Source organism: Sphingobacterium gobiense (assembly GCF_002980575.1).
GTDB classification, from domain to species: Bacteria; Bacteroidota; Bacteroidia; order Sphingobacteriales; family Sphingobacteriaceae; genus Sphingobacterium; species Sphingobacterium gobiense.
This window is the reverse complement of record NZ_PVBS01000002.1, coordinates 1,384,111-1,495,335: the sequence shown is the minus strand read 5'-3', so window position 1 is coordinate 1,495,335 and position 111,225 is coordinate 1,384,111. Positions and strand designations below refer to the sequence as shown.

Below are 111,225 nucleotides of genomic sequence, written 5' to 3'. Positions count from 1 at the left end.
TTATCTTACAACTTTCCCCCATCAAGGGTACTCGCTGCGCTACATGATCATCTATCTTAAAGAACTTCTGCACCTCCGCTTCGCGCTTCGGCTATCGTAGACCGTACTTCAATAAAGCACGGAATCTATCTCTTGTTTTTCCCCTTTCGGGATGGCAAAGGTAAGGAAGTTTAACGAAAACCAAAAATGTTTTTTCAAATTTTCCGCCCCCGGATCACCGGGTTATTTGCCCTCCCTCGCGGAGTGGTGCAAAGGTAGAAATTTTATGCATTCCCTCCAAGCAACCCCAGACTTTTTACACCATAGACAATACAATATACTGGAAATCTGAAAGATATTTTTTTCTACTGGGGCTCCTCCACCTCATCATCAAAAAGAATTCGCACCGAAGGAGTGTAAGTGTCTTCGTGCTGGCCAGTTTTATTCGCCCAAAAAAATGCTCCTAAAAATACTAAAGCGATAAAAACGCTGCAGCCAATTAAAAAAAATATAATGCTCATATTTAAATTTTACGTAATACGAATTATTTAGACAATAATTTCCTGCGTATGGCGAACCAACGTGTCGTTAAACTTGTAAACGAAATAATGGTTATCGTGCTTATAGGCATTAAAATGGCCGCAAACAGCGGAGACATCGTACCTAGTACCGCAAAGCTTAATCCCACCAAATTATAGGTCAATGATATGGCAAAGCTTAAGTGTATCACACTAACAGCATCTTTTGCGAAAGCGAAAAAAGACGGTAATTTGGCAAATGAATCTCCATCTAAAATAGCATCACAACCGGGCGAAAAGTTATTTATATCATCCGACACCGCTATCCCGAGATCTGCTTTTCGCAATGCCCCTGCATCATTAAGTCCATCGCCCAACATACACACCCGTTTTCCCTGCTGTTGCCAAAAATCTATTTTATGTAGTTTATCCGATGGACGCTGGTTAAATAATAAATGGGAGCTATAGGGAAAAATGAACTTCAAGGTATCAGCGTGTCTTTCGTTATCTCCAGAAACCAAATGTAAGTCATATCCCGCGTTATCCAATGTAGCCACCACCTTCGACAATCCCTGTCGCCACGATTGCTCCAACGTAAAATATCCTTTTACGACTTCATTTATCATGACATACACCACAGAACCGTCTTGAGACTCGTTTTTTATACCTAAATAAGCTGCAGATCCTATCTTTACTTCCGTAGCGTCAAATCGGGCTTCCATACCTCTACCTATAACCTCTTTAAAAGTATCTGCCACCCGAATCACCGTGTATCCAATCCATTTCACAATCTCCCTGCTTAAAGGATGATTGGAATTTCGACATACCGAAGAGATCAACGCGCATTCATCGTCATTTAATTCCCCTTTAAATAGCATCAGCGAAGACTTAGGAGAAGAAATTGTTCCTGTTTTATCAAATACCACGCAATCTATCGCCGATAATTGTTCAATAGCGGCTGTATTTTTTATATAGAACTTATTCCGGTCGAAGATACTTAGCGCGGCGGAAAGTGTGAAAGGCGAGCTCAAGGCAAGCGCACAGGGACATGCAATAATCAGTACGGCCGTCAAAGCACCCCAAGCTTTGGATGAATCACCGCCAACGAGCCAATAACCACAAGCACCAACAGCTATACTGACCAACGAAACGGTAAAATATTTACTGATAAAATCAATAAAGGTATCAAACTTCTTTTCCTGGGTCTTGAAACTCTCGTTGTTCCACAATCTCGTTAAATAACTTTGCGATACGGGTTTGACAACTTCTAACTCAATTGCCTCCCCAATTTGCCTTCCCCCAGCATATATAATCTCGCCCAATGTTTTGTCAACAGCTTTCGATTCGCCCGTTACAAAACTAAAATCAATAGAGGCGTTCCCCTTTAACAAAATGGCATCTGCCGGAATGATCTCGTTATTCCGCACAAGGATGCGATGGCCAACTTCTAAATCTGCAATTTGCAGTGGCTTTTCCCCATCATCTTCTACGACAGTCACCGCAACCGGAAAATAGGAACGGTAATCCCGCTCAAACGAAATATGGTAATACGTCCGTTGCTGGACCCACTTACCGATTAAGATAAAAAACACCAAACTGCATAAGGTGTCCATAAATCCCGGACCAGATTGCGTAAGAATCTCAACTGCCGAACGAAAAAATAGAACAAAAATTCCCAACGCTAACGGCACATCTAAATTCAGTCGCTTGTGTTTCAGGCTTAACCATGCCGATTTGAAATAATCCGAGGCACTATAAAGTAGCACCGGAATACCAAATACCAAGTTCATATAACCGAAAAAATTAGCATACTGTTGCTCAAATGCCGCCATCCCAAAGTACTCGGGGAAACTGATCATCATCGAATTTCCAAAACAGAATCCTGCTACGGTTATTTTCGCTATTATCCCCCGTTGATTCAGTTTTTTCCCTTCTTTTACTACATCCTGCAATGTGATCTTAGGAGGGTAACCAATCCGCACCAGCAGTTCCACCAATTCTCGCAAAGAAATCTCCCGGTGTTCAAACATGATACTCGCCTGCTTCTTCATAAAATCAACCTGCGAACTTTTAACACCGGCATGTAATTTATAAAGATGCTCCAAAAGCCAAATACAAGAACTACAGTGGATAACCGGAATATAGAATGTAATCATGATCATGTCCTCATCTTTATAATCGACAAGCGTAGCGACAATATTCGGTTCATCAAGATAACTCAAATCAGCCATTGGCTCTTTTTGAGATTTCCCCGGATGTTGATTGTAGCGATAATAACTATGTAGCTTACTCTCGCTCAATACCTGATAGACGGTTTGACAACCCAAGCAACAAAAGTTATGGTTATCCAGCACATAAGACACGGTGTCTACTTTATCTCCGCAGTGGAAGCACTTTTCTTTTTTAGTAATTTGTTCTGACTCCAGCATTTTTTAAGTTTGCTCGTGATTAACTTCGTGGAGCTCGCAAAGCTCGGTTATCTAGACATGAGCCCTGCGGGGTTCATTCTTGGTGACATATTCTGCACAACTGGTCTTAAATCGCTTGGCTAAACACCTGTTCTTTTCCTTTAGATAATTGCAAACGCTGATCGAATGCCATGCAGATATTCCTTAAAAAGGATTTCCCGATTTGAGTGGCGTGAATATTGCCATTGCTAAACTCCACCAGTCCATCCCCTTCTAAAGGGCGTAATCGGCCAACAATAGCGTCATTAAGTGAAAATTCAGCCTTCAACTCCACCTTTCCTTTACACATCATATCGAGAATATAACGGCGCAATACCTCATCCTCCTCATGCAGTAAATGTCCTTTTATCAACGGCAATCGTCCCTCATCTAGCATCTTATAATAGTCTTCCACTTTCTTTACATTTTGTGCAAAACTGCTCCACGCATCACTAATGGATGATACGCCCAAACCAATTAAGACGGGCGTATAACGGTCCGCATACCCCATAAAATTCCGGTGTAAACTTCCTGATAAAGCCGCTTTGAAGAGCGCATCCTCCGGTTGGGCAAAATGATCCATACCTATATCCATATAACCTTTCCTCTCGATCATCTGTTTACCTAATATATAAAGAGCAAGCTTTGCCTCTCCTACAGGTAGATCCTGTTCGGTGAAACGTCGCTGTCCGGGTTTTATCCAAGGCACATGGGCGTAGCTGTAAAAAGATATGCGGTCAGGCGACATAAGTAACGACTTTTCAATCGTATCGCGTACCGTATTTTGTGTTTGCAAGGGCAATCCATAAATCAAATCAAAATTAATGGAGGTATAACCTATTTCGCGGGCTACATCCATCACACGCTGTACATCTCCTACCGTTTGATGTCGATTAATGAGAAATTGTACATTCGGATCAAAATCTTGAATGCCCAAGCTTAATCTGCGAAAGCCAAGATTATACAATGTTAGTAAATGTTCCTTTGTGGTATTTGCTGGGTGAGCTTCAAATGAAAAAGATGCTCCATCTTTCACGACTGCACCATCTAGCAAGCCTAAAATTAGACGTTGCAGATTTGCTGGCTCAAAGAACGTAGGTGTACCTCCCCCTAAATGTATTTCACTAATAATAACATCCTCGTCAATAAGAATTTTATACATTTCCCATTCCTGGAGTATATAACTAATGTAAGGAATTTCTACACGATGGTTTTTAGTGATCCGGGTATTACATCCACAGTAGGTGCATAAGTTTTCACAAAATGGAAGATGGACGTATAAACTAATTCCATCATCTTTTTTTTCGGCATAGGAAGCTTTTAAGCGTTGTCCCCAAGCTGCTGAACTAAATACATCGGACTCCCAGAAAGGTACGGTGGGGTAGCTCGTATAACGCGGTGCAGCTACATTGTATTTGGCGATCAAACTATTATTTGGCTCCATCATATCTAAGTTTGCCGTTCACTATTTCACATTCCTTCGCGCAGCAGCAAGCCCCGCCTACGCACTTACCATCACCCCATAAGTTCAGGTTTCGAATGGTTTGTTCGGCAATACCTTTAGGGGTGCGATCTGCATAGGGAGTATTCGCAATTTGAATACCTAAATCATACGCACGGCTCAAATCGATATGATCCGTTGCTATTGAACGGGTAACGATCTTTTGTACGCCTATATGACGTAATTCTTCCAACAGTTTACCGTCTAACAGATCATCTTCGGAGACGACGACCACCTCCTTACCGTAGGCATAATGGATCGTATTGCTATTTAACGGATTAGAAATTAGGGTCAGGTCATGAGCTTTCCCGTTGGCAACCGCCAACGATTCCTTCTCATACTCCTTAATATTATATGCAACAGCCTTCATGAGATCCAATTTCTGTAAGTAACTGATACAAAAATAGTCAGGCCCCATGGAGATGAGGATGCAGAACATCAAGTTAGAAAATGATATTGGTCACATTATTGGCTTCGTTATGTATAGCCCTTATCGAATTGCTTTTAATTTAGCTATAGATGAGATTACGATAGCATTACCCATTTTTGTGATTAACTTCTCATCTTTGAAATCTGCCAACATACGACTAATGGTCTCGTTTGCTGTACCCGCCAAAGCAGCGAGGTCATCCCTGGAAATGCGAATTGTAATTTCGTCGTCTTCATTAGTTGAGGCGGATTTTTCTGCTACATGCACCAATGCGTTTGCCACACGTTTTCGTACCGTATCATATGCAAAACCAAGCATTTGCTCTTCTTTTTCCCGAATATTCCCTGAAAGCAAAGTGATAAATTTACTTGCAATGGCTGGTTTATTATAGAGCAATTCAAAAAACCGCTCTTTGGGAATCAGCGCGACTTCACAATCCTCGAGCGCTTCGGCATTGTCGTTATATTGTTCGTTAAGCAAGAGCGCTTCGTACCCCAAAAAGCTATCCGCTATATGGATCGCTGTTGACAACTCGCGACCGTCTTGATACAGCAGAAAACTACGTATTTTACCTTCGAGCAAATAAAAAATAAAATGGGGCGTATCGCCCGCTTCATATATATGTTGCTTCTTTTTTAAGCGTTTTACACGGGCCTCTTTTACTAAGTCTTGCAATAGATAATTTTGCTCATCCTCGCTCAGCCTCAAGTTTGCTTTTTTTACTGCGTCGGTCACTAACTGGCTAGTCATGCGCTTCTCCCGCTTTCGGAAACGGCTTTCTATCGCATTAAGCAATTCAATATCATCAAATGGTTTGGACAGATAGTCATCGGCTCCCATTTCCATCGCCTTGCGTATGTCGGCTCTTTCTGATTTGGCCGTCAGAAAGATAAAAGGAATATCGGTCGTCAATTCATTTTTGTTTAGCATATACAATACGCCGTATCCATCAAGCTCTGGCATCATAATATCGCACAAAATCAGATCGGGACAGTATCTTAATGCCATGTCTACTCCTTCTCTCCCATTAACGGCTGTCAACACCTTATATTCGCCGGTCAATGATAGTATTTCGGCTGTTCCTTCACGGATTTCAAAATTATCTTCAATTATCAATATCGTTTTAGACATCTCTTCCTATTCTTATTGCTGAAAAATCATTCTAAACATCGCGCCTTTATTTATGGCCGAATGATACTCCAATGTTCCATCCATCAGTTCGACATAACGCTTAACGATATTAAGTCCCAAACCTGTTCCCGGTATATTCCCGGTGTTATGTGCTCTAAAAAACGGTTCGAATAGACTTTTCTGATCCTCTAATGGAATCCCTATGCCGTTATCGTTAATGCAAATGACACAAGTATCATCTTTAATTTCAGTCGAAAATTCAATAAAAGTATTTTCTCCAGAGTATTTTATGGCATTCGCTATCAAATTGATAACACTGCTTTTAATCAGATGCGCATCTAAATAAAATACACCTACAGCTCCAGTGTGTTGGTAAACAATATGTTGATTTTTCTTGCAGATCATTTGCATCTCCTCCGTTATTTCCTCAGCGAGCTGCACCAAATTAATATCTGCTTTATTAACTACAACCCTGCCCGCTTCTAACTTTTCTAAGGAAAGAAAATCATTCAAAATGTTATTTAGTAACTGAACAGCGCCACGGATACGATTGGTATGCTTCATAATATTCGGCAAATCCGGCCGTTCAGCATATTTTTCGATTAAAGAAGCTGACAGTTGTACGGCACTCAGTGGAGTTCGAAATTCATGCGATGCCATGGATACAAAGCGCGATTTCATTTGGTTGAGCTCCTTTTCTTTTTCCAATGACAGGCTGACGTCCGATTTCGCTTTCTCCAATTCGGAAACCAACTTAATCAGATCTTTTGTTCGTTCTCGCACTTTCTCTTCCAACTCGTCCGCATGCTTCCTCAACTCATCTTCGGCTGCACGTTCTTTGGTTAAATCATGGATAAAACCCGTAAAAATATTCTTATTTTTATAATGTACTTCACTAACGGCCAGCCGAAAAGGGAAGGTATCACCATTTTTTTTTAGCCCAAGGACTTCCCGGCCAATTCCGATTATCTTTTTTATTCCTGTTTTTTGATAACGTTCAATGTATTCATCGTGCTGACTTCGATCGGGCTCGGGCATTAACATAGAAATGTTGTTCCCCACCACTTCTTCCGCGCTATATCCAAATAGTGCAGAAGCTGCTGGATTAATTGACTCCACAATACCGCGGTTATCAATCGTAATAATCCCATCAATCGCGTTTTCAATAATGGCCTCGAGAAGCTTAGCAGAATCAATCATCCCTATTTCACCAGCTTTTTGTACTTGATACGTTTTGGTCCTGTGTCGCCTAGACGCTTCTTACGATTTTCCTCATATTCCGTATAGTTTCCTTCGAAGAAATAAACCTGAGAATCCCCTTCAAACGCTAAAATATGCGTACATATACGATCCAAAAACCAACGATCGTGCGAAATTATAACCGCACAACCGCCAAAATTCTCCAATCCTTCTTCCAGGGCACGCAAAGTGTTTACATCAATGTCGTTGGTAGGTTCATCGAGCAGCAATACATTGGATGATTTCTTTAATGTAATAGCTAGGTGGGCGCGATTTCGCTCTCCGCCAGATAATACGCCTACTTTCTTCTGTTGATCGGCTCCATTAAAATTGAATTTTGACACATAAGCACGGGAATTTAGCGACCTATTCCCCAGCATAATGTTATCATTACCTTCGGTAATATTCTCCCATACCGTTTTATCCGGATCAAGGTCATCGTGATTTTGATCAACATAACCTAATACCACCGTTTCTCCTACTTTAAAAGTTCCTGTATCGGGTTGTTCCTGCCCAGTAATCAACCGGAACAAGGTCGTTTTCCCAGCGCCATTCGGCCCTATAATCCCGACGATACCAGCTGGGGGCAAGGAGAAGCTTAGATTTTCAAATAACAGTCTATCACCATAGGCTTTTGAAATATGATCAGCTTCAATAACGGTATTTCCTAATCTAGGACCCGGCGGAATAAACAATTCCAGTTTTTCTTCTCGATCCTTGGTCTCTTCTGATGCTAGTTTTTCATAGTTATGCAAACGCGCCTTAGACTTTGCATGTCTTGCTTTCGGTGCCATACGCACCCAGTCCAATTCGCGCTCAAGTGTTTTCTGACGTTTCGTTTCTTGTTTTTCCTCCTGCGCTAGACGTTTTGCTTTCTGGTCTAACCAAGACGAATAATTTCCTTTCCAGGGTATCCCTTCCCCTCTATCCAATTCCAAGATCCATCCCGCAACATTATCTAAGAAATATCGATCGTGGGTAACCGCTATAACCGTACCCTTATATTGTTGTAAGTGTTGTTCCAACCAGTCGATTGATTCCGCATCCAAGTGATTGGTTGGTTCATCCAGAAGTAAAACATCTGGCTCTTGAAGCAATAAGCGACAAAGTGCCACCCTTCTTCGCTCCCCACCTGACAAATTGACTATCTTCGCATCTGGGTCGGGACATCGAAGTGCATCCATTGCCCGTTCTAGTCTGGTATCCAATTCCCAAGCATTCGTAGCGTCTATCCTATCCTGTAGTTCGCCTTGACGAGCGAGCAGTTTATCCATTTCTTCCGGATTTTCATAGACCTCCGGCAAACCAAATTTTTCGTTTATATCTTCATATTCTTTTAGGACTGCGGTAATTTCAGCCACCCCTTCTTCCACCACTTCCTTTACCGTTTTTTCTTCGTCCAAATCTGGTTCCTGCGCTAAATAGCCAACGGTATATCCGGCCGAAAAAACCACTTCTCCTTGATAAGATTTATCTAACCCAGCGATAATTTTCAACAAGGAGGACTTGCCCGATCCATTCAAACCTATGACACCAATTTTCGCTCCGTAAAAAAACGATAAATAGATGTTTTTAAGTACCTGTTTTTGCGGCGGGTATATTTTATTTACACCAGCCATTGAAAAAATAATTTTCTCGTCAGACATAAGATTGTATTGCTATTTTTGTACAAATATAGTCATTTTTAATTCGGGTAAGACTGCCATTTTGATCGTTTCAGGGCTATGGCGTAATTATTGATAAATCTGGTACAACATACCATAGGATTTATAATTTATTTTTATACATTTATATCATCCTATCATTTTAATAAAGGAAAGGTAAATACATGGAAGCAAAATTTTCACCACGCGTAAAAGATGTGATTTCTTACAGTCGCGAAGAAGCGCTAAGGCTCCGCCATGATTACATTGGCACAGAACATCTTTTGCTCGGCCTGATTCGTGAAGGCGATGGAGTGGCGATAAAGATTTTGAAAAATATTGGAGTCGACATAGGATCCATCCGTCAATCTACAGAAGATGCAGTAAAAGGGTCGTCTATGTCCCGTGCACCTATCGGAAATATGCCGTTGACCAAACAGGCTGAAAAAGTCCTAAAAATAACGTATTTGGAAGCTAAGATTTTCAAAAGTGATGTTATTGGCACAGAGCACCTATTATTAGCGATCTTGCGAGATGAAGAGAACATTGCGTCTCAAGTCTTACAACAATACAGCATTACGTACGATTTATTTAAGAACGAAGTTGAGCAAAATAAAACGTCCATCACAGACGAAGCATCTAGCTCGCCTACCGGAGATGACGACTTTGCAGACGACGATCAGCAGTTTACAGCACCGAAGAAAGTTTCGGATATCAAATCAAAAACGCCGGTATTAGACAATTTCGGACGGGATTTGACCAAGGCGGCAGAGGAAGGTCGATTAGACCCTATCGTGGGACGCGAGAAAGAAATTGAACGTGTTTCGCAAATTCTTTCCCGCCGTAAAAAGAACAACCCTATTTTAATCGGAGAACCTGGGGTTGGTAAATCGGCAATCGCCGAAGGTTTAGCCTTACGTATTGTACAACGCAAGGTATCTCGCGTTTTATTCAATAAACGGGTTGTCACACTTGATCTAGCTTCTTTAGTGGCCGGCACGAAATATCGTGGTCAATTTGAAGAACGCATGAAGGCGGTGATGAACGAGTTGGAAAAGTCACCAGATGTCATATTATTTATTGACGAGATCCACACGATTGTTGGCGCAGGCGGTGCTTCAGGATCTTTGGATGCCTCGAACATGTTCAAACCCGCTTTGGCACGCGGCGAAATACAATGTATAGGCGCTACTACATTAGATGAATATCGTCAATATATAGAAAAAGACGGTGCTTTAGATCGTCGTTTTCAGAAAGTCGTCGTAGAACCGGCTTCTCACGACGAAACGATAGAAATTCTGAACCGGATTAAAGATAAATACGAAGAGCACCACAATGTCACATATACACCAGAAGCAGTAGAAGCCTGTGTGTCGTTGACAACGCGTTATATCACCGATCGTTTCTTACCGGACAAGGCGATTGACGCGCTGGACGAGGCCGGTTCACGCGTCCATCTAAACAATATCCATGTTCCGCAATCTATCATTGACATCGAGGAAAAAATCGAAGAAGTTAAGGTTGAGAAAAACAAAGTAGTTCGTAGCCAAAAATACGAAGAAGCGGCAAAACTTCGCGATACCGAGAAAAAATTACTCGACCAACTCGAAAAGGAAAAAGCAGCATGGGAAGTAGAGACGAAATCAAAACGTTATACGGTCGCAGAAGACAATGTAGCTGAGGTGGTTTCTATGATGACAGGAATCCCTGTACAACGTGTAAGTCAATCGGATAGCCAGAAGTTATTGAATATGGCCGAATCCGTTAAAGGTCGTATTATTGGCCAAGATGACGCAGTACAAAAATTAGTAAAAGCAATACACCGTACGCGCGCCGGGCTAAAAGATCCTAAAAAACCAATCGGTTCGTTCATTTTCCTAGGTCCAACTGGTGTAGGTAAAACCGAATTGGCGAAAGAATTAGCGCGTTTTATGTTCGATTCAGAAGATGCCTTGATCCAAATCGACATGAGTGAGTACATGGAGAAATTCGCAGTATCTCGTTTGGTCGGAGCGCCTCCGGGATATGTAGGATATGAAGAAGGCGGTCAGTTGACTGAGAAAGTACGTCGCAAACCGTATGCCGTCGTTTTACTCGACGAAATTGAAAAAGCTCATCCAGATGTGTTCAATTTATTGCTACAAGTACTTGATGAAGGACAGTTAACGGATAGCTTGGGCAGAAGAGTAGATTTCCGCAATACGATCATCATCATGACTTCGAATATCGGTGCCCGTCAGTTGAAAGAATTCGGACAAGGCGTCGGGTTTACAACTTCAGCAAAAGCGAGCCAAGCCGATTCTCATTCGAGAGGTGTTATCGAAACAGCACTCAAACGTGCATTTGCACCTGAGTTCTTGAACCGTGTGGATGATGTTATCGTGTTTAACTCGTTGAGTAAAGAGCATATCTTTAAGATCATCGACATCGAATTGAAGTCACTCTTTAACCGGATCAAAGACTTGGGCTACCAAATAACACTCACAGATAAAGCAAAAGACTTTATCGCCGAGAAGGGATATGATAGCAACTTTGGAGCACGTCCGTTGAAGCGGGCTATCCAAAAGTATTTGGAGGATCCGATAGCTGAAGAGATTTTAAAAGGCGAAGTCAAAACCGGCTCAGAACTGAATATTGATTATGACGACGATAAAAAAGAAATTGTAGTTGACGGTCAAAATCCAGATCAACCATCTGGCGACTCTATCGAATCCGATGTTTCGGAGCCTAACGATAAAAAAAAGTAACAGTAGAAAGTTCCAAATAAGAAAAGCGCTATGCCGAAAGACATAGCGCTTTTTTATTTGGCTTATTTTTTGCTCATTTATTTAAACTATTAACGTTTTTTAACGTCTTATTGAATATAAACAAAGTTTGACAACCCTTAATACGATACACATGAAAAAAATTCTATTAGCCATTTTTATCGGCACTGCCACCTTGGCCGCTACGAGCAGCTGTACGAAAGAATATTATGATACGGTACCCAGTATTACCATGGTTTATGAACGAACAGCAGACCAATGGGAAGGAACCGACAACCAAGCGTACTTAACACTTTCGGTACCTGAACTAACAGAATACTATGTACAACAAGGTGTAGTTAATATTGCTTATAGTGACGACGGTGAACGTACCTATAAATCAATTGGAACTCAACAAGGTGCTGCTTACACCTTTGAATATAGGGTTGGATCAGTAACAATCAAGGCGGAAGACCCTATTTTAGGTTCCGATATTTTTGTTGAAGTTCCCGAAAGAATCTTTATTAAGGTAACACTTACGGATGCGGATTTTGTAAATTAATTCGTAAATATTGTTTTAAATACAAACAGCCATGCCATGTATGAGACACATGGCTGTTTTTGCATTCCTTTCCTCCGAGACTATTCTATCGGCTCTTTTGCTATTATAGCAGTTATCACAATAGACGTAAGAATATCCTCCATATTATCAATCGTTTACGTGTCAACGTAAAAAAATCTCTTGACAACAGTCAAATTAGCTGTATATTTGTGCCACAGAAAAAAAGGTGATACCTTTTCGGGGTGTAGCGTAGCCCGGTATCGCGCCACATTTGGGATGTGGAGGTCGTAGGTTCGAATCCTGCCACCCCGACGAAAAAGCTCGACGAAAGTCGGGCTTTTTTCGTTATAGACAGGATGAAGAACCGTGGTTCGATTCGAAGGAGCTTCAAGGAAGAGTAAGGGGCTGTGGGGCTGAAGCAATCCTGCCACCCCGACAACACTTACGACAAGTAAGATCGAAAACCCGCAAATCTCACGATTAAGCGGTTTTTTTTATTTTTTCCGAAGCAGAATCCTGCAAACAATATCAAAGTATATGTGAAATAAACTATGGATATAGATGGATTGAAATCAGTAAAACGGACGGGCACATGTGCATGTGTTTTCAGGAGGTGGCAAGCACATAAAGTAAGGAGAGAAACCCATCCTTTGGCTTTCTCTCCTCTTCACACATTGGACAATAGAGCAATTACTGTTGTTGTCGTTTTATACCCTTTTTCACGGTTCTCCGGATTTGCGTCGCTGTTTGATTTGATGTATTCAGGCTTGCCGTAGGGTAATTGGTTACTTTTTAAGCGTCGATAGCAATTGGTCCAGTTGTAGGAAGTCTACCGTCATACCTTCCTTAAAGCCCATTTCAAGTTCCTTTTCGAGATCTTCGAGGCTGTCATAAATCAGCAGCATATCTACCCGTACTTTATGGTCTACCGGTACAAAAGTATTCTCCCATACATTTTGCGGAAACTCCGGGTTCAGCACACCGTTCTCATCACTGAACCCACCTTTTGAGGAGAAAAATTTTTCTTTTACAATGGAAATGAAATTGGTTTTGCACCAACCTTTATCGCCTTCCGGGCCAACCATTGCATAGAGCCAGAATCCTCCTTCGCGAAAATCCAGTGACTTGGTTTCGGCTTTATAGGGTTCAGGCCCCCACCACTGATCGAGCAGTTCTGCTGTTGTCCATGCCTTCCACACCAGTTCAAGACCGGCATCAAACGCCCGCGTTATGCGGATCGTGTGGTTCTCTTTGTTGACAATGAAGTCAAATAATAAATTGCTGTTCATGATTGCTGTTTTTTAACTGTTTCCAATAAATTATCAAGTTGGCCAAAACGTGTTTCCCAGATTTTACGGAACTGTTCCAGCCATTTGTCTATTTCCTTCATTTTATCGATCTCTAACTCATAATAGATTTCCCTGCCTTTTTGTTTCTGCTTTACCAGTTCGCATTCCGTTAAAATGCGGAGATGTTTTGATACAGCTTGCCGCGTGGTATCAAAATGTTCTGCGATCGCATTGGGTGTCATAGCCTGCAACGCGATCAATGTCATGATGGCCCGTCTGGTTGGATCAGCTATTGCTTGAAATATATCTCTTCTCATCGTTCAGGTATTTTATAGCTTAACAATACCGTTCCGCAGTCAAATGGTTTTGACTTTAAGAGTCTTAATGCTAAGGTGTCTTGTACCGATTGGAATATAGTAAGGCCTTTTCCCAGACAGATAGGACTGAAAAGAAAATGGAACTCATCTATCAATCTGTTTTTGATTAATGACGATGCAAGCATAGCCCCTCCATATACCATAATATCTTTTCCGTTTGATTTTTTGAGCTTATTGACCTCCTCTTTTACATTCCCGCTGACCACCGTTGTATTTTTCCACTGATGCTGCGTGACCGTATTGGAAAATACCATTTTAGGAATTTCCGAAATCCGTTTTCCAAGTTCCCGCTCGGGGTGGTCAGGAGTGTCAGCTACCCCGTCCCAAAAGTTGATAAACTCGTGAGCCGTATGCTGACCTAATAAGATCATGTCTACATGATTAAGATTGTCCACACAGAAATTGATCACTTCACCATCCCACACAAAATTGACAGCACCCTGTTCTACGGTTACATAGCCGTCTAACGAAATATGCATTTGAAGCTTTAACTTTCTCATAGTTCTATAATTTTACGAAACCATTCAGTTGCAAATATACAAGCAACCTTTCGGTTGCGCAAATTTTTCTTTACTGAATTTTTTAAGAAATCACATCCTTAACGGCATTTTGGCAAAATTATAATCTCAAACTCCTACATTCGTCCGGTAAAATTGAATACAAAGATTCTAAGAATAAATAAACAGCTCCAATTGTAAAATGATAGCGGAGTATCAATCTGTCTTTTTGTATATTGGTATGATAAATGAAAAGAACAAAAAGATAGTATTGAGCATTTAAAAAAATAATGAAAAGGGAGCAGCAACAATTACAGGTGTCATCGCTAATACGAAGTGCTATGTGCGGGATTCTGGTTCTTGTTACATTTTTATTGAGTTCATGTCATGGAAGATCCGATAAAGTTTCAAAGATTGCTGATACAACCGGAACAGAAATAAGGGCTTTTGAAGGACATGGTAAAGAAGTATCCTGTGAAAGACTGGTGTCGGATTTAATCCGTTCCAGTAATGCTACCGCATTTAAGCATTTTGGTGATACAACGGTAAGGGTTCGAATGGCTTCTATGAGTCCCGACAAAGCCACAATCAAGCTATACGTTATCCAGGATGTTTCCGAGAATGCGGCGGAAAGGCGACCGACGGAACAGGCCATAGGCTGGCTGGAATTTTATAGGACAAGCGGCAGGCTTATGGATATCACAAACGATCCTGATCGACCGGAGGAACTACGTTACGACAAAAATATCCTTAAAGGGCACGATATTTTCATCCTATGCAGTCCCGTGGTTGCGGCTGCCAAGCCCGGCACCGATTATGAGTCAAGGGACGTCATGCTCGAAAAAGATATCCGGTTCAACGGTAAATTGAAGCGATTTTTCACCCTGGCGGAGTTTGAAAAGGTCTATGGCCAACCCGATAGCGTCAGACTGCTGAAAGATGAGGCGCCCTGTGTTACCATCTTTGCTACAGAAGCGCCCGAGGACAAATACCTGTATAAGAACGGTTCACGTTTTGAATCTAGTAAGGACAGTGTGGCGGTGGATGAATACTGGTTCCTGAACGGAAATTTTATCACTTACAAAGGCATCAAGATAGATGAAGGGACAACCATTGACGATATACAACAGCTGTTTCCTGCCGCTGTAAGAGGAAGGTTGGCCCTTGATAAAGAGGGCGAATTGTGGGTCGTTAAGCTAAAGAGCGATGCTACTTATGGGCATATCAAACTGTTTTTTAAAAACGACAAGGTTTATTTTATGCATTGGTGGTTACCCTGTTAAACCTAACTTAGAAAAAAATGAAGAGACTAACTGTACTTTTTTTGATACCGCCATTTTTTCTCGTGTCTTGCGGTAACAAAACGCAAAAGGAAACCAAGGTACCACAGCCAAAAACGGAATCCGCCATCAACGATACCGTTCCTTCAGATACTCATGAAGAGGTCCCCTCTGCTGCAATCCGTTTGTTGAAAACGCTTCCTGTCCGGGATTTGCCAATTACAGACAGTACGCGCTTTGACGATTTTGAAAAGATAGGCATTCCGGATAACGGATTTTTAAAGCGTATTCAATTTAGTCCTGAACATACGGACGCGAAAAATTTCAGGTTGAACTACAAAATACCTTTTTCCGAAAACTTTACTTCTGCGGTGGTCACCTATCAGAGCGGCGAGCACGAACTGTTTACCACCTTGATTACCCTAAGTAAAGAAGACAAAATAATCGACAGGCTGGAGATCGCTTACGACGAAATTGCAGAGTCTGCATTCGGAAAATCAAGCAGCATAGAAAAAGACAAAATAACGGTAACGGACTGGAACTGGATGAGCGAAGAGAACCCTGTTTCTGAAAACAAAACCTACATTTTGCAACAGGACGGCACGTTTAAGACCGTGCCATCTGCACAAAATCAATAGAAATGAAATACTGGCAGATCATTTTATTTAGCCTCCTTATCGGCTGCCTCGCGGTGGTGACAGGCCTGTTGGTGCTCCACGCCCAGTCGTCGCAGGCTGTACAGTATCATCCCGCCAATGATATGCTGGGTGTGGCCTATGGGCTGGCGATAGCATTTAATATCGTGCTGGCTCTTGGTTCGCTACCTGTTTTGGCACTGAAAAGCAGGAAAACGCCAAAGCTGTGGCGGGCCTTAGCGTTATTGTTCGCTTTGCCACTGGTATTTACGATAGCTGTAACTTGGTCAATGGATTTCTATACCTTGTTTTACTGCCTGCCCTATTTATGTTCGGTAGTTTTTCTGTTCGGCATCCGTATGGCGCAGCAGAGAAACAAACCTCTCCAGAATTTAAAAACTGCTGATCCAACAACAGCACTTGAAATCCGAACTCATGAAATCATCACAGAAAATTATCTTCGGCTCCAGGTCTACTCGGGCAATACGCCCTGTGGGACTATCGACTTTATTGGTGAAAAGATCAATTTCAATATTGTCGGCAAGTATTTCTTTAAAGGCATGGAAGCTATCAGGAATATCAAGTTGGAGTACAAAAAGGAAGAGATATTAGTTTTTAAATTTAGGAATAGTAAGAGCTTAGCGGTTAGTTGTGACATGACAGCGCTTAAATCAATCCGTATGTACATTAAATCTTTTCAGTAGTCGACAATGAAAATTATAAAAATTCAACAGAATTATGTTGAAGTCCAAATTGAAGGGGCCGTTCTTAGGATAACAGGCGAAGCGATGATGCCCAAATAGCTACCTGAACTGACAGAATATGTACTTTATAAAAACACCCTGAGCTGGATAAATATAGATGCTCATCCGGATATGGACAGTGCAGTACTTTTCTCCTTTTTGAGAAAGGAATTTTTAAAACGAAACCTGCATATAATAATTGAATAGCTATGGCAATGGAAAACTACAAGAATGAGCTCGACAGAATAAGGGCCATTATCGAAAACTTCTACGTTGCAAAGTTTGCATGCAAGGAGGAAGAATACGAAGCGAATAAAAACAATAAAGAACAAATCGGAAAATTTATTTTCAGGATTAAACAAGCTAATGATTTATTAGAACCGGAACAGCAGGATTTGATGAATGGAGCTTTAGAACTCTTGGCAAGAAATACAGGGGATGCCGAAGACGGTGAAATCGCGGAACAGATCATAGATAATCTCTTTTATGATTTGAAAATAATAGATCAAAATGATATCGACCGATTTTATCAATATAACGCGACTGGACGTTGGGAGTAAGTTATAAAATCATAAAACATCTTTAATATGAACCGTGAAAAAGAAATAAAATCAACGATCACCGGAGCCTATGAATTTAAAGACGAAGATGGAGTCATCTACAAAATGAAAATACTGGGAAGAGGGGAAGAACTTTTTTTCCAAAAAGGCGATGATGCTTTTATCTGTGATATATCGGCCAGATTCTCGGTCATTGACCTCAAAAGTATTAGCAAATGGGACAACGGGAAGAAAATTTCCGAGGAAGAGCGGGCTTCTCTATTGGCAAAGATCGTTGAATTGTATAAGAAGGCTTATAAAGATGATTTAAAACTTTAGCACTACAGTATATGAAACAACTTATTTTTTTGATTTTCGTGCTACTGATGGGAAAAGCCTCCTTTGCCCAAACCGACAACGCCTACGGACAAACCGTACAACGTATCTTTAAAAAGCTAAAACAATAAATTGAACATTATGGATATTGTAAGGTATTGGAAACAGAGAACCAAAAGTTTACAAAAGAGCTCTGCAAAGAAAGTGCTCATATTTAGCTTGCTGCTCGTTGGGCTGGTTTCCTGTGAACATCAGGTAAAACCAAAAGCCGGCACACCGGTAGCCGAAAGAATAGAGCCGGATACCATTATTAAACCGGACTCCATAGGAGTAGAAACAGTTAATGGCACAGATACGAACATCTTTAGGATAGAAATTGAAAGAATAAATAAAGAGCAGTTCGATTCCGCAAAACAGCAGGAAAAAGTAAGTAGTCCAGTAGAAAAGATTACTGATCTTGGGGTGGTACAAAAGCAGCTGGCTGGCATCGTGGAGTTTAAAAAAATAGACGATAACAATTTAGGAATTACCCAGATCCATTTCAGGAACGGGATTTCGATGGCAAACAGTGATCTACTGAGTGAATGTGGATTTGTGGCTTATTTTCCGACAGAAGATATTCTTTTACTCGAAGGAGGTCATACCATTGATGTCAGCTTCGATCTGTCAACAGGTCAAGGGACTTACGATGCAGGAAATCCCGAATTGATGACGACCTCTCCGGCTGGAAAATATCGGTTGAACAAGGTGTTTGAAGGGCAAGAATGTTTTTATCATTTCATTCAGGAAAAGAAAAACGGTAAATTTCAGAAAGTAGCGGGACTTAATGAAATTTTTGAAAAGAAAACCAACAAGTGGCTTTGCGTAATTAAAGGGGAATTCTGGACGGACGATCATACACTTTATTTTGGACTGGTTACCCAGTATAATGAAGCTGGAAATAAATATGATTATTACAGGATAAAAATTACCGGTGAAGATTGAGTTTCAAAAAGTACCGGTTAGGAGTGTTAGGACAGAATAAGAACCGTGGTTCGATCCGAAGGAGCTTCAGGACAGTCTCCGGACTGGAGGCCTAGGCGTTTCCTCCATAATTAAGATCTAATAACTGACAAAAGTGATGTTTATCATTCCCAACAGAAATACTTTCCGTATATTTGGCAAGGTCAGTAAAAATAAGCACAACCTTTGATACGTCTTTGTACATATATTCTATTAATCGCTATGACACTGCAATCCTTCTATCGCAGTATTATGGCTGTGGAATATCAGATAAACCTACCCGACTATCTAGCGAAATGTATAAATAAAGACCAACCTCAGCTTCATTGTGATGGTCAGTGTGTGCTGATGCAGAAAATAAAGGAAAAAGAAAAAGAGGAAACAAAGAAGAATTTAGTGGTATATGAATACAGCGCGCTCTATGTGCATAAAGAGAGCACCGTGTACACCATGTGCCAGCCGAAGGAAGAAACCAACCCAAACCATTTTTCACCTTATCTAATGGATTATATATTTAATCATAACACCTCCATCTTTCACCCCCCTATTAGCTAATTTCCATTCGTGGAGCCTAGCGTATCCTCTATTTGGCATTTTTTGCCACTTGGATACAGCCCCCATTTCTTAGCGTAAATCAAGAGCAGCATATTTTTTCTAAAAGTCATTGTTGTGCGTGCATGATTAATCTATATAAATAATAATGAACAAAATAATATTTTTTCTTATCGCAACATGCTTTGCGGTATTGTCCTGTACAAAAGAAAAAACGGATTACGAAGCGGAAATAGAGGTCGTCGTACCAGAGTACGACGAATTTAAAGAAGCTGTTACCATTCATAGTGAAGGCTATGATATCAAGATTGAAGCCCTTAATGGAACTTTTTATAAAGGGTACAACGAAATCCGTTTAAAGGTATTGGATAGTCAAACCCGTAAAGAAACAAATGCAACGGATGTAACATTGCTACCTATTATAACTAAAGCCAACGGGAATAAGAATTCCTGTCCACATAGATATAACTTGGTATATAGAACGGACGGCAACTACTTTTCAGGATACTCGGTATTTACATCGGAGAGTTTAGCGAACGAAGCATGGGAACTTCATATTCGTTTTGCGATCAACAATAAAACCTATACGACCAACCAACGTATCACCGTTCAAGAACAAACCAATAAAAATCTGAACACGACAATGTTTATAGGAAAAGACGATGAGCAGTACGTCATCGCTCTGGTGTCGCCACAAAGACCAAAGGTTGGCGAAAACGAGTTGATAGCCGGAATTTACAAGTATACTAAACCTACTACCTCTCCCGGTGATTATCCAGATCCTTCGCAATTTTCATACACCGAGGTAAACAATTACATTTTACAATTAGATCCGCGGATGCCTGAGCCTTCCATGGGAAATCATTCTTCGCCCAACAATGAGGATTTGGTGCAGCGAAACGATGGTCTGTATCGCGGCGTGGTCAATTACACTATGACAGGAAACTGGACGCTGAATTTCATCATGCTGAACCAAAATGGGAAAATCCTCAAAGGAACTAACGTGCCTACCGATTTCACGCCAGGAATTGAGGGGGTCAAAAGTGAGTTGTACCTTGATATTCTATTCTAAGATCATGAAGAAGCTACGTATCATCTGTGGGCTAATCTTTCTTGGAATGAGTGCAAATGCTCAACACATACAGAACCCAAATGACAGTATCCACCGTATTGAAGCCGTAAAGGTTATCGCCGAGACGAAGAAAAAAATAGAGACCGACATGAAAATGGCCGTTTCAGTGGATGAATTTTTAGCCTCTTCCGATAACATCAGCTTTATAAAGCGAGGCGCTTACGCATGGGAACCATTGCTCAACAACATGAGTACCGAGCGGTCCACCATCACCATTGACGGTATGCACGTCTTTGGCGCGTGTACAGATAAGATGGATCCGGTCACTTCATATGTCGAAAGCAATAACCTTTCTGCCATCGATATCACATCCGGCCAAGAAGGAAGTATGCACGGGGCGACTGTAGCGGGAAGCATCGATATGAAAAGGAAAAGCACCCCGTTCGGTCTAGACAGGAAATGGCGCGGCGGTTATCAAACCGGTTTCGAGGCCAATAACAAACAATTTTTCAACCTCGGAAATCTATCTTATTCAGGCAATAAGTTTGTGGCAGATGGCAGTATTGCTTTTCGGAAAGCCGGTAATTATTACGATGGAAATAACGATGAAGTGAACCATTCACAGTACAATAAATTTAATACCTCATTGGGCCTAGCCTATAAAACAAGTCCGCTTTCCTCCGTACGGGTAGATGCTATCTACGACAAGGCAAAAGATGTAGGTTTCCCTGCACTGCCCATGGATTTATGGCTGTCGCGCGCGATTATCACCTCGGCCGCTTACAAACAATTATTTGAAGAGGGAATTGTGCGCGCTTGGGACACAAAACTCTATTTCAATGCCGTTGAGCATTACATGGATGATACCAAACGTCCGGAAAACTTGGTTCATATGGATATGCCGGGCTGGAGTACCACGTACGGGATGGTTTCACGTGCGAACTTGAAACGTGGTGATTACAGCGCTGAAATCCAGTTAAACATATACGACAATCTATCCATCGCAGAAATGACGATGTACCCACAAGACAGAAGCAAGAAAACGATGTTTGCATACAGTTGGCCTTGGGTCACCACCCGTTTTGCAGGGTTTTCGATGAACAATGCGTGGGATATTTCGGAAATGAGTCGGTTAAATTTCGGAGGCTCTCTGGGCTGGAACTACAACTATTCCAAATACGTGGAATTCAACTGGATTTTCTACCCCGGCACACCACAGGAAAAAAACAGAATATTACCGGCTTTACATGCCAATTATCAGCTGCATATCAATCAATTCGATTTTTCTGTCGGAACAGGATATGGACATCGGGCACCGTCTGTTTCGGAGGGATACGGATATTATATCTATAACAGCTTCGACCGGTACGATTATATCGGAAACCCAAACCTCAAAAATGAAATTTCATACGAGGTTAACGCAAGTGCTGGATTTAAATACGAGAAGATGGCCATAGAAGCCAAAGTAAACTATTTTCACATCCAAAATTATATCGTCGGAAGAATTTTGAGTTTAGGAAGCCCAATGAACTATCAGTCTGTTGGTGTGAAAGGCTACACATCATTAGAGCATGCCAAGCTTTTCAATACAACAATAAATGCTAAATACGATTTTCTGCAACATCTGCATTGGAAAGGAATGGTCACCTACGCAAGAGCCACGGACGATAAAAATGGAAACCTACCTTTTATCCGCCCACTGACGTATCAGACATCTCTCCATTTCATGCATAAAAAATTCAGTATACAAACATCTTTACACGGCGACCTTGCCCAAACCAACTATAGTCCCGAATATGGCGAAGATCATACGCCAGCTTATAAAATTTGGAACGTAGCCGCAGATTATAGCTTCAGCTTCAGAAATTACAAAGCCGCTTTGCAGATCGGTGCTGAAAATTTATTCAACGAATACTACAGTACCTATGCGGATTGGGGCAATATCCCGAGAATGGGACGGAATGTTTTCACTTCGCTGAAGATTGAATTTTAATATAAATAACAAATTGAAAAAAAATAATTATTAAAACGATGAAAAAACTTAAAAACTATTTACTATTATCAGCGTGTTCGCTAGCATTTTTCATATCCTGTAGCAATGACGATAACCCCGTAGCCAATAATATCACGTTGCATTTCAATAACACGTTTAAAGACAAGACGATTGTACTTGGCGACGCCACATCTTCTACAGCAACCGTAAACGTTTCTGCCGAAGGTCAAGTTCACCACTTTTCCGAATTAAAATACGTGATAAGCAATATCCGTTTGATAAAAGCCGACGGAGCCGAATTGCCATATAACGTTAATGATCTGGATAAGGGGGCTACCGTTGTCAATCAAGCGAAACCACAGACACTGGATTACGTATTGACCAACATACCGGTAGGCGAATATAAACAGATCAAATTTGGTCTGGGCGTTAAATCAGAATTGAATACACTCGATCAAGTCAGATTTCCTAATTTTTATGCGGAAGCAGGAGCCAACGACACCAGAATGCATTGGGAATGGGGAACCGGGTATCGCTTCACCAAGATTGAAGGTTTTTATGATCCCGACAATAAACAGATGTCCATACATACTGGAAGCACCATAGAAGGTGCTGAAGGTGCATACACGCAGGGCGTGGATGCATATCGTGAGATCACTTTGACGCTCCCCAACAATGCGGTGGTTAACAAAGATGCTCCACGGATCACAATCAATGCGGATTTTGATAAATTATTGAGCGGAAAAACAAATACGATTATTTTGAAATCAAGAACAGATGATCATAATCATAACGATGATAGTAACGCTACTCCTAACACGATGTCAGCACTTCAGATGGTGAAATTTGTCGACAACTTGGGCGGAGATCGTTCCAGCGACCTCACCGGTATGTTTTCTGTTAAAAGCGTTGAAAACTAACATGGCTACATGAGCTGCCAACATCTCTAAAAATGGCAGCTCTCTTCTCCAATTTGTCAGACATGAAAACCGCATCTATTATTTTGTCTATTGTATTGCTGTTGCTATCCTGCAGCCAAGAACATATTATACAGTCTACGCCTCATGACAACCCCGAAATCCAACTCGACATTCCGTCAGATTTTCCTGCGTTGAACCCTGCAGTAAGCCGCAATAAACCCACAAAATACGGAGTGGAACTAGGAGAGAAATTTTTCCACGAGAAAAAATTCAGTGGGAATAATACCATTTCATGCGCCAGTTGTCACAATCAGTCGAGCGCCTTTGCCGATAACCATGCCCAAGCCATAGGTATCTACGGCAGAGTAGGACTTCGGAATACACCACCCATTCAAAATTTGGCGTTTATGAAGTTCTACAATTGGGATGGTAACAAGCTTACGTTAGAAAGCCAGCCCTTAGTCCCGATCATAACACACGAAGAAATGAATTCTTCCATTTTAGAAGTGATTGAAAAAATAAAGAATGACTACGATTATAGGGATTTGTTCCGAAAAGCATTCGGCGATGAAGGTATCACTCCTGATAGGATTTATCGAAGTATTGCCCAGTATGAATATACGCTCATCTCCGCCAACAGTAAGTATGATAAAGTAAAACGAAACGAAGGAGAGACATTTACGGAAAGTGAAGCAAGAGGATATCAAGCGTTTAAAATCAAATGTGCAAGTTGCCACAGTACCGAACTATTTACAGATCAAAGTTTCAGAAATGTTGGATTTCCTTTAAACCCCAGCCCAGAAGAGGCAGGACGTGGCAGGGTAACATGGATTCCAGCAGACTACATGCGCTTTCGAGTACCATCGTTGAGAAATGCCGAATATACAGCACCTTATGGCAGTTTTGGTCAGTTTCCAACCTTAAAAGCTGTTCTGGATTATTTTGACAATGGTGTATTAGAGGCCGATAACCTCGATCCCATCTTAAAAGCAAATGGCAACAGGATACCGCTAAGCGAACAGGAAAAAGAAGATATTATTGCCTTTATTAAAACGCTAAGCGACCGTACATTTGTCGGGAAATAAATTCCCAATTGTTTCCCAAATTGAACCCTACATTGTCAACATATAATGTAACATAGAAAAAATAGTTTGTAGAAAACTCACTATAATGCCGTTTTCTTCGTTATAGATATGTTGAACACAGCGAAATTAAAAAAAATAAAATATTTTGATTAGCGAATTTGTAGGCAATACCCCACTTCGGCACTGTGATGCGCTCTCTACTCGGTATCACACCAACATTTTTATTAAAGAGGAATTTCACAATCCAGGAAAGTCAGCCAAAGATCGTCCCGCGCTGTTTATGATTCAGGATGCCATCGCCCGAAAAAAAATCAAGCCCGGTGGGCTATTCGTAGAAGCTAGTAGCGGTAATACCGGACTAGGAATAGCGCTAATAGCCAAAAAATTGGGATATCGTGCTAAAATATTCGTGTCGAAAAGCTGTTCAGAAGAAAAGATAGATCTACTGATAAAGGCCGGAGCAGACATCGAAATTTGCGAGAACTCCAGCGGTTTGCACGATTTCAATTCTACGCAGTTTCGCGCACAATCGTTTGCCGCGTCACATCCTAATGCCTACTTCACAAATCAGTATTACAACACCCAGAATATTAGAGCACACTATAAAACTACTGCCCCCGAAATCTGGAAGCAAACGGGAGGCAACATAACCCATTTTATAGCGGGTGTAGGCACCGGCGGAACGATATCAGGTGTCGGCCGTTTTTTAAAAGAACAACATCCTAATATACATGTCTGGGGAGTAGAACCTTATGGTTCCATACTCGCCCATTTTCTAAAGCACCGCACATTACCCAACAATATCGTACCCTTCGATCCCATTGAAGGCATTGGACGAAACTTCGTTCCCGGATCATTTGATGCCGACTATGTTGACCATATCTTTCAAGTGAACTATCGAGAAACAAAACGTATAGCAACGGAATATTATGCACAGACCGATATCATGATCGGATTTTCCAGCGCTGCCGTGGTCGCCTCGCTGGAACGGTACGCCAATATGATGGATTTTACTACGACGGATAACGTTGTTCTACTTTTTCCGGATCATGGTAACCGATATATCAGCAAACTTTATAACGGAGGCGTGCAACAAGCCAACAGTTCTTCCCGTATCACTTCATTTAACTTCTGAATATGTATACTTTCAACGATATCGCTATCCCTATTTCCTGGCCCGATAAAACCGCTTTGGGAGATGAAAAGTGGATGGCATTTTTAAAACAAATAGGCCTCGTAAAAAATCTTCATTTTAAAGTAGGGCATGCTGCTATATTACTTATTGAAAGAAACAGCGGGAAGATCCGTTATTTTGATTTTGGCCGCTATTTGTCACCACGGGGTTATGGGAGGGCACGGTCCGTGCTTTTCGATCCACGCTTAGCAATTTCTACCGCCGCGCGAATCACGCCAAATGGAGAAATTCAGAATATCGAAGAAATTTTAGAAGAGCTTTGTGAAAAAGAAGAGGCTACGCACGGCGGTGGACGTACTTTTTTTTCGATATGCAAACACATTTCTTTTTCAAAATGCCTTGCTTATGCAGAAAAGTTGGTCGCCCAAGGCCCTATTTTATATGGTGCACTTGCCAAAGACAACAACAGCTGCTCGCGTTTTGTGGCACAAATATTAACCGAAGGAATGGACACCGACGACAACAGGCGCCGCAAAATACTATACCCAGAATGCTTAAAAGCAAGTCCGACAAGCAACGTGGTTAATGCAGTCTCTAGCCGAGAAGTGTTCTGTTACGAAAAAGGGATACTCCAAACTAAAAAAATGAGACGCAAAGATTCGTTAGCATTCCAATTCGGATTGCTGAAAGATAATTTTACGAAAAAAGGCTCAAAAAATTTGCTATGTGATCAAACACCCGGCATGATAGAAGAACCGACGCGTCCATCCTCCGTACCAGAAGATGCACAATGGATGGGTGGTATCGGAGAAGGTGCTTGGTTCCGGTTGGAAGAATTACAAGATGAAAACGTATTTATCATCTATAAATATGACGCTTCGGGAAGACTAGAATATAAAATACGGACAGTATGCACTCAAAATTTCCAAATTGATCGCCCTTATACACTCACACCCAACTTCCTGTATACCAGCTATTCCGTTATACAAAACGATAATCTGTATATATTCTCGGCAGAGCCGGCGATTGGTGATGCAAACAGTAGCCAAGAGAACTTGAAAGCTATTTTATAAAAATAAAAATAATAATAGACAAATAAATGGAATTAACAATTTTAAAGGCAAAAATTCACACCGTTAAGGTGACGGAAGCAAATGTAGAATATAATGGTTCTATCACGATAGATGCCGATTTACTCGATGCCGCTGGCATCAAGAAATATGAACAAGTTTATATTAACAATGCCATCAGCGGCAGCCGTATCATGACGTATGTATTGCCGGGAACAAGAGGCAGCGGAGAAGTTTGTATGAATGGCGGTGCCGCACTTCACGCCAAAGTAGGTGATACCGTACACATCCTTTCCTTCGTTCAGTTATCCCCAGAAGAGGCAGATACGTATCAGCCTACCCTTGTCTTCACAGAAGGAGAAAACAAAATCAAATCAATCGAAAAATACGATTATTAGCAACAGGCGTCCGTTAAAAGGTTGCATTATACAGACAAATAATGCAACCTTTTATGCGCCTCGTCATATTTTTTCCACTATATCTTGTTTAACTTTGTCATTGAGGAGCACATTATGGCAAAAGCAGATATACAAACATTAGACGATATTAAATCGATGGTCGATACCTTTTACGGCCGGGTACAAGAAGACGATCTTATCGGTCCGATATTCAATACCAAATTGGAAGGGCGTTGGCGGGTACATTTGGAAAAGATGTATACATTTTGGCAGACCATCCTACTAGACGAATACACATACCAAGGACGACCGTTCCCTCCTCATGCACAATTGCCGATAGAAGCGAAACACTTCGAACGCTGGTTACAGCTTTTTGATAAAACCGTAAACGATTTATTCGAAGGCCCCGTTGCCGACGAGGCAAAAAACCGAGGACGCAAAATGGCCTCATTGTTCCAGGTGAAACTTGATCATATCCGCCAGTCACCTTTTAAACCGCTCCTTTAAATCATCACCCACCTTTCTCATGCAACGGTCTATTTGCTGATCGACCAAATGAACATTTATTATTTATAATCCTAAAATAACCGTTATTTTTGACATATGGCAACGACATTACCAAAACCGCCAAAGACGGTAGATTTACATGCAGAAGCTTTTCTGGGCAATCTCGACATTTACGAGACCGATGAGCTATTAGCAGAATCGCTGGAATTGATGCGGGAGATGCTTGACGCAGCGATCTATTGGGATTACACAGAAATCCGTTTTATCCATGGAAAAGGAAAGGGTGTACTTCGCCAAGCCGTGTATGAAGAATTAGCCTTTTATAAACAGAACGATGCCATTGCCAGCTATCACCCCTCCTACCATAACGAAGATATCGTTGTCGTCCATATCGGTCTATAACACTTTTACACGATAAACCTCATACGGATAAGAAACCTTGTCCTCGCCATCGTTCCATTGAGGCAAACGGTTCATTTGTGCGCAAGAAAAATATAGATAACCATCGCTTCCCACACCTAAAGAATCCGGCCAAATCAAACGGCTATCCTGCACAACCGTCTCCACCTTACCTTCGGGAGTATACCGTTTAATACTATAATCCAAAGAAGATGTCAAATAGATATTTCCTTTAACATCGGCTACCAAACCATGGGTAATCACTGTTTCTCCCAAATCTTCAACCTTTGCTTTCAATTCGTCCGCCGTTAGTGAGACATCTGCAAGATAAATGGTTTCTATCCGATAAAGCTGAGTGGCATTGATCGGTTTAAAATAAAAATACGTGTTATCTTTCGTCAATGCGATACCATTCACGTTCGAACGGAATGGGTTACCCTTGCTATCACGCATATCCCTTCCTTCGTAGCTCAACACCACATTAGGATCAGCTTTTGTAACGGGTGATTCCGCTAACAGCAGTCTCGTTGTCCCTGTCTTTAAATCCAATACTACGATGCCGGCCTGTCCAGGGTCCGAAAGATAGGCCAGTTTTTTATCCGTATCCACGCGTACATCATTCAAACCTGATCTCGTTTTATCCAAATCGTCGAATGCGTACTGACGAACTACCTTATTGCTCGTTAAATCAATCTGCACCAATTTGAATTGTCCTTCTTGACGCTCCGCCGAGCCATCTTTTCCAAAAACCGACCCTGCCGTAGAAGGCTTAGAATCCAAAACCCATAGTTGATCATCGGTATCCACATAAATATCCTGAACGTTCACAAAGTGATTATCTGACGCGCCCTCCTTTGCATTCCAGTTTCCGTCCGGATAAGCTTTACGCGTACCGCTGATGATTTCAGACAGCCCCATGGTATACGGCTCCTTTCGCGGAAAGGACACGAACACGCGATTATCACTTGATACACTTACGCCTATCGGTTGTGATTTTCCGAAAGAAGCGACGACCTCTAAACGAGGATCTTTTATCTCTTGGGCAAACAGATTCAAGTTCATTATTGTTAAATAGATAAAAATTAAATTTTTCAGCATAATGTTTGATTTTTCATACCTATATATCTATAATTTTAAACAAAAAAAACAATATTTGGTTTGTCTTTCGCGATTTGCTAATCCGCTAAATTACCTCCGGCACAGCCAATTGCATAATATCACGCAAATCTATTACATTTGATTTTATAGGAGAAAAGCTGAAAGATTTCGTTTTACTCCCAGACGACAAAACACGAATACATGACCAATATGAAGAACTTCAAATACGGTATCGATGATCTCCATAGCTCCACCGCGTTGCGCTTGGCGCGAGGGGAACAAAAAGGTATTTTATCGGCAGACACGAAAGAAGCAGTACAACGCAGTGCACAATATGTTCAGGATATTGTAGCCTCCGGCGACACGGTATACGGCGTGAATACAGGTTTTGGGCCGCTCTGTACGACGATTATTAATGCCAGCGACACGCAGAAATTACAAGAGAATATCTTGAAAAGCCATGCAGTGGGTGTCGGTAAACCAATTTCCCCTTTGCTTTCTAAACTAATGCTTGTTCTGAAGATACATGCATTAGCGAAGGGTTTCTCCGGCGTACAGTGGCGTACAATGGAGCGTATCCTATGGCATATCGATCACGACATTATACCTATCGTCCCCGAACAAGGTTCTGTAGGCGCTTCAGGCGACCTTGCTCCCCTAGCCCATCTTTTCCTACCCCTTATCGGACTGGGAAAGGTCTGGGTAGATGGTGAAATAAAAGACGCCACTTCGGTTCTGGCAGAACACCGCCTTTCTCCCCTTACATTAGGTGCCAAAGAGGGTTTAGCACTTATTAACGGCACCCAGTTTATGGCAGCACACGCCGTCATGGCGATAACCGAATTGCACAACGCATTAACAAACGCTGACCTCATAGCCTGCCTAATGCTCGAAGGATTAAACGCTTCCATTAAACCGTTTTTTACAGAATTGCACGCACTTCGTCCGCATCCGGGCAATCAATTTGTTGCCAGCACGATTTATAATTTGCTCCGGGGTTCCAAGATTGTCGAATCTCATAAAAACTGTGCGCGCGTTCAAGACCCCTATTCGCTACGCTGTATCCCGCAAATTCACGGGGCATCCCGACAAGCCTGGCTGCACCTCAGGGATATTGTCGAGACAGAAATTAACGCCGTGACAGACAACCCCGTCATCATCAGTGAAAACCTGACTATTAGCGGTGGTAGTTTTCACGGGCAACCCATCGCCCTACCGATGGATTACGCCACATTCGCCATCTCCGAAATAGGAAACGTATCCGATAGGCGCATCTACCTTTCTCTTGAGGGGGATACCCTTGGCGTTCCAAAATTATTACTCCGATCAACGGGGTTAAATTCCGGGTTTATGATATTGCAATACACCACGGCGGCCCTAGCAAGTGAAAACAAGGGATTGTGTTTCCCAGCTAGTGCCGATAGTATCCCCACTTCGCTCGGACAGGAAGACCACGTGAGCATGGGGTCAATCAGTGGGCGCAAGCTTCGCCAAGTCATCCAAAACGTAAACCGTATCCTTAGCATCGAATTGATTTGTGCAGCCCAAGCATTCGATTTTCACCGACCTTTAGAGTCCACCCCAATCATCGAAGCCATCCATCACCAAATCCGTCAATATATTCCACATATCGAAGACGATCAACCTATGGAAGACGTATTATCCAAAGCACAAGAGTTGGTTGAGTCGGGAGAGCTTGTTGCTTTAGCGTCGCGCGTAGCCGAAGAAGAAGGCCTTCCTTATTATGGCAGTCACGCAGAACAATTCAATACCTTTTAATCATGGCAAAAAAACTGTTAGGTCCTTTTACGCAATTATTGCCTCTGGCAAACTTATCCTTACATGGCCCCTTGGCCGATCATACATTAGAAATAATCGAAAACGGCGGTATTGTAATAGAATATGACCGCATCATCGACATTGGACCGTATGCCGCGTTGCGGGAAAAACACGGCTCCACGGTAACATTCGTCGAAATCGATACACCGGCGGTATGTATGCCTAGTTATATCGATTGCCATACCCATATTGCCTTCGACGGGAATCGCGCAAATGATTACGCCCTACGTAATGCAGGAGCCACGTACTTGGAAATAGCGGAAGCAGGTGGCGGTATTTGGAGTACGGTACAGCATACACGGAACGCATCTATGGAAGCGCTTATCGCACGTATTATAGAGCGGGTCGATGCCTTGATCAAGCAAGGGATTACGACCATCGAAGTCAAGAGTGGCTATGGTCTTTCGATCGAACAAGAACTCAAAACACTACGTGCTATACAACAAGCTCAAAAACAGGTACCAGTCGATTTAGTGCCTACCTGCCTTGCAGCCCATATGAAACCTCGAGATTTTGCAGGAGACGCATCCACCTATTTAGAAAAGATGGCGGCCGAACTATTTCCGATCTTACGACGGGAGAATCTAACGAACAGAATCGATGCGTTCGTGGAAAAAAGTGCGTTTAGCGCAATCGAAATAAGACCCTATTTCCGTAACGCCAAAGAACGAGGATTTGACATTACGGTGCATGCCGACCAGTTCACGACATCAGGCTCCGTAATTGCCGTTGAATTTGGAGCGGTCAGCGCCGACCATCTGGAAGCATCGACCGAAAAGGAGATTCAAATACTCGCTAAATCAGATACCGTTGCCGTAGCTCTGCCAGGCGCATCTTTAGGACTAGGTTGCGCGTATACGCCTGCACGCCGCTTGTTAGATCAGGGAGCTATCCTAGCCATAGCAACCGATTGGAACCCCGGCTCAGCGCCTATGGGGCAACTCATGGTACAGGCCTCTATCTTAGCGACAGCCGAAAAGCTCAGCAATGCAGAAGTATTTGCGGCTCTTACTTCGCGTGCAGCAAAAGCATTGAACTTAACTGATAGAGGACAATTACAGCGCGGACAACTCGCGGATTTCAATATCTACACGACCGACAACTACCAGAACATCACGTACAAGCAAGGGACGCTCTTGCCACAACAAGTTTGGAAAAGCGGTGCACTCATCTATACGAAAGGAGAGCAAGCATGACATTTCAAGAACAAATAATCCAGGGTATACCGGCGGTGCTCCCCCCGAAGGCCGTATACGATGGCACGATAAGCCACGCTCCGAAGCGCAAAGACATCTTAGGCCCAGATGAAAAAAAGCTCGCCGTTCGAAATGCACTGCGCTATTTTCCGGCTGCGTGGCACGAAGAACTAGCTTCAGAATTTCTGGAAGAGCTCAACGACTACGGACGTATCTATATGCACCGGTTCCGCCCTCAATACGCCATGTATGCACGCCCTATTTCGGCGTATCCTGCCAAAAGCAGCCAAGCAGCGGCTATTATGCTCATGATACAGAACAACCTCGACCCCGCCGTGGCGCAACATCCGCACGAATTGATTACCTATGGCGGGAATGGAGCCGTTTTTCAGAATTGGGCACAGTATCTGCTAACGATGCAGTATTTATCTGAAATGACAGACGAACAGACACTGCACGTTTACAGCGGGCATCCAATGGGTCTATTTCCCTCTTCTAAAGAAGCTCCGCGGGTAGTCGTGACCAATGGCATGATGATTCCAAATTATTCCAAACCGGACGATTGGGAACGGTACAATGCCCTTGGTGTAACACAATACGGACAGATGACTGCCGGATCGTATATGTATATTGGTCCACAAGGTATCGTCCATGGTACGACTATCACCGTCATGAACGCCTTTCGAAGCCAGCTACCTGCAAATGAAAGTCCACGAGGTAAAATATTCCTTACTTCGGGACTCGGCGGCATGAGTGGTGCACAACCCAAAACCGGAAATATCGCTGCATGTATCACCGTATGCGCAGAAGTGAATCCAGCTGCCGCACGTAAACGTCATAAACAAGGCTGGGTAGACCTGTTGATCGAGGATATGGCACAACTTATTAGCCGCGCAAGACAAGCCGTCGAACAGCAAGAGATCATTTCGATCGCCTACATCGGGAATATAGTCGATGTATGGGAAGCTTTTTGGGATGCCAACATACAGGTATCGGTGGGTTCAGACCAAACATCTTTGCATAATCCCTGGTCGGGCGGTTACTATCCCGCAGGTTTTTCATTTGAAGAATCTAATAAACTACTGGTCGAACAGCCTGCCGTTTTTAAAGAAGCAGTGCAACGTTCACTGATACGACAAGTAGATGCTATCAATAAGCACGTATCCCGGGGAACCTATTTCTTCGACTATGGCAACGCTTTTCTTTTGGAGAGTAGCCGCGCAGGTGCCGACGTGATGGCGGCAGACAGTATCAATTTCCGCTATCCTTCTTATGTCCAAGATATTTTAGGACCAATGTGTTTTGACTATGGCTTTGGGCCTTTCCGATGGGTATGTACCTCCGGTTTAGCCGACGACCTCCGCAAAACCGACAGCATGGCCATAGCGGTATTGGAAGAATTATTAGCATCCGCTTATCCGGAGATCGAACAACAACTGCAAGATAATATCCAATGGATACGGCAGGCGGAAAGTAATCAACTTGTGGTCGGTTCACAAGCACGTATACTCTATGCCGATGCCCTGGGCCGCGTACGGATCGCCAAAGCATTCAATAAAGCCATTCGGGACGGAAAAATTACCGCTCCTATCGTCTTAGGGCGTGATCATCATGATGTTAGTGGTACCGACTCCCCCTATCGCGAAACGAGTAACATCTATGATGGCAGTAAATTCACGGCAGATATGGCTATCCACAATGTTATCGGCGATAGTTTCCGGGGTGCTACATGGGTTTCTATCCATAATGGTGGTGGTGTCGGCTGGGGCGAGGTTATCAACGGTGGCTTCGGCATGGTTTTGGACGGTACAGCTACCGCAGACCGAAAACTAGAAAGTATGTTATTTTACGATGTCAACAATGGTATCGCACGACGTGCATGGGCACGCAACAAAGAAGCTCGCCAAGCCATAGAAGTAGAATTGAACCGGACAAACTCGCTGAAGGTTACGCTGGCAAACGAAGTGGATGACCATCTATTAAATAATATTTTCAACTAATATGTCGAATGCCTTTCAAAATTATTACACGCCACCATCATCAGCTAATTGGACCGGGAGAGTAGATGGTTCGGATCGGAGTCATCTCCGTTGGCACCAAATTGTAAAATCTATACATTTGGATGAAACCGAAAATTTAAGTGGCCGTTTTGTGCTACTTGGTTATGCGTGCGATGAAGGTGTAATACGAAATTTAGGACGAGCCGGCGCTGCAAAAGCCCCCCAGACGCTACGAAAAAGCTTATCGAATCTGCCCGTCCACCAACCACAACAGACCGATATTATCGATGTGGGCGACATTCATTGCCATGATAGTAATCTCGAAGCATCTCAGGAAGCACTCGGCGAAGCGGTAGCTCACATCTTGAAGAAAGGTGGTTTTCCTATCGTGCTCGGAGGTGGACACGAAGTTACTTTTGGCCATTATCTCGGACTTCGGAAGGTTAGCGACAAAAAGATCGGTATCATCAACTTCGATGCGCATTTTGACATCCGAGAACCACAAGACCATAAGGCTACTTCCGGCACGGGTTTTTATCAAATAGCACAGCAAGAAGAGCGCTTCCACTATCTACCTATTGGCATACAGCAAATAAGCAATACACAAGCGCTCTTCAACACTGCCCAGACCTACGGCGTAAACTGGATTGAAGCACAGGATTTTGATGTTACAAACCAAGTAATAATACAGGATCGACTATCGTCGTTTATACGTGAGATAGATCAGCTCTATGTTACCGTAGATATGGATGTATTTGCTGCCCCATACGCACCCGGCGTCAGTGCACCAGCCTATAACGGGATACTACCCAACCCCTTCTTTATCTCGGTATTTGAACGTATCATCACTTCGCCAAAATTTGTCAGTATTGATTTCGCGGAACTAAATCCAGCTTATGATATCGATAACCGTACCGCAAAATTGGCAGCAGATTTGATTTTTAGGATTGTTAAACTATTATAATTAACCTATTTCCCTGGAATCACCGTAATTTTCCTGAACTCTACGCCTGTGTGATCGCCTTGCAGATAAATCGGCCCCGGTTCGCCTTCCTTGCTGTCCAGTGCTCCTCCTGTGATACCAGGAATTTCTTGGTTGCTGATGATTGTTTTTCCGTTGGATACAATCGTTACCATCCGACCCCGCAATGTTATTTCGTATTTATTCCACTCGTTTGGTCCTAAAGTCGCCATTTCGCTGGGTGATAGGAATCCGTATACACCGCCAAAATACAACGACCCCGGGTGCCTATCTTTCGGTGAATCTTCAATCTGCACTTCATAACGTCCTCTTAGGTAAATGCCCGAATTCGCTCCTTCCGTATAACGGAATTCCGCAATTAGCTTAAAGTCTTCAAATTGCTGTTCACTGATCAGGTTTGCACCACTTTCCTTGTTGATCAAGATTCCATTTTCAACAATCCATTGGCTATTCTCACCAGATGTTTTCCATCCCGTAAGGTCTTTTCCATTGAACAATTCGATAGGTTCGCCCCATTGTGCCTCTCCCGTCCGTACCAGGTAAGGTGCTTTTACCCCAGTGAAGTTAAATTTGTTCCCTTTGTTGGTTGTAATGGTACCGCTAATTCCGTCACCGGCCAATTCCCCTTCAATCGTAAAGAAACCTTCTCCTCCCTCCCATTGAGGCGGAATCTGGAATGAAAATTTACCGTCTTTGAGCTGAATATGCGAAACAGGCCGGGCACTTCCCGCATCAGCTACAAATGAGCCCACCAAAACATTAAATCCAGAAAGTTTAACTTCCAGCCAAGAAGGAGCTTCTTTGCCATCTTTATCCATCGTAATGTCCCAACGACCGATCAATCCTTCTGCCTCTTCAGGCACTACCTGCGTAGCAGCATTATGTATTTCTTCTTCCTGTTTTTGTCCGGATGTTTCGTCAGTACACGAAACCACACTTGCCGTTAACAAGCACATAAGCGTGCTGTATCCGAGATATTTTTTTAGCATAGCTTTAGTTAAGGTTTTTTAAAGGCACTAAACTACAAAATAAAATTATCTATCGCCAAAGTGAAGATAAACATCGTGTTTATAATGTCCTTTTCCCCTTTTATTATTTTTGTGTCGTTTCTTTTTTTGCCCGGGAGCATGACGCTTAGCCGACTTGTCTCCATAGATTTTTTTTGCCTTTCCTGGAGGCAAATTCCGGTGAGGATGTCTATGTGAATAACACGACGAAAGCGCCAGCAAGAATGTCAATACCAACGTAAATCCTAAAATTTTCTTCATACCTATTCAACTATTTTCGGACTATATGCAAATTCCAAGCCAAAGCATATATCTGCGGAGATGGCATTATATGGAAATAAATCGATAATTTAGCCAAAAGCAATAAGTAGTAACTCATGGGCAAAGTCAATATCAAATCTATTGCAGCGGCACTCCATCTATCTCCAGCCACCGTTTCTCGCGCGTTAAATGACAGCTACGAAATAAAACAGGAGACTAAAGAACGGGTTTTAGCATATGCTGCTAGCCACAACTATAGACCCAACCCCTTTGCGAAACACCTCAAAACGGGAAAGACCAACCTCATCGGTGTGGTGATTCCGTTTCTTTCCAGCCCTTTCTTTTTAGAATTTATTGACGAGCTATACAACGCCGTCCTGCCACACCACTATACACTCATCCCTTTTCAAACACAGAACAATGAAAAAATAGAAAAAGAAGCGCTCGATTTTCTCGTTCGTCAGCATGTAGCCGGGATTATCATTTCACCCGCCCATGAAAACTCCAATACCGAATTATTACAGCATATCCATCACCATACCTGCCCTGTGATTCTCTTTGACCGCATACAACACGGTTTGGAAACCTACAAAATCGGCATACACAATAGTCTAGAAACGTACACTGCGACAGAGCAACTCATTAACAAAGGACGTCAGAAAATTGCTTTTCTCTGTGGTAAAGATATCGGTAACACGAAAGATCGCATCCGGGGTTATAAGAACGCACTTCATAACTATGCCATCCCATTTCGGGAAGAATATGTCATTCATACAGATTATCAAGATCCAACACAAAATATCGACAGCGAATTAAAGGAAGTCTTCAGAAGACTTCAAACAATGGATAACATGCCAGATGCCATTGTAGGGGGTACGGATACCTTATCCGTTAAGGTATTGGGCGTATTAGCAGCTCTCGATCTATCCGTTCCGCAAGATGTCGCCGTAATCGGCTTTACCAATACCAATCTTGCGAACTACTTAAATCCGGCCTTGTCCACCATCCGACAACCTACGCAAGATATGGCTCGGTTAGCGCTGGAATTGTTAATAAAGCTTATTGACAAACAACAAAACAGAGCGGATATCGTGTATGAGAATTTTATGCTTCAGGCGACTACAATCTACCGAAAGTCCACCGAAGGTTAAATCAACCGTAAACAGTTTACTTACACTTGGTAGAAATCATTGCTGGTTGAACTTTAGGGTATCCGCATTCTTTTTTCCTCCGGTAACACTCCGGGTAACAACAGACTCACTCTCGTATCCTTTTTTCAATGTTGTGTCATCACTCACGGGCATCACCCTGCTTGCCAATCGCGTGCCTGCACCGATCAATTCGGGCGCAAGTGCCTGCAAAGCTATCGCCAGTTTCGCCGTAAGGGAAAGCGTGATCTCTCTATCTCGACGGGCTATCCCATCCACAATACGCTTGGCAGCCGTCTCCGCTCCTTGCGACAATAAAGGAAACGCGTTTGCCAGTTTAAACCATGCGTATTCGGCTCGATGATTGCCTTTTATATCGATGTTGCGGGGACTACCTGTTCGCATTAAATTGGGGATTACTGTGGTCACAACAATATTGTCCCGATCCAACTCACTTGCCAGCCCTTGCGAAAGACCTACCATGGCAAATTTACTCACGCTGTAGGGTAACATGTGCGGCACTGAAATCTTTCCGCCAATCGAACAGATGTTGACGATGTATCCCGCACCCTGTGCTTTGAAATAAGGTGTAGCGGCTTTTGTCGTATACAGGGCAGACCAGCAGTTGGCTTCCATAATATTTTTGTAATCGGCTATGTTCATCACCTGCTCCGGCCCCAAGAGCATCGTGCCGGCATTATTGATTACCATATCCAAGCGTCCATAATGCTGTACAACCTTTTCCATCATTTCGTTTACTTGATCCGGCACGGTAACGTCTGCCTGACAGGTGAACATCGGATAATCATATACAGCAAACTCCTGTTGCGTGTTTTCTAGATGTTCTGCTTTTCGTGCACATATCGCAATACGGGCTCCTCTCGCTGCCAACTCCCTTGCCAAGGCCAAGCCGAGTCCACGAGAACCTCCGGTAATTAAAACCACTTGACCAGCCAAATCGGTCGAGTGCATCCGGCGGCGCATTTTCTTTGCAACATACCAAGCTGCGCCAGCCAAGGTGGCCAGTTTAATCGTTCGAGTGAGCATGCCTACTATCATAATATCTTATTTTTTTGGTTCCTGCATCTTCCCCATCCGTTTAGTAGCCGAACTATCCGACATGAGGTTGCTCGCAGCAATCATTAATTTATTTTTCATACCAGAAATCACCTTGTCTTTGCCCGCCATCAGTGCGTTATAGCCATCTTCCGCCACTTTAGCGGGATCGCTTAACTTTTGGTCCATAACCTTAGACTCCGTCATACCTGCTTTGTTGAAAAAATCGGTATCTGTGGCGCCAGGTTCAAGCACAGTAATGGTGATGTTGCTATCCGCAATCTCTTGTCGAACAGCTTCAGAAAAGGAAAGAACAAACGCTTTCGTCGCATGGTAAACAGCCTGCCATGGCCCCGGAACTTCGGAGGCAATGGATCCAAGTTGGAGAATCTTACCACGTTCATGCGCCAACATGTCTTTCAGAAATAGATGGGTCAAGCTCGTCGTTGCCACGATATTGAGCTGAATAATCTCCAATAAGCGGTCCAGGTTCGTTTTCGCAAAAAGCCCATACTCGCCCTGTCCGGCGTCGTTAACCAATACATCGACAAAGATATGCTGGTCGCTGACTTTACGATAAACCTCGTTCGCTGCGTCAGGCGTAGCCAAATCTTGTGCTATGGTATACACTTCAATATCAAATGCGGCCTCTAGCTCACGCTTCACCCGGCCAAGTCGAGCCTCATCCCGTGCTACCAATACCAGGTTATACGCGTCTTTTGCAAAACACTTCGCCAGTTCCAGGCCAATACCAGCTGTACCTCCTGTAATGAGTGCATATTTTTTGAAGTTATCGTTTTTCATGGCATTTTCTCCTTATCGACAATCCGTCCTATATAGGAAGAACACCAACGCACGTCTTTGGTTTACGCAGTGTTACATTTACTTGATGCTAAATTCGATCAGGCACCTACGGGATCAGCGTGATCGGGGCTTTCCGCTGTCGGACCGGAGGTCACCGCCGATCGATCTGTGACCATCTAGATGAAAATAAAAAACGGATCCCTCGCCAAGCTTACTATCCACTTCGATCGTGCTGTCGTGCAAACGCAGAAGTTCCGAAACCAAATATAATCCTATTCCGAATCCCGCTATATTCTGTCGCTCCTCATCATCAACACGGTAGAATCGTTGAAATAATTTGGTTTGATCCGCGGGTGTAATACCCAGGCCTTCGTCCTTGACATAAATCCGGAGCTTGTCTGACGTACTTTCCCAACCTAGCGTGACGGGACCGCCCGAAGGCGAATATTTTAGAGCGTTTCCGACGAGGTTTATCAGAATTTGCCTCATTTTCTCGCGATCTGCATAAACCTCCACGGTCTCACACCCTACAATTTCAAGGGTATGTTTCGAACTGATCAGACGTGCTTCCTCCATCACTTCATCAGCCAACGGCTTCAGCGCAAAGTGCGTCTTCTGTATATCAATCTTCCCCTCTTCAATGCGCGAGAGCCCGAGGTAATCCGTTATCATCGAGACCATTCTTTTCACATACGCTTCGATTTTGGTACTCATACCCAGAAAGGAAGGATCTTCTACGTTCGTGGACTTTTTAACCAACAGCTGGACATATAGTAGTATCGATGTTAGCGGTGTTTTGAGTTCGTGGCTTACCATCGCAACAAAGTCATTCTTCCGCTTTTCTTCCTGCTTTCGTTCGGTGATATCACGCGCTATCTTAGAGATACCGATAATTTCGTCCGCGTCATCTTTTATAGGCGATATAGTTAGCGATACGTCTATTAGTCGCCCGGCCTTCGTGAGCCGCTTTGTTTCATAATGTTCAACACTTTCGCCATTCCGTAATTTAGATAGGATATAGTGTTCTTCTTCCTTTCTATCCTCGGGTATAATTTTCATGATGGATTCTCCGATGATCTCTTCCGGCGTATATCCGAACATCTTCTGTGCGGCGTTATTCCAGGTCGTAATTATTCCTTCGGTGGTTTTGGCCACTATGGCGTCGTTGGACGAAGCGATGATTGCAGCAAGCAGTGCGTTTCGCTCGCCCGCCTGAATCGTATCGGTAATATCCAGCATCGTACCGATAAACCGAATTAATGCCTTATTTTCAACAAAAACGGTACCTTGAATCCTGACCCAACGCGGTCGGTCATCGTCGAACTTTCTAATCTTATATCTTACATCGATATTCCCCTCATCGGAACCATTGGCGATCTCCCTCACCTTAGCTTTTACGTCTGAACGGTCCGCTATATCTATCCGTTCCAGGAACTCCTGAAAAGAAATATGCTCTTCTGCTCGGAGGCCGAGAATTCTTTTACATTCGGCAGACCAGTAGACTTTCCCCCGTTCCCGGTTCCAGTCCCAAGTTCCCAACTTTGTGGAATCGATTGCCAGCTGCAATCTTGATTCGCTTTCCTGCAACTTTGACAGCAATACTTCGGCACGGTGAAGTTTATAATTCTGGTCCTCTTCGTTATGGGTGTGCTTTTCTATATTTTCGTTCTCCATCTATAACCGATATTTACCAATCATCGTTATAAAGTTAATTATTATTTTTCGGGTTTGGAATTGCCTTCATTCGTTATATTTGTCCCCATCTCATGAACTCAGTCGTTATTAGGGTACATTTAATTTAAATTTTAATACAATGAAAGAATTTGCATTAATTTTCAGACTGAAAGACATTTCCGATTTCAAACCATCTCCCGAACAGATGCAAGAGAGGATGAATTGGTTGGCAGGTATCGCCTCGCAAAACAAATTAGCAGATAAAGGCAATACGCTTCTACCCTTCGCAGCAAGTGCAAAAACCGTAAAACCCAACAATGTCATAACGGACGGCGCTTATACCGAAATTAAAGAATTTATCAGTGGTTATATCGTCGTAAAAGCTGACACTATTGACGAAGCGGTAGAAATGGCAAAAGGTAATCCAATTTTCGACCAAGTAGGTGGAAGCATTGAAGTGCGAGAAGTTTTACAACGTGATTAATTCAAAATCACATAAGGAACTTTTACCGCACTTATTCCGACAGGAATATGCTAAAATGACGGCTGTGCTTTGCCGTCATTTTGGTTTGGCCCATATTGAAATTGCGGAAGATATTGCCAGCGATACATTTTTGAAAGCATCTGAACACTGGGCTATCAACGGCGTACCCGATAACCCGACCGCATGGCTATACACAGTAGCGCGAAACAAAATCAAAGACTATTTCAAACATAAGTCTGTTTTTGAGAACAAAATAAAGTCCGCCGCAAAACCCCTCGAAATTGAACTAGAAAAAGAATTTGAAATTAATCATCAAATCATTGCAGACAGCCAGTTAGCGATGATTTTTGCTGTATGTAATCCTGCAAACCCAATAGAAGCCCAAATTTCTTTGGCACTTCAAATCTTATGTGGTTTTAGCGTAGAAGAAATAGCCAATGCTTTTTTGACAAATCGAGAGACCATCAAAAAGCGGTTGCAAAGAGCTCGAACCAAACTACGGAATGACAAGTTTCAAATCGACTACTTAACCGCAGCCGATATCAAAACAAGGCTGGAAACGGTGCTAAAAACGTTGTACTTGCTTTTCAACGAGGGGTACTTTTCTACTACCAACAATCAGCTAATCAGAAAGGAACTATGTTCCGAAGCCGTCAGGTTAACGTTGGTCTTAACTGAAAACCCATTGACCAATACACCCCAAGTAAATGCTTTGCTCGCTTTGATGTGCTTTCAGAGCTCGAGATTGGAGGCAAGAACAGGTGTTAACGGGGAAGCTATCCTGTTTGACAAACAGGACAAAAGTCTTTGGGACAGATCACTTATCGACAGAGGAAATTACTATTTGGTCGAAGCCTGCAATGGTGGAGAAATTTCAACGTATCACTTGGAAGCAGGTATAGCCTATTGGCATACCACCTTCACCGATAATAATAAATGGGAACACATCCTACAATTGTATAACAAACTTATACTTGTTGAATATTCACCCGTTACGGCCTTGAATAGAGCATTTGCTTTCGCTAAAGTCTATGGTAATGAAAAAGCCATTAAGGAGGTGGAAAAGCTTAATCTTTCGGAGAGCAACTACTACCATGAACTACTGGGCTATTTATATTCCAGCATAGACATTCCTACCTCAATTCAACACTATACAAGGGCAATTGATTTGACAAAATCCAAAGTAGAACAGGAGACACTCCAACAAGAAATCAATAGATTGCTACAAATTTCACTGCCCCCATTCAAATAAATTTTACTTCTCTAAATCGGATTCTGTATGCATGGCGCAAAGCCACTGATCATTTTCCTTTACCCATGTTGATGCACATGCGCAGCGAAATGTTGATGCCTGTCCGTCGACGACATATTCCAATTGAACGATGTAAGCAATAATAGTCGTCGTTTCATTGATTGCTTGCGACTTGATATCCGAAATATCAAGAACCTTCATCTGCATGTTTTTGCTAGATTCGAAATTCTTGTGAAATTCAGTTTCATCCACTTTTCGTACGCCCGTTTTCCCGGTAATAATACAAGGAAAGCGGGTAAGATTTTTAACCGTGTCAATATCGTGATGTTCCAAGGCTTTCCAATACCGTTTTTCAAATTCCAAAGCTTCCATATTCCTTTATTTTATCTTTAAAATAAACTTTTGGTCACAAATACCTTTCCAAAACCCAACGGAGTGTCATCTCTTTACCAATTTTTATCTCAGTATCCCATCAGGTATCTTTGGTCTGAGATATGTTAGTCGGCCACAGATGCCGACCGAGACAAAAAAAGGCAGCCACAACGGGCTGCCTCTTCTATATCATTAAAAACTGGATAACACTAGAATTTGAACGTTAGTCCAAAGTGAGCTGTGTTAAAGAAGTTATCAAACTGGTTAAATTTGGTACTGAATTCAGTTTGCGCTTTCGCACCATCAACGTCAACTTTTGATGAGTTAAATGCTATCACATTTCCGAAAGAAAATCCAAGAGCGATGTTGTTTGTAAGGAAATAGTTCGCCCCTACACCAGCGTTTACTCCAAAACCTTTTGTTTTGTCAAGTTTCGTTGTTTCAGCACCGTCATTAAGTTCTCCACCCATTTGATTGTAACCCGCACCTAGTTCAGCGTAGGTTTTGAAACGTGAACCTACCTCTAAGAAGTAGTAACGTCCGAATGCACCGATACCAAAGTTGTTATCTTTAGTATACACGTCTGTTTCATCAGAATAATCTGTTGTTTTAGAATTACCTACAGTCAACTCTAAACCTACAGCGATCTTATCGCTTACGAAATATCCGAATTTCGGATTAAAGTTAAACTGAGAAACTTTTTTTTCTGCTTGTTTGTCATCTGTATTCGAAGAGTTGATAAAGCCTTCTACGATGAAATCTGTTTTTTGGAAACCGAATTCCTGTGCTTTTGAAGCAACTGTAAGACCTGCAACTGCAGTTAAAGTAAGTAATAATTTTTTCATATAAAATTGATTTTAATTTAAACTGGCGCAAATCTAAGCGTTTTACGTTGCGAAGCAAAAAAACAACATATATATTTTCGATTTTCAATAGAAAAATAAAATAATATTCTGACTACCAAAGAATTGACAAAGTAATATAAATGTCATTAATCCTCACACGGTAAATTGACGTGCAAAATTAAACGTAGAATAGTAACGAACAGCAAAGAGGCAGCCTTTTTAGAGCTGCCTCGTGTATAGGATGTCAAAGAGTCCTAATAAACTGATATTAAGTTTTTGTGATATTCTTATATTATATTCAAGCGGGAACTCCGGATGAGAAGCTCATCCTGCTTAAACTGATTTGCTAAATCCGCTTTAAGCTGCTTCCAAAAGATTTCGTCTCCTGTTGAAGACATCACTTCATATATCATAAGCTCGTCCTGTTCATGCCCTGTTTCAGGGTTATCCCAGATACCGGCAACAGGCGATCGCTGATATACTGTGACGCCTCCGAATTTCCTGACGAGCAACTGGCGTAGATCATCAAAATAGTGTTGTGGAAATGCACTGTTCTTATTGTCTCTCAGCGGTAGAAAGATCTCGAAAAGAAGCGTTTTATCCAACCTATCCTGAAAGCGGTGAATAAGCTTCCAAGCCTCTTTAGCAGAAATCCGCTTTTCAACCGTGAGCCGTTTCCCTTCCTGTTCGATGTAATTTGTAAAGAATGCTTCCAGCTGGGTCCTGAGCTCTTTCGGCAAATCCATAAGTTTGTTAGCTTTTTGGTATACAAGAGAAGCTACGGGTACAGCAATAAAACGATCATTCCGAATCATTTTATTGCTATTAGCGGATTCCGATTGATGGATAACGAGCGCACCGATTATTCGGCATTCCATCGAACATCCCGGAAAAGTACTGAATTCAGATATAATTAAGACATCCAGGGGATCACCATCGTCCCCTTTGGTCCCAGGAAAAAAACCAAAATCAAAAGGAAAGGCCATACCGGCCGGTAAGATTTTCTTTAATTTCATCCGTCCATTTACAGGATCGTAGGTATATTTTTGTGCGCTTCCTGCCGGCGTTTCTATAATTACTGAAATCGTGTCCATCATATCATACTTATCAGCTGTTATTTGTATCTTCAACAATTGTGTTGTCTAAAAGGTTCTCTAAATCTAGAACTAAGTCATCTCCTCCTTACCACGAAAAAGAAAACAACCAACATTGCTCCAAGGGATGCCCAAAAAATGTAGCCGATAGTCCAAATATTATGACTATCCCGGGTTAACTCCTTCGCGCTATACTGAAAATTGCTGGCGCTATCTACCGTGTGTTGCTCCAGTTTATGGCTAACGCTAGATTCCCAGCCGAGTAGCCTTCCCGAAAACGTGCGCAAGCCGCTATCGGGATGGTAGGCAAAGGCGGAATCGGAAGCAAAGTACCAATGCCGAATAGCAGTATCCGAAGCGAAGGCCGTATGCGCATAGGCAAACTGATGCTGCACATTGCTGTTCATCTTTTTGCGCATGGTGTAGCACGATGATGCCAACAATAAGAGCAGGCACACTATTCCCTGTATAGTCAGCTGCTTTTTCATCTCCCACCTCCTATCCAGTCTGCCAAAGCGTGTACCGTAAACAAATGCCGCCGTTTCGATTCCACCCGGTTATTGCTATTGCCTTCGATCGTACGCAGGTATTTGCCCTGTATATCTTTGATAAGACCGACGTGGTTTATCCGTCGGACGCTTTGACCATAAATACCGAAGATATCAGCTGGATTTATTTGCGTCAACGTAATGGGACGACGACAGGCGTCGCCCCTACAATACGTCCGGGCATTCGGAAATAGTGCCGGGCTCCATGGGTTACGTGGTTCTGGCAGCCCCGTCTGCCCATAACACCAACTCACGAACGCGCTACACCAGGCATATCCTTTTCCTAAATCTGTATATCGCAGATACTCCTCGACCCTATCACCATCATTGTTGCCGGTCTTCTCCTGCACGCCGATCTCTTGCTGTGCAATATCGATGATCTTTTGCCGTAAGCTGTCGTCCTTTGTTTCCTGTAGCGACAGCGAATGTTTCGCCACTACAATATGATGGATAGTGCCCACAGCACCGCAAACAGTAATAAAAATAAGACCGAAAAATAAATAATACATTGTTGCCATGATGTCAATTGATTAAAGTGGTAATTGAATTCTTTGCGGAATGCCTTGAAGGGTTGCCAAAGGATTTCCTGCAGCCAGAGGCTACAGAAGATGGCCGCCATGCCCACTAATAGGCCAAAGAACCATACCGATAAGATGCCTATATCGAGCACGCCCGCGGTGGAATCTATAATCTGTAAAATCGTTCCGATGAATAGGAACAATGCCAGCATCAGCAAGACTACGATTCCTATTTTGTGTTTTCCTGATAGTTCCCCTGCCATATCCTTGATGAGCCAAGGGGTATTTGTTTGAAGTGTTTTCATTTTTTGTGTATTGATGGTTTAGCTTCTCAACATATTTCCAAGAATAAGGGCAGACCGTTGTCTACCCTTATCGTTGTTATGGATTTACAGCATGTCCTCGCCATAAGCTTTGATCACTTCCGTGATATTCTTCGGCGTGTCCAACATGGTGATCCGGTAAATAGCATTCGCATAGTCTACATTTTGTGCGCTTACTATGTACTTCCATCCCGTGTTTTCCTCGTCGGTGGGTTCTGCTTGTCCGGCCTCGATAACCGTTTCATCCTGATCAAGGATTTCAAACTCTATTGCCGTCACTTTCAGTATATCCCTTACCAGAAACGTAATCTCGTCAGCTACGTTACCTAGATATCCGCTATCGTTCAGTAGCCTAACTTCCGGACGGGCAAAGAAATCTTTGAACGCCACATTATAAGCCGTTTGGTTTATAGTGGCTTTCTTGGCATAAGCTGCTTTCAATTCCGGATCCTGTATAGCTTGTTTAGCATACAGCGAAGCGTTTAGAAAGCGGTTCTGTACCTGCTGTTGCTTTGGGGTTAACTCACGACCTCCTGCTACCATACGGGGACGTTTTGCAATAATTGTTTGATCTCCTCTTTGACGAAACACGAGGTTTCTTCCTACTTTGCCTGATGCGCCCTGCATCACGACATTGTCTCTTGATTTTGCCATTTTTTTTAAATTTTATTTATTAAAAAACTATTAATATGTAAGCACTTTCGGGTACCCATTCGTCTGTCTTACAGAAGCAAAGGTTTGTATTAATTTCCATAAATAAATGGCTTACAGACCCTTGCGAAGGATTACGAAGGGTTATGAAGGAAAAAGGTGATTCCTGTACTTTTCTTGGATGTTTCTTGTGCTTAGGCTCGCTAGTGGTTGTTCCTTTGTTGGGTTGAGCTTGGGTCAACCTTGGATCATTCTTGGGTCGTCGTTAGGTGTTTCTTAGGTGATTGTAAGGTCATTCTTGGGCTGGACGACATAAAGATCCCGGGAGATACGCGCTGCATCTCCAGGGAAAAAAGACATTTTTCAACGGGATTTGTGTATTCGAATAGCCTCTAATATCTCGTTTTCCAGGTAGTAATCCTTACCGTTTAGCCGATACGTAGGAAAGAGTTCACATTTCTTGAGTTGGAAGAACTTGGTATCTCCGACTTTAAGAATATCTTTCAGGTCCGTGTTGTCCAGCAATTGGTCTTTGAGTGACGGGGCGACCCGATCCAAGAGATTTATTGATAGGTTTTCGAAACGCTGGTTCAACTTCTCCAGCAGCTCGATTGCTTTTTCGAGCAATAGCATTGTCTGTTTAGCATGCTTATTCATTGTTTTGTTTTTTACGCTCCATTCTATAATCAGGGAACACGCCTCCCCTATTGATCAGTTAGGCTGTTATAGCTGGGAACAGTTAGTTAATCTATGAACACCGTACAGTTCATTTATCCTTAACTTGTCGTGTGTGTTTCCACTGCTTCTATCCGATCGTGCAGCAGCTGAAAATACCGGTTTCTTTGCCGTTCTGCACCCATGCTGAGCGCAAGCGACTTATTGACCGTGGCATCGAACCACTTTGCACCTTCTTCCACAAATTCAGGCTGCCCCGTGTTCATGCTATTGATGATCTGGAGCTTTAAAGTCAGCGACGAAGCGCTACCATTGCTAAGCATCATATAGGGCAACCGATTGATGCTTTCATTTTTAAAGAACTCAAACTTGACACCGGGATCTTTTTCCCCACTTTCGGCCAGCGTACGGAAGCCATATAATAATTCTTTCAGCTGGCCAAGCAGCATCGCTACCGTTTCGCTGCGCTCAAAACAGTTCAGGTCCTGTTTTCCGCCGATACTGGAAAGCAGCGTTTCGAGCACGTCGTCATCCCAGACCTCTACCGACTGTATCCGATTATATGCATTACTGATACGCCGAAATATGGGCAGGAGATCCTGCTCGCGGAAGATATCCAGATACACCTCAAAGGACATGTTCACAATCTTCATATCATATGCGTAGGAATAAAGCTTAAATGCCGTCAGCTCCGGAAAACGCATATAATGGAAAATCGGAATGTCATCCGCCACGAAGTAGATCTTGCTTTCTGAAATGGCAGCAGCGCCCTCCAGCGTGCTCGCAAATCCTTGGATATAGCGCAAGTAATTCTCAATGCTCGGGTAGTCAAGTCTGATATACTTAAAACTAACGTCTTCGTCCGGGTCTGGGAACAACTCATGTCTGGAAATAGAAAATTTTTCTACGAGTTTCTGGAGCTCAGCATAGCGTAATTGCGTGGAACCGTTAAGGCGTCTGCGTATGTTCGACTCCTCAACACCCAAAATATCGTTCATGGCCTGTTGGAAGTCTGACGTGTTCTCAAATCGTCGCTCAATAATCTTAAAAAGTGTTTCCTGATCTATCATAATACGCAGGCGTTTAGTTATACAGTTGGCTAACACCCTAAAGATAAAAATTTTATTTTGAGCTGACAAGTCTCGGGCAAAATTTGATCGATCTAGTTGGCAAAACTATACATAGATGCGAACTTTGGCTGATTTCGTATTCCATCGTGTCATTTCAGCCGATTTCCGCTCCGAAAGACTCCATCATATCGCTTTTAGTGCATATTTTACCCTGGCGATAACCAATTCGTAACCAATGACGCAAATAATGCTTGAAAACATCCCTTATCGCCAAATTTCCACCTAAGAATCGATTATATATTTTTGGTTTTCCTATCGTACTTAGCAGCATAAAAACTCAATCCGAGAAGTTATGAAAATAAAACAATATGATAGCATAGAAGAACTGCTGGGCGGCGGAACGGCACGTTACTTCGCAGCGGCTTTCCGAAATTATCACGTACATATGGACACCCTTACTAAAAACGACGACAGCCTATTGGGTACCATAGATGTATGCTATGATGGTCCTGCACGCCCAAGGAACGAGGATGTGCATCTAGGCAGCCTTGAATACTCGGCATTGGCGATGCGTCTGGGCGGGCATGCGCTCAACCAGCTGGGGATGATAGCCCCCACCGACATCGCCCGTGGCTTCGCTTCTGCTTTAGATGTGAAGATTAGTCACAGCCTGGGCACAGGCCAGATCCCGATCCGCTGCCGCTTGCTGGCAAGCCGCAATAGCTTAAACTGTGTACAGGGTACCTGCAGCACCATCGAAGTGGATATCGGCGGGAACAGGTGCAAATTAACTATCGACCACCGTGGAGGGAAGCGCTACCTTGTTCTGCCCGAAGCCCAAAAGATAGTTGATACCGACGGCGAGACACAACTTTACGGTACGGGCTACCGCACCCGCGGGTTGCATATCGATGATGTTGAGATGGACGTTTCCAATCATGTTGTACGCGCAAAATTCGAATATGATCCGATGTTTGCAGAGGAAAGTTACCAAGGTATTGGTACAGCTCGTCATATGCTGCTTCCTACCGAGAGTATCCAGCTATTCGGACAGCTTATGCAGGCGCTGCTTTACCAAATGGAAAGTACAGACCGCGAACGATGTCCAAATATATGGTTACGTACTATGAGCTTGCGGTGCCACCGCCCGCTGTTTGGCCCCAGCGGCTCTGCATTCGTCCATTTCGACCGAATCCAGCGTATCCTATCCGGTGGCATTACCTGGCAGATCATTGACCTCTCCGGGCAGGTTGGCAACTACCAAGGTAAATTCCGTGTGGCCCATCAAATAACAGCAACATGAAAAGGATTGTTATCAGCGGCACCTATTGCACCGGCAAGACGACACTTAGCCTTGCCCTTTCGCTAGCCACCGGTATTCCGGCAACACACGCGCTCACCATGCGCGAGATCTTACCGACTCTTTTTCCGGGAAAGACCCTTCGTGCGTGCAGCTATGCCGAGTTACTGTGCTTGGGCATGAAGCGTTTCGAGGAACGTATACGCGCCGAAGCTGCTTTTCCCGAAGGATTTATATCCGACGGCTGTACCTTACAGGAGTGGCTTTATGGGAGCACCCGTCTTTTCACGGGGGCAGATCCTGATGAATATCCCTGGCAACAAAAACTAAAGCAGCTGTTACGATATAGCAGATACCGCAATTTTCAGGAACAGCTCCGTGGGTTTGAAGGTATGGCCAAAGCCTACGCTAAAACACACTATGATGTCTTTTTCCATCTGCCGTTAGAATTTGCTTTCGTATCCGACGGGCACCGCCCAACATCCGAACGTTTCCGCGAAGCATCCGAGCAGCTACTTCTGCAGACTTATGATGAGATGGGCATTGTGCCGACCATTGTAAGTGGTAATCTCGACGTACGGTTAAGCACGATCATCGATCACTTGGCACTCTCGCCGGTGATGCCGCTGGAAGCTGCCATCCGACATGCGGAAGACCTTAGGAAGAAAAAATTTGACAGCGTCGTTCTGGAACATCGACGACGTTCTCCTCCCGAAACCGTACAGTGGTTTATATAAATGCTTCCACAGGTTAGGAACACGGCCTGTGGGGCATTACTTTATGACCAAATCAAACCTTCATTATGCAGTTTTCGCTCCAGTTTCGCCATCCTACTACAACGACACTTACCGTTGCAGAAGATACAACTGGACAGCAGAAGTTGTTTCCATACACCTCCATGATTCACTACCAAAACCCCTTGTTGGATATGCGCCGGTTGCATTATAGCCGGCAGAGCATTCAATTGGATCATTATTCTACGCGGCATGACAAAAGCTATACGCTAGATATCACCGCAAAAAATAACGCCTACGTATTGATAGCTTTAGACGAGCATTGGCTGACCTACCGTTCTAAACAAAAAAAGGAGAACGAATTGACCTTCTATGCTAACGAATGCCTTTTGATCTATGCAGAAGCCGGTTCTTACACCGTAGAATTAGGCGGTGTACATAACCGCTTTCTTGTGATCAGCTTAGCTCCCGCGCTTCTTTATCCACTGCGCGACGAATTTGAGGAACTGATTACCTTTATGGACGGGACAAACAAACAGCCACTCTCTGCCATGAACAGCTGCACGATGGATCCAACGTTTCGTTATCGTCTGCAGCGCCTGATCGACATGCCCTTTGGCCGTTATAAAGACTTTAACAGGCAACTGCTGTGGCAGTTGCCGCCATTGCTTTCTGCTTACAAAGGTCTTCTTAAAGGAAAAGACAGGCAGACCCGAGAAAAACAACTGATGGACGATGTTTACCGGCATATTGATAAGGAACTGAAAGCGCCGCGAAAGGTCTCTATCGAAAAACTCTGTGAGCATTTTCCGGTTTCCAGACGAAAACTTGAACGTCTGTTTTCCGCTCATCAAAACCGTAGCCCCTCCAACTATATACGGAGCAGAAAAATGGTGTTAATGGGCGATCTTTTACGTACAACTGATATTTCCATTCTGGAACTAGCACTCATGTATGGATATAGTGACAGTCAGTCGTTCAACCGGGCCTTCAAAAAAGAAATGGGAATAAGTCCTGCCCGTTATAGGCTACTGTGACGCTAACCTGTACAAATGCGACGGGTACCCTCATATCGATTGTCGCAAACGGACAAACACCTACCCTTGATTCTGTATTAGTTTTGCTTTGTAAGATAACGAATCGATGAAGTATACATGAAAACAACTATGAAAAATATAAGAGAGATCATCGTAAACATTAGCAGAATTCTACTGATTAGCCTCTGGGCATATACCGCCGCAATGAAACTGGGCAACATGGAGCGAAATTTAGACTCTATGCACAAGCAATTCTTTCCGACCTATATCGGTGATATCCTGGCCTACCTTATACCCGTAATGGCATTGGTTACTGTGGCGTTCCTCCTGTATCGCACAACAACCGGTTTATGGTTTTCGATCGCTCTACTCGCTTCATTCAGCGTATTTATAATCATCGCATTCGCAGATATATTTCCGGGACAGACCTGCGCATGTGCAGGTATATTTCCGAGGTTGGGCTACGTTTTTCATTTGGGGTTCAACATCATTATGCTCGGCATAGCCTTAGGTCTGATACTATACAATAAACAAACACGCGGGGAAGCCGAAAACCGCTACCAGAGTAGGCCATACAAACTATTTTATAAACAACATGATTAAAAACATCATGAAAAACAATTCCACTTTTTGGGGAATAATGGCAGCGGCTGCTATTATGTTCTCCGCCGGCGCTGGTTACGCCGGTTCAAAAAATGTTCAAACCGCTACGCATTACAACGCTACACCGCTGGATGCTCCAGACCAGACGCCTAACTGGCAGCCGATCACGCCGGGAAGCCCTGGCCAGAACGACTGTTCGCTGGACACCGAAAGGCCATGCAAAGCTGTACAGAATAGTGACGGTTCCTTCAGTGTTATGGAATTCGGGACTTTGCAATAGTCACAAATCGTAGTTTGATGAAAGTCTCCAGCAAACCTGTTGGAGACTTTTGTCGTTAATCTACTCGTTATCCTCAATGATCAACTTATCAAACCAAGCTAGTTTCTTCGTTATCCGCAGGCCATAAGGCGCCAGCGCTTCATTGATAGCTGCCAGCGAGCCTAAACGTCCGCAAATGGACACGCTAATTTTATCCGGGTAACCAATACCATCCACCAATGGAAACTTACTGTTCAGAAAGACCGTGGTTTCCAGCGACGTCATAAATCCCCGGACAGTGCCGTTTTCCACGGATATGCAATCCATATCCGAAATATACTTTGGTTTTTCATCATTAAATACTTTCCACGGTTTTTCAGGCTTTTCCTTAAACACTTCCAATACAAGGCACGTGTCCTTTGTTTTCTCAGTATAAGCTCGAAATTGCGGAAAAGCTTCCTTAAGATCAGACGCCATCTTTACAAAAATGTCTGTCTCACGGCTAACGACCGATTCATAACTGACGCCGTAATCCCTGAGCCAATCCACAACACGCATTCCCTTTAAACCTTGATTGGCAAAAAAACTGCTCTCGGACCGTATTTCGACCGCTGTATTGGTGATATACCACCTTGCTCTACCATAGGCGATCCTATATAGCCTTGCCAGCGCCATATGAACTCCTGTGAACCGGATCAGATTTAAGGAATCCATGTGCACCTGTGTATACCCTATATGTGGACCTACCTTTTCGAGAAACCCGGTTGTCAGCAGCGAATAATGTTTCCAGGCAGACATATCGAGACTATTGATATTTTGCAGATGCTGCAGCAGGCTCTTCTCGTTCTTGTTCCATGGAATCGCCTTGGTGTCCACCTTTTTGCGCAGTTTAGTTTCTCCCTCGGACAACGCCTGCTGAACAGCTGCTCTTGTCACTTCTTCTGTCAGAGCGATTACTTTACCATCTTTCATCCAGACATAATGAGGAATAAATCGGTGTGGGAAATGTTTGTTAAGAACGGTATCGCCGAATAACTTAGGCGACTTGTGCACATAGTCCCCCCTCTGCTTACGTTTTTCAAAAAAATTCATTACCAGCTCTTTATCTTGCTTAGTAACAGTAATCACTTCTATTTCGTCGGAACGCTCTCGGGCAATACTATCCATTTTTGGCATTGCAGCTAAACAGGCGCCGCACCATGTAGCCCAGAAATCAAGAATTACCAGTTTTTCATTACTCAAATTACGTAATTCAACAGTAGGTTCCGTGCGGTCTTGAATATCATATAATATGATATCGGGCGTTTCATCTCCCACATCAACATTCAAAAGTTTGTCCTGTGCCCAGCTTCCCAACGAAGCCAGGAGTATACATATTGTTAAAAAATATTTCATCTGTAAATTCTTTGTTGGTTAATAATATTATCTAGTCTCTCATATTTTGCTCCAGTCCAGAAATTTCGATCTCTGAGAGCGGTAGTGCAAAGACATACCGACTGCTGTTGGTGGGTAGTTCATATCTTTCGCCCTGATAGTTCCTGACCAGATCAGACTGTGTATTGCCATCCCTATTCAATCTTTTCAGGTCTGACCAGCGAATGCCCCGTCCAACGAGCTCTTTCTGCCGCTCTCGGAGTATCCAACGAAGCAGTTCGTCCTTATCTCGCGGAATATCGACCGTAATATCATTGTTGATAAACCTCTTCATCAGAAGGGTCGACATCACTTCCTTCGCCTCCTCCAGTCTGTCCATGCGTACCAAACTCTCCGCTTTTGTGAGGTATAGTTCATCATTTGCTAATCCTGTAAAATTATAAGAGGATGCTCCAGAATATGTACCTATATAAAGATTGTCACTATTCAGAAAAGCTTTTTTGCGTAGATCGCCGTCGCCGTAACTGTTTGTAAGGTCATCATTGACCTGAATACCTTGGACCGCAACAAAAGACGATGTCGAAGATGTGAAGAATATGATCTCGGGATGCGTATTATAATTAAAAACGGAGAATGGCAGTACAGCTGTAAACGGAAGTTCGTTATAATCCAGCAGGGTGTCTTGGATATGCAAAGCCTTCTCTGCATGTTCCAATGCTAACCCATACGCGCCCTGGTTCAGGTAAATGCGTGATAACAGGGCGTGTACAGCTTGCTGGGAAGGCCTGGTTGTTCTGTCAGATCGTAATGGCAACAAATCCTTTGCCCTATTCAGATCATCAACTGTAAAGTCGTAAACTTCCTTGAGAAACGAACGTGTGATCTGTCTGGGATAGTTGCTATTTTTTATGATCGGCACGCCGAGCTGGCTGTCAGTGGATTCATCATACCCTTCTGCGAAATCCTGTAGGAGATTATAATGTGCCCAGGCGCGGAAGAACAGTGCTCTTCCGAGTAATACGTCCCATTGAAGACGGTTACCTCCGTGATCGCTCATTTTCGTTAAAGTTTCCATGGCGACATTGGCGTACATAATCTGTTGGTAAGGCATATCCCACGCTGAGTTGGTGCGCTCCGTCGGGTCAATGATGGCGTTCCACAGGTATAGATTTCGCTGTACTTCGGGAATCGACATGATTTTTGAATCGGTATAATAAAAATCACCATCCGAGATCAAGCGATAATAATCGGTGCGGTTCAATACGCTTGCATTATCTAGCAACGATTCGACATCCTGTAATGTTTCAACTATCACTTGGGTCCTTTGAGGTTTGATCTCAAGAAATCCCCTTGAACATGCCCCGAGAGACAAAACCATCGATAGGGCGAGCATATACGTTTTGTAGATCAGTTTCATTATATCAGTTTTATTTAGGTTAAAGGATAAGGTTAATGCCAAAGCTAAATGTCCTTATAGGTACATAATCCGCGCTCGCGTAATCGGGATCGTATCCTGTATCAGACTTACTCCACAGCAGACCTATGTTATTCACATAGCCATATAAGCTCAAACGCCTAAAACCTTTCATTTTCCAATTCTCTGTCGGAAAACTGTATTCCAGCCGTATATCCTGAAGCCTCATATGATCTGCTTTGAAAATCCTTGCAGACGAATATGTATACACCTGTTCCCGAGGTGTATTGATTTCCTCTTCAAAAGCAGGAATCTGCGTAAAGTGTTCATCTCCCGAATTTTGCCACCGCTTATCAAAATCACCATGTGTAGCTACGCCGGTCAGCAAATCGTAGTAACTTACTGTCTCTTTTTTAAAATAATGACCGCCTCTATAAGTAATATTGAATGACAAGGCCATCTGCTTCCATTCTAACGTGTTACGCATCGATCCGTATCGCGTCGGCCGGGCCGGACCGTGATATACCAGTCCGTCCATTGTCAGTGAGTTCATAATCTCCCGATAATCTTTGGATGGTTCTCCGTTCAGATATCCTATTGGATCGCCGTTCTGCGCATCGAGTCCTCCCCAGGGTAAACTGTACAAGGCCCATAGCGGACGTCCTTCGATCGGAAATGCGGTAAGTCCGTCCGAGCTGCTCATTACATTCAACGGCACCAACGGAGGCCCATCATAGTTCACAATCTTATCCTTCACGGTATTGACCAATAACTGGTTACTCCATTTAATTTTCCCTTTAAAAGGCACTGTATTTAGTACGAATTCAAAGCCTCTGGCATTCGTTTGACCAAAGTTTCCAGTAATCCTTTTGATCCCGGCAGTGCCAGGGGACGGAATAGTACCAATGACATCATCGCCGTCTTTGTTGTAATATTCTACCGAACCGGAAATCCTGCTTTTCCACAATGAAAAATCCACTCCAAAATTGGTTGTTGTTATCTTTTCCCATCGAAGATCGGGATTTCTCGGAGTTGCAATATTAGCAAATGGTAACTGGGTCAATAGATCCCTTGTATTGTAGTAAGCCGTAGTATAAGCTGTAAGGCTTCTGTTAATATTCCCTGCACGACCATAAGTGGTACGAAGGTGCAAACGGTCGATGGCCGTAGATCGAAAAAAACGTTCATTGGCCAGGTTCCAGCCCACACCTAGAGAATACAACGGGACACGTTTTTGGTTGGCGTTTACTCCGAACAGGTTGCTTTCGTCAAAACGCAAGCTTCCCGTAAACGTATATCGCCTGTCGTACGCATAGGAAATATTACTGAATACCGAACGGAAACGGTCTACCGTCCCCGACTCCCTATCCATAAAGGGTATGAGGTTATAGGCATAATACTGATTAAAATAGCTTGTGTAAAAATCCTTATAATTGACGGATTGGCTCACCCCCACCCTGTCATCATATCCGTACGAACGCCTCTTATCGGTATCCCCCTGTTGATCGCGGATTTCGTAACCGAGGATACCGTTGAGCTCGTGCAAAGCATTAAAATTATAATTGAAATCAGCCTGCAGACGGAGGTTGTGTGCCTGCGCACGGACATTATCCATATCCAGTATGCCGCCCATCGGTATGGGATAGGAAAGTGCGCCAGTGCTCTCATCGCGCTGCGTCAACCGGTTTATCTCATTGCGCGCGTAATAACTGTCCAGATTATACAGTTGCCTGTTGTAGGTATTACCTGTCCAGTACTGATACCGCGCGTGTACGTTGATCCCCTCCGTCAGTTTATAACGGATTCCGGCATCCATCCGCAGATCGTTTCCTCTGGCGGTTCTGTCGTTGTTGTCCCTGTCAAGGAGCGGCACGTAAGACCAGTCGAGCAGTCCGTCGCCTGCCACCGATTCCAGATAGCCCAGCCGGTAGTCTTTCGTCACGGGCAACGGGTTTCCCTGCTCGTCGGCAAGCCTCGCATAGGGAAATATGGTAGATGTAGGAATATTCCGGTATCCCATGTAGGTAATTTCTGTCATACCATTATTTTCGTTCTGTTGCGAGGTAAACGAAGCCTGGCCTGAAAGCTCCAGTCTGTTATCCAATAAAGACCAGGTGTTTCCGATGATACCGCTGAAACGGTTTCCGATATTACCCACCACTTCGGTCTGGTTACGGTCGTACCCGATGGATGCATGGTATCGGTTGCCACCATTGTTACCCTGCGTACGGAAGGCATACTGCTGCATGAGCGGTGCGCGGTAAAAGTACTTTTCATAATCCGAACGGATATCGTATCCTTTCAGCTTCTCGATCTCCCGCTCGAACTCGTCATAACGATCCGGATGCTCACGCTGTTGAATAAACAGTTCAACGGCGGGGTTTAGCGGAGTTTTGGATACCGAGTTCTCATAATTGGTATAAAAGCCACGGTCGAATAGCATCCGCTCGATCTCTATAAAATCAGCACTGGACATGAGCGGCTGGTAGTGCAGGTCCGGCGTATGGCCTACGGTAGTATTCACATTTGCTTCGATCTGCGTACCACCTTGGTTACCGGCTTTCTTTGTGGTGATAACAATCACACCGTTACCCGCTCGGGCACCCCAGATACTGGCCGCAGCAGCATCTTTCAGCACCGTGATGCTCTCTACATCGTTTGGATTGATATTATTGATATCGCCTTCGTAGGGAAAATTATCTACAATCACTAATACACGGGCGTCTGAATGTATCGTGTTTTGCCCACGGATACGCATCTGTGCTGCGGCTCCTTTTCCGTTGTTGAAAATTAGGCCAGGTGTTACATCTGCCAAGCGGTCAAGGACATTACTTCCTACCCTGCGGTTCAGCAACTCGTTATCGATCTGTACGAAACTCCCTGTGGCGCGCTCTTTGGGTAACTGTTGATAACCTGTACTTACCACCTCGACTTCTTCAAGCTGATTTTCAAGTGGCTCCAGTGATATCGTTAAATAGGTAGTCCTTTCATCATAGTCAATAGATTGTGGTTGAAAGCCGATGTGTCTCACCTCGACGGTTCCTGTACTTTTATCCGCCGGTATACGGAATCTACCCATTTCATCGGAACTGGCGGAAACACCGTTAGTACGAAGTGAAACACCTTGGATATGTCTGTCGTCGGTAGCAGAGCGCACCTCTCCTAGCAATACTGTTTTTTGCCTTTCGGCAGCCCGCGTTTCCGCGGACTGCCCCCAGGCGTCTGATAGATTAAACAACATGAAACAAAGCGGTATTACAAAACTGAACAGCGTTCGACTTCGATTATTTCTTGATTTGAAAAGGCGAAACAGATGCTTAAAAAAAGCCAGTCCTCTCCCACCCTTGTAAAAATTTGTCATTTTTAAGGTTTTAAGGGTGTGGCCCAGAGTTTTGGCAATATCTTGTTCTTCGCTATTTCTCCTTTGTGGCTAAACTTAGCTTAGGCCACACGCAGTTAGTAAAATAATGTTGGAAATGGTGCGAACGATACGGGGTTTCATATTGGTTTATGATTCGGTTTTTACACTGTCGCACCTCTAGAAAAGCCAAAATGGCTGCACATACACCTAGTCAGGTGGCGAGATCAAGTTTTTGTAGAGTTTTTTCTTTTCGGTTTTCATTGCTCGTTATTATTAACGAGTCTTGGGCAAGTAGAAACGATAAGTGTGGGACTACATGCCATGCCTACAATAAAGTTTCTGACGCCTTACGTAACACGGACTAACAGTAGGCCCACACCTATCTTATCGAGCAAATATAATAAAATGCCCTAAATAAGGATAGATATGGGTATTTAAACTACTGCCTTGCGTTACGGCGTCAGAATATGTAGGCGCAAGACTCTTGATTTAAACACCAAAATTCTCTAGAAAACGACTCTTGTTTTCTTTCTAAAACCAAAGATAAGAATAGGTTTATAAAAAATCAAATTATTTGTTATAAATGTCATTTACAAGGTAAATTAAGAGCTTGCTGCCTATGGCAGACGCAAATTATATTTCACCAATTCAACTTTATAATTTAACGACCATAAGGCGTATCAGACTTCATTACGGTATTTCGGCACAAGATCTATCGCTTGGTATCGGCAAAAGTATCAATTATATTGGCACCATGGAAAATGAGCAAACCGCTGGAAGTTATGACGACACCATTATGACTGAAATTGCTCAATGCATTACAGAAAAGATTAAAGATTATCAAAATGAAGAATTGGAAATAAGCACAAAAAGGGAATATAACATTTATGATTTTTACCCTACCGAAATTCTAAGCGATGAAAAAGTTGTTAAATCAATAGCCCCCATTCCAAATAGCTACGGCCCCTCTCCTACACTAAATGCACTTATAGAATTCAGTAACTTCTTTAGTCAACCACGTACTTTGAACGACATTGTAGAAAAATGCAACAGCATCCAAAACCAGAACTGGGTGTCCAACGACTTTACTAAACAATTAAGTAGAGCAACAAAAGGCAAAAACAAACGCTTGGAGGTAATCCTTAATAGCAGTGGCTTAAATACCTACATCCTACCCAAAAAGCAGAAAAAGGTTTAGTATATTTGCGTTCGACAGAAATTTGTTGACCAATATGCATCCCGATTTAGAATTCAGAGAAATACAGATAACAACGATGCCACTGATAGAGGTCGAGAAAATGTTGAATGTGCTTTTGTTACGAAAGCAAAAGCGTTACAGCCAGTTTGAACTATCGTTTCTCATGGGTCAACGAGACTATTATGTTCGTGATGCAGAAAATCCAAAGCATACCTTGGTCTATACTATACCTTTCACCAATGTATTCCGACAGATTTTTAACTGTGATGTGCAAGATATAGTTCCAGATATTAACTCGACGCCCAAGTACTCCATTCGGATGTCGGAAGTTACTGACGAAAATGGCAATATCATTTACCGTACAGAAAAACAAGTTGAAGGGCGAGACTGGGAACTTATTGACGAATTTGGCACAGAAGCTAAAGACCTGCAACTCGAATTTCCGGAATCTACTGTATTGGTACAAGAACAGGAAGTGCATGATTGGATACTGCAAAAGATTGAAGCTGGTTACTTTGATATCGCAAATAATGCTTTGCAGATTTTTAACGATTGCAGTGCGGAATTGATCGGAGCGGTTCGACCGTTGTTTGTCGCTAATGCATTGAAGACATGCAACGGTACAAAGGGTCTTCCGAAGCTTAATAAGAAGAAGGATGGGAATGGGAGGTTTGTATTTGGAATATTCTTATGAAAAGGATCATCATATCTCGAAAATGCATCCAAGATACTTTCATGCTCTTTATATTTGAATGAAATGCTCTTTTAAAGAGAAATGTTAACCATAGTCGAAAAAATTTTGATATTTCTACTTTTCTTCTTGTATCGTACGCAAGTTAGTGGCAATAGTTCGTGCCTCCAAAGTAAAATTGCGGCCGCACGGGGTGGAAATCTCAAAAGAAACGAATCGAGGGTAAGACTGGGAACTCATCATTGATTTCGCAATGGAAAGAAGGATTTATTCCCGCATTCGATGAGTGCGTTGCTGTCGTATCGGAAGAACGGATATAGACCTGGGCGCTGTGAACGAGGTTGGTCCTGGTTATTTTGACGTAGCTAAGGATGCTTTGCAGATTTCAACGATTGTAAAGCGGTGTTAACGGGAACAGCCCATACATCGTTTTTAGCAAATTTGCTGAATGGAATAGGGTTCAAGCCTTCGGCAACTCCTTTTAGCTTTCGGATTTGAGACTTAGAGCCTCGAATCCGAAAGCTAGGACAGTAAGTGAGCTATTTATTACATCGTTTATTTTACAACGCTCCCACGCGAGATCTTCTTATAAAATCTTTTGCAAATTCAACACGCTCTGTCACCGATAGTTTGTTCATTGTAATTTCTGCATAAGCAAAAACACGTACTGGGATCACTGATCGCGATTCTGAAACTTCGATCACTATTGTTATCATATTATCGTTCTTGCTCAAAAAGTAGCCTCCAGAGATTTTACCCGATGGGTATTGATAATTAACAGTTTCTTTAATATAATCAGCTTCGTTGTCATCCAGTAGATAAATATTATAGAATCTATCTAGGACGTCTTTTATATCAGTTTTCCCAGTATACTGACGCTTTACCCAAATATTAAGTAGTCCTTCTATTTTCTTTGGGAAAGCCTCATAGTATATTTTATAGAAAGCTCTATCGTTATCAATTTCATAAGTATCTGTCCTTCTTTTCCCTCCATAAAAATCTTTAAAAAGATTTCCGGACAGTATATTTAATTCCACATTGGTTCCAATCTTATAAGAATCATCTATGTAATTGTTGGTATAGGTTCTTGTTATGTTCTGCTGCGCCATAAGATTGGTTGATAGCATGACAAATACTGTAATAAGAGTGTATAAGTGCTTTAATTTATTTTGATCTAACATTTCGGTTTTTCCTTTTTAATTGATTTCTTTTTCTCTCCTAATTTAATTATTTCGTTGGAATCAGGTGACCCTATTTTCTGTTTCGAGATATGCACACCGTCACCATATAACTTCAATATGGCGTATTCGCCGGCTTCCTGATATTGTTCAACGGAAACATCCGTTGTATGACGAAGATAATCTTTTACGAATTGCCTATACAAATTATTTTCATTCTCTTGGTTAAAGCCCCCCTTCATCAAACTTGCTCTAAAAGTGTCTTTCATAGAAATAGTATAGATGTAGTCTCCACTGACGACAACAGACGCGAAATTGTCAATATAGGATCTCAAGTGATCTTCATTTACTTCAGGATCATTCACAAAGTTATTTAAATCAAACAGTGGATTATATACATCCGAGGGGCTGGGTGCACTCTTTGACGGATGAGTGTGAATAAATCCTACATGATACCCATCACCAGTATTCCATTTAGGCGTATAATTTATCGAATTCTTTTTTCCTTCCCATTCTACCCCTAGAGAAATAGCTTCACTTCCAAGAGTTTCGAATTTAAACATAGTTCCCCATTCATTTTCCCGATTCCTTATACGATTAATCAAATTAATTATAGAATTGTCTCGTCCTTTCTTATTGGCCAAAGCAATCGCATCGCAATCAGTCTTCCGCGTCTCATTTAGCAATTTAAGCTTAGCCTGTCTCTTCTTTTCTTCATCAGAAGGCGGGGGAGTTTCACTACCTCCGCCGTCATCTCCTCCGCCGCCGCCACCAATAGGAGGTTCGGGATCACCATATCTGATACAAATCGTTTGCGGAATTTGTGCTCTGAGCGACCAATTAGCCCAACTTTTCCCACATCTTATTTCTGATGGCATTAGACAAGTTCCCACTGGGCTTAGTCTAATATGTATTTGACCAGTCTCATGGCATATTGCCATCCAATCACAGGTTACTACGGTTCTGTATTCGGCACATGTATTGCTTGATACACTTGAACTTGATGACATTTTTTCAAGTAAATTATGTTCTCCAGCTAGCTGAAGTTTGCTTCCTTTCCCATTAGAATAAGTGTAAAAGGAGGTATTCCCATTTAAGAGATTGTCTAATGTAAGAGTACCATTTGACAAAAATGCAGCGTCTAAGACAACCCCATCTTCGTTCTCCTGATAGATATATTTACCAAAATAAGCGATGTCATTATTTTTAAATAAGATAAACTCACGATGATTAGACAAATTAACAACTAACTTTTTCTCTCCTTTGACTGCTGTAGGTGATAACGGCAAAATCGAATAAACGGTGGAATCATTAATAAATTGCAATTCCAAATCTGACCATTCAGGATTATATTGAATAAACGTCGAATCACCTATGCTGAACTTAGTGCTATCGTTTAAATTCAAATTATCATATAGGGTCTTCAGTTCCTTCAGAGTCGGAGGTTTCTGTGTTCGCGTGGAACTGGTATTTTCGAATTCTTTACTGCAGGAGACAAAAAATAAACAGCAGCTAACAATAACAAACATTAGCCTGTTTATACTAAATAATTTGAGGGTGTACATGTAATTTGATTTGTTTTAACGGAGGCGAATATACATTATTTGTTCTGCATAAGAAATAATTGGAGGCATCATATAATTGATTTGCGGATGATGGACCAGTAATTATGTTGATAGTCAAAAAATTATTCTAGCAAAAAAAAAATAAAAAAAATAAAGGTTAATATAAATTTCAGAACAATAGCGGACAACTCCTTGTTGTTAATCAGTGCAAAGAAACACCAAAAAAGCAATCCGGTTAGAAATTTCTCGATTTTAATCGAGTTGAGTGGCAAGATCTCATCGTTTTCGGAGATTCGACAAACGGCGCATTACAACATTAGGGAATTGATCTTCCAATAAGGCCTATATTTAAATAAAATGGTCCTCCATTGAAGTAACTGCTTATTTTTGTACGGAAATAGCGGTGTTGGCTGAGATTTAAAGTACCTCAAAAGAAATCTTTTTATCCACCCATAGAATACGCTCGCGCAGCGGAACGAAAAGTTCACTTAGCTTGTCTATCAGTCGAGGTATCTTCAGAATAAATTCCTGTATTTCGTACTTTACCCCGGCGATCTATCTTGTATAGCCCTTCGTATTCTAGAAAGAAAGGCAAACAGGCAATACCAGTCAATAGATAGAATAAACTATATTGTAATATTATTTTTACTGATTTTATCGAATTTTACATAAAAATTTTCTCCTGGTTCGGGATAGATTATACCATCTATCCGCCCGCTTGACTCATTAAAACGGAGAATCATTGAATTTTGGTCAAGTATGTATTTTAACATACTATCGTCAATTCTCACCTCGAAACTTAAAAGGTAGGTTCGCCATCGCATTATCAAACGCTGCAAGACCGCGATACGGATGAACTGATACTTATACTTATGGAACAAAAGCTGACGACTCGAATGATTCAAGGTGATCATACGCCAATTCAATATGTTCAAGTTTAAACAGATTGGCTTTACGTTGATTCCATCTTCCTATACGTGCTTTAACCTCTTCTAGAGACGATACATTTTCTTGTTTACGCAAAAAGTCTATCGAGGCAAGTAACTCCAATGCATATGTTGATTCAAAGCCTTCAACCAATTTCAAAACCGATCGTAAGCGATCCATCAGTAAAATGCTTAAATTTGATTTAACAAAAGATTCAACTTCATTGTACCTATCATAATTAAGCAGCAATGGTTCGAAAGCTTTAGCTTGATTTTGCTCCAGTCCTTTTAGATACACGCCATTAATACTGTACAAAACGTGATTTAATTGCACAGCATACGGACCATAATGATATGCTTTGAAATTGAGCCGTAAATTCTCGCCACTCTCTTGAAGAAAATAGGCCAGTTTATTTGCCGAAAACAAACTACTGATGTTACCTACTGCCTCATAATGAAACATGAGATAAAGTATCATTGCCTTCGCAGGAGTCAACTTTTTTTGTTGTGATATCTCCTCGGCTTGCAAGAAGTTTTTTATTGCCGCATTAGGCTCGTAGACGGATATTAAAACATCCAAATTTCCCAAAGATTCAACGATCATCGGTTTTACGATATTCCAGTCCAAACCACCATTACCGCAGCCCAGAGGAGGTAGTGCAATGCTTTTTATACTATATTGTTTGATAACTTCCTTTAAATCAGAAAGTCCCTGCTCTATATATTCTATTTTAGACGGAGATTTCCAATGTTCTTTTGTTGGAAAATTAATGATATATTTTTCATTGAGTAAATCCCCATCTTTAACGACCAACATTTGGCCAATTTTCAGCTCCTGCCTTTTACAGGCTTCTTTATAAATCTGGTAATTTTTAGGAAAACGATTTTTAAACTGCAGTGCAATTCCCTTACCCATCACACCTACGGTATTGACAGTGTTGACTAACGCTTGAGTGTCAGCCTGTAGTAAATCACCTTGCAAAAACTGTATCATGTTCTAATAGTACAGTTTACCCTCCCGTGCTACAGAAACAAGTGGAATTGCCATAGCAAAGCAAATATATAAAAATTCATTGTACATGGTTAACATCACAACCCCAAGCTCTTTGAGAAGTTGCTTCACCAAAGCACTATCACAGAAATAGATTGACTTTCAGCTTCTTTCTAATTTTTTTTAGCTATTTTAGTGTCACACAATTTTAATCATGTCAGAAAATATACTTCCCAAAATAGAGGCATCTAGAAAGGAACTCCTTGATCTCGGTATGCGAAATACGTTGTTGAATTACAAAAAGCCGAAAGCACGTGGTTTAACAATCGTTCAGGAACAATCTCTATCAGTATATGATATCTTGGTATCCCAAAACAAGGCCATGACTTTTTTGGCGCGACCGGGCAAAGAAGATGACGATGAATTATTTTTGTTTCCTGAAATAACGGAGAGTGAATTACAGGATGCTTACAACGATACGCGCTTGCAAACTGATGATACAGAACAGAAACTGCAAACGAAAATTCTAAACACCTATTACTTTGCCAGGACCAGTATAGAAGAACAAGGTGTCAACATGCTCTATTTGGCACTGGGCATGCTAAATTGGTATGAGAAAGGAAATACCGAAGATCCTCGCAAAGCCCCACTCCTATTAATTCCGGTTTCGTTAGAGCGTTCCAGTGCTAATGAACGTTTTCGTTTGAGGTACACCGGAGCCGAAATTGGTGCTAATCTCTCGCTTCAGGCAAAAATGATGGTTGATTTTAACATCACCATTCCCGATCTGCCCGAAGAGGAAGAGTTTAATCTTCAATCTTATTTTACCGACATACAGGATAGGATTAACCATATCGATAATTGGAAAGTCGATACAAACGCCATAGAGCTTGGCTTTTTCTCATTCGGGAAGTTTATGATTTATCATGACCTGGACAGTTCGAAGTGGCCAGACGACAAAAAACCGTTTGACCACCCTATTCTCCAATCGCTTTTCGATGGCGGCTTTAATGAGCAACAACCTTCAATCGGCGAGGAACATCATCTTGATCAGGAAACAAATGCTGATCAGCTTCTACAGGTTGTGGATGCAGATAGTTCACAACTACTCGCAATGCTAGCTGTAAATGAAGGACGAAATATGGTAATTCAGGGACCTCCAGGCACCGGAAAGTCCCAAACCATTACAAATCTTATTGCTGACGCTATAGGTAATGGAAAAAAGGTACTTTTTGTTGCTGAAAAAATGGCTGCTCTCGAAGTTGTGAAACGAAGATTAGATAGCGTTAACCTCGGCGAAGCCTGTCTCGAATTACATAGCCATAAAGCAAACAAACGTGAACTCCATACGGAGTTAAAGAGAATTTTGGAGCTAGGCAAGCCCACGGCCACCCGGTTGGAAGAAGAGATACGATTCCTTAAGCCGGTAATAGACGAATTAAATGCGTACTGCAATGAAGTAAATAAGGTCATCGCTCAAAGCGGACATTCTGCACAGGAAGTGATGGGGCACCTTTTAAAGATAAATAAAGAGAGTAACAATTATAAATTTCCAAGGATTCCTGTTGATGACATTGGATCATGGGATTTCCCATACTTGAAGGGTATAGAAATTCTTGCTGAGCAGATTCAGGCACGGTTGTCAAAAATTGGAGAACCAGAAAAGCTACTGTTTTATGGTACGGGGCTGAAGGTGTTTTTACCACAAGATGAAGAAGTCGCACAAGAATTACTTACCGAAGCAAGTAAAAACACCAAGAAACTTATCAATCTTATTGCTACAGTCTCGGAAGCTTTTAATGTCGATACCCCTACCGATAAACAAACAATCGCTGAATTGATAGCAACCGTAGCAACGGCTGCAAATAATCCGGGCGTACAGTCGATGGCAATTACAGATACGGCATGGCTAGACAACAAGGCGGATATTGCCGAAGTTATTGACACCGGGATCCGTCTCAGGGATTTACACCTGAAGTTTGATTCGGTGTTCATTCCTGAAGCATGGGAACATAACGTACTGGAAATACGCCAAAACCTTATTGCACATGGTAAAAAGTGGTATAAGTTCCTTATCGGCGATTATAAAAAAGCGGTAAAACAATTAAAAGGATTGTTAAACACAACCGCGCCTGCCGAACTTGAAACGAAGATAGAATATGTGAATGCCATGATGGAAGGAAAGCGTCTTAGTGCTACCCTATCTTCGCTCGAACCATTAGCGACAAGATTGTTTGGGAACTATTGGCAAAAAAAACGCACCGATTGGAATGCTGTTCAAAACGCATTCGAATATCTGCAGTCTGTACATGCCGCCGTTCAAAAAGGAGAAATCCTTGCACCGATTCTTAATTATTTAGAAAAAAATGAGAAACCAGAATTGGCAGCTCAATACGCAAATGATTTAAAATCTGTGCTACACACTCAAGGTGAGGCTCTAAGAAACGTGCTGGTACACCTTGATTTAAATGATAGCGGAATTCAGGAAAATAGCTTTCAGGAACAGAAAAATATGGTAGAACGTTGGACGGCCGATCTACCTGACATTCACAAAGCAGTATCATGGAACGTCCTTAAGGAAAATATAGAAAAGGAAGGTGCAGGTTATTTGATTACCGTTGTGGCAAACTGGCCTGACGCATCAACACACTTAAAGACAGCTATACAAAAATCATGGTACGAGTCACTAATTGAGCAGGCCATGCTAAATAGTCCCGATCTACGAAAATTTGAACGCTCTAATCACGAAGACATCATCGAAAAGTTCAAGAGGCTCGATATCCTGAATCAATATTACAACATCGCTAAGGTGGCGCTCAAACATTGGGAAGCTGTGCCTAGACAAGACGGCGGTGGCCAGATAAATGTACTTAAAAGTGAATTCAATCGTAGGGCAAGGCACATGCCTATAAGAAAGCTAATGCAGGAAGCCGGTCTTGCCATTCAGGCAATCAAACCGGTGATTATGATGAGTCCGATGTCTATTGCAAATTTCCTACCTCCTGATAGCATCGATTTTGACTTGGTAATATTCGATGAGGCCAGCCAGGTTCGCCCTGTAGATGCTCTTGGTGCGATACTCCGTGGGAAACAATTAGTCGTTGTCGGGGACACGAAACAGATGCCACCTACAAGTTTCTTCGATAGGTTGAATACCGAAACAGAAGATGAAGAAAACGTAACGGCAGATATGCAAAGTATTCTCGGCATGTGCGATGCCCAAAGCGCGCCGCAGCGTATGCTCCGTTGGCATTATCGCAGCAGGCATGAATCCTTGATAAGTTTGTCAAATCAGGAGTTTTACGAAAACAAGCTGATTATTTTCCCAAGCCCAGGATCAAAAAATAGAATGGGATTAGCCTTCAATCATTTACCTGATACTTTTTATGATAAGGGGAAAACCCGTACGAATCCTAAAGAGGCTGATAAAGTTGCAGATGCGGTTATGCATCATGCAATACACACCCCAAAATTAAGTCTTGGCGTTGTCGCTTTCAGCTCCGCGCAAATGCAGGCGATACAAAATGCACTTGAAATACGCCGTAGAAAAAACCCGGATGTAGAAAGTTTCTTTAGAAGTCATCCTAATGAACCGTTTTTCGTCAAAAATCTCGAAAATGTTCAGGGAGATGAGAGAGATGTCATTTTTATCAGTATTGGTTATGGCAGGACGGAAGACGGAAAAGTACCGATGAGTTTCGGACCATTAAATAATGAAGGTGGCGAGCGAAGATTGAATGTTTTGATTACGAGGGCAAAAAGCCGTTGTGAGGTATTTACCAATATAACTGCTGCAGATATGAATCCCGGACCAAACGCAAAATTTGGGATACGGGCATTAAAAAGCTTTCTATATTATGCACAGCATGGAAAATTTGAGAGCGACAAAGAAGAAATGGAATACATACCGCAACCATTTGAAGAAATCGTAGCGGAAGGACTTCGGGAACAAGGTTACACGGTACGGGAAAAAGTGGGGTCGGCGGGATTCTATATAGACTTAGCTGTTGTAGATACCGACCATCCCGGAAGGTATTTGCTCGGAATAAATTGTGATGGTAGGTCATATCATAATGCTAAGTCTGCCAGGGATCGTGACAGGTTGCGCAGCACCGTTCTTGAAAGCATGGGTTGGAATCTATTCCATGTTTGGAGCACAGATTGGTTTAGAAATCCAAAAGGAGAATTACAATTGCTTATAGAAGCAATTGAAAAGGCAAGGATGCAGACCGAACATAATGATGCTGTTGAAGAAGAATTAATGGAAGATTTAAAAAGTTTGATTCGTGAGGATAAAGTCGAGCAAACTGAGTCTTACGAAAAATATGTAGTATCTACCCTTCCTTCGGAAGTTTCCTTTCAGGAACTCCACACCTACTCTTATGGAATACTTGGAAATTGGATAGCTGAAGTAGTAAAAATCGAGAGCCCTGTACATTTTGAAGAAATGGCAAGGAGAATAGCGGATGCAAACGGAGTTTCAAAAATTGGTAGCCGTATTCGTGCAACAATCACGAATGCAACCGCATATGCTGTCGATAATGGATTAGTCATTAGAAAAGACGACTTCTTATGGTATCCCGAAAATGATACTGCCACTATTCGCGATAGAAGCTTTCTGACCCCTAATTCACGAAAACTAATTTACATTGCCCCCGAAGAAATGAATCTTGCTATTGCTAAAGTCGTAGAGAATTCGATAGCAATACAACCCGAAAATGCGGTTCCTTTAATAGCCAAAATCTTCGGTTATTCGAGAGTAACGGAGGATATGCGAAGATCAATATTAGAATCTATTAATTATGCCATAAAAAGTGAAAAAATAACAAAAGACGGAGACTTTTTGAAACCGCTATAGTTATCAATAGCTAATCACTTTCAGATTTGAAAATTCAACAAAATAAAATAGCCATACTTATTGGAGCCGGAGCAGTTCAAAATGCATGGGAACCTGTTCTTAGTTGCTTTAGGCCGATAAATGGGGCGGAAACGGATTCGGATACTGCCAACTTTCTATTCGCCAAATCCATCTGTGCGTTAAGACTGTACTCCAAATCGCCTAAAGGCATGGCTCAATTAAATGAAGAACGAGATATGATTAACGCCATGAAGGAAATTGTATGTCTTTCGTTAAAAAATGCACAACAAAATGGTACGCTCAAGCCTAGAGAGGAATTCGAGTCAATTTTAAATAATTTCGTCCTTGGACATCGTGATAGTTTATTTGGCTTTGTATCTGCAAATTGGGACACGGTAATTGATGATGCAGCTGACCGCTGGGTTAAAGAAAAATATTCCAATATTGACAGTAGTAAAGTATTTCATATTCACGGTAGCATCGAGCAGCACGAACACATCTACCTCCCCTCAGAAACCTCCATGGAAAACTACCGCAGCGATGCCGAAAATGACACCTTAGGTTATAATCACTGCGCAACATATAAGTTCTTGTCCGAGGCAAATACTATTCTTCTATACGGTCTTTCCCTCGATCCATTGGATGCAGAACTATGCCTTTTACTAAATGGCACATTTACACAAAGTAAAATGATCAGGGAAATTATAATTATCAATCCTGATTATCAAAAGGTTCGAAAAAGAGTTAAAGCATTACTTTTCCCCAGAACAGATATACTAATTCGCTGCTTCGATCCAAAAAATTTACTCAAAGAATTATAATGATCACAAAAAGTATTACACACACCTTTACTGATGTTCTCATTAGGCTTCTCACACCGTTTTTATTTATATGACGGAGACCTAGAGAAAGAAAATTTGCGTTTGACCGCAAAGTATCTTTAAAAAAGTTAATTGAGCAAGCGCAGGGTCTCTCCTACTATAGTATACAGAAAACACTAATCAACGCTATTAAGCGTAGTCTTTTTGCATTAAAAGATTCACCGGCGATTAAACCCAAGATCAATACGCAAATCTGACAAGATCTGCTGGTACAGGAAAAAGAAGCCTTAGCTACTAATTAAGCTAAGGCTTTTTACTTATGCTTCGGCTTCGAGGTTCTGGTCGAGATCGGATATATTATTGTTAATCACTTGGATGGCTAAAACGTCCTGTAAGATTGTAGTTCAGGTTGTAAATTAAAACAGGCGCTTTCTGATAAAGGAAGCGCCTGTGCTATATATTCTTGTTAAGAGCCTATTTCAAATTCTCGATTTCCTCAATAGACAACCCAAGTATATCAGAAATCAGCTTCACATCAAATCCGTTCTGCAACATTTTGATTGCGGACTCTCTTTTCTCAGCCTCAGCTTTAGCACGCTCTTCACGTAATAGCTTTGCCGTTTTGGCACGTTCTTCCAAACGCCCTTGTTCCCTTTCCTGTTTTTTTACTACTTCTATAACACCCATATCGATTGTACCTCCTGTCAATTGTATAATCTGTTCATCAAATATACGATTTATTTCTGCATCATTAATATACAGAAAATTTTTGAGAAAAATAAGAAAATTCTTAATACGGTCATGCTCGTAGTCATGACACAACAAGGTTTTGGCGATGGTTAACCTATCTTCACCTAATTCCTCATCCGGTATCTTTCCCTCCAGTAATGCTTTTTGGCATGCCACCACAAGGAAGGCAAAGATATTGTCCATAGCTAATAATTCGTCCTCGCTGTGGTCAAAGATATGGTAAGCACGATACCGGAAATACACGGAGGTATCCAATACCACATCGATGTATTCAGAAGGTTTCGGTTGATTATGACTTCCCGTATAGACTGCAATAGTGGCTACGGGAATATCATATCGATCTCTGATTCTATAATTATATTGGTAGATGCGCTCTGCAAATTTAACATCATTGCCACCCTCTATCTCCGTATTGAGCAGGATATATTTTTCTGTACCGTCTTTTAGAAAGACCTTTGCCAGGAGATCGGCTACTCGTTTACCTTTCTTCCGCTCTCTGTCCGGCACGATCGCCAGCAGCTCTTTGTCCATAAACTGTATGCTCTTGGAGAAATCAAATATATGGTCGGCGTTGGGATAGAGAAATCTTAGAAAATCAGCAAAATTTTCTTCAAACGCTCCTTTGAGCAATTCATCGTTTTGCTTGGGTGGTTTTGATAGTTTCTTATTGGTCATAATAAATATGGGAGCATGTTATAATTGTTATTGATTCAAATATAGCATTTTATAATAAAAAAATCGAACATGTTCGTTTGTAAAGTAGGTGCAAAACGCTACGCTACTGCAGTTCTATCGCTCAATTATAACTCTGATCTCCTCTGCAAAAGCTTTGTCAATATGGAAAATAGCGGAATCATTATTTCGGCAGTGTTGCAGCTTTTCAATAACATCATCACCTCTTAGATTTCTTCGCATATTCCGATCTAGATTGTCATCGATTTCTATTTGAAGCTTTTCAAAATCGACATATTTTATCTGCGAAGCATGTATATAGATACTATCATTGAGCGGGAGGAAGCCTTTCTTTCTTAAGCTAGGCCGCAGGGTGCCGTCGTCCAGAAGCGGAACATCGAGACCTATCCGAAATATCTTCCAGCATTTGGTAACAATATTGCATAGCGGCCAGATATTGCGTCCGGTTGTCTGCGGTTATTTATAGTAATAATACCAATTGCTCTCGTAATTATTGTCGAAATTTTCCTTGCTGTCAAGATTAATGTTGAATTTTTCGCGTTTGAGATAACCGAATTCATTATATGGTTCCAAAAGGTCAAAGTATTTGTCAGCCCACAATTTTCTTACATCACTATTTTCAAATTGTTTCATCTGATGGTCTGTGTAAAGGAAAAATGTTGTCCCTGAAAAACACCTTGATATTTCCCAAAGGTCTTTGCTGTTAAGTCCTTTTTTTAATTGAGCGATTTTTTCTTTGGGAACATTTTCATTCGCTTCAATTCTTGCTATTGGTTCGAAGGCACTATAATAAACGCAAACGTTGTCTGGTCTAAATTTTTCTTTTTTGGATTTTGTAAAAACATCAAAAAGTCCTTTTCGCCTTATAATTTTCTGCTCTTTTAACGTCTGACTAAACTTATCTGCTATAATTTTCTGTTTTTCGCTGTCAAGGTTGACATGTCCGCCTTTCTCGTTGAAGATTTGCTTTTCTCGTTCAAATTCAAAGCAAATGTTCAGCCGTGGTCTTTTTCCTTTGTCAATGGTGTCATAAAAGATATTGACGGTCTTAACGTCAAATGTTTGGTCAATAAAGTTAGCAAGTTCAATAAAGTCAGGGTTGATGGTTGCCCTACCAAGCATTATCTGTTTGGTCACTTTATATTCTTTGTCGGATGGCATTATCATTTTAAAAAATTATCTTAGAGTGGCACATGTACGTCTACAAATTAAATTGGACACGTTAGGATCGGTAATATAACTATTTGTTGGCGGATACAAAATTTAATATATTTGTTTAACGACTAACTGATTATGAATGTAGAACATATATATACGACCAGAATTTTAAATGCTGTAATATCACCACTTGCTAAAATTATGATTAAAGCATATATTATCACAGCTCTGCTTTTACTGTCGCTTCAGACTACGTTTTGCCAAATGAAAGAAATAAAAGGTGATACAGCGTTTTTGTACAAAAAAAATATTGAGCTTCAGAAGGCTTTAGAACTAAAGGATTTTGAAAAGTCTACAGATGAATTTAATTTTAGATTTAGAGATCACGGACAAGTCATTGAAATTTCAAAAGATAGCACGAAATATAACGGAGCTATAACAAATTACATTTACCATACTAAAAAAGCAAACAGAAATAAATCGGAGATATTATCCGATAAAATAATCCTCTCACAAAAACAAGCAGAAAATATCTATAACGTCGTCCAAAGTTCGCGAATTTTAGACTTGCAGTCGGATAACATTATAGCGAACTGGAAGCGAGGGTTCGATGGAATAACCTACATCATTGAACATACAGACAGGAAGAATTATTGGTTCAAAAGCTATTGGACTCCAGATGCTCAAGACTCCATTCCAGAAGCAATTGTAGTTTTAGAGTTAATAAAAAATCTCGCAGACACATTAAATCTACAAAAAATATATTCGTCATTTCAAGACGATTTACCTAAAAAAGGCTGTTACAATTCAGGAGGAATGGCAAATATGTGTTATGTATCAAATTCTTTGGACCTCGGATATAGCGGTGCTACTAAATTACCTCTAGGATTTTATTCGTCTTATTCCGCAGGATACATTGGCAAAACAAAAATAAACGGAAGTACTGTCTTACAATATAACTTTGACAACGATGGATTCCATCATCTGAACTTCCAAATCAGTAAATGGAACATATTCTACCAAAACGCAAATCTTTCTGATTTTATGGCTTACAACTATCAGAATAGGATACTCAATATTGATGAAATAAAAAGCAAATTCGAAAATCACCAAATTAAATATGGCTTAAACCTCAAAAAAAATATCGGGGTCGGCATCGGGTTAGATTATATTGCTCATAATTATAATAAAATTGGAGGACATCTATATGGCTACAAATGGTTTTCAAAACCTAATTTCAGCACCTCATTGACAGCTTCACTATTTGATAACCAACTGAATTACAAGGGAGAAATATTAAAATCTTTTAATTTCAATTACAAATCCTCAATAAATAGAATTTCTTTAGGAATAGCATATGAAGATTTTATAGACTATAAAGACTTGTACTTTAATATTCGAGTATTGTTATAAAAATTGTAATAACACTGGTTACTTATTTCTTTAGTATAATTACCGGATAGATTACATTAGTATCCAGTACAGCCGTAAATCTTACACTATGGATCATACAGCCCAAGATCTTCGTCAAGATTTATCATATCGATCAAGTGGTTTTTCTGCTCAGCTTTCATCTGCTTTTTGTATTCCACCACGTCTTCGAAAACTATTCTGCGGTGCTTTCCTACTTTTGTATACTGAATCTTCCCCTCTTCAAGTAGCTTAACCAGATGAGGGCGGGAGCAGCCAAGCATTTCAGCAGCTTTTTGCGTAGTCACCTCCGTAGCAAGTGGCACAATTGAAATAGGCTTACCCTCTGACATAGCTTTCAGTATGCCACCAAATAGCTTAAGCGCACGTAAAGGCACCACTATTTTATCTTTGGTCTCTTCTATTTCTATTTCAGTCTTTTCTGCACTTAGCTGTTCAATAACAGCTGCCAATGAATCGTATGATTGCATTGCAACTTTCTGCTCTGCTTTTGAAGGTCGATTAATTCTATCTAAGGTTTCCATATCTATCGTCTTTCTGTTTTCACTACAAAAATAAACGAAATAAACGAAATAAATTTTTTATTGATAACATCACTCCACTAATCTAATTGCACTAAACGTTTTTATCTCCACGTAGGTTTTATGAATATAGAAAACAGTGGAATCATCCTTCCGGCAGTGCTATAGCTAGCTTAAGAAAGCTATATCAGCTACAGAGACACCCATTCTCCAGTAAACATATTTATTCAGGAACATAAGGAAATATCGGTAGCATCCCTCAAAAAGAATTTAGATATAATTTCAGCTGCTAAATATTTATAGAATCAAACGTTGACCTCAATGCATCTTTATGCAAGATTTATCACAAAAACATGCATTCACGCTTGATAAAATGTAGTTAGATATACCCTAAAGAATCCTAAGCGTCAAAAATCTCTATTTTCAGATAGTTTTTGCGTTTTATTGCGTATTCAGTTTTTTATTCATATCCTTACATTATAATTGAGAATAGTCTATGTCAGTTCTGAATACGGAGCTCTTGACCATCTATAAACTTAATAGATCCATCTTGGAACATCGATAGCTTATTTATAATGTATTTATTATGAAAACAAGAAAATCATTCTGTTGAAGAGAATAAGAGATTCCAAGAAAATAAATCTTTCATGGTTAATAGAGACCTACAGCAAGGTTCCCAATAAAGAAATATTTTTTGATAACAAGCAAAGCAAAGAAATTGTAGTTTTCGATAAATTGGCTGGAGGTCCCTTATTAGAAAAACAAGTAATCTCCGGCATGAGTGAGGAAGACATCCGTGAAAAATATTTAATATACGAATAGAATAGATTTTAAGATTATATCCCCCCTAATATGATGACATTGCAAAATAAGCGAATACTGTTGGAGAAAGTTAAAGATGATCTCAAGTAAAATTTTATCCCGATCTATATCGATCGCATTTTGCTCTTTCCTATGGGCAGTTGCTTTTAGCCAAGAGTTTAGCTACGAACTTACCGGAAAGATAGTCAATAAGGATTTGCAACCAATTGGTTCTGCCACCGTCATTCTAAATGATAAAGAACAGAAGCTCGTTTCAACCGCTGTAACAGATAGTATGGGTTCGTTCATCTTAAGGTACAATAAAATCATCGACGACCCTACAATAAAGGTACAGCATTTAGGATATAAAGAATATCAAAGTTTGATAAGGGAGACACAAAAAAATGACCTCGGCACAATTCAGCTATTAGAACTGGACAACGTACTAACAGCGGTAGAAGTTACAGCAAAGCCAAACCTTATCGAAGTCAATGGCGGCACGATAACCTATAACGTGGAAAACTCGATCGGAGAACAGGATGTTTCCGCCTTGGAAGCGCTGAAACGGGCCCCCGGTGTATATGTCGAAAACGAAAGCACAATTACACTGAACGGCAAAGGAGGTGTTCAGGTATTGTTAGACGGAAGACAAACATATCTTTCCGGCAGGGAACTTACCGATTTGCTTAAGTCTCTTTCGTCTAATGACCTCAAATCCATTGAGGTCATCAATAGTCCCACGGCAAAGTTCGACGCATCGGGTTCGGCTGGTATTATAAACATCAAAACAAAGAAAAACCAAATTAAAGGCTTAAATGGAAATGTAACAAGTACCGTAGCGTACGGTATTAGCCCTAAACAGCTACAAAATATGGCTGTGAACTATAGCGTGGATAAATTGAATGTGTTTGGGAGCTATAACCATACACTTGGAAACTACAATTATCTTTACGGCTCTAACAGATCGCAGAATGGGAGATCCTATAACAGCCACACCGACGATGTTGATAAGAGACAAAAAATGTCAGCTCGATTTGGCATAGACTATTTACTTAACGATAAAAACGCGATTGGTTTTCTTGCAAATGGCAACTTTATTTTTGGCGGAGGCATCACTGACACCCGAACGGAGATCAGTACACTGTCCTCCCCTTCCATTGAAGAAACTTTGGATGCCGTGAACGATTATTACGGACAGGGTACCAGTCGGTATAACTTTAACCTAAATTATAGATATGAAGACACGCTCGGACACATTTTAAATATTGATGCTGATTATGGATTATTTGACAAATGGAACAAAAACCTCCAATCCAATACATATAGAGATGCACACGGACAAATAACCCAGGACAACCTATATCGTACCCTGAACAGAATTGACATTGATATGAAGGGAATCAAGATAGACTATTCAGCAAAACTATGGGAGGGAACTTTCGAAGCTGGGGCCAAATATTCCCAAGTTGGTTCTGCCAATGACGCTAGATTTTTTCATGTTATTCCGACTGTGGATAGTCTGGACAACCGCCGGTCAAATGACTTCCAGTTTGACGAAAGGATTTCAAGTGCCTACTTGGATTACAGGCGTGCAATCAATAAGTGGTCTTTTCAGGCGGGCTTACGATTGGAGATTGCCGATTCAGAGGGACTTTTATTCTATAAGGAAGATGGTCAGGACAGAGACAATCAAATAAAGAGAAATTTCACTAATCTTTTTCCATTTTTCTCTATAACTACGACGCCCGGAGAGAATCAAAACCTATCTTTGTCTTACGCAAAAAGAATTGAACGACCCGCTTATCAAGACTTGAATCCATTTATATATATGCTTGATGAACTGTCGTTTTGGCAAGGAAATCCTTTTCTAAATCCAGAACTGACCCATCGTCTCACATTATTGTATTCTCGCAGTAATTCAACTGTCGTTACTTTTAACTTTGCTTACTCCGATCAGTTTAATGCCAAAGTGACCGACACGCTCGAGACAGAAAAAATAGTTATGGTCAACAGAAATGTTGGCAATCAAAAGCATTGGTCATTAGCTCTGACGCAGAATTTTTCACCAAAATCATGGTGGGACCTTTCATTCAACGGTCTGCTATATTATATCCAAAATGATGTGTCATTCGATGAATACAGGAATCTAAGCTTACAACAATTTGCTGGTCGATTAAGTCTTTTACAATCCTTTCGATTACCATTTAAAATGAAAGGCGAGATCTCGGCTTCCTATAATTCAAAAAGGTTAAGCGGAGCAAATATTTTCAGTAGGGCGATTAGTCAAGTAGATGTCGGACTCCAAAAAGCATTATTAGGTGATAAAGCGTCGCTGAGGATAGCCGTAAATGACATATATAAAGGAAACCAGAGCAGGAGCAACCAAAGTTTTCCTGGATTTCAATCGAGTAATTATGGATATTTTGAGTCCAGACAGGTCAGATTAAGTTTCAGCTATAAATTTAGTAAAGGTCAACCAAGCTCTCAGCGTACGAGAAAATCAGCATTAGAAAGTGAAAGTGGAAGGATTCAATAGGAGAAATAAGCGGAATATCGGTTTCTAATTACTTCCTTTCCAGTAAAGTGCTTTTCAAGTATACTTGATCAATTTCTTTTGTCCATACACCACCATAAGCATCACTATAACCTCCTTTTCACTTAAACAGTTCATTCTTTGACCGCTCTTCCACATTGCTCGAAATGTCAAAAAAACTTAAAATCGGTTTATTTTTTCAAATATTATTATCAATCGATGATTCACTATTCTGCAAGGAGGAAACTATTAAATTCATCAAAGATTCGGCATCTACATCAAGACCAGTCAAACCTAGCAGTATATAGGGATTCCCGTTTCCGTCTTTCTTAATACACAGCTTTCTTATCGGCTTAAAGATTCCTGATAAATCCGCTTTTTTTGATAGAGTAAATTGCAACGCTCGACGTCTCGCGCTCGGATAGGACAGAGTTACACTCTTAATTTCAGGATAGCTAAAGAAATGTGTCCCCAAAAAAAACTTTACCTTAACCCCTTCCGGCGAAATTTTAATTACCCAGCTAGAAAACAATCTCGAAATAAGCAGAAATAACGATACAATTGCATAAGTAATAATCAGCAACAAAATAAAAAATGCCACTCCAATCGGTTTTGAAAGCAAAAGGTAATCTTCAACAAAGTTTATAAATGGAAAATACATGAAGAACCATATAAGTATTATTCGTAATACCAGCGCATTTTTTTCTTTCTTTGAAATGTGAATAGTTTTAGTATTTGCTTCCATTTTCACCTACCAACCAATATTTAAAGAATATTCTCTATTATAAACTCCTCTAACTGCGCTGACCTCATATCTACCCGCTGAATGACCCGCTCGCTGTTTAGCAAATATGATGATGGATATTTGTATATATTGTATTTGTTTACTTCCGTTTCAGCATCTTGAAGTTTAATCATTGGCCAATTTATGTTATGCTTATTCAACACCGTGTTGAGATCAGTTCTTACATCGCAGATTCCTACAAATTCTACCTTATCGTTATATTTATTCGCAATGCGTGTGAGATTTGGTAAATCTTGTAAACACGGACCACATGTCGTACTCCAAAAGTAAATAAAAATCAGTTTGTCCTTATCCACACTATCCAACGTCCACAGATCACCGTTTAAGACATCTCGTCCGGATAGTGCAGGAGCTAAAAACCCTGCTTGATCGGAAGCTTGATGAATATTTCGATTCTCTTTTACTGTCTTGATGGTATCAGTCAAAATAGCGGCGCCTTCGATCTCTATAAATTTCCCGTCATACAAAATGCGGGATAGCTTGAACGTATCCTCACCCAAATTAAAATATTGTCCTTCTAAAACTCTCCTCTCTGGAGGTAACGCCGAAAAATAAGGGATAGCAGGCACAACGAAAGCACCTCTGCCCATGATATTCTTACAGAAATAATATGTATTGTCTTGGTATTTTAAAGTTGATAGATAAAATTGCGGGAAAGAAAAAAAGACGTTGTTATTAATCTCCGATAGGGAAATAATTAAGGTGTCGTTATGAACTTTGCCTTCGTACCAGTATTGATAAAAAACATAGTCTGGATTATTTGGTACCGAGGATGAAGTATTTCTTCCAACAAGAGACCTCACCACGTCATCGCCAAAATCGTTATTCTGATTTCTATCAATTATATAATGCATTCCCAGACTATCTCTTCCTACTACAATATTAATCCCGCAAGCCAGAGGTTCTTCCGTGTAATTCACCGAGTCTTTTAGGTCCATCTCCTCCGTTTCCAGTAGTTTGGCTAGACTTGAGCTCATCGTATCCAATCGATGTACGGATTGGTAGATTAACTGCTTTGGATTTAATTCATAGTAATATTCTCGAACATCGTTCCAGTTTTCGGGAATATTTTTAACGGCGGGATATAATTCTTTTCGTTTGCTATCATGTTTTTCACCTATGCCGAACGAGGTCTTTCCATGAGGACCATAGCCATCCATTTTTTGTAATTCAATAACGGCCTTCTCTTGGGAAAATAGCAATGTTACGCTAAAAATGGTATAAAGCAACAGGAATATTTTCTTCATTATCAAACGTTCTAGTTAGTATTAAAAGCTTATAACGGTATAATATAAAACAATAATAAGAATATGCAAAACATAGAAAAATAAAAATTAGTCCGTTTATCGCTCAATAACAGCAGTCCCCCGACGGAAAAAGGCCAAACAGGAGAAAAGGGGGGCGGTTGGGCGGAAGCCACCTATATCCATGAAAAACCATGGGATATCGTACCCATTTTGAAAGGAAGAGAGAATATAGCTATCGCGTGGATGACATTAGTGGGGCTGGGGATTTCTATTGGAATCCATTACCGAAAGTCCTAGACAGTGCTTCCGGCAGCTCTGATGGTATATTTTACTACTTTCATTAGATTCTAGCTTAGATCTAGCCGGAAGTCTCGCCGTTTTCTTTTTACTATCCACGGAAGCTTTTAAACTTATTGCTCTTTAACATAGCATAGCTACTTTATAAAAAAGACCCAAGTTATAAAGTCTGCTGAAAACTCGACAAATCGATGTGCTACAAATGCCGGGACAAACAAGAAGTCTCCTTGTCGAAAAGGAGTAGTTTCGCCATCCAATTCAAAAATGCCTGAGCCGGCGATGATAACATAAAATTCATCCCGGTCGTGTGGTTTTTGCTTATCCACAAGGTGGGGTTCGTAAATTTCGACTGAAAGATTGTTTACGTCAAGCAGGGAGATAAATTCCTTACCCGATTGTACCAACTTTTCAATAGCTTGTTTTTCCTGAATCTTAATCATATCTCATTGTAATTTTCTAAAGATCGTCGGTGAAATGCCTCCTTTCTTTATCTTGTTCAAACTTTCTTTCATTATATTGTGCAGACTTATTTCGGGCGATGGAGAGTGTTTGCCTATTTGTGAAACTCGTTGTATAACCAGTTCATTTATTTGATAATATCTATATAACTATTACTCAATTGGTTTACCATAGTGCGCTGAAAATCCCGCCAGCAATTTGAATGACATCAGCAAAGTCAAAGTTTTAGCCGGGATAGGGACTTCGGGAAAGAGGCTTAACAGTAACACAACTAATGCAAAGAAAAACACACTGATTTGCCGCTGCATAGCTGTTCTATGGAATGCTATCGCGACACTTGCGCCAATCATAGCTGTTATCATGGCTAATGAAATTGGGAAAAAAGAAACCTGATAAATAAAAGCTAAAGCAAATGCTTGTAATAAATGAAACCATACAAAAAGATAAGGAGATAGTTTCGATTCCCGATAGTAATTTATCGTACCTCTCGTGAAATTACTGACTACTCCGCCACCGATATCCATTGACAAAATAGCCACAACGATCACTTTCCATAATACCAATTCACTGCCTGCTTTTAAGTTCACCAGCATTACGATTACGGCAATGAGGTAAGTCATTACTAAATCCTGTTTGTAAGTTTGCTTTCCATGTAACTTCCATAACGGTTTTGGAATATTTACGACTCTATTTTTCATGCAATTTTTTATTTACTTCTTGATTCGGAAAAGTTAACGTCCACCTGTCACATCAATGAAAATTCCCGTCGAATAGGATGATTTATCCGATGCGAGCCACAAAATAGCTTCTGCAACCTCATCCGCCAAACCACCGCGTTTAAGCGGAATAGTACTTTGTATCCGATCGATCCTGTCGGGCTCACCGCCATCGGCATGGATGTCGGTGTGGATGAATGCGGGACGAACAGCATTTACCCGGATATGCTCGTCCGCTAATTCTTTCGATAACCCGATCGTTAAGGTATCTAACGCTCCTTTTGTGGCAGCATAATCGGTGTATTCAAAAGGTGCCCCGGTCCTGGAAGCAATGGAGGAAACATTGACAATGGTTCCGCCTTCACCGCCATACGTTGACGACATGCGTTTGATGGCTTCTTGGCTGCACAGAAACGGCCCCATCACATTGGCGCTGAACATCCGTTGCAATCTTTTATAATCAAGATCGACGAATTTCTTCTGATGCTCGAGTATTGCGGCGTTGTTGATCAGACAATGAAGCTTTCCAAAATGCCTATCCACTTCGGAAAATAAACGAACAATCTCATCCTGCATGGAAACATCGGCTTGAATGGCGACGGCTTTTCCTCCTTGCGATACAATTCGATTAACTACATCGTCGGCTGCTGCTTTGTTCTTTTTATAATTTACTGCTACGGCATAACCATTTTTAGCGGCAAGGAATGCTGTGGCCGCACCTATTCCCCGGCTGGCGCCTGTTATTATCATTGTTTTCATTATAAGTATCTTTATTGTTCTTAAATTCTATATCAGTATTTTACGCTCTGACAACAAATTAAGCGAGAGCTCAGATTTTATTTTCGTGAGTTCACCTAATAACCTTATCTCCCTAACGGCATCCTGCTGATGTATTTGTTCCGCTATCCTCACTATTTCAGCGTTTAAAGTTTCTATTTCAGTTCTGTTATTGCGCCGTATATCTTGTAAGGTCGATATCGCTTGCCCATCAGACAACCGGCTTATTTGAACCAGACCGTGCTCTACGTCATCAGGCTGAATGGCTATTCCTTTTGCATGCGCGATAGTTGTGCATTCGGCGATTACCCTACGGGCAATTTTCAACGCATCAGGATTTCTGTGGAAGATGCCATTGTCAATTTCCAATAACGAGCAAACCGAATTGAACACGCAATTGATGATTGCTTTTTTCCATATGATATGCTGGATATGTACTTCACTCATAAATCCAAAATCGGGGGTATTTAGATGGCCCACGATATTGTTGAGTTGCTCTTCATCTCCATGCTCTATTCCCACAGGGCAAGTTGTCACAGGCTTAAACCGAACAACAACTTCATCAATCGACTGACTTGTTACAAAGAGAACGCAACGGTATACCTGCTGGTATCCACGCTCCAAAAACGGTTGCTCGATGCCCAAGCCGTTTTGTAGAAGTACGATGGGTGAGTCGCCTATTTTTGAGTTTAATGCACCAGCCAGTTTTTCATTCCCAAAAGATTTGGTTGCGAGAACAACAATACCGTCAATCTGGGAAAAGGAATTCAATGTTGCAACCTCAACATCTGCCTTGTGCATAACGCCGTTTTCTATTTCGACAGCGAAACGGCGGGTTATTGTACGACCGTCATCTACGCTTCCTCTTATCATGGTAACTTTTCTACCTGCTTGAGAAAGGAAGATAGCGAGTGCTTTGCCAATAGCACCTGAACCTATGATAAATATGTACTTGTGATAGAAGTCCATCATTACTTGTTTTTTATAGGTGTGCGATACATATATCTTGAACGATTTTTCTTTGGAGATAAATTAGTGGATGCTCCCTAAATCCATCCGATGAAATCCCGGTTTAATCTTACAGTGTCCCATAATTTTAAATTCATCTTGTCAAACAAAATTCGGCAATATATTTTTATGATAGCAGATGCAGTTTTATTATTTTTATTGGTAGCAGTTAGAATATAAGAATGAAGAAAATACAAAAAAAGTTAGAGTTCGCTTATATGCGTATCGCTAAAATTATTGAGCAACAAATCCTGAACGGGACGTTGCGTACCGGTGATAAGCTCCCGTCGCTACGGACCATATGCCGTGAATATGGTGTCAGTCAAAATACGGCATTAAGTGCATACTATTATTTAGAGAGTAAAATGCTGATTGAGACCCGACCACAGTCCGGATATTATGTGCGGTATTCAAAAACGAAAATTCCCGCGCTTCCCCTGCTAACCAGCCCCAAATCCGAAGCAAATTACGCCGACAGTGAATTATTGGTGCGTAAGATTTATGATAGCTTGGGAGAAGATGGTCATTTACCGCTCGCGTTGGGAGCTCCGGCCAATGAGTTATTGCCCATAGCAAAACTTAACAAAGGTTTGATGATGGCAACACGGGAGTTGAAAGGTAGTGGTGTCATGTACGACAAAACCGAGGGAAATGAGCGGTTACGCCGTCAGATTGCCCGATGGTCTTTCGCAATGGAGTGTAATTTCAAGCATGATGAAATCATCACCACGAGCGGTTGCCTGAACGCGCTGTCATATTGTATGATGGCATTGACAAAAAAAGGAGATACGGTAGCCATGGAAAGTCCTATTTCGTTCGGCATGTTACAGCTCGCTCAGGTGTTAGGTGTCAAAGTATTGGAACTACCATCAGATCCCCAGCATGGTGTTGACCTGAGCGCATTGGAAGATGCACTAAGAAAAAACAAGATAAATGTATGTCTCTTTATCAGCAATTTCAGCAATCCACTGGGCAGTTGCATGCCCGACGAAAACAAGAAACAAACGGTACGTCTCCTTGAAAAATATAACGTTCCGCTTATTGAGAATGATCTCAATGGTGACGTATATTTTGGTCAGCAACGTCCAAAATCTTGCAAGACCTATGATGAAAGCGGCCTGGTATTGTGGTGCGGTTCGGTATCTAAAACGCTCGCTCCCGGTTACCGGGTTGGGTGGGTTGCTCCGGGAAAGTTCAAAGATGAGGTACGGCGCATGAAGCTCTACCACAATATTTCATCGACTTCCATCACGCAGGAAGTTATTGCCGGGTTTCTCGAAACAGGCCGATATGAGAACCACCTCCGCAAACTAAGGCATACCCTCCATGGCAATCTACTCAAATTTTCAAGGGCCATTTCGGATTATTTCCCTAATGGAACAATGGCGAGCAGGCCACAGGGTGGGTTTGTTATTTGGGTTGAATTACCAAAAACCATTGACACCATTGCATTATATGAACAATGCTTGCGGCATAAAATCAGTTTTGCGCCGGGCAGAATTTTCACGTTGCAAGGTCAATATGAAAATTGCCTTCGATTAAACTACGGTTTATTATGGAATGAGCGATTGGATCGCGATCTTAAATTGCTGGGATACCTTGCCCATAAAGCTTTGTAAAGCTATATCCAATTTTGGTTTCTCTTTAACACCGTAATATGAGCTAAATGGTGGGTGCAATGCCACGCGTACATGCCAATGACTTCATCCAAAGGAATTGGTCGACCGTGTTCAGGATGAACGTACGTTCTTTTTAGGTCTTCGTCGTGAAGGCTTTCAAGTAATCTAGTCCATCTCTCATGTAGCCCTTTTAAAAGGTTTAACGACGGCTCCAAGTGAATTTTGCCGTCCGGCAATTCTGCCCATAACGCTTCATAATAAGGCTTGATAATGGGATCAGTTTCTGTGAGCGCCAACTTAAAACGTATAAAAGCATTGATATGGCTGTCTGCACAATGATGGACAACTTGTCTTACTGTCCAGCCGCCATCTCTGTAGGGGGTATCTAGCTGTTCATCCGTTAATGAGAAAACCTCGCTGGCTATTTCTTTCGGGAATCCGGCTATTATCCTTATCCAGCCCGAAAGTTCCTGTTTACTGATAAGGCTCGGCTTCTCAAACTGTCCGATTGGGTATCTTACATCCATTGTTCGTTGTTTCTAAATATTTACTAAATAATTTCATCCGTGTGTGTCCGGCTTGCGCCCACGTCTTATTTCTTCCAATTCATTTTTCAGACGGTACGTTAGCGCTTTATCTCCCGTGTAGGGCCGATACTCTACTCCGTCAATTTGTATACTTGCTATAGGAGAAACAATAGCGGCTGTACCTGAACCGAAGACCTCCACATTTTCGTTATGAGCCAAGGTATCAGCCAACTCGGCTATGCTTATTCGTCGTTCTTCGACCAAAATACGCAAATCCCGGCATAGTTGTATGAGCGAGTTGCTGATAATACCATCCAGAATCGAATAGCTCAATAGTGGGGCAATAGTTTCCCGTCGGCAATCACCAGAATATTCATCGTATCAGCCTCTTCATTGCATCTACATGGCTACGAGACCCTGCCGGCAACATTACTGCAGATTCGATTATCAACGCATTTGGATCTCGTGCGATCAGCTAGAGATAGTAATACTACACCGAATGGCTGCAGCACTGTTGTTTGGGAAACACGTCCTGTTTTTAACCTGTACTGCGGAGGGGGGGGACCTTATCCAAGTGCCGGTTTGTCGTGATTAGCATTTTGTCTTGAGCCAAAATATATTAATTCCTCCTCATCGTATAAATATTTCCATTGTTGTCTAATATCATATCTTGCTCTGAAAGACTGATAATTTTCATCGGACTGACAAATACATCAGACTGTGTTAGCAACAATGTATTACTATCCTCTTCAAACGTCCACGTAAATTCCTCTGTATATGGGTTATCATCGGGATAAGTATACAGAACTGTCCCAGTTGAATCAGCGGCAAAAGTATAAATCAGACCTTCCCCAGTACCTACTATTCTCTCTTCGTCATCGATGAGCAAACTAGTCGTATTCCATTCTCCGATAAACGTAATCTCTCCAGGATTGTCATCCTTTTTACAGGACATAATTATAAATGCAGAAAGTAAAACAAACAGTAATTTTTTCATAGTTTTTTTATGTTGTGCTTTAAACGGGTATTTTAAAAATATTTTCGTTAATGCAGTTTCAAATATTAATAATCCGCGGCATGTCTATTCATCCACATAGTGTCACCGACAGATTTTACATTGCAATATTAACTAGGTATTGTAGCTCATTATATCTTAGCTTAAACTCCCCTTTGAGAAACTCAACTACATGGTGTGACATGTTGTGGCTGTATTTAGACAGGTTCATATCAATCTTGTTAAAATAAAGTTGATATAAGTTTGGATGCTTCCAACAAAATGTTTACAAGTTCACCTCTCTGTCCTTGTTGTGCTTTTAATTTTGCGACAGCTGCTCCATCTCGATGATGAAATGGCTATCATCATCGCTCGTGCAATACAGATCAAAGATAACCTTCCGGTTGTTTTCCTGTATACCATTACGCTCTGTCGGGCGGTATTCAAGATCAAGGATGATCTTTTCTCCTTCAAAAAGGCCGTTGAATTATCCCCAAGTCCTTAAATACTTTTTTAGTAATTTCTTTTCTGCAACTACCAAAATCAGACCTGTTCATTTTTCTGTCTTGTAAAAGTCTTGTCGCAAATATGTATGTGCCTTTTTTTGTTTCAATGTACCCTGTCCACCATCCAGTATTGATATTGTTTTCTCGAGTCCAACCTGTTTTAGCTCTTATAGTATAGTCTTCTGTTTGCTCTGTAATCATTACATTTTTCACGATGTCAATGTTCCGCTTCGAAAAGGGCAGTTTTTCTTCATATAAAGATTTCAAAAATTCAACCTGATTTTTAGGCGAAATTGCAAAGTCTCCAAAATTCCAAAAATCGGCTTCTGTTTGGGCCAAATTATTGTTTCCATACTTGCTCTCTGTGAGGTATTTTTTGTAAGTATCTTTTCCTATTTTCTTTGAAAATTCAACAAAAACCCAACCGGCTGATAATTCAAAGGCTTCTTTGACTGACATATCGTGATAAATATCAGGTCTGTGTCCATATTTAATTGTGTCTGTACTACCAACCCATTTGATTATTTCACTCTCATCATTAATCGTTCTGGTTTCAAGAGCAATCAATAAATTAATAATTTTAAAGGTAGAAGCTGGAAGGGTTTCAACTTTTATTCCTACTGTGTCTGAAGTAATCCATTTTTGTTCTTTTATATCATAAATAGCTATGGAACCTTCAACACCACAACTGTCAAAGTATTTTTTACTGTCTTCAAGTAAAACAAGGTCACTATTATTCAAATCGTATGATTTGTTATCTGCGCGTTTGTTTGACGAGCAGCCTAATATAAATAAAAGCGTAATTGTAAGTAAAATTAGATTTATTGATTTCATTTTTTGTCTGTAGGTTTTTTCTTTTATCCTTGCAGATAACTCGTTTATATGTCTGATAAGTATCAGTTGTATTTCCTATCAAAAATAATGAAAAGTCTTACAAGTCGTTAAACGAACTTCTTATTTGTTGAATGCGTTTGTTGCTTACGTGGGTATAAACAATTCCCCAATAAATAGAATTTTCTTGGGAATAGCTTACGAAGATTTTATGAGCTACCAGTGTAATGCCCCCTCAGCTAGCTACATCCATTATAGTTTTCACCAAATGAAGTCTCGTTCAAGCTCACGGACATTGCTTCTAGATCAATGGAAATATGGGTTAGAAGAATACATGGACAAGGAAGATAAACTATAGAGCAAATTTTTTTTTGCCTTTTGCCTCTATTATTGCTCGATGATTTTCTCCCCAAACATTTAATTTGTCCCAAATAGAAATCAAATTTTTAGTGCTTCCTGTTAATTTATATTCGACTCTAGGAGGAACTTCAGCAAATACGTTTCGTTCAATCAATCCATCCCTTTCCAATTCTTTTAATTGCAAGGAAAGCATTCTGTCAGATATATTTAATATAGCCTCTTTTAATTCGGTAAAACGTAAGTTTTGATTTGACAATTTATGAAGAATAGTCATTTTCCATCTACCGGAAAGTAAAGTTAATGCGTACATAGTACCGCAATCGTTCTTTAAATAGTCTCTGTTTATAGTGTTTGTACTTGTGAGTTTTCTTTTTCCCATCCCTAACAAAATTGTGAGTTGCTAACAAGTTTCTGCTTCCTTGTAAAGGTATGAAATTGAAAATAGCTTTGTTTCAAATAAAATTTAAAACAATGAAAATATTAATTGTGTTAGCACATCCTGAACCAAAAAGTTTTAACGCTGCATTATTTCAATCAGCAATCAAAACATTTACTGAAAATGGACATGAAGTAAAAATTACGGACTTATATGCAATGAAATTTAATCCAGTTTACGATAGGAGCAATTTTAAGTCTGTTAAAAACCCGCATTTTCTAAAATTACAATTAGAGGAAATTTATGCATCCGAAATGAATAACAGTTATGCCGATGAAACTCAGATTGAACAAGATAAAGTTGAATGGTGCGATTTAATGATTTGGCAATTTCCACTATGGAGATTTGCACCTCCTGCTATCTTAAAAGGATGGACTGACAGAATTTTTACGTCTGGAAGATTTTTTAAGAATGGTGGTTACTATGAAAATGGAACATTAAAAGGTAAGAAAGCATTAATATCTGTTACTACTGGAAGTCCAGAAGAAACTTATTCAAGTGATGGTTTTCATGGAGACATCTATGGTATATTAAGGCCTGTAAGTAGAGGAATATTAGCATGTGTTGGTTTCTCCGTATTAAAGCCTGAAATCAATTATTCTGTTGCACATTTAACAGACGATGAAAGAAAATTTGTTATTGAAAAATGGAGTAATCGGCTAAAGGGTGTATTTGATGAACCCATTTTTTCAGTTGGAAAATATTAAAAGATATGCCACACCGCCCTCATAGCCAGATTTCCAATAGGAGGATCTATGAAAATTGAAGCTACTGAGAAAAAAGTTGAAATAAGTATAGCCCATCCTACACGATAGCTACATGAGCTTTGCAAGCTACAATTAACCGAAGAGACCATGAAAGATCTAAATAAAAGTGCTCCGGAACGCGACGAGGATCGCCATATAAAACATAATCTCTTATCTATCAATCTTCTTCTAAAAACAAAGACTGGAGTGGCTGGTTATTATAAAAGGGTAAAGACCATTTTTGAGTATGTTTAAAGCTTTAAAGACATCATACAAGATACTACTGGGGATTGTGATTGTTCTAATCATATTCAGGCTTATGCTTCCTTCGATAGTTAAGAACTATGTCAACAAAGAGTTGAATGACTTGCCCGGATATACCGGTCATGTGGAGGACATTGATATTCATCTGCTTCGCGGTGCTTATGCCATTGATGGGTTAGTCTTGAAGAAAAGGGCAGATACAAGTAGCTATCCATTTTTACAAATAAATCGCACAGACCTTTCTATCGAATGGAAACAAATTATTAAAGGAAAATTAGTTGGGGAGGTTATTCTGGATAAGCCAAGTATACACATATTAGCTGAAACGGCTGACCTATCAAAAGAACCTTCTAAGGAACACTGGACAGAAACTTTAAAAGACTTAATGCCTCTAACAATTAACAGGCTTGAAGTTACGAATGGTAAATTTACTTATCTAGATCGTTCTTCAAGCCCCCCAATTGACCTACATATTGACAGCATGAGGCTGACAGCTCTCAATTTAGCCAATGTTGAAGATTCATCGTCCACCAAATTACCATCAACCGTTTCTTTGTCGGGGACATCCGTTGGTCAAGGACATTGAAAGTGGATATGAAAGTAAATATCTTAAAAGAAATTCCGGACTTTGACATGAATATGCAGCTAACCGGCGTAAATCTTACCAGTTTGAACAATTTTATTAAAGCACAAGGTAAGTTTGATGTAGAAAGAGGAAATTTAGATATATACAGCGAACTAGACTTAATGGATGGGGAACTCAATGGCTATGTTAAACCATTTATCGAAAATATAAAAGTTCTAGACTGGAAGAACGATAACAAAAAAGAAGAGGGTGGAATACTCAATGCTGCAAAAGAGGCAGTGATTGGGCTGTTTAGCAAGGCGGTAGAAAACCCTAAGCGTAAAGAAATTGCAACTACCGTTCCCATTCACGGGAATGTCAATAATCCTGAAACCAATGGATGGGCGACCTTTTTAGGCATATTGAAGAATGCTTTTATAGAAGCTTTAAATCGAGGGATTGAAGGATCTGCTAAGTAGAAAATGCCTATAAATTGTTATTTCAATAAATTCATTTCTTTTCCAAAAACGATTTCTCGTAATGCGGAATGATGCACCCCGAGTAAGGTCTGGCTCCCTATGATCGTGAAGCAATACCTCTGCGGCATGAACTGCTAGCTTGTCATTCTGATTCGGATTCGCTTTTTCCATGTTTTCAATCGTTTTAAAATTCCTACTATTGGTTATATACATGTACCGTAACTTTTGATTTATCCACACGTCATAGGTTACATTTTGATTGGTGAATTTACCTTGCGACAAAGTCGAACTTTCCGTCCATGCACATCCTAAGTTCAGCAGTAATAGTAAAGAACGATGTCTTTACTTCATGAAAGATGTATATCATTATCGAATCGTATCCTTTTCGGCTTGCCTGTCAGATTGCGATCTATCTTCTGACACGCCCGATTTCCAGTAGGAATATGCATACAGTTCTTTTTGCTCCCACTTTTTTTCCACTCGCAGGTACGAACGTATTTGTTTTACACTGGAAAACTCGGCTGCTACGTATCCGAACTTTGTGGTTGCGGGGATGGCTATGCTCTTTACGAAGCTGGCGAGCTCGCTACTGTTTTGCGGCGCGGTGTTATGCAGCCAGATGAATTCGATATCGGCGTCCGTGGGTAGCAGCTGTTCGTCGTCCTTCCCGTGCACTTCAATGATGCACACACCTTTCTTACCCGCAGGCAATGTTTCGAGGATAGCACTTAGCACCGGTATTGCCGTAGCATCTCCAACTAATAGATACCAATCAGCAGGAGGATACAGCACCTTGGGCTCTGTACGCATCATAATCCCCAACCGATCGCCGACCTTTGCATGCAATGCCCATTTCGAGGCAGGCCCCGTTTCGCCATGGTTGATAAAATCGACAACCAGCAGCTGTTTGGCTATATCAATTCCCCGATGCGTGTACGTTCTGACAGCAGGTGCAACCGCCTTTGGGGGGTGGTTCCATTCCCCCTTTTCAGCACCAAAGGTGGGAAAATAGACTTGTTCTACACCGTCCGGCGGGATAAGTATCTTGTTATTGTCTCCGATAGTTGTGCGTTCGAACTGTTCAACGCCTTCCCCATGCAGATAGACGCGGATATAATGAGGAGTTATCACTTCTTTTTTCGTGACGGACACGATTATTTGTCCAGCAGCTAGTTTTGCCATATCGTCTTCATTTTTTTATTATATATATGCCTTTGTTCTGATAAGGCAGCTTTGGAAATTCCCAAAGCCGCCACGTTGATTTATTAAAGTGCTTTTGCCACTTCGTCAATCATTACATTCATGGACGCTATGCCGCCGCCTGACAGATACCATGCTTCGGGATCAAGATAAATGATTTTTCCGTTTTTATAGGCATTAGTCTGTTGAATGAGCTTATTCTCGACTTCCCGTTTATCTAACGGGGTGTCCCCCACGGCCGCACTGCGGTCGACAATAAACAGAATGTCGGGATTAGTTTGGAGAATAAATTCATTGGACGCAGTGGTGCCATGCAGATGGGTTTCCAATCCTTTCGCAGCTTCTTTGACACCCAGTATATCATGTATCAGACCGAAGCGGGAACCACTGCCGTACGCGCTAAACCGTCCTTTATTATGAAGTACTACTAACGCCTTCGCTTCCGACATGCTGGCTTTTTCTTTTACGGCACTTGCCTTTGTTTTGATATCGGCCAACGCGCTGTCAAATTCAGCTTGTTTATTAAAAATTTCTGCAAGGTTGCGAAGATTCTTTTCAAGCGCCCCCAGCTGATCCTTCGTATCCCATACGGGGATGATGGTAGCTGCTATCCCGGACATGTCGGTATAGGAATCCTGAAGGCGGCCTCCCAGAAGGATCAGATCGGGGTTCAGTTCATTTATCTTTTCCATATTAACTTCCACGAGATTGCCTACATCGGCGATCGCGGCATCGTCCCGGTACTTGCTTAAGTATTTTGGCAATCCGGATTTGGGAATTCCGACTATTTTGGCGTCGATCAGATCCAGGTTCTCGAGCGCGCTATAATCCAGTGCGACCACCCGTTGAGGATTAACCGGCACTTCTACCGTATCGAGCGCATGAGCGATGGTGACCTTAATCTGCGCCGTTTCCTCACGGCTCTCGCCGTTGCTACTGTTACAGGCAGTAAAGGCTACCATAACCGCCGATGCGAATAGTAAAACTGGTTTTTTCATTTTTTGATATATTTAATTTTTATTAATGGTTGAAATAGTTGCAAACCTTCTTAGAACCGGAATTGGAAATGACAAAGTCAATATCAAATACATCCTTCAATATGTTTTCCTCAATGATATTCTCTGTCCGGTCGTGGTATTTGATTTTGCCGTCCTTCAACGCTACGATATAGTCGGAATAGTGGGAGGCAAAATTTATATCATGCAGTACCATGATGATTGTTTTGCCCAGCTCATCGGCCAATCTCCGCAGGATTTTCATGATCTGTACCGAATGCTTCATGTCCAGATTGTTCAACGGTTCGTCCAGCAGGATATACTCCGTGTCCTGAGCAACCACCATGGCCAGATAGGCCCGTTGCTTTTGCCCACCACTAAGTTCATCAATAAAGGAATCCGCTATGTTTTCCAAGTCAAGGTACCGGATCGAATTGGCAATAATTTTCTGATCATCGACATTCAGCCGGTTTTCCGAGTACGGAAACCTCCCAAAAGCCACCAGCTCCTGAACGGTAAGTTTCATTCCTATATGGTTGAATTGCTTGAGGACTGACAGGTGCCGTGCAAGAACCTTGTTCTTGTAGTCCGTCAGCGGCTTCCCATTGACTAGCACTAGGCCGTTGTCCGGCGTCAATAGCCGGCTGACAATGGACAGCAGGGTGCTTTTTCCTGCTCCGTTGCTGCCCACCAGTGAAGTTACCTTACCTTTCGGAAATTGCACCGAAATATCATCCAGAACAACCCTGTCGTTGTATTTCTTGGATATATGTTTTACTTCAATCATATCTTTTTGACTTTTAATAACAAATAGATAAAATATCCCCCGCCCACAAAATTGATGATGGTACTAACGGGGGTAGAAAAGTTGAATGCCCGTTCCATCAGAAATTGCCCTCCCACGACTGTAATTACCGAAACCAGACAGCATGCAAAGATCATGAGACGATGGCTGTGGGTCCGAATGAGCTCATAAGTGAGATTGGCGACCAGCAGGCCAAGAAAAGTGATGGGACCAATCAGCGCCGTTGAAACAGCAACCAGAATGGCGATCATGATCAAGAATAACCGAACCATACTGTTGTAATTCAATCCCAGACTGATGGCCTGCTCTCGGCCCAAAGCGAGTACATCGAGGTATTTCGCCATGTAGACGCCAATGGATAGAACCAGCAACAGGATGAAAGCAGCATACGGTAACAGGTGCTGATTGATCTTGTTGAAGGAGGCAAACATTTTACCTTGGATAATGAAAAAATCATTGGGATCGATCAATAGCTGCATGAAAGCACTAAGCGTATTGAACAATATCCCTAAAATCAGCCCGATCAGTAGTAACAGGTACATATTGCTTCTTCCCTTTTTGTATATCAGCATATAAATGATGAACGCAAAACCGATCATACAGGCAATGGACAACATAAAATTGCCAAAACTATTCAGCACGTGAAATGTTTGGTCTCCATATACAAAAACCAATATGGTCTGAAGGAGCATATAGACGGATTCAAACCCCATAATGGAGGGCGTCAGGATTCTGTTGTTGGTCAACGTGTGAAACGCTATCGTAGAATAGGCGACGCAACAGGATGTAATGACCATTGCCACTATCTTTAACGACCGGAGGCGTAGAGCAAACTCCCAACTGCTGCCCAGATTGTACAATAAAAACGATGCGATAGCCACCAGGGCTAATAGTATAAGCAGACCTATTATGCTCTGATTCCTTTTCATCTTCTGGATAATAAAAGTGTCAGAAAAACAGCACCACCGATGATGCCTACCGTTAAACCGATCGGAACTTCAAAAGGATAGATCAACAGCCGTCCGATAATATCACACAAAACTAGAAACGTAGCGCCCGCCAATGCCACAAGAGGCAGCGTTTTCTTAACGTTATCGCCATAAACCAAGCTTACGACATTGGGTACTACCAATCCTAGGAAGGCAATGGCTCCTGCCGTAATGATGATCGTGCTAACCGTAAGTGATACGCATAAAAGCCCGACGTTCATTACCATTCGGTAGTTCAGACCTAGGTTGGAGGCAAGATCCTTGCCCATACCAACAACCGTGAATTTATTTGCATATAAGTAGGTCAGGAAAACCGCGGGAAGACATATATAGATCAATTCATAGCGACCTTGTATAACTCCGGAGAAATCTCCCATCATCCAAGCATTCATATCTTGCATAATGTTGAGGTTGATTGCAAAAAAAGTGGATACAGCGTTCAGTATGCTACCGAATATTAAGCCTACCAGCGGTATAAAAATGACATTCCGAAAACGTATCCTTTCCACCACCCGTAAAAAGAGGAGGCTTGCGGCGAACGTAAAACAAAACGCGAAAAGCGCTTTGATCATCATGCTCGATGATGGAAAAAAGGCCATAGCGGCTAACAGGCCCATTTTTGCGGACTCAAGCGTTCCTGCTGTTGTAGGCGAGACAAATTTGTTCTGCGTCACCTGCTGCATGATCAATCCGGAGACACTCAATCCAATACCGGCTAGCAGTAGGGACAGGGTACGAGGAATACGGCTTACGAATATGAGTGATATCTTTTCGCTATCCAATTGGACAATATCGCCTACAGTTAGGTCGGCAACGCCCACAAACAGCGAAATACCGGATAAAAACAAGAGCAGTATGGTAAAAAAAAGAATTTTCATTGATAGCGTATTGAAATTATGTCATGTTTCCGCAATGCGTAATATCCTATTTCATTTTTTAGCTATCCCAGAATATTGCACGAATGTAGCCGCGTCAATAGATGATGCATTTTTGACCGATAAGCCTTTCTTAGCGATAGCAGTTTCTGGGTTGATGACATAATATCTGGGATCCTCAGTAGAGGTTGTAACGCCGATGTAGAGTTTCCCCGCAAAAACATACGGCCAGCTTACGCTAAGATCAGGAATATCTGATTTTGCTGGCATACCTGATATCCAGGTGAGCTTCTTCTCGGACATATCCACTATAGCGAACTGGCTAGCCGCATTATCAATGTTGGCAGCTGTACCCGACTCTATTTTTTCATTATAGAACTCCAACAAGAATTTATCCTCCACTATATGCCAGACCCTACGGAAGCGGTAGCCTCCGGAAGCCTCCTCCAGATCCCAGTAATAATCCTTATCAAAACCCAAACCTCCTTTTCTGATAACCAATGCTCCCGCTTTTTTGGTTCCTGGATTGTTACCGGAAAATACAAATACGTCGCCGTCAGCAGCAGATTCAATCTGCGAATAGCGGGCAGACTTGTAGAAGCCGCCAGATACGGTAAGACGAGTATCCGAATATACGGCCTCCGTAGCTAAACTATTGGCGTTGATCTTCGCAATAATGACGTCGTCTAAATTATCAGAAGGAAAATCAAGACCTGTATAAAATGATCCGTTTCCGGCATCCGCTATACCTAACAGGGCCGCATTTCTGCCTTCGAAGCCAGGAAATTCATTGACCTTGAAAAATTTATGACTGGGATCTCCTGCGGACATCGGGATCCTGTTTATAGTCGCCAACGTGGGGTCCGAAGATCGGCCTCCGCTCATTAATGAATACGCGACATCGCCCACAATACCGGCTGTAATGAAGCCGTTCTGAATTTCAAACTGCGCTCCAAGTCTTTCTGGTTTGCCTTCTGTACTGACGGTAAAACGCTGACCTAAATGCGCGTCCCCACGACCGTAGTTTATGGCCGTAAAGCCCTGATAACCATTTTGCATATAGTTCGAAAATGTTCCTGAATACTCAAGACCCTGTCCAATCGTCGTTATTGAAGCATTCTCGTCGTCTAATGCCGCGGCAGTAAGTAGGTAAGTCGAATTATCGACCGTTGCTGCGACTAAGAATTGTCCCTCCATATTTTCTTCTGGGTTTGGGTTCGGCTCGGGTTGTTCAGGATTGTTCTTGCTACAGCCTATGATCGCAACTGCTGTCAATGCTAACATCCAGGATTTACTGATCACTTGTGTTTTCATGTTCGAGATTATAGTTATATTATTTATATTTAATTGTTATCGCTTAATAAAGAAATACCTCAGCTTGAGCGAAAAGCGTCTTCCAGGCTTTTGAAGGCTGAAGTTGTCGTATAGTATTGCGTTTTCCAGGTTTCTGGCTTCCAGTGAGACATTGTATCTACCGTTTTTCATAATATATGTCGCGGAAAGATCACTGTACACCTGTTTCGCTATAAAGTCTTTGGTGTCGCGATCGCCGTAGGCAATAGCGTTTCTGTAAATACGGTCTACGAAATTGAATGTATAGTTCAGGTTTAGGGTGTTCCCCCTCCCCATGAGATTGTGTACGTAGTATGATGCGTCCACATGCCAGAAAAAATACGGCAGATTGGGCATTCGATAGTTATAGTTGCCGTTTACGAGGTTGCCGCTGAGATCTTTATATTTTGCTTTGTCTCGAATATCCATATAGGTCATGGTTGCCCCGAGGGTAGCGATATTTTTATAATAGATCCTCGTCTCCACATCTGTTCCCAGACGCGTAACCCGGCCGTGGTTAGCTCGTCTGTATACGGATATTCCGTTCAGATCGTCGCCTATCCTGTCTAAGGCGGTCTGTATAAAGTCATATGTGTCCCGATAGTATCCGGACCAGTCTACATAGAGGGTATAGGCGGGACTCAGTTTTTTATTCAATGTGAATCCGATGTTGTAGTTGTTCGACTGCTCAGGTCTCAGTGTGATATTACCAACTTCCAATATTTCATCCCCGAAAAGTTCGCGGTCGTTAGGCAGACGGTACGCTTTTTCAGCAGAGGCCTTGAGTTGTAGATCTGTAAAAAAATAGGTTGTGGCTATACCGTAGCCCATTTTTTGTGCATTTTCGTTCTTGCGGTAGGTAAGCCCCTCATCGCTCTGCGGCCCAGATGCATCAATACGGTAGTGTTTTGCAAACAGATTGGTATTCCATCTCCGTTTATAGGAGAAGCGATATTCGATTCCAAGTATGTTCTGGAAGCTGCTTCGGCTCATGCTGTCGGCCGCTGTCGGCAGTCCGGGATACAGTCGTTGCGCGATGTCTGCTAAAACGGGCTTTCGCGTGTAGTTGGTTGCTACGCTGTTTATCGCGACGGAATGACTATGATCGATGCGGTAGCCGATGTTGGCTGTGGCAGATTCGTTCCTATTCGTAAACTCGGTAACACCAAAACCAGCTTCGCCGTAGGACACACCGGTGCCCCGCAATCCGCCGATAGGTACCCTTTCTCCCGTCCAGCTGTATTTGTAAGAGGTGGTATCCACCGTGCCGCTTTTTTGGTAATTAAAATTACCATTGACCCGTACGCTGAGTCCTTCAATGATCAGATTGCGTTTATCGTAAACAAACGAGGGCAATATGGACTTACTATGTGCGGTGCGTTCACCGAATGCATATTTCATTTCAGATCCATGCTGTATATCCTTTTTTTCCTGCCCCAGTGTTAGTCCAAAAAGCATCCGATCCGCCCACTTTTTACCTACGATACCCACTCTGGCCATGACCGTCTCGTTTCTATAGGTGTCGTGGAACCGTCTAAACCAAGCAGAATCTGTAGACCAGCCCGCATTCTGAGACCAGCCGTCATCATTATTCCCTCCCTCGGCAAAAAGCCGATAGACTGTCTTGACCTTATAGTCATTGTCCGAGTAGTTCTGAAATGCATTTAATTGTAAGGATATTCCGGACTTAAAGGTGTGGTTTAAACTGATGTTGCTTTTGTGCGTATTAAACGATCCGATGGAATATGAGGCATCCAATGTCGTATTCCTTGTTCGGTTGGTCACAATGTTAATCACTCCTCCCAAAGCGTCCGCTCCGAACTCAATGGGTACTACCCCTTTATACACCTCTATACGTTCAGCTATATTCACCGGGATGTTGTTCAGCTGAAATGCGGACCCCATACCCTGCATCGGAACTCCGTCCATAAAGACGCGGATATTACGTCCGGTAAACCCGTTGAGCGTGATGTTCATGTCTGATCCGATACCTCCGCTTTCACGGATCTTTACTCCCGAGGCCTTATCGAGAAGCCCGGCCACATCCAAAGTAGCGTTGTAGTGCGACTTCGCATCGAGTGCTACCACATTAAAAGGGGTCTCTTTTACCTCTAATACGCCGGATTTCCCCACCACGCTCACTTCATCAAGTGCACTTATGCATTGTTTGAGAATGGCAACGTGCGTCATATTTTTTCCCGCTGTAATGGCTATATTTGCCTTATACAAGTCATAGCCCATTGCCGAAATAGTTAGCCGATATTGCCCTTGGGGTAAAGACCTGATATAAAATTTTCCTTCGCTATCGGCATGTGTGCTATATTCTGTTTTGTCAAAGTACAGGGATGCGTTCTGAACTCTGTCTCCTTTGGCGTTGCGGACGACTCCAGATAGGGATCCGGAGGACGGGGCTTGGGCATCTAATCGAATACTCCAAAGGACAAGGATAATAAGTGGTAAAAGATTGACATAGCTTTTTTGCATAGTAGCTCCCAGATAAATTAGTTCAGGCTTTACTGTTCCTAACAACATTCGATACGGTAACAGTCAATATGAAGAGTGTACGCGAACAATGGTGCGATGGCGACCCACAACAAACGATAGACTGAAAGATTATCAGCGCTCTCGGTCTTATCGCTTTCCCAATGGCATTTGACAGGATGATTACAAATTGCAACGCTCATAGTTTCTTATTAAGATTAATTATAAATAACTTTGGCTGCAAAGATAGTCCGGGCATAAACTTTCGGACGATGAAAAGAGGAGTAATTTCGATGAAAAAAAAATTGAAAGGAGAATCATATGGAGGTATCGGTACAAAGCTTATCACCAAGCGGCATTAATGTGATCAACGGGTTTGCAGAGGAAGTAGATTATCTGGATATCGTTGAGATTGATAGGGTTAACATAGCCGACGGCGTAGTGGACCGGAATAAAATTCTGTCGATGTCAGATATCTGCATAACGCACCTTAACATTGATGCCCAGCAGCCGATAGATTTCGCGATACAGACGGATAAGCCGGCCATTGAAATGAACTTCTCCATTTCTTCAGAATCGGTCTATAAGTTTGAAGATATTAGCGCCCCTATAAGTCTCGACGGGAACCAGCAAAACATTGTTTATTACCCCGAGACGGCGTATGAAAACCGTTGGTCAGCTGGAGCAAATCAGGAAAAGATATCCATTATGTTACCCCCTGCATATGTCGAAAAATATATCCCTCGAGAAAGGCTTTTTTCAACATTCATAAAGAAGCTGGAAAGAGACAGGACGGCACTTCTTTGTGATGCAGCCCTTCCCATAACGCCTAGGATGTACGTGTTGTTGCGAGAGATTTTGGATAATAAGCATTGCAGTGGATTCAAGCGAATGCACATCGAATCAAAGGTTATTGAATTGTTGATGCTCCAATTGGAGCAATATGAAATTTTGCACAAGCGAAATGGTAGCTTCAAGGTGGATAAAAAAACTTTTGAAAAAATGCAAGCGGCCAAAAACATCATTGAGTGTAATTTAGCCAGCCCTTGTTCCATCATCGATCTGGCAGGCAAGGTCGGCACCAACGAATACCATCTAAAGAAAGCATTCAAGAAGGTTTTTGGGACAACCGTGTATGGTTATCTGACCGAAATGCGTATGCAGGAAGCAAAGCGATTATTATTGGCGGGAGACTTAAACGTAAGTGAAGTAGCACTGATAATGGGATATAACGATTCTACCAATTTCACGGCGGCTTTTAAAAAACACTACGGATTTACCCCCGGAAAAATAAAGTCAAAAACCGGTTGACCTCGTAAAGCATTGTCTAACAGGAAAGACCGTAACGTTTATGAATTGAAACTGATTTTTGGAAAAATGAAAACCACCGATAAAGAAATTCCGCTCCACAAGCTAGAGCCCGAAGAATTTTTCCTCTTCGAACGGATTGAGCTCGCGGATATCAGTAGCTTCCGAGACTTCCATCGCCATAATTTCTACGAGATTCTGTGGTTTACTGAAGTTGAAGAAAATGCCAGTCATTCTATTGACTTCAAACCTTATCCGATAAATTCCAGTGATATTTTTATCCTCTCCCCTCATCAGGTACATATTATGGAGGTCAAGGGCAAAAGGGGCTTTTTGATTCCTGTTGCTATTGATTTTTTCGAATCCTTGTTTGAACTGGAAACAAACCTACTGGTCGCTCCATACTTCCTGAAGGTCTCGTTGCCCACAGATTTATCTGAAACGCTTTTGCAGTTAACGACGCTTATAGAAATAGAATATAAAGGAAAGCGTAGACGCGATTTGCTGGAAGCGTATATGCGTGCTTTCTTTATCCTTTTGAAGCCGAACGGTGAAAAGAGCAAGTATAACGATGCTAATACACAAAAAGTAATACAGATTCTGGATTTAGTACGTCGGCATTTCAAGGTACAGAGGGAGGTTCAGTTCTATGCACAGTCTGTCCACCTGAGCAAGAGGCGTGTAAACGAACTTATGGTGTCTCATACCGGCCAAACGGTTAAAGAACATATTATCAATCAGCTTATCATAGCCTCTAAGCGTAGCATAACGAAGCCTGAGTCCTCCATAAAAGAAATAGCTTATGGATTAGGTTTCAATGATCCTGCTTATTTTTCGCGGCTGTTCAAAGCAAAGACAGGACTCAGCCCTCAGGAATATAGACAGAAAGCAGTGCGGCTAACTTCAGCTTCTGATTAAGGCTCATCAAAGGTTCATTTAAATTATTTGTCGCTGACCCGAAAGTTCATGAGGTCCGCCAGTTTGTACAATATATCTCCTTTGGATAGACGTACTTTTGCTGACGTTATTCAGATCTGGAAATTTAATTGGCAATCCATGAATAGAAAACAAATTACAATAGTGCTTATTCTGTCTTTTCTGACGGCGCTGGAACCATTAAGCATCGACCTGTTTTTACCTGCATTTACGCAGATGGCCGAGCAATTCAATACATCATCTACGAACGTACAGATGTCTCTGTCTACTTTTCTGGCGGGTTTTGCTATCGGTCAATTGATCTGGGGGCCATTGGCAGATCGTTATGGGCGAAAAAAACCGCTCTTGATATCTTTAATCATCTTTATACTAGCATCAGTAGCGTGCGTGTACGCACAAAGCATAGAGCAATTGTGGGGCATGCGTTTTGTTCAGGCTATTGGTGGTTGCGGCAGCATCGTGATAGCCAGAGTGGTAGTGACCGATTATTTTGAAAGTCACCGAACAATGAGTGTCTTCGCCATACTGGCTATGATCATGGGCGTAGCACCGATCATTGCGCCCATTATTGGAAATCAGCTTGTTAAATGGGGTGGCTGGGAGTTTACTTTTGAGGCAATGGCTATACTTGGCGCTTTAAGCGTATTGTTCACTTGGTTTCTATTGCCCGAGACGCGCAGGGTCTTTACTGCAAGTAAAACGTTGTCTACAGGCGGGCAGAATAGTGTGTGGCAAAATTATATAGTCGTTTTACAGAAAAGGCAGTTCGTGGTTTATGCCCTAATCGCAGGTGTCGTACAGGGAGCATTAATGCTATACATCGGAAATGCCCCTTTTATAGTAATGGATGTGGGAGGAATGTCCGGCGACGTATTCAGCATCATCTTCGCCGTGAATGCTCTGGGCATGATGCTAAGTGCCTATCTTGCTTCCCGTTTACAGAAGAGATACAGTGCGCAAAAAATAGTGGGGTTTGCCGCTACACTAATGTGTGTATTCGCTGTTGTTTATATAGGGATGCTGTTGGCGGGAGCATCGATGCATTCTCTTTTAGCGGCATTATTTTTGTATACGTTTCCGATGGGAATGTTATTTCCTGCTACAACCGATCTAGCGATGGCACCATTTAGCACAGATAATAGTGGATCAGCTTCTTCATTATTTGGAGCGTTACAGCTGGGAATCGCTTTCCTGATAACGATTGTGGGAGGACACCTTTCTGACGGGTCGTTACTAATTGTGGGGATTACTTTTCTCGTAGTTTCCTTGCTTATATTCCCTATACTTTTCATAAGCAGGACAAAAAAACTTAATTCATAATCATTTCACAACAAAGTAAAATAAAATATGAAAACACAACTTTTAATAGTATCAACAGTTATTATTGCTTTAGGCGCATGTGCTGGCAAAACGAACAAGGTGGATGCAACATCCGAAGTAAATGATTCGGTCGACTACCAACTAATAGGGAAAAAAGCACGGTTAACTTATCCCACTCTGAGTGCTGAGGTAACTTATATTGATGACTCTACGTTGCACTGGAGTCAAACAGATACAGAAAACAATCATACCGAAGGTACCGAGACAATCAGTTATAAACAGCTCAATAACCATCAGTTTTTTTTGAGCTGGATCGAAGCTGACGGTTATACCGTAAGTCAGGTAATTGATTTAGAAACGAAAAAAGTAACCGCATACTTGAGTTACCATGATGAAAAAAGTAAAAGAGGTAAGCGCGCTGCGGATTTTGTTGAGGGCACGGTAGAGATTATTGAATAAGCAACCTTCTATGCGCGATATCACCTCCCCCCATTTTATTAAGGATGATCGACGTTGGAATACCACGTTATTTCAGCTTCTTATTAACAAAAATTAAGGCAGACTAAGTAGCTTGTAACCCAGCTTGTTGAAAAACTGTTCTTTACTCTTCCTATGGTAAGGGACCGCATTGCAATAATACTGATAACTCGCTTCTTTGTCCAATGAAAAGCAAGAAAACCGATGAAATAAACTTGCGGAAGCTCATACATATTGTCCTGCGCATTTGTAAAAAAACTAAGGGAGCCAGCTTCGGGGTTCTCTTAGCTTATTGAATAATCCCGCAAGAAATTCTCTGCTTCGTTAAGGCGTTTACAGGTGTCATCCTGAGCCATTCTTACAATACTATATAACCCTTTCCTACAAGCCGTGATGGTCTAGCTATTTTTTAAAAAAATTAAAACCTTTTTAGGTCATACTTGTTCGATAAATAAAATAACACCCTATTAAATGAAATAAAATCCTATGAGACCTATGAAAACATTAACAATCTCAATTCCTCTATCATTAGCGGCTGTTGCTCTAGCTGTTAATGCAAATGCACAGGACAGCAACACGGATAACCATACGATTACGATCTCGGTGCCAGAGGTTGCAATTGTTGATATCGAACCCGCTGCTGCTAAAAACATCACGATGGGTTTTACTGCTCCTACCGAGGCTGGCTTACCTTTGTTAGGACCAGCGGATAACAGTACTTTATGGCTTAACTACTCCTCTATTCGATCCACCGCCGATGATAGCAGAACCGTTTCGGTGCGATTGGACGCAGAAATTCCCGGAATAGACATCAATGTTACGGCCGCTGCCGCTGCAGGAGCGGGCGACGGAACCTTAGGAACTCCCGCCGCCCAACTGACATTAACCGCTGCCGACCAAGTTATCATATCCGGAATAGGGAGCGCATATACCGGTGATGGTGTAAGTAATGGGCATAACCTCACATATGCCTTGGCATTTGGCGGCTCTACTGGCGGGACATCGAATTACGAAGACCTCGTTGCGGCAGCAACCGTTGAAGCAACGGTTACATATACGATTTCGGACAACTAAAAATAGTTGGATTAACAGATTAAGGGAAATCCGCTTGATAGCCGGTTTTCCCTAACCTCTATTATTATAAACCCCTAGATTATTTGAATCATGTTCAAGTACACTTTACTCTATATTATATTTTTCGCACTGTCTATACGCTCACACGCGAGTATTGTTGTGCTCAATGGATTGACACATACCTATAAAACTGAAAAAGCAAAAGTGTATTCTGGAAAGATCGAACTCCAAAACACAGGGACTGGACCAAAAAGTGTCAAACTTTACCTACAAGACATTTCCTACTCCTTTGATGGAACTATACACTATACAGCACCCCATACCAATAAAAAAACAAATGCGGATTGGATAAAATTGAGTACAAACCTTGTTAACTTAAAAGCCAATCAAAGTGTGGAAATCATCTATCAGGTAACTGTTCCCGACTCAGTCGTCCGTGAAGGAAGCTATTGGAGCACCATTATTATTGAGCCCGTAGAAGAAATCAACCCAAACACATCAAATTCCGGTGTTCAGATTACATCAATTGTACGCTATGCTATACAGGTTATCACAGACTACGTGAACAGTCCGATCAAGCCAGAACTAAAATTTGAAAAATTCGGAGTCGAAAAAAATGGACGCAATAAAATTCTTCAGGTAGCCCTTTCAAACAAAAGCGAGATTTATTGCAGGGCCATCACTTCAATTGAGTTATACGATTCCGAAGGTAAACAGATAGAAGGTCAATTAGAAAGTCCTGTTATGGGACTACTTCCCGGAAACTCAAAAACATTTAATATAGAACTTGGAAATATTACCCCCGGCAAGTATAAGGCCGTCGTTTTTGCGTCGGACCAAGAGGAAAATACATTTGCAATGAACATCGACCTAGAAATCTAGAAATGTTTGAACGTTGGGCTCTCATACTATTGATCATCTTTCCGAACATACTTCTATCTCAGGAATATAATAAAAGCATACAAGATAGTACTAAAGAGCTTAAACCAGGTATCGCGACATCGATACTCTTCCATGTTGATAAGTTACCCAAAAAACAATCATTCTATGACATAGATGTTGAAACCTCGAGCTCCCATCTCACCCCTATCTTGGCCAGCGACGGACTTCAACTTTCTGACAAACTGGTTTCGACCCTAATCGTGCCGATTAAAATTTCATCAAGTGCGCCCCCTGGCATCCATCAGGTTGTACTACATATTAAGGACAAAACAAGTGCAGAGCAAATGAGCCTTTCAGAAGAAATTCGGATTAAAAAAATACGTGAAATTTCTTTATCAAAACTAGATGTACCCACTTATGTTAAGGCGGGCGATACGATCACGGCGTCGTTTATACTAAAAAATGGCGGGAACGTCGAACAAGTTGTCAAGCTAGAAAGTAACGTAGGGACTATTGCTCGGCATCCATATTTGATATTAACCCCTGGTGAGACAAGAATTGTCCAGGTAAATAAAATGACGGATATAACCGTTGGGAAACGAACAATACAAAATATAGATATCATCGCCGATTCGCCAGATTCCACCTTCACACGTATCGCAGCTTACGGTTCGACAAATGTTATCCCCGTAACACCTACCAAAGACGACATCTATCACCGATTTCCCGTCTCAGCATCGATATCTTATATCGGGATGAGAAACCGAGGAAGTTTTCAGCAGGGGTTTCAAGGAGAGGTGTATGGACGTGGTAGCTTAAACACTGAAAACACAGCAGAACTAGAGTTTCGAGCACTTACGAAAAATCCTGTTGATTTTAACACGTTTACCCCATACGAAGAATATTTTGCGACGTTTCGAAACAAAAAAGTCTATGCTCATTTGGGCGATAAAGTATACTCATCATCTTTTCTTACGGAATATGCGCGGTACGGGCGAGGTGCAGAACTGAAAATTGAACTGGGAAAAGTAGCATTTGGCGGATTTTATAACCGTCCACGTTTTTTTAGAGAAATAAAGGATGAATTCAACATCTATTCTACATTTCATCTCGACAGTACGACAACTATCTCCGGAGGATATCTTTTAAAAATACCAGAAAGAGGTACGTCGACATTATTTAGATCTCAGTACTTGACGAGTAGCGCCCATTTACCTTACCTAATCGGAAAGACCACCTTACTAAAGCAAATAGACGTAGAAGCGGAGATAGCAATGAGTAAAATGGATAACGCACAAGGCGCAGCTTACAGGGTAAGGGCCGATGGATACTACAAACAGCTTTACGCGAACCTAGCATACATGCATGCTACGCCGTCTTTTGCTGGGTACTTTAACAACAGTTCCATGTTTAACGGTAACATTAGGTTGACAATCGCCAAAAAGATTGATCTTCTGGCAAACTACACGCAAGATGCACAAAATTTCCGTCGTGACACCATGTTCCTCGCAGCGCCTTATCGAAATAACATGCGATATGGTGTTAACTTCAGATATTCGGAAACCGGAAATATAACATTTTATAATGGATACCAACGTTATCGCGACCGGCAGACGCCCCGTCAGTTTGACTACAATGAATTGTTTTTCAGAACCTCTTTATACCAAAGGCTTTGGGATTTCGATCTCGACTTAGAGGGGCAGCTGGGGAAAACCGACAACCATATAACAGGACTAAGAGGTTCATCATCGTACCTGAGGGCAGGCCTAGGGTTCGAAAAATTCAACTCATCTTTTAATGTTTTCGGAAGCATTGCACGCACTTCCCGTTACAGGGAAACAAACCAATCACAACTGTATTACGGAGCAAGAGTGATGAGTCGGTTGTCGGCCAAGTCCAGCTTGCATGTTTTCTATCAGAATGACTTTTTACCAGAAGAGTATTTTAGAGACCGTAACCTGTTTGAGTTATTATTTCGTCAGCAGTTCCTTCCAGCCCATAGCATCGACATTTCCGGCCGGTACATGCTTCAGCGTGGTCAACTTGGACATAAAGATTTCGTTGCTTCCATTCGATATACAGCACAATTGAATTTACCTGTTAAAAAAACTGCCTCCTACACGACACTGTCAGGGACTGTCGCTAGTTTGGGTGCAACAAAAATTGGCGGGATAAGATTAATGCTGGGCAAACAACAGGCTATAACAGATTCTGAGGGAAATTACGTCTTTAAAAACATAGTCCCGGGTGAACATTTTCTTGAAATTGACAGAACGACATTCGCATTTGAAGATATCCCAGACGTTCCGCTCCCCATTTCAATCTTTCTTTCTGAAGATCGAAATAATACCTTCAATTTTGGCTTGACAGAGGCAGCAAAAATAACCGGTACCTTGGCCCTCTCCGCCCCGAGCTCAAAAGACCTTATACAAATGAAAAGAAAGATAAACCCGAAAAAGAAAACGGAGGTTGCAAAGGTAATTATCGAGGCTTCCTTCGCCGATCAAGTTCTTAGAAAAATATGTGCACTTGGGGAAGATTTTGATTTTACTTATTTACGGCCAGGCGATTGGACAGTTAAAATTTATGGAAACGATCTGGACAGCAGATACTCAATTCCCAACAAGGTGTACCAACTGTCTTTAAAGAGTGGACAGACCCAGCATGTCGTAGTCCCAGTAACAAAAAGAGAATCAAAAATACAATATCAGCAACAATCGATAACCGTAAGCTATAACGAAAATATAAATGAATAGTATGATCAAAATATTAATTCTTGTTATCATTCCGATAAGCGCAATTTGCCAGACGACTGGTTCAAGAAATATTGCTATAACTTTGCCCAAGGTTGCCTTACTTGATATTGAACCTGCGGGAACAATAGTAATGAATTTCCTTCCCCCAACAGACGCGGGAAGGCCGCTTGCGGCTCCCACCGTTAATACGAGTAAATGGATAAACTATACTTCAGCCATCGAAGCTGGGGGCGCGAGCAGATCAGTCACCGTCGCCATCAACCAGACAATACCCGGCGTAGACATTAGATTACAGGCGGCAGCGGCATCTGGTTCAGGCGGTGGAATACTGGGTTCAGTAAGCGGGCAGGTCATCCTGACGGCCGTTCCACAGGTGATTATAAGCGGTATCGGTGGTGCATTTACCGGCACCGGTACAAGTAATGGTCACAGACTGACATTGTCGATTGCACCTAACAATTATGCTAACCTTGCTGCAGGAAATAACAACATCATTGTGGTTACTTATACGATAATAGAATGAATAATATCTCCATATACTACAAAAACCGTCGCGCTTATACCCTACGTACGAGCGTTGTCCTGTTTTATTTGTTAGTAATCTTCTGGACGAAACAAAGTGTTGCGCAAACCATGACAGTGGGGGGTACAAATTGGACCGTGCCAATTTCACCTATAACAGAGGCCGGAGCCAACTACTCTGGAAGTTACCAAAGCGCGGCCAACCAGATCCTTGTATCGGCCACGCTGCCAGCATTGCTATCAGGAGCCCGGGTATCCGTTCAATACCAAGCTGACCCGACATGGCACCCATCGCTTAGCATAGCTGCCCGCCGCACCGGCACCGGACAAACGCTGTGTTTACTTTGTAGCGTTACGGGAGGAACAACTTATCTGCCTGTTACAACAGTCGCAACAGAACTATTCAGAATTCAAACGGTGCTTACTTTAACTACCTTTAACAATATACCTGTACAGCTGCGCTTGAGTGGTGTCTCTGTAACAATTCCTGCAGCAAGCTATCGTGCAAGAGCCGTATTTACAATAAGTGGCTTATAGTAATTATAAATCAGTTAAAGTTTTCTTCAAACGCTCATTTGAACAATGCATCGTTCGGTTTAGATCGTTTTAATAATTTTTATTGGTAATAATATTATGCCATGTGGGTTACTTAAGGAAACCCGTTTTAAAAAAATCCACCTGATAATGGTATATTAAGCTAAAGATAAGAAAAAAGGTAAAAAAATAGCTAGAGCGGGATTCTTGGATAATTGCTAATTTCCGTTTCTTTACCACCTTTGCTGTTCATTACCATACTGGGACGGTTACTCCTTGCAACCTCATTTGCCTTGTTTAGCGCTTCCATTTTCCCTTCGTAACTAGCTATCAATTCCTCCTGGTCATCAAATACCCGCCACTGATTGCCGTCCTGATCCCACCGAACGTAGTATACTCGAGGTGTTATAATGTTCTCTTTGCCCCTGATTAAGTCGAGGATAATCCGTCCATCACTATAACCTCCGTCTGGAAAAGGAATGGGAATAAGAGCAAAGAATATGTAGTATAATGAAAAATACGTGAATTGATATGCAAAAAGACCTTCCTCGAGGATATCCTTTTCGACAAGTAAAATAACAGCTATCGCGGCCAGCAAGTTAAACAAAACACCGCCAGAGAAAATAAGGATATTGGCTATTGTTCTTTGACGTGTAATATTATCAAAAGTACAGAAGCCATACCAAAAGTAGTACTGTCGGACCTCAACTAGGCCCCAACGGAAAACAGGCTTTCCTGTTCCTATCGTAATCCTAATATTTTTTCCACCCATAAGCCACGCAAAAAACACATGTCCTCCTTCATGAATAGCCGAGATTACGGGTAGTAAAACAAAAAAAGCCAGAATAAATTTGGGAATATCTTCAATTCCAAACATAAGCAGCAAAATTTCTGAGTCGTTTATTAAACTACGTAAAGAACAACCTTTTCTTTAATTCGTTTTAACCGAATAAGAAAGGCCCCGTTCGTATAGCGTTTCTTTCCAC

The 111,225-nt window shown here is 41.7% G+C and carries 106 protein-coding genes and 1 tRNA gene; 52 read left to right on the top strand and 55 right to left on the bottom strand.

The window, feature by feature from the left end:
* Window positions 1-344: 344 nt before the first annotated feature.
* The 7 genes from ccoS to ettA all read right to left on the bottom strand — a co-directional run bounded on the left by ccoS (window position 345) and on the right by ettA (window position 8,891).
* The gene (gene ccoS / locus C5749_RS15080; protein WP_105726965.1) at window positions 345-500 is read right to left on the bottom strand and encodes a cbb3-type cytochrome oxidase assembly protein CcoS; all 156 of its coding nucleotides are present in this window, start codon (window positions 498-500) and stop codon (window positions 345-347) included.
* 23 nt (window positions 501-523) lie between these two features.
* Entirely contained in the window at window positions 524-2,926 is a 2,403-nt protein-coding gene (locus C5749_RS15075) for a heavy metal translocating P-type ATPase (protein WP_105726964.1), read from the bottom strand.
* Window positions 2,927-3,032: 106 nt separating this feature from the next.
* Complete coding sequence (hemN, locus tag C5749_RS15070; RefSeq protein ID WP_105726963.1) at window positions 3,033-4,388, bottom strand: oxygen-independent coproporphyrinogen III oxidase; 1,356 nt, start codon at window positions 4,386-4,388, stop codon at window positions 3,033-3,035.
* Window positions 4,375-4,815, bottom strand: a complete 441-nt coding sequence (locus C5749_RS15065; protein WP_105726962.1) for a Rossmann-fold NAD(P)-binding domain-containing protein — start codon at window positions 4,813-4,815, stop codon at window positions 4,375-4,377. Before C5749_RS15065 ends, hemN begins: the two co-directional genes overlap by 14 nt.
* 120 nt (window positions 4,816-4,935) lie before the next feature.
* A complete protein-coding gene (locus tag C5749_RS15060; protein ID WP_105726961.1) occupies window positions 4,936-6,006 on the bottom strand; it encodes a response regulator in 1,071 nt (356 codons plus the stop codon).
* Between the two features lie 12 nt (window positions 6,007-6,018).
* Complete coding sequence (locus C5749_RS15055; protein WP_105727076.1) at window positions 6,019-7,203, bottom strand: PAS domain-containing sensor histidine kinase; 1,185 nt, start codon at window positions 7,201-7,203, stop codon at window positions 6,019-6,021.
* Between the two features lie 5 nt (window positions 7,204-7,208).
* Window positions 7,209-8,891, bottom strand: a complete 1,683-nt coding sequence (gene ettA, locus C5749_RS15050) for an energy-dependent translational throttle protein EttA (RefSeq protein WP_105726960.1) — start codon at window positions 8,889-8,891, stop codon at window positions 7,209-7,211.
* Between the two features lie 182 nt (window positions 8,892-9,073).
* Between ettA and C5749_RS15045 the strand changes: the two genes are divergently transcribed.
* The 3 genes from C5749_RS15045 (at window position 9,074) to C5749_RS15035 (ending at window position 12,506) form a co-directional block, all read left to right on the top strand.
* Window positions 9,074-11,635 (top strand): ATP-dependent Clp protease ATP-binding subunit, encoded by a 2,562-nt coding sequence (locus C5749_RS15045; protein ID WP_105726959.1) that lies wholly within the window; start codon window positions 9,074-9,076, stop codon window positions 11,633-11,635.
* A gap of 151 nt (window positions 11,636-11,786) precedes the next feature.
* Window positions 11,787-12,194 (top strand): hypothetical protein, encoded by a 408-nt coding sequence (locus tag C5749_RS15040; protein ID WP_105726958.1) that lies wholly within the window; start codon window positions 11,787-11,789, stop codon window positions 12,192-12,194.
* 238 nt (window positions 12,195-12,432) lie between these two features.
* Window positions 12,433-12,506, top strand: a tRNA-Pro gene (locus tag C5749_RS15035).
* A gap of 473 nt (window positions 12,507-12,979) precedes the next feature.
* Here the strand turns inward: C5749_RS15035 and C5749_RS15030 are convergent.
* Genes C5749_RS15030 through C5749_RS15020 form a run of 3 tightly spaced genes read right to left on the bottom strand, consistent with a single transcriptional unit; the run spans window position 12,980 to window position 14,360 of the window.
* Window positions 12,980-13,483 carry an SRPBCC family protein gene (locus tag C5749_RS15030; protein WP_105726957.1) on the bottom strand — a complete coding sequence of 168 codons (504 nt, stop codon included), beginning with the start codon at window positions 13,481-13,483 and terminating at the stop codon, window positions 12,980-12,982.
* Window positions 13,480-13,800 (bottom strand): ArsR/SmtB family transcription factor, encoded by a 321-nt coding sequence (locus C5749_RS15025; protein ID WP_105726956.1) that lies wholly within the window; start codon window positions 13,798-13,800, stop codon window positions 13,480-13,482. The genes C5749_RS15030 and C5749_RS15025 overlap by 4 nt, the downstream gene beginning before the upstream one ends.
* Entirely contained in the window at window positions 13,797-14,360 is a 564-nt protein-coding gene (locus C5749_RS15020; RefSeq protein ID WP_105726955.1) for a dihydrofolate reductase family protein, read from the bottom strand. Before C5749_RS15020 ends, C5749_RS15025 begins: the two co-directional genes overlap by 4 nt.
* Before the next feature lie 287 nt (window positions 14,361-14,647).
* On the opposite strand from C5749_RS15020, the gene C5749_RS15015 reads away from it, so the two are divergent.
* The 16 genes from C5749_RS15015 (at window position 14,648) to C5749_RS14940 (ending at window position 28,026) form a co-directional block, all read left to right on the top strand.
* Entirely contained in the window at window positions 14,648-15,640 is a 993-nt protein-coding gene (locus C5749_RS15015; protein ID WP_146113768.1) for a hypothetical protein, read from the top strand.
* Between the two features lie 17 nt (window positions 15,641-15,657).
* The gene (locus tag C5749_RS15010) at window positions 15,658-16,275 is read left to right on the top strand and encodes a hypothetical protein (protein WP_146113767.1); all 618 of its coding nucleotides are present in this window, start codon (window positions 15,658-15,660) and stop codon (window positions 16,273-16,275) included.
* Between the two features lie 2 nt (window positions 16,276-16,277).
* Complete coding sequence (locus C5749_RS15005) at window positions 16,278-16,976, top strand: hypothetical protein (protein WP_105726952.1); 699 nt, start codon at window positions 16,278-16,280, stop codon at window positions 16,974-16,976.
* Window positions 16,977-17,224: 248 nt separating this feature from the next.
* The gene (locus C5749_RS15000; RefSeq protein WP_105726951.1) at window positions 17,225-17,575 is read left to right on the top strand and encodes a hypothetical protein; all 351 of its coding nucleotides are present in this window, start codon (window positions 17,225-17,227) and stop codon (window positions 17,573-17,575) included.
* A 27-nt stretch (window positions 17,576-17,602) separates the two neighbouring features.
* Complete coding sequence (locus C5749_RS14995) at window positions 17,603-17,893, top strand: hypothetical protein (RefSeq protein ID WP_105726950.1); 291 nt, start codon at window positions 17,603-17,605, stop codon at window positions 17,891-17,893.
* A gap of 138 nt (window positions 17,894-18,031) precedes the next feature.
* Entirely contained in the window at window positions 18,032-18,874 is an 843-nt protein-coding gene (locus C5749_RS14990; RefSeq protein WP_105726949.1) for a hypothetical protein, read from the top strand.
* Window positions 18,875-19,114: 240 nt separating this feature from the next.
* Complete coding sequence (locus C5749_RS14985) at window positions 19,115-19,447, top strand: hypothetical protein (protein WP_105726948.1); 333 nt, start codon at window positions 19,115-19,117, stop codon at window positions 19,445-19,447.
* Window positions 19,448-19,592: 145 nt separating this feature from the next.
* Window positions 19,593-20,516: a hypothetical protein gene (locus C5749_RS14980; protein WP_105726947.1), complete on the top strand. Its 924-nt coding sequence runs from the start codon at window positions 19,593-19,595 to the stop codon at window positions 20,514-20,516.
* Window positions 20,517-20,520: 4 nt separating this feature from the next.
* Entirely contained in the window at window positions 20,521-22,509 is a 1,989-nt protein-coding gene (locus C5749_RS14975) for a TonB-dependent receptor plug domain-containing protein (protein WP_105726946.1), read from the top strand.
* 38 nt (window positions 22,510-22,547) lie between these two features.
* A complete protein-coding gene (locus C5749_RS14970) occupies window positions 22,548-23,429 on the top strand; it encodes an MbnP family protein (protein ID WP_105726945.1) in 882 nt (293 codons plus the stop codon).
* A gap of 32 nt (window positions 23,430-23,461) precedes the next feature.
* Entirely contained in the window at window positions 23,462-24,514 is a 1,053-nt protein-coding gene (locus C5749_RS14965; RefSeq protein ID WP_245893792.1) for a cytochrome-c peroxidase, read from the top strand.
* A 145-nt stretch (window positions 24,515-24,659) separates the two neighbouring features.
* Window positions 24,660-25,649 (top strand): PLP-dependent cysteine synthase family protein, encoded by a 990-nt coding sequence (locus C5749_RS14960; RefSeq protein ID WP_181151453.1) that lies wholly within the window; start codon window positions 24,660-24,662, stop codon window positions 25,647-25,649.
* Window positions 25,650-25,651: 2 nt separating this feature from the next.
* The gene (locus C5749_RS14955; RefSeq protein ID WP_105726942.1) at window positions 25,652-26,722 is read left to right on the top strand and encodes a DUF6695 family protein; all 1,071 of its coding nucleotides are present in this window, start codon (window positions 25,652-25,654) and stop codon (window positions 26,720-26,722) included.
* Window positions 26,723-26,748: 26 nt separating this feature from the next.
* The gene (gene panD, locus C5749_RS14950; RefSeq protein WP_105726941.1) at window positions 26,749-27,117 is read left to right on the top strand and encodes an aspartate 1-decarboxylase; all 369 of its coding nucleotides are present in this window, start codon (window positions 26,749-26,751) and stop codon (window positions 27,115-27,117) included.
* A gap of 114 nt (window positions 27,118-27,231) precedes the next feature.
* Window positions 27,232-27,624 (top strand): group III truncated hemoglobin, encoded by a 393-nt coding sequence (locus tag C5749_RS14945; RefSeq protein ID WP_105726940.1) that lies wholly within the window; start codon window positions 27,232-27,234, stop codon window positions 27,622-27,624.
* A gap of 96 nt (window positions 27,625-27,720) precedes the next feature.
* Complete coding sequence (locus tag C5749_RS14940) at window positions 27,721-28,026, top strand: Smr/MutS family protein (RefSeq protein ID WP_105726939.1); 306 nt, start codon at window positions 27,721-27,723, stop codon at window positions 28,024-28,026.
* Here the strand turns inward: C5749_RS14940 and C5749_RS14935 are convergent.
* The gene (locus C5749_RS14935; RefSeq protein ID WP_105726938.1) at window positions 28,021-29,121 is read right to left on the bottom strand and encodes an L-dopachrome tautomerase-related protein; all 1,101 of its coding nucleotides are present in this window, start codon (window positions 29,119-29,121) and stop codon (window positions 28,021-28,023) included. The two genes, C5749_RS14940 and C5749_RS14935, sit on opposite strands and share 6 nt — an antisense overlap.
* A gap of 210 nt (window positions 29,122-29,331) precedes the next feature.
* Here C5749_RS14935 and hutH point away from each other — a divergent pair, with 210 nt between their 5' ends.
* From hutH to hutG, 4 genes are read left to right on the top strand one after another with little or no spacing between them, the layout of a single operon-like run.
* Window positions 29,332-30,900, top strand: coding sequence for a histidine ammonia-lyase (hutH, locus tag C5749_RS14930; RefSeq protein WP_105727075.1), 1,569 nt, complete (start codon window positions 29,332-29,334; stop codon window positions 30,898-30,900).
* A 2-nt stretch (window positions 30,901-30,902) separates the two neighbouring features.
* On the top strand, window positions 30,903-32,156 hold the full coding sequence (hutI, locus tag C5749_RS14925; RefSeq protein WP_105726937.1) for an imidazolonepropionase: 1,254 nt from the start codon (window positions 30,903-30,905) through the stop codon (window positions 32,154-32,156).
* Entirely contained in the window at window positions 32,153-34,156 is a 2,004-nt protein-coding gene (locus C5749_RS14920; RefSeq protein ID WP_105726936.1) for a urocanate hydratase, read from the top strand. The genes hutI and C5749_RS14920 overlap by 4 nt, the downstream gene beginning before the upstream one ends.
* A 1-nt stretch (window position 34,157) precedes the next feature.
* Entirely contained in the window at window positions 34,158-35,120 is a 963-nt protein-coding gene (gene hutG, locus C5749_RS14915; RefSeq protein WP_105726935.1) for a formimidoylglutamase, read from the top strand.
* Window positions 35,121-35,125: 5 nt separating this feature from the next.
* Here the strand turns inward: hutG and C5749_RS14910 are convergent, their stop codons facing one another.
* Both C5749_RS14910 and C5749_RS14905 read right to left on the bottom strand, forming a co-directional pair.
* Window positions 35,126-36,127, bottom strand: a complete 1,002-nt coding sequence (locus C5749_RS14910) for a 3-keto-disaccharide hydrolase (RefSeq protein WP_105726934.1) — start codon at window positions 36,125-36,127, stop codon at window positions 35,126-35,128.
* A 45-nt stretch (window positions 36,128-36,172) separates the two neighbouring features.
* A complete protein-coding gene (locus tag C5749_RS14905) occupies window positions 36,173-36,406 on the bottom strand; it encodes a hypothetical protein (protein WP_105726933.1) in 234 nt (77 codons plus the stop codon).
* 116 nt (window positions 36,407-36,522) lie between these two features.
* Between C5749_RS14905 and C5749_RS14900 the strand changes: the two genes are divergently transcribed.
* Complete coding sequence (locus C5749_RS14900) at window positions 36,523-37,557, top strand: LacI family DNA-binding transcriptional regulator (RefSeq protein WP_105726932.1); 1,035 nt, start codon at window positions 36,523-36,525, stop codon at window positions 37,555-37,557.
* Between the two features lie 36 nt (window positions 37,558-37,593).
* Here the strand turns inward: C5749_RS14900 and C5749_RS14895 are convergent, their stop codons facing one another.
* The 3 genes from C5749_RS14895 to C5749_RS14885 all read right to left on the bottom strand — a co-directional run bounded on the left by C5749_RS14895 (window position 37,594) and on the right by C5749_RS14885 (window position 41,088).
* On the bottom strand, window positions 37,594-38,613 hold the full coding sequence (locus C5749_RS14895; protein ID WP_105726931.1) for an SDR family NAD(P)-dependent oxidoreductase: 1,020 nt from the start codon (window positions 38,611-38,613) through the stop codon (window positions 37,594-37,596).
* Window positions 38,614-38,619: 6 nt separating this feature from the next.
* The gene (locus tag C5749_RS14890) at window positions 38,620-39,414 is read right to left on the bottom strand and encodes an SDR family NAD(P)-dependent oxidoreductase (protein WP_105726930.1); all 795 of its coding nucleotides are present in this window, start codon (window positions 39,412-39,414) and stop codon (window positions 38,620-38,622) included.
* A 114-nt stretch (window positions 39,415-39,528) separates the two neighbouring features.
* Window positions 39,529-41,088 carry a PAS domain S-box protein gene (locus tag C5749_RS14885; protein WP_105726929.1) on the bottom strand — a complete coding sequence of 520 codons (1,560 nt, stop codon included), beginning with the start codon at window positions 41,086-41,088 and terminating at the stop codon, window positions 39,529-39,531.
* A gap of 139 nt (window positions 41,089-41,227) precedes the next feature.
* On the opposite strand from C5749_RS14885, the gene C5749_RS14880 reads away from it, so the two are divergent.
* Both C5749_RS14880 and C5749_RS14875 read left to right on the top strand, forming a co-directional pair.
* A complete protein-coding gene (locus C5749_RS14880; protein WP_105718358.1) occupies window positions 41,228-41,572 on the top strand; it encodes a YciI family protein in 345 nt (114 codons plus the stop codon).
* On the top strand, window positions 41,565-42,824 hold the full coding sequence (locus C5749_RS14875; protein ID WP_219847989.1) for an RNA polymerase sigma factor: 1,260 nt from the start codon (window positions 41,565-41,567) through the stop codon (window positions 42,822-42,824). The genes C5749_RS14880 and C5749_RS14875 overlap by 8 nt, the downstream gene beginning before the upstream one ends.
* Window positions 42,825-42,827: 3 nt before the next feature.
* On the opposite strand, the gene C5749_RS14870 is transcribed toward C5749_RS14875, so the two are convergent.
* The 9 genes from C5749_RS14870 to C5749_RS14830 form a co-directional block, all read right to left on the bottom strand.
* Window positions 42,828-43,196 carry a nuclear transport factor 2 family protein gene (locus C5749_RS14870; RefSeq protein ID WP_105726927.1) on the bottom strand — a complete coding sequence of 123 codons (369 nt, stop codon included), beginning with the start codon at window positions 43,194-43,196 and terminating at the stop codon, window positions 42,828-42,830.
* A gap of 209 nt (window positions 43,197-43,405) precedes the next feature.
* Window positions 43,406-44,041, bottom strand: coding sequence for an outer membrane beta-barrel protein (locus C5749_RS14865; protein WP_105726926.1), 636 nt, complete (start codon window positions 44,039-44,041; stop codon window positions 43,406-43,408).
* A gap of 287 nt (window positions 44,042-44,328) precedes the next feature.
* Window positions 44,329-45,171: an inorganic diphosphatase gene (locus C5749_RS14860; protein ID WP_146113766.1), complete on the bottom strand. Its 843-nt coding sequence runs from the start codon at window positions 45,169-45,171 to the stop codon at window positions 44,329-44,331.
* 41 nt (window positions 45,172-45,212) lie between these two features.
* On the bottom strand, window positions 45,213-45,623 hold the full coding sequence (locus C5749_RS14855; protein ID WP_146113765.1) for a hypothetical protein: 411 nt from the start codon (window positions 45,621-45,623) through the stop codon (window positions 45,213-45,215).
* Entirely contained in the window at window positions 45,620-46,201 is a 582-nt protein-coding gene (locus tag C5749_RS14850; RefSeq protein ID WP_146113764.1) for a CHAP domain-containing protein, read from the bottom strand. Before C5749_RS14850 ends, C5749_RS14855 begins: the two co-directional genes overlap by 4 nt.
* The gene (locus tag C5749_RS14845; protein WP_105726922.1) at window positions 46,120-46,506 is read right to left on the bottom strand and encodes a hypothetical protein; all 387 of its coding nucleotides are present in this window, start codon (window positions 46,504-46,506) and stop codon (window positions 46,120-46,122) included. Before C5749_RS14845 ends, C5749_RS14850 begins: the two co-directional genes overlap by 82 nt.
* Window positions 46,507-46,590: 84 nt before the next feature.
* Window positions 46,591-47,178 (bottom strand): hypothetical protein, encoded by a 588-nt coding sequence (locus C5749_RS14840; protein WP_105726921.1) that lies wholly within the window; start codon window positions 47,176-47,178, stop codon window positions 46,591-46,593.
* Between the two features lie 360 nt (window positions 47,179-47,538).
* On the bottom strand, window positions 47,539-47,832 hold the full coding sequence (locus C5749_RS14835; RefSeq protein WP_105726920.1) for a hypothetical protein: 294 nt from the start codon (window positions 47,830-47,832) through the stop codon (window positions 47,539-47,541).
* 119 nt (window positions 47,833-47,951) lie between these two features.
* Entirely contained in the window at window positions 47,952-48,920 is a 969-nt protein-coding gene (locus C5749_RS14830) for a hypothetical protein (RefSeq protein ID WP_105726919.1), read from the bottom strand.
* Between the two features lie 352 nt (window positions 48,921-49,272).
* Between C5749_RS14830 and C5749_RS14825 the strand changes: the two genes are divergently transcribed.
* The 5 genes from C5749_RS14825 (at window position 49,273) to C5749_RS14805 (ending at window position 52,874) form a co-directional block, all read left to right on the top strand.
* Entirely contained in the window at window positions 49,273-50,223 is a 951-nt protein-coding gene (locus C5749_RS14825; protein ID WP_105726918.1) for an AvrD family protein, read from the top strand.
* Window positions 50,220-50,957: an ATP/GTP-binding protein gene (locus tag C5749_RS14820; protein WP_105726917.1), complete on the top strand. Its 738-nt coding sequence runs from the start codon at window positions 50,220-50,222 to the stop codon at window positions 50,955-50,957. The genes C5749_RS14825 and C5749_RS14820 overlap by 4 nt, the downstream gene beginning before the upstream one ends.
* A 65-nt stretch (window positions 50,958-51,022) precedes the next feature.
* On the top strand, window positions 51,023-51,991 hold the full coding sequence (locus C5749_RS14815; RefSeq protein WP_105726916.1) for a helix-turn-helix transcriptional regulator: 969 nt from the start codon (window positions 51,023-51,025) through the stop codon (window positions 51,989-51,991).
* A gap of 129 nt (window positions 51,992-52,120) precedes the next feature.
* The gene (locus C5749_RS14810; RefSeq protein WP_146113763.1) at window positions 52,121-52,594 is read left to right on the top strand and encodes a MauE/DoxX family redox-associated membrane protein; all 474 of its coding nucleotides are present in this window, start codon (window positions 52,121-52,123) and stop codon (window positions 52,592-52,594) included.
* A gap of 7 nt (window positions 52,595-52,601) precedes the next feature.
* On the top strand, window positions 52,602-52,874 hold the full coding sequence (locus tag C5749_RS14805) for a hypothetical protein (RefSeq protein WP_146113762.1): 273 nt from the start codon (window positions 52,602-52,604) through the stop codon (window positions 52,872-52,874).
* 60 nt (window positions 52,875-52,934) lie between these two features.
* Here C5749_RS14805 and C5749_RS14800 read toward each other — a convergent pair whose 3' ends face one another.
* From C5749_RS14800 to C5749_RS19980, 4 genes are read right to left on the bottom strand one after another with little or no spacing between them, the layout of a single operon-like run.
* Complete coding sequence (locus tag C5749_RS14800; RefSeq protein WP_105726913.1) at window positions 52,935-54,248, bottom strand: TlpA family protein disulfide reductase; 1,314 nt, start codon at window positions 54,246-54,248, stop codon at window positions 52,935-52,937.
* Between the two features lie 31 nt (window positions 54,249-54,279).
* Complete coding sequence (locus C5749_RS14795) at window positions 54,280-55,644, bottom strand: RagB/SusD family nutrient uptake outer membrane protein (RefSeq protein WP_105726912.1); 1,365 nt, start codon at window positions 55,642-55,644, stop codon at window positions 54,280-54,282.
* A 19-nt stretch (window positions 55,645-55,663) separates the two neighbouring features.
* On the bottom strand, window positions 55,664-58,798 hold the full coding sequence (locus tag C5749_RS14790) for a SusC/RagA family TonB-linked outer membrane protein (protein WP_425443448.1): 3,135 nt from the start codon (window positions 58,796-58,798) through the stop codon (window positions 55,664-55,666).
* A 5-nt stretch (window positions 58,799-58,803) separates the two neighbouring features.
* On the bottom strand, window positions 58,804-58,872 hold the full coding sequence (locus C5749_RS19980; RefSeq protein ID WP_425443447.1) for a hypothetical protein: 69 nt from the start codon (window positions 58,870-58,872) through the stop codon (window positions 58,804-58,806).
* 749 nt (window positions 58,873-59,621) lie between these two features.
* Between C5749_RS19980 and C5749_RS14785 the strand changes: the two genes are divergently transcribed.
* Window positions 59,622-60,200 carry a hypothetical protein gene (locus C5749_RS14785; RefSeq protein WP_105726910.1) on the top strand — a complete coding sequence of 193 codons (579 nt, stop codon included), beginning with the start codon at window positions 59,622-59,624 and terminating at the stop codon, window positions 60,198-60,200.
* A 34-nt stretch (window positions 60,201-60,234) separates the two neighbouring features.
* Entirely contained in the window at window positions 60,235-60,894 is a 660-nt protein-coding gene (locus tag C5749_RS14780) for a hypothetical protein (protein WP_105726909.1), read from the top strand.
* 557 nt (window positions 60,895-61,451) lie between these two features.
* Here C5749_RS14780 and C5749_RS14775 read toward each other — a convergent pair.
* The 3 genes from C5749_RS14775 to darG all read right to left on the bottom strand — a co-directional run bounded on the left by C5749_RS14775 (window position 61,452) and on the right by darG (window position 65,554).
* Window positions 61,452-62,072: a hypothetical protein gene (locus C5749_RS14775; RefSeq protein ID WP_146113760.1), complete on the bottom strand. Its 621-nt coding sequence runs from the start codon at window positions 62,070-62,072 to the stop codon at window positions 61,452-61,454.
* Window positions 62,066-63,475: a hypothetical protein gene (locus C5749_RS14770; protein ID WP_146113759.1), complete on the bottom strand. Its 1,410-nt coding sequence runs from the start codon at window positions 63,473-63,475 to the stop codon at window positions 62,066-62,068. Before C5749_RS14770 ends, C5749_RS14775 begins: the two co-directional genes overlap by 7 nt.
* 1,029 nt (window positions 63,476-64,504) lie before the next feature.
* The gene (gene darG / locus C5749_RS14765) at window positions 64,505-65,554 is read right to left on the bottom strand and encodes a type II toxin-antitoxin system antitoxin DNA ADP-ribosyl glycohydrolase DarG (RefSeq protein WP_105726906.1); all 1,050 of its coding nucleotides are present in this window, start codon (window positions 65,552-65,554) and stop codon (window positions 64,505-64,507) included.
* A 211-nt stretch (window positions 65,555-65,765) separates the two neighbouring features.
* On the opposite strand from darG, the gene C5749_RS14760 reads away from it, so the two are divergent.
* Window positions 65,766-70,409 carry a DUF3320 domain-containing protein gene (locus tag C5749_RS14760; RefSeq protein ID WP_105726905.1) on the top strand — a complete coding sequence of 1,548 codons (4,644 nt, stop codon included), beginning with the start codon at window positions 65,766-65,768 and terminating at the stop codon, window positions 70,407-70,409.
* Between the two features lie 26 nt (window positions 70,410-70,435).
* Window positions 70,436-71,230 carry an SIR2 family protein gene (locus C5749_RS14755; RefSeq protein WP_105726904.1) on the top strand — a complete coding sequence of 265 codons (795 nt, stop codon included), beginning with the start codon at window positions 70,436-70,438 and terminating at the stop codon, window positions 71,228-71,230.
* Between the two features lie 474 nt (window positions 71,231-71,704).
* Here C5749_RS14755 and C5749_RS14750 read toward each other — a convergent pair whose 3' ends face one another.
* Window positions 71,705-72,655, bottom strand: a complete 951-nt coding sequence (locus C5749_RS14750; protein ID WP_105726903.1) for an RpnC/YadD family protein — start codon at window positions 72,653-72,655, stop codon at window positions 71,705-71,707.
* 474 nt (window positions 72,656-73,129) lie between these two features.
* A complete protein-coding gene (locus C5749_RS14745; protein WP_105726902.1) occupies window positions 73,130-73,840 on the bottom strand; it encodes a hypothetical protein in 711 nt (236 codons plus the stop codon).
* Window positions 73,841-73,966: 126 nt separating this feature from the next.
* Between C5749_RS14745 and C5749_RS14740 the strand changes: the two genes are divergently transcribed.
* The gene (locus C5749_RS14740; protein WP_105726901.1) at window positions 73,967-75,244 is read left to right on the top strand and encodes a hypothetical protein; all 1,278 of its coding nucleotides are present in this window, start codon (window positions 73,967-73,969) and stop codon (window positions 75,242-75,244) included.
* An 86-nt stretch (window positions 75,245-75,330) separates the two neighbouring features.
* Here C5749_RS14740 and C5749_RS14735 read toward each other — a convergent pair whose 3' ends face one another.
* A complete protein-coding gene (locus C5749_RS14735) occupies window positions 75,331-75,786 on the bottom strand; it encodes a helix-turn-helix domain-containing protein (protein WP_105726900.1) in 456 nt (151 codons plus the stop codon).
* A gap of 606 nt (window positions 75,787-76,392) precedes the next feature.
* Between C5749_RS14735 and C5749_RS14730 the strand changes: the two genes are divergently transcribed.
* Entirely contained in the window at window positions 76,393-76,605 is a 213-nt protein-coding gene (locus C5749_RS14730; protein WP_105726899.1) for a hypothetical protein, read from the top strand.
* A 76-nt stretch (window positions 76,606-76,681) separates the two neighbouring features.
* Complete coding sequence (locus tag C5749_RS14725) at window positions 76,682-79,120, top strand: outer membrane beta-barrel protein (RefSeq protein WP_105726898.1); 2,439 nt, start codon at window positions 76,682-76,684, stop codon at window positions 79,118-79,120.
* A gap of 196 nt (window positions 79,121-79,316) precedes the next feature.
* On the opposite strand, the gene C5749_RS14720 is transcribed toward C5749_RS14725, so the two are convergent.
* Entirely contained in the window at window positions 79,317-79,862 is a 546-nt protein-coding gene (locus tag C5749_RS14720) for a hypothetical protein (protein ID WP_105726897.1), read from the bottom strand.
* Between the two features lie 20 nt (window positions 79,863-79,882).
* Window positions 79,883-81,169 (bottom strand): TlpA family protein disulfide reductase, encoded by a 1,287-nt coding sequence (locus C5749_RS14715; RefSeq protein WP_105726896.1) that lies wholly within the window; start codon window positions 81,167-81,169, stop codon window positions 79,883-79,885.
* A 191-nt stretch (window positions 81,170-81,360) separates the two neighbouring features.
* Here C5749_RS14715 and C5749_RS19675 point away from each other — a divergent pair, with 191 nt between their 5' ends.
* Window positions 81,361-81,513 carry a hypothetical protein gene (locus C5749_RS19675; protein WP_181151449.1) on the top strand — a complete coding sequence of 51 codons (153 nt, stop codon included), beginning with the start codon at window positions 81,361-81,363 and terminating at the stop codon, window positions 81,511-81,513.
* Window positions 81,514-81,603: 90 nt separating this feature from the next.
* Here the strand turns inward: C5749_RS19675 and C5749_RS14710 are convergent, their stop codons facing one another.
* The 4 genes from C5749_RS14710 to C5749_RS14695 form a co-directional block, all read right to left on the bottom strand.
* On the bottom strand, window positions 81,604-81,906 hold the full coding sequence (locus tag C5749_RS14710) for a cupin domain-containing protein (RefSeq protein ID WP_105726895.1): 303 nt from the start codon (window positions 81,904-81,906) through the stop codon (window positions 81,604-81,606).
* 171 nt (window positions 81,907-82,077) lie between these two features.
* The gene (locus C5749_RS14705; RefSeq protein ID WP_105726894.1) at window positions 82,078-82,623 is read right to left on the bottom strand and encodes a hypothetical protein; all 546 of its coding nucleotides are present in this window, start codon (window positions 82,621-82,623) and stop codon (window positions 82,078-82,080) included.
* Window positions 82,624-82,656: 33 nt separating this feature from the next.
* A complete protein-coding gene (locus C5749_RS14700; RefSeq protein ID WP_105726893.1) occupies window positions 82,657-83,400 on the bottom strand; it encodes an SDR family oxidoreductase in 744 nt (247 codons plus the stop codon).
* Between the two features lie 27 nt (window positions 83,401-83,427).
* Window positions 83,428-84,390 (bottom strand): ketopantoate reductase family protein, encoded by a 963-nt coding sequence (locus C5749_RS14695; protein ID WP_245893791.1) that lies wholly within the window; start codon window positions 84,388-84,390, stop codon window positions 83,428-83,430.
* A 218-nt stretch (window positions 84,391-84,608) separates the two neighbouring features.
* Here C5749_RS14695 and C5749_RS14690 point away from each other — a divergent pair, with 218 nt between their 5' ends.
* Window positions 84,609-86,045 carry an aminotransferase-like domain-containing protein gene (locus C5749_RS14690; protein WP_105726892.1) on the top strand — a complete coding sequence of 479 codons (1,437 nt, stop codon included), beginning with the start codon at window positions 84,609-84,611 and terminating at the stop codon, window positions 86,043-86,045.
* A 2-nt stretch (window positions 86,046-86,047) separates the two neighbouring features.
* Here C5749_RS14690 and C5749_RS14685 read toward each other — a convergent pair whose 3' ends face one another.
* The 6 genes from C5749_RS14685 to C5749_RS14655 form a co-directional block, all read right to left on the bottom strand.
* The gene (locus tag C5749_RS14685; RefSeq protein ID WP_105726891.1) at window positions 86,048-86,572 is read right to left on the bottom strand and encodes a YfiT family bacillithiol transferase; all 525 of its coding nucleotides are present in this window, start codon (window positions 86,570-86,572) and stop codon (window positions 86,048-86,050) included.
* Between the two features lie 33 nt (window positions 86,573-86,605).
* Window positions 86,606-86,917 carry an aminotransferase class IV gene (locus C5749_RS14680; RefSeq protein WP_105726890.1) on the bottom strand — a complete coding sequence of 104 codons (312 nt, stop codon included), beginning with the start codon at window positions 86,915-86,917 and terminating at the stop codon, window positions 86,606-86,608.
* A 274-nt stretch (window positions 86,918-87,191) separates the two neighbouring features.
* Window positions 87,192-87,569: a lipocalin-like domain-containing protein gene (locus tag C5749_RS14675; protein ID WP_105726889.1), complete on the bottom strand. Its 378-nt coding sequence runs from the start codon at window positions 87,567-87,569 to the stop codon at window positions 87,192-87,194.
* A gap of 316 nt (window positions 87,570-87,885) precedes the next feature.
* Window positions 87,886-88,023 (bottom strand): PD-(D/E)XK nuclease family transposase, encoded by a 138-nt coding sequence (locus tag C5749_RS19975; protein ID WP_425443446.1) that lies wholly within the window; start codon window positions 88,021-88,023, stop codon window positions 87,886-87,888.
* A 13-nt stretch (window positions 88,024-88,036) separates the two neighbouring features.
* Window positions 88,037-88,906 carry an OXA-1327 family class D beta-lactamase gene (gene blaOXA / locus C5749_RS14665; RefSeq protein WP_105726888.1) on the bottom strand — a complete coding sequence of 290 codons (870 nt, stop codon included), beginning with the start codon at window positions 88,904-88,906 and terminating at the stop codon, window positions 88,037-88,039.
* A 349-nt stretch (window positions 88,907-89,255) separates the two neighbouring features.
* Window positions 89,256-89,642 carry a winged helix-turn-helix transcriptional regulator gene (locus C5749_RS14655; RefSeq protein WP_105726887.1) on the bottom strand — a complete coding sequence of 129 codons (387 nt, stop codon included), beginning with the start codon at window positions 89,640-89,642 and terminating at the stop codon, window positions 89,256-89,258.
* A gap of 92 nt (window positions 89,643-89,734) precedes the next feature.
* Between C5749_RS14655 and C5749_RS14650 the strand changes: the two genes are divergently transcribed.
* The 3 genes from C5749_RS14650 to C5749_RS14640 all read left to right on the top strand — a co-directional run bounded on the left by C5749_RS14650 (window position 89,735) and on the right by C5749_RS14640 (window position 91,753).
* Window positions 89,735-90,406 carry an NAD(P)H-dependent oxidoreductase gene (locus C5749_RS14650; protein WP_105727072.1) on the top strand — a complete coding sequence of 224 codons (672 nt, stop codon included), beginning with the start codon at window positions 89,735-89,737 and terminating at the stop codon, window positions 90,404-90,406.
* A gap of 286 nt (window positions 90,407-90,692) precedes the next feature.
* Entirely contained in the window at window positions 90,693-91,295 is a 603-nt protein-coding gene (locus C5749_RS19900; RefSeq protein WP_105726886.1) for a DUF748 domain-containing protein, read from the top strand.
* Window positions 91,296-91,303: 8 nt separating this feature from the next.
* The gene (locus C5749_RS14640) at window positions 91,304-91,753 is read left to right on the top strand and encodes a DUF748 domain-containing protein (protein ID WP_146113758.1); all 450 of its coding nucleotides are present in this window, start codon (window positions 91,304-91,306) and stop codon (window positions 91,751-91,753) included.
* A 366-nt stretch (window positions 91,754-92,119) separates the two neighbouring features.
* On the opposite strand, the gene C5749_RS14635 is transcribed toward C5749_RS14640, so the two are convergent.
* From C5749_RS14635 to C5749_RS14605, 7 genes are all read right to left on the bottom strand, one after another.
* Window positions 92,120-92,935, bottom strand: coding sequence for a siderophore-interacting protein (locus C5749_RS14635; RefSeq protein WP_105726884.1), 816 nt, complete (start codon window positions 92,933-92,935; stop codon window positions 92,120-92,122).
* 83 nt (window positions 92,936-93,018) lie between these two features.
* On the bottom strand, window positions 93,019-93,951 hold the full coding sequence (locus C5749_RS14630) for a siderophore ABC transporter substrate-binding protein (RefSeq protein WP_105726883.1): 933 nt from the start codon (window positions 93,949-93,951) through the stop codon (window positions 93,019-93,021).
* 22 nt (window positions 93,952-93,973) lie between these two features.
* A complete protein-coding gene (locus tag C5749_RS14625; protein WP_105726882.1) occupies window positions 93,974-94,735 on the bottom strand; it encodes an iron ABC transporter ATP-binding protein in 762 nt (253 codons plus the stop codon).
* Window positions 94,732-95,682 carry an iron chelate uptake ABC transporter family permease subunit gene (locus C5749_RS14620; protein WP_105726881.1) on the bottom strand — a complete coding sequence of 317 codons (951 nt, stop codon included), beginning with the start codon at window positions 95,680-95,682 and terminating at the stop codon, window positions 94,732-94,734. The genes C5749_RS14625 and C5749_RS14620 overlap by 4 nt, the downstream gene beginning before the upstream one ends.
* On the bottom strand, window positions 95,679-96,620 hold the full coding sequence (locus C5749_RS14615; protein WP_105726880.1) for an ABC transporter permease: 942 nt from the start codon (window positions 96,618-96,620) through the stop codon (window positions 95,679-95,681). The genes C5749_RS14620 and C5749_RS14615 overlap by 4 nt, the downstream gene beginning before the upstream one ends.
* A gap of 51 nt (window positions 96,621-96,671) precedes the next feature.
* The gene (locus C5749_RS14610; RefSeq protein WP_105726879.1) at window positions 96,672-97,931 is read right to left on the bottom strand and encodes a DUF4374 domain-containing protein; all 1,260 of its coding nucleotides are present in this window, start codon (window positions 97,929-97,931) and stop codon (window positions 96,672-96,674) included.
* Window positions 97,932-97,967: 36 nt separating this feature from the next.
* Window positions 97,968-100,481 carry a TonB-dependent receptor gene (locus C5749_RS14605; RefSeq protein ID WP_105726878.1) on the bottom strand — a complete coding sequence of 838 codons (2,514 nt, stop codon included), beginning with the start codon at window positions 100,479-100,481 and terminating at the stop codon, window positions 97,968-97,970.
* 270 nt (window positions 100,482-100,751) lie between these two features.
* On the opposite strand from C5749_RS14605, the gene C5749_RS14600 reads away from it, so the two are divergent.
* The 9 genes from C5749_RS14600 (at window position 100,752) to C5749_RS14560 (ending at window position 110,242) form a co-directional block, all read left to right on the top strand.
* Window positions 100,752-101,741, top strand: a complete 990-nt coding sequence (locus tag C5749_RS14600) for an AraC family transcriptional regulator (protein WP_105726877.1) — start codon at window positions 100,752-100,754, stop codon at window positions 101,739-101,741.
* A gap of 66 nt (window positions 101,742-101,807) precedes the next feature.
* The gene (locus C5749_RS14595) at window positions 101,808-102,656 is read left to right on the top strand and encodes a helix-turn-helix domain-containing protein (RefSeq protein WP_105726876.1); all 849 of its coding nucleotides are present in this window, start codon (window positions 101,808-101,810) and stop codon (window positions 102,654-102,656) included.
* A gap of 138 nt (window positions 102,657-102,794) precedes the next feature.
* The gene (locus tag C5749_RS14590) at window positions 102,795-103,994 is read left to right on the top strand and encodes a multidrug effflux MFS transporter (RefSeq protein ID WP_181151443.1); all 1,200 of its coding nucleotides are present in this window, start codon (window positions 102,795-102,797) and stop codon (window positions 103,992-103,994) included.
* Between the two features lie 27 nt (window positions 103,995-104,021).
* Entirely contained in the window at window positions 104,022-104,453 is a 432-nt protein-coding gene (locus C5749_RS14585) for a MoaF-related domain-containing protein (protein WP_105726874.1), read from the top strand.
* Between the two features lie 513 nt (window positions 104,454-104,966).
* Complete coding sequence (locus tag C5749_RS14580; RefSeq protein ID WP_105726873.1) at window positions 104,967-105,545, top strand: hypothetical protein; 579 nt, start codon at window positions 104,967-104,969, stop codon at window positions 105,543-105,545.
* A gap of 90 nt (window positions 105,546-105,635) precedes the next feature.
* Window positions 105,636-106,427 carry a COG1470 family protein gene (locus C5749_RS14575; protein ID WP_105726872.1) on the top strand — a complete coding sequence of 264 codons (792 nt, stop codon included), beginning with the start codon at window positions 105,636-105,638 and terminating at the stop codon, window positions 106,425-106,427.
* Between the two features lie 2 nt (window positions 106,428-106,429).
* Window positions 106,430-109,183, top strand: a complete 2,754-nt coding sequence (locus C5749_RS14570; protein WP_105726871.1) for a COG1470 family protein — start codon at window positions 106,430-106,432, stop codon at window positions 109,181-109,183.
* Window positions 109,184-109,313: 130 nt separating this feature from the next.
* The gene (locus C5749_RS14565) at window positions 109,314-109,706 is read left to right on the top strand and encodes a hypothetical protein (RefSeq protein ID WP_219847988.1); all 393 of its coding nucleotides are present in this window, start codon (window positions 109,314-109,316) and stop codon (window positions 109,704-109,706) included.
* Window positions 109,703-110,242, top strand: a complete 540-nt coding sequence (locus tag C5749_RS14560; RefSeq protein ID WP_219847987.1) for a hypothetical protein — start codon at window positions 109,703-109,705, stop codon at window positions 110,240-110,242. Before C5749_RS14565 ends, C5749_RS14560 begins: the two co-directional genes overlap by 4 nt.
* Before the next feature lie 190 nt (window positions 110,243-110,432).
* On the opposite strand, the gene C5749_RS14555 is transcribed toward C5749_RS14560, so the two are convergent.
* Complete coding sequence (locus C5749_RS14555; RefSeq protein WP_105726869.1) at window positions 110,433-111,116, bottom strand: site-2 protease family protein; 684 nt, start codon at window positions 111,114-111,116, stop codon at window positions 110,433-110,435.
* Window positions 111,117-111,225: the final 109 nt, after the last annotated feature.

Excerpts from the sequence above, each read along its gene's own strand:
- C5749_RS14895 (WP_105726931.1), bottom strand. The coding sequence starts at position 38,613 with ATGATAGTAGGCATGCTCACTCGAACGATTAAACTGGCCACCTTGGCT.
- C5749_RS15000 (WP_105726951.1), top strand. The coding sequence starts at position 17,225 with ATGGCAATGGAAAACTACAAGAATGAGCTCGACAGAATAAGGGCCATT.
- C5749_RS15020 (WP_105726955.1), bottom strand. The coding sequence starts at position 14,360 with ATGAGAAAGTTAAAGCTTCAAATGCATATTTCGTTAGACGGCTATGTA.
- C5749_RS14870 (WP_105726927.1), bottom strand. The coding sequence starts at position 43,196 with ATGGAAGCTTTGGAATTTGAAAAACGGTATTGGAAAGCCTTGGAACAT.
- C5749_RS14935 (WP_105726938.1), bottom strand. The coding sequence starts at position 29,121 with ATGCTGAAAAATTTAATTTTTATCTATTTAACAATAATGAACTTGAAT.
- C5749_RS14610 (WP_105726879.1), bottom strand. The coding sequence starts at position 97,931 with ATGAAAACACAAGTGATCAGTAAATCCTGGATGTTAGCATTGACAGCA.
- C5749_RS14810 (WP_146113763.1), top strand. The coding sequence starts at position 52,121 with ATGAAAAATATAAGAGAGATCATCGTAAACATTAGCAGAATTCTACTG.
- C5749_RS14785 (WP_105726910.1), top strand. The coding sequence starts at position 59,622 with ATGGCAGACGCAAATTATATTTCACCAATTCAACTTTATAATTTAACG.
- C5749_RS14720 (WP_105726897.1), bottom strand. The coding sequence starts at position 79,862 with ATGGAAGCAAATACTAAAACTATTCACATTTCAAAGAAAGAAAAAAAT.
- C5749_RS14580 (WP_105726873.1), top strand. The coding sequence starts at position 104,967 with ATGAAAACATTAACAATCTCAATTCCTCTATCATTAGCGGCTGTTGCT.
- C5749_RS14945 (WP_105726940.1), top strand. The coding sequence starts at position 27,232 with ATGGCAAAAGCAGATATACAAACATTAGACGATATTAAATCGATGGTC.
- hutH (WP_105727075.1), top strand. The coding sequence starts at position 29,332 with ATGAAGAACTTCAAATACGGTATCGATGATCTCCATAGCTCCACCGCG.
- C5749_RS19675 (WP_181151449.1), top strand. The coding sequence starts at position 81,361 with ATGGGATATCGTACCCATTTTGAAAGGAAGAGAGAATATAGCTATCGC.
- C5749_RS14640 (WP_146113758.1), top strand. The coding sequence starts at position 91,304 with ATGAAAGTAAATATCTTAAAAGAAATTCCGGACTTTGACATGAATATG.
- C5749_RS14815 (WP_105726916.1), top strand. The coding sequence starts at position 51,023 with ATGCAGTTTTCGCTCCAGTTTCGCCATCCTACTACAACGACACTTACC.
- C5749_RS14970 (WP_105726945.1), top strand. The coding sequence starts at position 22,548 with ATGAAAAAACTTAAAAACTATTTACTATTATCAGCGTGTTCGCTAGCA.
- C5749_RS14885 (WP_105726929.1), bottom strand. The coding sequence starts at position 41,088 with ATGGAGAACGAAAATATAGAAAAGCACACCCATAACGAAGAGGACCAG.
- C5749_RS15075 (WP_105726964.1), bottom strand. The coding sequence starts at position 2,926 with ATGCTGGAGTCAGAACAAATTACTAAAAAAGAAAAGTGCTTCCACTGC.
- C5749_RS14595 (WP_105726876.1), top strand. The coding sequence starts at position 101,808 with ATGAAAACCACCGATAAAGAAATTCCGCTCCACAAGCTAGAGCCCGAA.
- C5749_RS14570 (WP_105726871.1), top strand. The coding sequence starts at position 106,430 with ATGTTTGAACGTTGGGCTCTCATACTATTGATCATCTTTCCGAACATA.
- C5749_RS15005 (WP_105726952.1), top strand. The coding sequence starts at position 16,278 with ATGAAATACTGGCAGATCATTTTATTTAGCCTCCTTATCGGCTGCCTC.
- C5749_RS14745 (WP_105726902.1), bottom strand. The coding sequence starts at position 73,840 with ATGATAATGCCATCCGACAAAGAATATAAAGTGACCAAACAGATAATG.
- C5749_RS14910 (WP_105726934.1), bottom strand. The coding sequence starts at position 36,127 with ATGCTAAAAAAATATCTCGGATACAGCACGCTTATGTGCTTGTTAACG.
- C5749_RS14775 (WP_146113760.1), bottom strand. The coding sequence starts at position 62,072 with ATGTTAGATCAAAATAAATTAAAGCACTTATACACTCTTATTACAGTA.
- C5749_RS14620 (WP_105726881.1), bottom strand. The coding sequence starts at position 95,682 with ATGAAAAGGAATCAGAGCATAATAGGTCTGCTTATACTATTAGCCCTG.
- C5749_RS15040 (WP_105726958.1), top strand. The coding sequence starts at position 11,787 with ATGAAAAAAATTCTATTAGCCATTTTTATCGGCACTGCCACCTTGGCC.
- C5749_RS14625 (WP_105726882.1), bottom strand. The coding sequence starts at position 94,735 with ATGATTGAAGTAAAACATATATCCAAGAAATACAACGACAGGGTTGTT.
- C5749_RS14980 (WP_105726947.1), top strand. The coding sequence starts at position 19,593 with ATGAACAAAATAATATTTTTTCTTATCGCAACATGCTTTGCGGTATTG.
- C5749_RS14590 (WP_181151443.1), top strand. The coding sequence starts at position 102,795 with ATGAATAGAAAACAAATTACAATAGTGCTTATTCTGTCTTTTCTGACG.
- C5749_RS14990 (WP_105726949.1), top strand. The coding sequence starts at position 18,032 with ATGGATATTGTAAGGTATTGGAAACAGAGAACCAAAAGTTTACAAAAG.
- C5749_RS14940 (WP_105726939.1), top strand. The coding sequence starts at position 27,721 with ATGGCAACGACATTACCAAAACCGCCAAAGACGGTAGATTTACATGCA.
- C5749_RS15015 (WP_146113768.1), top strand. The coding sequence starts at position 14,648 with ATGAAAAGGGAGCAGCAACAATTACAGGTGTCATCGCTAATACGAAGT.
- C5749_RS14835 (WP_105726920.1), bottom strand. The coding sequence starts at position 47,832 with ATGAATAAGCATGCTAAACAGACAATGCTATTGCTCGAAAAAGCAATC.
- C5749_RS14735 (WP_105726900.1), bottom strand. The coding sequence starts at position 75,786 with ATGGAAACCTTAGATAGAATTAATCGACCTTCAAAAGCAGAGCAGAAA.
- C5749_RS15030 (WP_105726957.1), bottom strand. The coding sequence starts at position 13,483 with ATGAACAGCAATTTATTATTTGACTTCATTGTCAACAAAGAGAACCAC.
- blaOXA (WP_105726888.1), bottom strand. The coding sequence starts at position 88,906 with ATGAAATCAATAAATCTAATTTTACTTACAATTACGCTTTTATTTATA.
- C5749_RS14800 (WP_105726913.1), bottom strand. The coding sequence starts at position 54,248 with ATGAAATATTTTTTAACAATATGTATACTCCTGGCTTCGTTGGGAAGC.
- hemN (WP_105726963.1), bottom strand. The coding sequence starts at position 4,388 with ATGGAGCCAAATAATAGTTTGATCGCCAAATACAATGTAGCTGCACCG.
- C5749_RS14985 (WP_105726948.1), top strand. The coding sequence starts at position 19,115 with ATGACACTGCAATCCTTCTATCGCAGTATTATGGCTGTGGAATATCAG.
- C5749_RS14780 (WP_105726909.1), top strand. The coding sequence starts at position 60,235 with ATGCATCCCGATTTAGAATTCAGAGAAATACAGATAACAACGATGCCA.
- C5749_RS14750 (WP_105726903.1), bottom strand. The coding sequence starts at position 72,655 with ATGACCAATAAGAAACTATCAAAACCACCCAAGCAAAACGATGAATTG.
- panD (WP_105726941.1), top strand. The coding sequence starts at position 26,749 with ATGGAATTAACAATTTTAAAGGCAAAAATTCACACCGTTAAGGTGACG.
- C5749_RS14700 (WP_105726893.1), bottom strand. The coding sequence starts at position 83,400 with ATGAAAACAATGATAATAACAGGCGCCAGCCGGGGAATAGGTGCGGCC.
- C5749_RS14715 (WP_105726896.1), bottom strand. The coding sequence starts at position 81,169 with ATGAAGAAAATATTCCTGTTGCTTTATACCATTTTTAGCGTAACATTG.
- C5749_RS14575 (WP_105726872.1), top strand. The coding sequence starts at position 105,636 with ATGTTCAAGTACACTTTACTCTATATTATATTTTTCGCACTGTCTATA.
- C5749_RS14600 (WP_105726877.1), top strand. The coding sequence starts at position 100,752 with ATGGAGGTATCGGTACAAAGCTTATCACCAAGCGGCATTAATGTGATC.
- C5749_RS14850 (WP_146113764.1), bottom strand. The coding sequence starts at position 46,201 with ATGGCAACAATGTATTATTTATTTTTCGGTCTTATTTTTATTACTGTT.
- ccoS (WP_105726965.1), bottom strand. The coding sequence starts at position 500 with ATGAGCATTATATTTTTTTTAATTGGCTGCAGCGTTTTTATCGCTTTA.
- C5749_RS14965 (WP_245893792.1), top strand. The coding sequence starts at position 23,462 with ATGGCAGCTCTCTTCTCCAATTTGTCAGACATGAAAACCGCATCTATT.
- C5749_RS14890 (WP_105726930.1), bottom strand. The coding sequence starts at position 39,414 with ATGAAAAACGATAACTTCAAAAAATATGCACTCATTACAGGAGGTACA.
- C5749_RS14900 (WP_105726932.1), top strand. The coding sequence starts at position 36,523 with ATGGGCAAAGTCAATATCAAATCTATTGCAGCGGCACTCCATCTATCT.
- C5749_RS14845 (WP_105726922.1), bottom strand. The coding sequence starts at position 46,506 with ATGAAAACACTTCAAACAAATACCCCTTGGCTCATCAAGGATATGGCA.
- C5749_RS15045 (WP_105726959.1), top strand. The coding sequence starts at position 9,074 with ATGGAAGCAAAATTTTCACCACGCGTAAAAGATGTGATTTCTTACAGT.
- C5749_RS14630 (WP_105726883.1), bottom strand. The coding sequence starts at position 93,951 with ATGAAAAAACCAGTTTTACTATTCGCATCGGCGGTTATGGTAGCCTTT.
- C5749_RS14725 (WP_105726898.1), top strand. The coding sequence starts at position 76,682 with ATGATCTCAAGTAAAATTTTATCCCGATCTATATCGATCGCATTTTGC.
- C5749_RS14760 (WP_105726905.1), top strand. The coding sequence starts at position 65,766 with ATGTCAGAAAATATACTTCCCAAAATAGAGGCATCTAGAAAGGAACTC.
- C5749_RS14605 (WP_105726878.1), bottom strand. The coding sequence starts at position 100,481 with ATGTTGTTAGGAACAGTAAAGCCTGAACTAATTTATCTGGGAGCTACT.
- C5749_RS19900 (WP_105726886.1), top strand. The coding sequence starts at position 90,693 with ATGTTTAAAGCTTTAAAGACATCATACAAGATACTACTGGGGATTGTG.
- hutI (WP_105726937.1), top strand. The coding sequence starts at position 30,903 with ATGGCAAAAAAACTGTTAGGTCCTTTTACGCAATTATTGCCTCTGGCA.
- C5749_RS14690 (WP_105726892.1), top strand. The coding sequence starts at position 84,609 with ATGAAGAAAATACAAAAAAAGTTAGAGTTCGCTTATATGCGTATCGCT.
- C5749_RS14675 (WP_105726889.1), bottom strand. The coding sequence starts at position 87,569 with ATGAAAAAATTACTGTTTGTTTTACTTTCTGCATTTATAATTATGTCC.
- C5749_RS14560 (WP_219847987.1), top strand. The coding sequence starts at position 109,703 with ATGAATAATATCTCCATATACTACAAAAACCGTCGCGCTTATACCCTA.
- C5749_RS14555 (WP_105726869.1), bottom strand. The coding sequence starts at position 111,116 with ATGTTTGGAATTGAAGATATTCCCAAATTTATTCTGGCTTTTTTTGTT.
- C5749_RS14830 (WP_105726919.1), bottom strand. The coding sequence starts at position 48,920 with ATGATAGATCAGGAAACACTTTTTAAGATTATTGAGCGACGATTTGAG.
- C5749_RS14710 (WP_105726895.1), bottom strand. The coding sequence starts at position 81,906 with ATGATTAAGATTCAGGAAAAACAAGCTATTGAAAAGTTGGTACAATCG.
- C5749_RS14840 (WP_105726921.1), bottom strand. The coding sequence starts at position 47,178 with ATGGCAAAATCAAGAGACAATGTCGTGATGCAGGGCGCATCAGGCAAA.
- C5749_RS14655 (WP_105726887.1), bottom strand. The coding sequence starts at position 89,642 with ATGGGAAAAAGAAAACTCACAAGTACAAACACTATAAACAGAGACTAT.
- C5749_RS14615 (WP_105726880.1), bottom strand. The coding sequence starts at position 96,620 with ATGAAAATTCTTTTTTTTACCATACTGCTCTTGTTTTTATCCGGTATT.
- C5749_RS14905 (WP_105726933.1), bottom strand. The coding sequence starts at position 36,406 with ATGAAGAAAATTTTAGGATTTACGTTGGTATTGACATTCTTGCTGGCG.
- C5749_RS14880 (WP_105718358.1), top strand. The coding sequence starts at position 41,228 with ATGAAAGAATTTGCATTAATTTTCAGACTGAAAGACATTTCCGATTTC.
- C5749_RS14820 (WP_105726917.1), top strand. The coding sequence starts at position 50,220 with ATGAAAAGGATTGTTATCAGCGGCACCTATTGCACCGGCAAGACGACA.
- C5749_RS14635 (WP_105726884.1), bottom strand. The coding sequence starts at position 92,935 with ATGGCAAAACTAGCTGCTGGACAAATAATCGTGTCCGTCACGAAAAAA.
- C5749_RS14740 (WP_105726901.1), top strand. The coding sequence starts at position 73,967 with ATGAATGTAGAACATATATATACGACCAGAATTTTAAATGCTGTAATA.
- C5749_RS14565 (WP_219847988.1), top strand. The coding sequence starts at position 109,314 with ATGAATTTCCTTCCCCCAACAGACGCGGGAAGGCCGCTTGCGGCTCCC.
- C5749_RS14920 (WP_105726936.1), top strand. The coding sequence starts at position 32,153 with ATGACATTTCAAGAACAAATAATCCAGGGTATACCGGCGGTGCTCCCC.
- C5749_RS14585 (WP_105726874.1), top strand. The coding sequence starts at position 104,022 with ATGAAAACACAACTTTTAATAGTATCAACAGTTATTATTGCTTTAGGC.
- C5749_RS14995 (WP_105726950.1), top strand. The coding sequence starts at position 17,603 with ATGAACCGTGAAAAAGAAATAAAATCAACGATCACCGGAGCCTATGAA.
- C5749_RS14695 (WP_245893791.1), bottom strand. The coding sequence starts at position 84,390 with ATGATGGACTTCTATCACAAGTACATATTTATCATAGGTTCAGGTGCT.
- C5749_RS14705 (WP_105726894.1), bottom strand. The coding sequence starts at position 82,623 with ATGAAAAATAGAGTCGTAAATATTCCAAAACCGTTATGGAAGTTACAT.
- C5749_RS14795 (WP_105726912.1), bottom strand. The coding sequence starts at position 55,644 with ATGAAACTGATCTACAAAACGTATATGCTCGCCCTATCGATGGTTTTG.
- C5749_RS14825 (WP_105726918.1), top strand. The coding sequence starts at position 49,273 with ATGAAAATAAAACAATATGATAGCATAGAAGAACTGCTGGGCGGCGGA.
- C5749_RS14685 (WP_105726891.1), bottom strand. The coding sequence starts at position 86,572 with ATGGATGTAAGATACCCAATCGGACAGTTTGAGAAGCCGAGCCTTATC.
- C5749_RS14805 (WP_146113762.1), top strand. The coding sequence starts at position 52,602 with ATGAAAAACAATTCCACTTTTTGGGGAATAATGGCAGCGGCTGCTATT.
- C5749_RS14865 (WP_105726926.1), bottom strand. The coding sequence starts at position 44,041 with ATGAAAAAATTATTACTTACTTTAACTGCAGTTGCAGGTCTTACAGTT.
- hutG (WP_105726935.1), top strand. The coding sequence starts at position 34,158 with ATGTCGAATGCCTTTCAAAATTATTACACGCCACCATCATCAGCTAAT.
- C5749_RS15010 (WP_146113767.1), top strand. The coding sequence starts at position 15,658 with ATGAAGAGACTAACTGTACTTTTTTTGATACCGCCATTTTTTCTCGTG.
- C5749_RS14975 (WP_105726946.1), top strand. The coding sequence starts at position 20,521 with ATGAAGAAGCTACGTATCATCTGTGGGCTAATCTTTCTTGGAATGAGT.
- C5749_RS15065 (WP_105726962.1), bottom strand. The coding sequence starts at position 4,815 with ATGAAGGCTGTTGCATATAATATTAAGGAGTATGAGAAGGAATCGTTG.
- C5749_RS15060 (WP_105726961.1), bottom strand. The coding sequence starts at position 6,006 with ATGTCTAAAACGATATTGATAATTGAAGATAATTTTGAAATCCGTGAA.
- C5749_RS14855 (WP_146113765.1), bottom strand. The coding sequence starts at position 45,623 with ATGAAAAAGCAGCTGACTATACAGGGAATAGTGTGCCTGCTCTTATTG.
- C5749_RS15025 (WP_105726956.1), bottom strand. The coding sequence starts at position 13,800 with ATGAGAAGAGATATATTTCAAGCAATAGCTGATCCAACCAGACGGGCC.
- C5749_RS14650 (WP_105727072.1), top strand. The coding sequence starts at position 89,735 with ATGAAAATATTAATTGTGTTAGCACATCCTGAACCAAAAAGTTTTAAC.
- C5749_RS14955 (WP_105726942.1), top strand. The coding sequence starts at position 25,652 with ATGTATACTTTCAACGATATCGCTATCCCTATTTCCTGGCCCGATAAA.
- darG (WP_105726906.1), bottom strand. The coding sequence starts at position 65,554 with ATGATACAGTTTTTGCAAGGTGATTTACTACAGGCTGACACTCAAGCG.
- ettA (WP_105726960.1), bottom strand. The coding sequence starts at position 8,891 with ATGTCTGACGAGAAAATTATTTTTTCAATGGCTGGTGTAAATAAAATA.